At 34.0% G+C, this 115,343-nt stretch carries 110 protein-coding genes and 1 pseudogene (2 of these 111 running past the window's edge); 52 read left to right on the forward strand and 59 right to left on the reverse strand.

Annotation, left to right across the window (positions count from 1 at the left end; translation table 11 throughout):
• Positions 1-209, forward strand: partial view of a hypothetical protein gene (locus tag MTQ00_RS10345; RefSeq protein ID WP_172279854.1) — the 3' portion only. It extends 28 nt beyond the left edge of the window; only the last 209 of its 237 coding nucleotides appear in the window; its start codon lies off the left edge, out of view; its stop codon occupies positions 207-209.
• A gap of 63 nt (positions 210-272) precedes the next feature.
• Here the strand turns inward: MTQ00_RS10345 and MTQ00_RS10350 are convergent, their stop codons facing one another.
• Together MTQ00_RS10350 and MTQ00_RS10355 are read right to left on the reverse strand one after the other, a co-directional pair.
• Complete coding sequence (locus MTQ00_RS10350; RefSeq protein WP_273648817.1) at positions 273-1,286, reverse strand: DUF2268 domain-containing putative Zn-dependent protease; 1,014 nt, start codon at positions 1,284-1,286, stop codon at positions 273-275.
• 71 nt (positions 1,287-1,357) lie between these two features.
• On the reverse strand, positions 1,358-2,689 hold the full coding sequence (locus MTQ00_RS10355; RefSeq protein WP_273648818.1) for a DUF2268 domain-containing putative Zn-dependent protease: 1,332 nt from the start codon (positions 2,687-2,689) through the stop codon (positions 1,358-1,360).
• Positions 2,690-3,000: 311 nt separating this feature from the next.
• On the opposite strand from MTQ00_RS10355, the gene MTQ00_RS10360 reads away from it, so the two are divergent.
• The 4 genes from MTQ00_RS10360 (at position 3,001) to MTQ00_RS10375 (ending at position 5,939) form a co-directional block, all read left to right on the forward strand.
• Positions 3,001-3,549, forward strand: coding sequence for a hypothetical protein (locus MTQ00_RS10360; protein ID WP_273648820.1), 549 nt, complete (start codon positions 3,001-3,003; stop codon positions 3,547-3,549).
• A 119-nt stretch (positions 3,550-3,668) separates the two neighbouring features.
• Positions 3,669-4,577, forward strand: a complete 909-nt coding sequence (locus MTQ00_RS10365; RefSeq protein ID WP_273648822.1) for an alpha/beta fold hydrolase — start codon at positions 3,669-3,671, stop codon at positions 4,575-4,577.
• Positions 4,578-4,669: 92 nt separating this feature from the next.
• Positions 4,670-5,086 (forward strand): VOC family protein, encoded by a 417-nt coding sequence (locus MTQ00_RS10370; RefSeq protein ID WP_172279863.1) that lies wholly within the window; start codon positions 4,670-4,672, stop codon positions 5,084-5,086.
• Between the two features lie 124 nt (positions 5,087-5,210).
• The gene (locus MTQ00_RS10375; RefSeq protein ID WP_172279864.1) at positions 5,211-5,939 is read left to right on the forward strand and encodes a hypothetical protein; all 729 of its coding nucleotides are present in this window, start codon (positions 5,211-5,213) and stop codon (positions 5,937-5,939) included.
• Between the two features lie 61 nt (positions 5,940-6,000).
• Here MTQ00_RS10375 and MTQ00_RS10380 read toward each other — a convergent pair whose 3' ends face one another.
• The 3 genes from MTQ00_RS10380 to MTQ00_RS10390 form a co-directional block, all read right to left on the reverse strand.
• A complete protein-coding gene (locus MTQ00_RS10380) occupies positions 6,001-6,927 on the reverse strand; it encodes a malate dehydrogenase (RefSeq protein ID WP_172279865.1) in 927 nt (308 codons plus the stop codon).
• A 139-nt stretch (positions 6,928-7,066) separates the two neighbouring features.
• Positions 7,067-7,618, reverse strand: a complete 552-nt coding sequence (locus MTQ00_RS10385; RefSeq protein WP_172279866.1) for a biliverdin-producing heme oxygenase — start codon at positions 7,616-7,618, stop codon at positions 7,067-7,069.
• A gap of 26 nt (positions 7,619-7,644) precedes the next feature.
• A complete protein-coding gene (locus MTQ00_RS10390; RefSeq protein ID WP_273648824.1) occupies positions 7,645-9,834 on the reverse strand; it encodes an ATP-binding protein in 2,190 nt (729 codons plus the stop codon).
• Positions 9,835-10,170: 336 nt separating this feature from the next.
• Here MTQ00_RS10390 and MTQ00_RS10395 point away from each other — a divergent pair, with 336 nt between their 5' ends.
• The 6 genes from MTQ00_RS10395 (at position 10,171) to MTQ00_RS10420 (ending at position 17,225) form a co-directional block, all read left to right on the forward strand.
• Positions 10,171-11,217 (forward strand): linear amide C-N hydrolase, encoded by a 1,047-nt coding sequence (locus tag MTQ00_RS10395; protein WP_273648826.1) that lies wholly within the window; start codon positions 10,171-10,173, stop codon positions 11,215-11,217.
• A gap of 62 nt (positions 11,218-11,279) precedes the next feature.
• Positions 11,280-12,410 carry a porin gene (locus MTQ00_RS10400; RefSeq protein WP_273648828.1) on the forward strand — a complete coding sequence of 377 codons (1,131 nt, stop codon included), beginning with the start codon at positions 11,280-11,282 and terminating at the stop codon, positions 12,408-12,410.
• Between the two features lie 19 nt (positions 12,411-12,429).
• Complete coding sequence (locus MTQ00_RS10405; protein WP_273648830.1) at positions 12,430-13,860, forward strand: anion permease; 1,431 nt, start codon at positions 12,430-12,432, stop codon at positions 13,858-13,860.
• Positions 13,861-13,879: 19 nt separating this feature from the next.
• Positions 13,880-14,536, forward strand: coding sequence for a succinate dehydrogenase cytochrome b subunit (locus MTQ00_RS10410; protein WP_273648831.1), 657 nt, complete (start codon positions 13,880-13,882; stop codon positions 14,534-14,536).
• 11 nt (positions 14,537-14,547) lie between these two features.
• Positions 14,548-16,464: a fumarate reductase/succinate dehydrogenase flavoprotein subunit gene (locus tag MTQ00_RS10415; RefSeq protein ID WP_273648833.1), complete on the forward strand. Its 1,917-nt coding sequence runs from the start codon at positions 14,548-14,550 to the stop codon at positions 16,462-16,464.
• 11 nt (positions 16,465-16,475) lie between these two features.
• On the forward strand, positions 16,476-17,225 hold the full coding sequence (locus tag MTQ00_RS10420) for a succinate dehydrogenase/fumarate reductase iron-sulfur subunit (protein ID WP_273648835.1): 750 nt from the start codon (positions 16,476-16,478) through the stop codon (positions 17,223-17,225).
• Positions 17,226-17,311: 86 nt separating this feature from the next.
• On the opposite strand, the gene MTQ00_RS10425 is transcribed toward MTQ00_RS10420, so the two are convergent.
• The gene (locus MTQ00_RS10425; RefSeq protein ID WP_172279874.1) at positions 17,312-18,325 is read right to left on the reverse strand and encodes a nucleoid-associated protein; all 1,014 of its coding nucleotides are present in this window, start codon (positions 18,323-18,325) and stop codon (positions 17,312-17,314) included.
• A 204-nt stretch (positions 18,326-18,529) separates the two neighbouring features.
• On the opposite strand from MTQ00_RS10425, the gene MTQ00_RS10430 reads away from it, so the two are divergent.
• From MTQ00_RS10430 to MTQ00_RS10445, 4 genes are all read left to right on the forward strand, one after another.
• Complete coding sequence (locus MTQ00_RS10430) at positions 18,530-18,694, forward strand: hypothetical protein (RefSeq protein WP_273648836.1); 165 nt, start codon at positions 18,530-18,532, stop codon at positions 18,692-18,694.
• 6 nt (positions 18,695-18,700) lie between these two features.
• Positions 18,701-19,057, forward strand: coding sequence for a DUF7674 family protein (locus MTQ00_RS10435; protein WP_172279875.1), 357 nt, complete (start codon positions 18,701-18,703; stop codon positions 19,055-19,057).
• Between the two features lie 136 nt (positions 19,058-19,193).
• The gene (locus MTQ00_RS10440) at positions 19,194-19,325 is read left to right on the forward strand and encodes a hypothetical protein (protein WP_262888816.1); all 132 of its coding nucleotides are present in this window, start codon (positions 19,194-19,196) and stop codon (positions 19,323-19,325) included.
• Between the two features lie 53 nt (positions 19,326-19,378).
• Positions 19,379-19,777 (forward strand): DUF7674 family protein, encoded by a 399-nt coding sequence (locus MTQ00_RS10445; protein WP_172279876.1) that lies wholly within the window; start codon positions 19,379-19,381, stop codon positions 19,775-19,777.
• Positions 19,778-19,839: 62 nt separating this feature from the next.
• On the opposite strand, the gene MTQ00_RS10450 is transcribed toward MTQ00_RS10445, so the two are convergent.
• From MTQ00_RS10450 to MTQ00_RS10460, 3 genes are all read right to left on the reverse strand, one after another.
• Positions 19,840-20,361 (reverse strand): thioredoxin family protein, encoded by a 522-nt coding sequence (locus tag MTQ00_RS10450; protein ID WP_172279877.1) that lies wholly within the window; start codon positions 20,359-20,361, stop codon positions 19,840-19,842.
• A 122-nt stretch (positions 20,362-20,483) separates the two neighbouring features.
• The gene (locus MTQ00_RS10455; RefSeq protein WP_273648838.1) at positions 20,484-21,320 is read right to left on the reverse strand and encodes an acyltransferase family protein; all 837 of its coding nucleotides are present in this window, start codon (positions 21,318-21,320) and stop codon (positions 20,484-20,486) included.
• Positions 21,321-21,325: 5 nt separating this feature from the next.
• Positions 21,326-21,592, reverse strand: a complete 267-nt coding sequence (locus MTQ00_RS10460) for a heparan-alpha-glucosaminide N-acetyltransferase domain-containing protein (RefSeq protein WP_273648840.1) — start codon at positions 21,590-21,592, stop codon at positions 21,326-21,328.
• Positions 21,593-21,846: 254 nt separating this feature from the next.
• On the opposite strand from MTQ00_RS10460, the gene MTQ00_RS10465 reads away from it, so the two are divergent.
• The 8 genes from MTQ00_RS10465 (at position 21,847) to MTQ00_RS10500 (ending at position 29,822) form a co-directional block, all read left to right on the forward strand.
• Positions 21,847-22,635 carry a helix-turn-helix domain-containing protein gene (locus MTQ00_RS10465; RefSeq protein WP_273648842.1) on the forward strand — a complete coding sequence of 263 codons (789 nt, stop codon included), beginning with the start codon at positions 21,847-21,849 and terminating at the stop codon, positions 22,633-22,635.
• Positions 22,636-22,726: 91 nt separating this feature from the next.
• Positions 22,727-23,146 carry a DoxX family membrane protein gene (locus MTQ00_RS10470; protein ID WP_273648844.1) on the forward strand — a complete coding sequence of 140 codons (420 nt, stop codon included), beginning with the start codon at positions 22,727-22,729 and terminating at the stop codon, positions 23,144-23,146.
• Between the two features lie 19 nt (positions 23,147-23,165).
• On the forward strand, positions 23,166-23,519 hold the full coding sequence (locus tag MTQ00_RS10475; protein ID WP_273648846.1) for a cupin domain-containing protein: 354 nt from the start codon (positions 23,166-23,168) through the stop codon (positions 23,517-23,519).
• Between the two features lie 361 nt (positions 23,520-23,880).
• On the forward strand, positions 23,881-24,675 hold the full coding sequence (locus MTQ00_RS10480) for a hypothetical protein (RefSeq protein ID WP_273648848.1): 795 nt from the start codon (positions 23,881-23,883) through the stop codon (positions 24,673-24,675).
• A 4-nt stretch (positions 24,676-24,679) separates the two neighbouring features.
• Entirely contained in the window at positions 24,680-27,847 is a 3,168-nt protein-coding gene (locus tag MTQ00_RS10485; protein ID WP_273648850.1) for a DEAD/DEAH box helicase, read from the forward strand.
• Between the two features lie 129 nt (positions 27,848-27,976).
• The gene (locus MTQ00_RS10490) at positions 27,977-28,924 is read left to right on the forward strand and encodes a DUF4365 domain-containing protein (RefSeq protein ID WP_273648851.1); all 948 of its coding nucleotides are present in this window, start codon (positions 27,977-27,979) and stop codon (positions 28,922-28,924) included.
• Positions 28,925-28,964: 40 nt separating this feature from the next.
• Entirely contained in the window at positions 28,965-29,270 is a 306-nt protein-coding gene (locus MTQ00_RS10495) for a hypothetical protein (RefSeq protein ID WP_273648853.1), read from the forward strand.
• A gap of 39 nt (positions 29,271-29,309) precedes the next feature.
• Positions 29,310-29,822 carry a hypothetical protein gene (locus MTQ00_RS10500; protein WP_273648854.1) on the forward strand — a complete coding sequence of 171 codons (513 nt, stop codon included), beginning with the start codon at positions 29,310-29,312 and terminating at the stop codon, positions 29,820-29,822.
• 107 nt (positions 29,823-29,929) lie between these two features.
• Here MTQ00_RS10500 and MTQ00_RS10505 read toward each other — a convergent pair whose 3' ends face one another.
• The 3 genes from MTQ00_RS10505 to MTQ00_RS10515 are packed head-to-tail and all read right to left on the reverse strand — an operon-like array spanning position 29,930 to position 33,942.
• Positions 29,930-31,396, reverse strand: a complete 1,467-nt coding sequence (locus MTQ00_RS10505) for a hypothetical protein (RefSeq protein WP_273648856.1) — start codon at positions 31,394-31,396, stop codon at positions 29,930-29,932.
• On the reverse strand, positions 31,389-31,697 hold the full coding sequence (locus MTQ00_RS10510; protein ID WP_273648858.1) for a hypothetical protein: 309 nt from the start codon (positions 31,695-31,697) through the stop codon (positions 31,389-31,391). Before MTQ00_RS10510 ends, MTQ00_RS10505 begins: the two co-directional genes overlap by 8 nt.
• A complete protein-coding gene (locus tag MTQ00_RS10515) occupies positions 31,666-33,942 on the reverse strand; it encodes an NACHT domain-containing protein (protein ID WP_273648859.1) in 2,277 nt (758 codons plus the stop codon). Before MTQ00_RS10515 ends, MTQ00_RS10510 begins: the two co-directional genes overlap by 32 nt.
• A 368-nt stretch (positions 33,943-34,310) precedes the next feature.
• Here MTQ00_RS10515 and MTQ00_RS10520 point away from each other — a divergent pair, with 368 nt between their 5' ends.
• The gene (locus tag MTQ00_RS10520) at positions 34,311-35,453 is read left to right on the forward strand and encodes a hypothetical protein (RefSeq protein ID WP_273648861.1); all 1,143 of its coding nucleotides are present in this window, start codon (positions 34,311-34,313) and stop codon (positions 35,451-35,453) included.
• Positions 35,454-35,847: 394 nt separating this feature from the next.
• On the opposite strand, the gene MTQ00_RS10525 is transcribed toward MTQ00_RS10520, so the two are convergent.
• From MTQ00_RS10525 to ccoN, 7 genes are all read right to left on the reverse strand, one after another.
• Complete coding sequence (locus MTQ00_RS10525; protein ID WP_273648862.1) at positions 35,848-36,252, reverse strand: nuclear transport factor 2 family protein; 405 nt, start codon at positions 36,250-36,252, stop codon at positions 35,848-35,850.
• 72 nt (positions 36,253-36,324) lie between these two features.
• Complete coding sequence (locus tag MTQ00_RS10530; protein ID WP_273648864.1) at positions 36,325-36,729, reverse strand: nuclear transport factor 2 family protein; 405 nt, start codon at positions 36,727-36,729, stop codon at positions 36,325-36,327.
• A gap of 25 nt (positions 36,730-36,754) precedes the next feature.
• On the reverse strand, positions 36,755-37,252 hold the full coding sequence (locus MTQ00_RS10535; RefSeq protein WP_273648866.1) for a nuclear transport factor 2 family protein: 498 nt from the start codon (positions 37,250-37,252) through the stop codon (positions 36,755-36,757).
• Positions 37,253-37,372: 120 nt separating this feature from the next.
• A complete protein-coding gene (locus MTQ00_RS10540; protein WP_273648867.1) occupies positions 37,373-37,660 on the reverse strand; it encodes a helix-turn-helix domain-containing protein in 288 nt (95 codons plus the stop codon).
• 92 nt (positions 37,661-37,752) lie between these two features.
• The gene (locus MTQ00_RS10545; protein WP_273648868.1) at positions 37,753-37,950 is read right to left on the reverse strand and encodes a hypothetical protein; all 198 of its coding nucleotides are present in this window, start codon (positions 37,948-37,950) and stop codon (positions 37,753-37,755) included.
• Between the two features lie 77 nt (positions 37,951-38,027).
• Positions 38,028-38,228, reverse strand: coding sequence for a hypothetical protein (locus MTQ00_RS10550; RefSeq protein ID WP_273648870.1), 201 nt, complete (start codon positions 38,226-38,228; stop codon positions 38,028-38,030).
• 543 nt (positions 38,229-38,771) lie between these two features.
• A complete protein-coding gene (gene ccoN, locus MTQ00_RS10560; protein ID WP_273648872.1) occupies positions 38,772-41,045 on the reverse strand; it encodes a cytochrome-c oxidase, cbb3-type subunit I in 2,274 nt (757 codons plus the stop codon).
• A 451-nt stretch (positions 41,046-41,496) separates the two neighbouring features.
• Between ccoN and MTQ00_RS10565 the strand changes: the two genes are divergently transcribed.
• From MTQ00_RS10565 to MTQ00_RS10575, 3 genes are all read left to right on the forward strand, one after another.
• Positions 41,497-42,384 carry an AraC family transcriptional regulator gene (locus tag MTQ00_RS10565; protein WP_273648873.1) on the forward strand — a complete coding sequence of 296 codons (888 nt, stop codon included), beginning with the start codon at positions 41,497-41,499 and terminating at the stop codon, positions 42,382-42,384.
• A 261-nt stretch (positions 42,385-42,645) separates the two neighbouring features.
• Positions 42,646-43,812, forward strand: a complete 1,167-nt coding sequence (locus MTQ00_RS10570; protein ID WP_273648875.1) for an MFS transporter — start codon at positions 42,646-42,648, stop codon at positions 43,810-43,812.
• A 32-nt stretch (positions 43,813-43,844) separates the two neighbouring features.
• Positions 43,845-44,753: a LysR family transcriptional regulator gene (locus MTQ00_RS10575; RefSeq protein WP_273648877.1), complete on the forward strand. Its 909-nt coding sequence runs from the start codon at positions 43,845-43,847 to the stop codon at positions 44,751-44,753.
• Between the two features lie 88 nt (positions 44,754-44,841).
• Here MTQ00_RS10575 and MTQ00_RS10580 read toward each other — a convergent pair whose 3' ends face one another.
• From MTQ00_RS10580 to MTQ00_RS10625, 10 genes are all read right to left on the reverse strand, one after another.
• On the reverse strand, positions 44,842-45,642 hold the full coding sequence (locus MTQ00_RS10580) for a Cof-type HAD-IIB family hydrolase (protein ID WP_273648879.1): 801 nt from the start codon (positions 45,640-45,642) through the stop codon (positions 44,842-44,844).
• Positions 45,643-45,791: 149 nt separating this feature from the next.
• Positions 45,792-46,364 (reverse strand): Crp/Fnr family transcriptional regulator, encoded by a 573-nt coding sequence (locus MTQ00_RS10585; protein WP_273648881.1) that lies wholly within the window; start codon positions 46,362-46,364, stop codon positions 45,792-45,794.
• Complete coding sequence (locus MTQ00_RS10590; protein ID WP_273648882.1) at positions 46,365-47,390, reverse strand: SDR family oxidoreductase; 1,026 nt, start codon at positions 47,388-47,390, stop codon at positions 46,365-46,367.
• A gap of 184 nt (positions 47,391-47,574) precedes the next feature.
• Positions 47,575-48,027 (reverse strand): FixH family protein, encoded by a 453-nt coding sequence (locus MTQ00_RS10595; protein ID WP_273648884.1) that lies wholly within the window; start codon positions 48,025-48,027, stop codon positions 47,575-47,577.
• A 139-nt stretch (positions 48,028-48,166) separates the two neighbouring features.
• The gene (gene ccoS, locus MTQ00_RS10600; RefSeq protein WP_273648886.1) at positions 48,167-48,316 is read right to left on the reverse strand and encodes a cbb3-type cytochrome oxidase assembly protein CcoS; all 150 of its coding nucleotides are present in this window, start codon (positions 48,314-48,316) and stop codon (positions 48,167-48,169) included.
• A gap of 54 nt (positions 48,317-48,370) precedes the next feature.
• Positions 48,371-50,818 carry a heavy metal translocating P-type ATPase gene (locus MTQ00_RS10605; protein WP_273648888.1) on the reverse strand — a complete coding sequence of 816 codons (2,448 nt, stop codon included), beginning with the start codon at positions 50,816-50,818 and terminating at the stop codon, positions 48,371-48,373.
• 143 nt (positions 50,819-50,961) lie between these two features.
• A complete protein-coding gene (locus MTQ00_RS10610; RefSeq protein ID WP_273648889.1) occupies positions 50,962-51,264 on the reverse strand; it encodes a DUF3817 domain-containing protein in 303 nt (100 codons plus the stop codon).
• Positions 51,265-51,266: 2 nt separating this feature from the next.
• Positions 51,267-51,725: a hypothetical protein gene (locus MTQ00_RS10615; protein ID WP_273648891.1), complete on the reverse strand. Its 459-nt coding sequence runs from the start codon at positions 51,723-51,725 to the stop codon at positions 51,267-51,269.
• Between the two features lie 69 nt (positions 51,726-51,794).
• Positions 51,795-52,385 carry a TetR/AcrR family transcriptional regulator gene (locus MTQ00_RS10620; protein ID WP_273648892.1) on the reverse strand — a complete coding sequence of 197 codons (591 nt, stop codon included), beginning with the start codon at positions 52,383-52,385 and terminating at the stop codon, positions 51,795-51,797.
• A 167-nt stretch (positions 52,386-52,552) separates the two neighbouring features.
• Complete coding sequence (locus MTQ00_RS10625) at positions 52,553-52,939, reverse strand: winged helix-turn-helix transcriptional regulator (RefSeq protein ID WP_273648894.1); 387 nt, start codon at positions 52,937-52,939, stop codon at positions 52,553-52,555.
• A 110-nt stretch (positions 52,940-53,049) separates the two neighbouring features.
• On the opposite strand from MTQ00_RS10625, the gene MTQ00_RS10630 reads away from it, so the two are divergent.
• A complete protein-coding gene (locus MTQ00_RS10630) occupies positions 53,050-53,595 on the forward strand; it encodes an NAD(P)H-dependent oxidoreductase (protein WP_273648896.1) in 546 nt (181 codons plus the stop codon).
• A gap of 319 nt (positions 53,596-53,914) precedes the next feature.
• Here the strand turns inward: MTQ00_RS10630 and gap are convergent, their stop codons facing one another.
• The 7 genes from gap to MTQ00_RS10665 form a co-directional block, all read right to left on the reverse strand.
• Positions 53,915-54,892: a type I glyceraldehyde-3-phosphate dehydrogenase gene (gap, locus tag MTQ00_RS10635; RefSeq protein WP_273648898.1), complete on the reverse strand. Its 978-nt coding sequence runs from the start codon at positions 54,890-54,892 to the stop codon at positions 53,915-53,917.
• A 170-nt stretch (positions 54,893-55,062) separates the two neighbouring features.
• Positions 55,063-56,475, reverse strand: coding sequence for a TolC family protein (locus tag MTQ00_RS10640; protein ID WP_273648900.1), 1,413 nt, complete (start codon positions 56,473-56,475; stop codon positions 55,063-55,065).
• 32 nt (positions 56,476-56,507) lie between these two features.
• Complete coding sequence (locus tag MTQ00_RS10645) at positions 56,508-59,663, reverse strand: efflux RND transporter permease subunit (protein ID WP_273648901.1); 3,156 nt, start codon at positions 59,661-59,663, stop codon at positions 56,508-56,510.
• 5 nt (positions 59,664-59,668) lie between these two features.
• Complete coding sequence (locus tag MTQ00_RS10650) at positions 59,669-60,787, reverse strand: efflux RND transporter periplasmic adaptor subunit (protein WP_273648903.1); 1,119 nt, start codon at positions 60,785-60,787, stop codon at positions 59,669-59,671.
• A 375-nt stretch (positions 60,788-61,162) separates the two neighbouring features.
• Positions 61,163-61,750 (reverse strand): TetR/AcrR family transcriptional regulator, encoded by a 588-nt coding sequence (locus MTQ00_RS10655; protein WP_273648904.1) that lies wholly within the window; start codon positions 61,748-61,750, stop codon positions 61,163-61,165.
• 814 nt (positions 61,751-62,564) lie between these two features.
• The gene (locus MTQ00_RS10660; protein ID WP_273648906.1) at positions 62,565-63,176 is read right to left on the reverse strand and encodes an alpha-ketoglutarate-dependent dioxygenase AlkB family protein; all 612 of its coding nucleotides are present in this window, start codon (positions 63,174-63,176) and stop codon (positions 62,565-62,567) included.
• A 140-nt stretch (positions 63,177-63,316) separates the two neighbouring features.
• Complete coding sequence (locus MTQ00_RS10665) at positions 63,317-64,093, reverse strand: XRE family transcriptional regulator (RefSeq protein ID WP_273648907.1); 777 nt, start codon at positions 64,091-64,093, stop codon at positions 63,317-63,319.
• 61 nt (positions 64,094-64,154) lie between these two features.
• On the opposite strand from MTQ00_RS10665, the gene dinB reads away from it, so the two are divergent.
• Together dinB and MTQ00_RS10675 are read left to right on the forward strand one after the other, a co-directional pair.
• Complete coding sequence (gene dinB / locus MTQ00_RS10670; protein WP_273648909.1) at positions 64,155-65,294, forward strand: DNA polymerase IV; 1,140 nt, start codon at positions 64,155-64,157, stop codon at positions 65,292-65,294.
• A gap of 9 nt (positions 65,295-65,303) precedes the next feature.
• On the forward strand, positions 65,304-68,378 hold the full coding sequence (locus tag MTQ00_RS10675) for a DNA polymerase III subunit alpha (RefSeq protein ID WP_273648911.1): 3,075 nt from the start codon (positions 65,304-65,306) through the stop codon (positions 68,376-68,378).
• A gap of 47 nt (positions 68,379-68,425) precedes the next feature.
• On the opposite strand, the gene MTQ00_RS10680 is transcribed toward MTQ00_RS10675, so the two are convergent.
• Positions 68,426-68,671, reverse strand: a complete 246-nt coding sequence (locus tag MTQ00_RS10680) for a hypothetical protein (RefSeq protein ID WP_273648913.1) — start codon at positions 68,669-68,671, stop codon at positions 68,426-68,428.
• Between the two features lie 710 nt (positions 68,672-69,381).
• Here MTQ00_RS10680 and MTQ00_RS10685 point away from each other — a divergent pair.
• Positions 69,382-70,089 carry an Abi family protein gene (locus tag MTQ00_RS10685; RefSeq protein ID WP_273648915.1) on the forward strand — a complete coding sequence of 236 codons (708 nt, stop codon included), beginning with the start codon at positions 69,382-69,384 and terminating at the stop codon, positions 70,087-70,089.
• A gap of 131 nt (positions 70,090-70,220) precedes the next feature.
• A pseudogene (locus MTQ00_RS22385) lies at positions 70,221-70,289 on the forward strand (histone H1); the annotation flags it as partial.
• Between the two features lie 116 nt (positions 70,290-70,405).
• Here the strand turns inward: MTQ00_RS22385 and MTQ00_RS10695 are convergent.
• The 12 genes from MTQ00_RS10695 to MTQ00_RS10750 all read right to left on the reverse strand — a co-directional run bounded on the left by MTQ00_RS10695 (position 70,406) and on the right by MTQ00_RS10750 (position 84,987).
• Positions 70,406-73,345 (reverse strand): hypothetical protein, encoded by a 2,940-nt coding sequence (locus MTQ00_RS10695; protein WP_273648917.1) that lies wholly within the window; start codon positions 73,343-73,345, stop codon positions 70,406-70,408.
• Entirely contained in the window at positions 73,332-74,243 is a 912-nt protein-coding gene (locus tag MTQ00_RS10700; RefSeq protein WP_273648918.1) for a PIN domain-containing protein, read from the reverse strand. Before MTQ00_RS10700 ends, MTQ00_RS10695 begins: the two co-directional genes overlap by 14 nt.
• Before the next feature lie 165 nt (positions 74,244-74,408).
• Positions 74,409-74,531, reverse strand: coding sequence for a hypothetical protein (locus MTQ00_RS10705; RefSeq protein WP_273648920.1), 123 nt, complete (start codon positions 74,529-74,531; stop codon positions 74,409-74,411).
• A gap of 128 nt (positions 74,532-74,659) precedes the next feature.
• The gene (locus tag MTQ00_RS10710) at positions 74,660-75,361 is read right to left on the reverse strand and encodes a hypothetical protein (protein ID WP_273648921.1); all 702 of its coding nucleotides are present in this window, start codon (positions 75,359-75,361) and stop codon (positions 74,660-74,662) included.
• A gap of 241 nt (positions 75,362-75,602) precedes the next feature.
• Positions 75,603-76,601 (reverse strand): hypothetical protein, encoded by a 999-nt coding sequence (locus MTQ00_RS10715; protein WP_273648923.1) that lies wholly within the window; start codon positions 76,599-76,601, stop codon positions 75,603-75,605.
• 113 nt (positions 76,602-76,714) lie between these two features.
• Positions 76,715-77,506: a DUF6602 domain-containing protein gene (locus tag MTQ00_RS10720; protein WP_273648924.1), complete on the reverse strand. Its 792-nt coding sequence runs from the start codon at positions 77,504-77,506 to the stop codon at positions 76,715-76,717.
• Between the two features lie 75 nt (positions 77,507-77,581).
• The gene (locus MTQ00_RS10725; protein ID WP_273648926.1) at positions 77,582-79,330 is read right to left on the reverse strand and encodes a patatin-like phospholipase family protein; all 1,749 of its coding nucleotides are present in this window, start codon (positions 79,328-79,330) and stop codon (positions 77,582-77,584) included.
• 252 nt (positions 79,331-79,582) lie between these two features.
• On the reverse strand, positions 79,583-81,349 hold the full coding sequence (locus MTQ00_RS10730) for a DUF4209 domain-containing protein (protein WP_273648928.1): 1,767 nt from the start codon (positions 81,347-81,349) through the stop codon (positions 79,583-79,585).
• A gap of 141 nt (positions 81,350-81,490) precedes the next feature.
• Positions 81,491-82,687 (reverse strand): hypothetical protein, encoded by a 1,197-nt coding sequence (locus MTQ00_RS10735; protein ID WP_273648929.1) that lies wholly within the window; start codon positions 82,685-82,687, stop codon positions 81,491-81,493.
• Positions 82,688-82,734: 47 nt separating this feature from the next.
• Positions 82,735-83,316 (reverse strand): AbiV family abortive infection protein, encoded by a 582-nt coding sequence (locus MTQ00_RS10740; protein ID WP_273648931.1) that lies wholly within the window; start codon positions 83,314-83,316, stop codon positions 82,735-82,737.
• Between the two features lie 24 nt (positions 83,317-83,340).
• Complete coding sequence (locus MTQ00_RS10745) at positions 83,341-84,156, reverse strand: hypothetical protein (protein WP_273648933.1); 816 nt, start codon at positions 84,154-84,156, stop codon at positions 83,341-83,343.
• Between the two features lie 141 nt (positions 84,157-84,297).
• A complete protein-coding gene (locus MTQ00_RS10750) occupies positions 84,298-84,987 on the reverse strand; it encodes a hypothetical protein (protein WP_273648935.1) in 690 nt (229 codons plus the stop codon).
• A 201-nt stretch (positions 84,988-85,188) separates the two neighbouring features.
• Between MTQ00_RS10750 and MTQ00_RS10755 the strand changes: the two genes are divergently transcribed.
• Positions 85,189-85,380: a hypothetical protein gene (locus MTQ00_RS10755; RefSeq protein ID WP_273648937.1), complete on the forward strand. Its 192-nt coding sequence runs from the start codon at positions 85,189-85,191 to the stop codon at positions 85,378-85,380.
• 18 nt (positions 85,381-85,398) lie between these two features.
• Here MTQ00_RS10755 and MTQ00_RS10760 read toward each other — a convergent pair whose 3' ends face one another.
• Positions 85,399-85,653: a helix-turn-helix domain-containing protein gene (locus MTQ00_RS10760; protein ID WP_273648939.1), complete on the reverse strand. Its 255-nt coding sequence runs from the start codon at positions 85,651-85,653 to the stop codon at positions 85,399-85,401.
• 668 nt (positions 85,654-86,321) lie between these two features.
• On the opposite strand from MTQ00_RS10760, the gene MTQ00_RS10765 reads away from it, so the two are divergent.
• The 8 genes from MTQ00_RS10765 to MTQ00_RS10800 are packed head-to-tail and all read left to right on the forward strand — an operon-like array spanning position 86,322 to position 94,370.
• Positions 86,322-88,808: a SusC/RagA family TonB-linked outer membrane protein gene (locus MTQ00_RS10765; protein ID WP_273648941.1), complete on the forward strand. Its 2,487-nt coding sequence runs from the start codon at positions 86,322-86,324 to the stop codon at positions 88,806-88,808.
• Between the two features lies 1 nt (position 88,809).
• Positions 88,810-89,487: a hypothetical protein gene (locus tag MTQ00_RS10770; protein WP_273648943.1), complete on the forward strand. Its 678-nt coding sequence runs from the start codon at positions 88,810-88,812 to the stop codon at positions 89,485-89,487.
• Positions 89,488-89,498: 11 nt separating this feature from the next.
• Complete coding sequence (locus tag MTQ00_RS10775; protein ID WP_273648945.1) at positions 89,499-90,308, forward strand: hypothetical protein; 810 nt, start codon at positions 89,499-89,501, stop codon at positions 90,306-90,308.
• Between the two features lie 42 nt (positions 90,309-90,350).
• Complete coding sequence (locus MTQ00_RS10780; RefSeq protein ID WP_273648946.1) at positions 90,351-91,493, forward strand: hypothetical protein; 1,143 nt, start codon at positions 90,351-90,353, stop codon at positions 91,491-91,493.
• Between the two features lie 2 nt (positions 91,494-91,495).
• Positions 91,496-92,110, forward strand: coding sequence for a conjugative transposon protein TraK (gene traK / locus MTQ00_RS10785; protein ID WP_273648947.1), 615 nt, complete (start codon positions 91,496-91,498; stop codon positions 92,108-92,110).
• Entirely contained in the window at positions 92,110-92,490 is a 381-nt protein-coding gene (locus MTQ00_RS10790; protein WP_273648949.1) for a hypothetical protein, read from the forward strand. The genes traK and MTQ00_RS10790 overlap by 1 nt, the downstream gene beginning before the upstream one ends.
• Complete coding sequence (gene traM, locus MTQ00_RS10795) at positions 92,487-93,743, forward strand: conjugative transposon protein TraM (RefSeq protein WP_273648951.1); 1,257 nt, start codon at positions 92,487-92,489, stop codon at positions 93,741-93,743. The genes MTQ00_RS10790 and traM overlap by 4 nt, the downstream gene beginning before the upstream one ends.
• A gap of 3 nt (positions 93,744-93,746) precedes the next feature.
• Complete coding sequence (locus MTQ00_RS10800; RefSeq protein ID WP_273648953.1) at positions 93,747-94,370, forward strand: DUF4138 domain-containing protein; 624 nt, start codon at positions 93,747-93,749, stop codon at positions 94,368-94,370.
• A gap of 69 nt (positions 94,371-94,439) precedes the next feature.
• On the opposite strand, the gene MTQ00_RS10805 is transcribed toward MTQ00_RS10800, so the two are convergent.
• On the reverse strand, positions 94,440-94,841 hold the full coding sequence (locus MTQ00_RS10805) for a single-stranded DNA-binding protein (RefSeq protein ID WP_273648955.1): 402 nt from the start codon (positions 94,839-94,841) through the stop codon (positions 94,440-94,442).
• 537 nt (positions 94,842-95,378) lie between these two features.
• Between MTQ00_RS10805 and MTQ00_RS10810 the strand changes: the two genes are divergently transcribed.
• From MTQ00_RS10810 to MTQ00_RS10825, 4 genes are all read left to right on the forward strand, one after another.
• Entirely contained in the window at positions 95,379-95,867 is a 489-nt protein-coding gene (locus tag MTQ00_RS10810) for a helix-turn-helix transcriptional regulator (protein WP_273648957.1), read from the forward strand.
• A gap of 3 nt (positions 95,868-95,870) precedes the next feature.
• Positions 95,871-96,524, forward strand: coding sequence for a nucleotidyl transferase AbiEii/AbiGii toxin family protein (locus tag MTQ00_RS10815; protein ID WP_273648959.1), 654 nt, complete (start codon positions 95,871-95,873; stop codon positions 96,522-96,524).
• A gap of 661 nt (positions 96,525-97,185) precedes the next feature.
• On the forward strand, positions 97,186-97,974 hold the full coding sequence (locus MTQ00_RS10820; RefSeq protein ID WP_273648961.1) for a hypothetical protein: 789 nt from the start codon (positions 97,186-97,188) through the stop codon (positions 97,972-97,974).
• Positions 97,975-98,056: 82 nt separating this feature from the next.
• A complete protein-coding gene (locus MTQ00_RS10825) occupies positions 98,057-99,151 on the forward strand; it encodes a hypothetical protein (protein ID WP_273648963.1) in 1,095 nt (364 codons plus the stop codon).
• 55 nt (positions 99,152-99,206) lie between these two features.
• Here the strand turns inward: MTQ00_RS10825 and MTQ00_RS10830 are convergent, their stop codons facing one another.
• The 8 genes from MTQ00_RS10830 to dnaK all read right to left on the reverse strand — a co-directional run bounded on the left by MTQ00_RS10830 (position 99,207) and on the right by dnaK (position 106,616).
• Complete coding sequence (locus MTQ00_RS10830; RefSeq protein WP_273648965.1) at positions 99,207-100,043, reverse strand: toprim domain-containing protein; 837 nt, start codon at positions 100,041-100,043, stop codon at positions 99,207-99,209.
• A 39-nt stretch (positions 100,044-100,082) separates the two neighbouring features.
• Positions 100,083-101,174 carry a hypothetical protein gene (locus tag MTQ00_RS10835; RefSeq protein WP_273648967.1) on the reverse strand — a complete coding sequence of 364 codons (1,092 nt, stop codon included), beginning with the start codon at positions 101,172-101,174 and terminating at the stop codon, positions 100,083-100,085.
• 26 nt (positions 101,175-101,200) lie between these two features.
• Positions 101,201-101,524 carry a DUF3853 family protein gene (locus tag MTQ00_RS10840; RefSeq protein WP_273648969.1) on the reverse strand — a complete coding sequence of 108 codons (324 nt, stop codon included), beginning with the start codon at positions 101,522-101,524 and terminating at the stop codon, positions 101,201-101,203.
• A gap of 10 nt (positions 101,525-101,534) precedes the next feature.
• On the reverse strand, positions 101,535-101,885 hold the full coding sequence (locus MTQ00_RS10845) for a helix-turn-helix domain-containing protein (RefSeq protein ID WP_273648971.1): 351 nt from the start codon (positions 101,883-101,885) through the stop codon (positions 101,535-101,537).
• A gap of 104 nt (positions 101,886-101,989) precedes the next feature.
• Positions 101,990-102,664, reverse strand: coding sequence for a hypothetical protein (locus MTQ00_RS10850; RefSeq protein ID WP_273648973.1), 675 nt, complete (start codon positions 102,662-102,664; stop codon positions 101,990-101,992).
• Positions 102,665-102,669: 5 nt separating this feature from the next.
• A complete protein-coding gene (locus MTQ00_RS10855) occupies positions 102,670-103,959 on the reverse strand; it encodes a site-specific integrase (protein WP_273648974.1) in 1,290 nt (429 codons plus the stop codon).
• A 4-nt stretch (positions 103,960-103,963) separates the two neighbouring features.
• The gene (locus tag MTQ00_RS10860) at positions 103,964-104,518 is read right to left on the reverse strand and encodes a helix-turn-helix domain-containing protein (protein WP_273648976.1); all 555 of its coding nucleotides are present in this window, start codon (positions 104,516-104,518) and stop codon (positions 103,964-103,966) included.
• A 202-nt stretch (positions 104,519-104,720) separates the two neighbouring features.
• Entirely contained in the window at positions 104,721-106,616 is a 1,896-nt protein-coding gene (gene dnaK / locus MTQ00_RS10865) for a molecular chaperone DnaK (protein ID WP_172279883.1), read from the reverse strand.
• 568 nt (positions 106,617-107,184) lie between these two features.
• Here dnaK and MTQ00_RS10870 point away from each other — a divergent pair.
• From MTQ00_RS10870 to MTQ00_RS10900, 7 genes are all read left to right on the forward strand, one after another.
• Positions 107,185-108,498, forward strand: coding sequence for a hypothetical protein (locus tag MTQ00_RS10870; RefSeq protein ID WP_273648979.1), 1,314 nt, complete (start codon positions 107,185-107,187; stop codon positions 108,496-108,498).
• A gap of 376 nt (positions 108,499-108,874) precedes the next feature.
• The gene (locus MTQ00_RS10875; RefSeq protein ID WP_273648981.1) at positions 108,875-110,191 is read left to right on the forward strand and encodes a hypothetical protein; all 1,317 of its coding nucleotides are present in this window, start codon (positions 108,875-108,877) and stop codon (positions 110,189-110,191) included.
• Positions 110,192-110,366: 175 nt separating this feature from the next.
• Positions 110,367-112,439, forward strand: coding sequence for a polyphosphate kinase 1 (gene ppk1 / locus MTQ00_RS10880; protein WP_172279887.1), 2,073 nt, complete (start codon positions 110,367-110,369; stop codon positions 112,437-112,439).
• A complete protein-coding gene (locus MTQ00_RS10885; RefSeq protein WP_172279889.1) occupies positions 112,436-113,320 on the forward strand; it encodes a Ppx/GppA phosphatase family protein in 885 nt (294 codons plus the stop codon). Before ppk1 ends, MTQ00_RS10885 begins: the two co-directional genes overlap by 4 nt.
• A 368-nt stretch (positions 113,321-113,688) precedes the next feature.
• Positions 113,689-114,348, forward strand: a complete 660-nt coding sequence (locus tag MTQ00_RS10890) for an NAD-dependent epimerase/dehydratase family protein (protein WP_273648983.1) — start codon at positions 113,689-113,691, stop codon at positions 114,346-114,348.
• Positions 114,345-114,506 (forward strand): hypothetical protein, encoded by a 162-nt coding sequence (locus MTQ00_RS10895; RefSeq protein ID WP_273648984.1) that lies wholly within the window; start codon positions 114,345-114,347, stop codon positions 114,504-114,506. The genes MTQ00_RS10890 and MTQ00_RS10895 overlap by 4 nt, the downstream gene beginning before the upstream one ends.
• Before the next feature lie 104 nt (positions 114,507-114,610).
• Positions 114,611-115,343: the 5' portion of a choice-of-anchor I family protein gene (locus MTQ00_RS10900; protein ID WP_273648986.1), read on the forward strand. 2,309 nt of this gene lie beyond the right edge of the window; 733 of the gene's 3,042 nt are visible here — the first part of the coding sequence; its start codon is at positions 114,611-114,613; its stop codon lies off the right edge, out of view.

Below are 115,343 nucleotides of genomic sequence, written 5' to 3' on the forward strand. Positions count from 1 at the left end.
GAGATCTGGTATTGATCAGCGGCGGTGATACAGCATATGCATTTTGCCTCGATGGCGTTTGTCCTCCGGCGGGTCCTGGTTATGATACTTACTGTAGTGGTGATGTATGTTATAAAACTCCCAAAACAGGTGGGGGCCCAATAGGTGGATGTCATGAACCCAAACGTTTCTGCCAGGAATGGGAAACAGGATGTGGATGCGTCTATTAATGATATGAAAAAAGAGTGGTTACCCACTCTTTTTTATTGAAATCATTTCAACAAAAGAAATGTTTACAATGTAGCTATATAATTTTCGTAGCCGCTTTTGCCAAGCACCTCTTTAGGGGTCAGTTTGTATATATCCTTCCACGATTCAGGTCCATGTTTTTCTACATATTTTTCTACAATCCTGAAGCCAAGCCAGTAATTTAAAGTTTTGGGAGCTTGGGGGAAAAGTTTTTTCCGATCATTTCTTAACAATGGATTATCTCCGGAGGTATCCTCAAAATAAGGTTTTACATTGGTGAAGATTTCCTTTTCATGATTTAGATACCATGTCCAGTTTTCCTGGGACATATTTTCTACTGCATTATGCTTCTCCATTTTCCCTTCGAAAAATACCCAGGTAAAATAACAGGCAAAACCCTCATCAATAGTCTGGCTTAATGCTGAATTTTTATCCTTATCCTTATTTCTGAACTTTTCATATACCAAATGATTGAGTTCATGAGGCAACCCTTTCTCGAGTATAAATTCAGGATCAATATTTTTATTATTGAGTTCAAGAGCAAATTGCCCGGCATTACAACCTCCAAAACCAATTCCTGTTAGTGGGCTGAAAAGTATACTAATAGTTGCTTTAGGCTGGTATGGAACCATTCTGCCAAATTTCTTCAAATTAGTAGTCAGCACACGGTTGATATTCACCTTTAGCAATTCTTTTGTTTTATGATCAAACTCAGCTTTATGTTTGGGATAAAGTGTTTTATTCCATTCAACCATTCCTTCCGGAGTATTGTATAAAGAAGCATTTTTTTCACCAAAGATCATAGCATAGCAACTATCCCAAAGCCTTTTATGAGGATGATAAACCTTTTGAACAATCATTTTTTCATCAAAAGAATTATTGTGATGCGCCAGTATCTGATATTTGAAAAGGTTTTTAATGACAATATCATTCACTTTAATACTGTCTGCCACCTTCTCAACATCTTTTTCGAAAGAATTCTCTGGGCTAAGCTTTTGGTTGGTAGAACAAAAATACACTGTAATAACACTGAATATCAATAATGTAGTCCTTTTCATCTCGTGGTTTTAGGTTTATCTTGGTATCTATTTTTTTCTTTAGCGCGGTAATCTTGATGCTTTTATTTCACTTATCTGAACTTTAGGTCATATTTACTCTGATCAAGAAACAGAAGTGGATTTTCCATTTCGATCATTTCTTTTAAAGCGGATTTTTTATCTGTGGCATTTTCATAATAGGCTTCGGCCAGATTGTAGCCCATTCTGTAACCAAGATCTCCCGGCCGGTCCTTGCTGACAGAAGCATTAAAAAGCCAGTTACTAAAATCTTTTGTGCATAACTCATTTTTGAGCTCATTCCAAAGTCTTTTCTCATTTTCTTTACCATACATAAATGCTCTGCTGTTATAGTTCTTTTTTTCCAACAATACTTTCTCCGAAATATATGATGCCACGCCTTCTTTTATGATATGTTCCAGAAGAATGCATTCACATGCATTTTTATCAGTTTTTCTCTGTTGGGTATGGATGTATTCATGAACCGCTGTTTCTTTAATAAAATCAACCACATCCGATTCATTATTCCGGGATAAAATATCCGCTTTTAGGTTTTCATTCGTTATTTCAGATATATCACAATCCTTATTTCCAGCAAGCATTTCTACGCCTATCAATATATAATTACCCGAAATTGTTCCTCCTGTTGACATAGGGCCAATAACAAAACAGATTTTAGCAGGTTTTGCTTCCGGATACCATTTTTTGAATTCAGTGATCACTGATCCTATATTTTCCATCTGTATGGCTATCATGGTATTGTTTCTGACACTAGTATAGAATTTACTGTATTTTTTTATCCGTTCAACAAAAAACTCTGCAGAAAAGTACCTTACTTTCTCAAATTCCCTAAGCCCATCTGTTGCGCGGTCCAGATATATTTTTTGGATAACATCTATGCTATCCTGTTTACTTTTTGCCAGCTTCAACTGATCATATGCTTCCCAAAAATGCATGACATCTACAGTCATGATATCTTTAGCATTTTCTTTCTTCAGACCAAGAGCTACCTTCTCCCGGTTTTTCAATTCATTTTTGGTCAGTTTTTTTGAAGTAATTCCAATCACCCCATTTGGTTTTTTCTCTTTTTCAACAGAACGAATAATCAGCTTGTAATAATCATCTTTTTCGGGTGAAAACTCCATTTTATCATAACCATTGTTATCGTCTGCAAGATCTACAGAAGCAACTTTTTTCCCTGATGAATCCATAAGTATAACTTCAACATCTATATTATTTTGATAAACTGTAAAGAGATAAATATCTCCTTTTTTCAAATTCAAATGATAATGAGCATCAGAAGATCCATCAAATGACAGATTTGGATATGATTTCCCGAGTTCTATTTTTTGTCCGTGCGAAAATGCATATACGATGAATAAGAGAAAAAATAATTTTTGCTTCATATTGAATTAAGGTGTCTATCATAATAGACAGTTCAAAAATAAATTTTATTACAAGTGAAATAGGTATTTACAATATTTTTTAATAATATTTTAATTATAGGTTCAGAAATATAGAATATAATTTTTCACTACTTTCAATTTTACATAAAGAAAATTTGCTTCTTTTATTTTTATAAACACACCCACTTTTTCGGCTACAGAAAAGTAGATTCAGTCTTTTAGCTGAAATCTATTTATTATTCAGATTTGTTTATTTTAAGAGAGAGGTTTTATTAAATTTGCGATCTTAAAAAACTACGATCTGATTTAAAATGAGCGTCAATAAAAATGTCTTAGAAAAAATGTCAAGCCAGGAGCTTGAAAAATATATAAAACCAGATACTAAGGTTGTGCCTCAAGCTATTCTATATGCATTTGATATATTGGAATCCAGAGGGAAAGAATTCAGTCCTGAAGAAATTGAACGAAAGAATTCTTTGATGACAACAGAAAAAGAAAAAGCAGAGGTCATTCCCCACTCTAACCATATGAAAGCAGCTAACTTAATTTATCTTTCAGCTGCGTTAGGTGTCGGTAATATGATCTGGACCTATGAATCTCTTAGTTCAGATTCTGCAATATTTACAGCTGTAGTAACAATTGCAATCATTTTTGGAATTGGATATTTAGCAGGAAAAGGTACAGAATGGATAAAATATGTCCTTTTGGTTCTTTTAATTTTAGGAATTCTTGCAATCCCAATTGTAATAATGAATTTTTTAGCAGATCCTGTTCTTGGAATTATAAATGTTGCTCAAACTATTCTGCAAATATGGGCTGTGGTTTTGTTATTTAAGGTACCGAAAACCGTAGAAATATAATCCTACAAGATCTGGCTGGATTATTTTAAAAGTACAGAGACCTATCTTCTATCTCTTAAGATAAAAGAGGTGTAATAAATACCTGTTATAAAATGTTATATTCGTATAAAATTGTATACATGAAATTTATTTTCTTTACTCTGCTATTATTCATTAATACTATATCAGCTCAATCCAAATCTGAGGATTTTTTTCAGACAAGTGATCATGTACAGATCCATTACAAAGTTTCCGGAAATGGTGAAGCCTGTATCTATATTCCTGGAGGACCGGGTCAGGGCTATCCTTCATTTGAGTTAATGGGAGGGAACCATCTCGAGAAAAATCTTAAAATGGTCTACATGGACCAGAGAGGATCCGGAAAATCTGCACAATCGGATGATTATCATTTGGATAAAATGGTACAGGATATTGAAGAATTAAGACAGCATCTAAAATTAAACAAGGTTTTCTTAATGGCTCATTCTTTTGGAGGAATTATTGCCGTAAGCTATGCTAAAAAATATCCTCAAAATGTAAAAGGCATTATTTTAGCCAATGTGACTTTACATTTCTTAAATAATGAATCTGTCAAAGAACAGATTGAATATGCCAATGAGCTTCTTCATTTGAAAAACCAAAAGATTGCAAAAGACAGTCTTTCTTCTGAGCTTTCCAAATTAAGCAAGGCTTTAAGATCCAAAAGAATGGGATTCAGATTCCTTACGGATGATATTGAAACGATCAAAGAAATGGATAAGGTTGATTCATTACATCCAAGAATCATTGACTTTGGGATGGCAGTGATTACAAAGCCTAAAGAATTTCCCGAATACTATGCAGATTATGCCCCGATTACAAAAGACATCAAAGTTCCAACATTGATCATTACTGGGAAAAAGGATAAGGCTGTAGGTACAAAACACTATCAATCCTTTAAGTTCCCTGATAAAGAAATTGTTTCCATTGATGGCGGACACCTGCTGTATTATGAAAAAAATCCTGAATTCATTAAAGCGGTCTGGAATTTTGTAGGAAGGAAAAAATAATAAATCTGCAAATTGTCAATAAAAATAATTCAAACATAGCTGCTATTGGTATTGTATTAGCTGCCTTAATCATACACCATAAATATTAAGCTATGAAAGCATTAAAAAAAATTGACGAAAACACCAATGTTATTACATGGTTTGAAATTCCGGTCATCAATACGGAAAGGGCGAAAACATTTTATGAAACAATTTTAGATATTAAAATGATCACACGCTCTATTCCGGAAACTCAGGAAGAACTTACCTTCTTCCCTTATAACCCTGATGTTGTGCAGGCTACCTCGGGTAGAATTACAGGAGTTTTATCAAAATCAGAAAACAATCAGCCTTCGGACAAAGGAACATTAGTCTACATCAATGCTTATCCGGAAATCCAGGTGGTCTTGGACAAAGTAGAATCGGCTGGTGGCAGGATCGTAAGTCCGGCGATGAAAATGAATGCAGGCTATATTGCTGTAATTAGAGATACGGAAGGCAACCGAATTGGCCTTCACGCTGAAAAATAAGAGATTACCTAAAAACGCACAAATTGTGCGTTTTTTATTTCTCCCTGTCCCATAATACTCATAGCAATGTAACATTTGTTCATTTTCAGTGACTTACTGATTATAACCAACAAATAACTATACTATGAAAACAAGGTTTCTTTCCTGCACAGTTCTCATGATGATATTAGGCAATTCCCTATTTTGTGCACAAGATAAAGTTCAGACTCCTGAAAAGAATGAAGTGATCAATAACTTAATCAAAAATGAAAAAGAAGCAATGATCTGGTATGCCTTAAAGGATGGGGCTAAAATTGAAATTGCTAAGATAAACACAGAAATTACCCGTAGCAATACCACAGTGGATGTAAAAACTACCGTAAAAATGGCTGGTAAGCCAGATTGGGTTGATGAAACCATTGCAGAGCTTCCTCAATTAAAACCAATAAAACATACTTCTTTCAACACACAAAGGGACATGGCTTTACATTTTGGGAAAACAGTAACCGGATATTATACAGACAAAGCAAGCAATACCAAAACCGAAATTAACGAAAAGGGAGAGGGAGGATTTTTCGATAGTAACATCTATCCTCAGATCATCCGGTGGTTACCGCTTAAAGATCATTATAAGACTGATATTGCCATTTTTGACTACAATCCGAAATCAAGCAAGAGGTTAATGAAGGCCCATATTACAGATACACAAAAAGGAACTTTTCTCAATAAAGAGGTCTGGATGGTGAGTGTGACAGATGATATTTCTGACAATGCTGTAAAAATGACTTTTTATATTGACACAAAATCCAACCAGGTTTTGAAACAGGAAATTGATGCGGGTGGAAGAAAGATGTTGATCGAAAGAATTGATTAAAAAGACTACATAAAAAAACGCGCCTTTTGGGCGCGTTTTTTATATATAAAGTTTAATGTAATTAAAACTTCAGATCTCCGTTCACTTCTCTTACCGCTTTAGCAGCCTCAGCAAACTTCAATTGCTCTTCTACAGTAAGTGTTACGTTTACGATCTTTTCAACACCATTTTTACCGATAATAGCAGGAACACCTAAGCAGATATCAGTTTGGTTGTATTCCCCTTCAAGCATCAAAGAACAAGGGATCATTTTTTTCTGGTCACATGCAATTGCCTGAACCATTACAGAAACAGCCGCACCTGGAGCATACCAAGCTGAAGTTCCTAATAATTTAGTTAATGTAGCTCCACCAACTTTCGTTTCTTCAATTACATATTTTTGTTGATCAGCATCAAGGAATTCAGTTACAGGAACTCCGTTTCTTGTCGCTTTGCTCAATAATGGAAGCATTCCTGTATCACTGTGAGCAGCGATTACCATTCCGTCTACATCAGAAATAGGGCTTTCCAATGCTTCAGCCAATCTGTATTTAAATCTGGCAGAATCCAATGCACCCCCCATTCCGATGATCTTATGTTTTGGAAGACCGGAAGTTTTGTGTACTAAATATGCCATTGTATCCATAGGGTTAGAAACTACAATGATGATTACATCAGGAGAATGCTTTACCAGGTTAGCAGTAACGTCTTTTACGATTCCTGCATTAATTCCGATCAATTCTTCTCTTGTCATTCCAGGTTTTCTTGGAATCCCTGAAGTGATTACTGCTACATGAGATCCTGCAGTTTTGCTGTAGTCTCCTGTTGTTCCCGTAATTTTGGTATCAAAACCGTTAAGCGACGCTGTCTGCATCAAATCCATTGCTTTACCTTCAGCAAAACCTTCTTTAATGTCTACTAAAACTACCTCTGAACAGAAGTTTTTCATAGCGATGTATTCTGCACAGCTTGCTCCTACAGCGCCTGCACCTACTACAGTTACTTTCATAATGTATACTTTTTAAAATTATTTATTTTTAGTTCAGTCTAAAAATTTGACTCCCAAATTTAACAATTCCTGAAAAATTGAGCAATCTTTCAGGAAGTTAATTATCTGCAAAGGATATATTTGGATTTCAGACCAGAAATTAATTTACATTCAGTAAAAAAGTGTATAATTTTTTGGCTCCCGATAATACCTCGTTGTAGTTCTCTTCAGAAACTTCAGTATCCAGAACCTCTTTAAAGTTTTTCCACATGGGTCCCGTGTTCTCCTGATAACAACCGAAGAAATTGAAAGTTACCTCATCAAAACCCTCCGTTTTAGAAAGTTGTTTCGCAATAACATTTCCTCCTAATGTAGAACCTTCAATTACATACATCATTCCCAATGCCTCATGCTCATTATTTACCTCAAGTCTCTGGGATGTCTTTTGGTTTTCCAAAGCAAGACTTTCCAGATCTTTTTCGATAAGGGGAAGTTTTACTCTCTGTTCCAATTGAAGTTTATCACCAAACTTGTCATGAAGGCTGTTGAAAATTTTATCTTCAGAATGCAAAAGCATCAGGTAATTCGTATGAATGATTTTTTTATAATCTTCTAAAGTAAAGGTCTTATTAAAAATCTTTTCAGAGTTAAAAAGTTTCTCAGCAGCATCGTGATATTCAGCTGTATTTTGTTTAAGATATTCAGATACCATAATTTGGATTTAAAAGTTCCTCAAATTTAGGGCTTTTTAAACGTTAAAATGAAAGAAGTACCCTCTTTATCACTTTTATAATCCACATTCCCTCCTATTCTCTTCATAATCCTATGAACAATAGACAGCCCGATGCCATTCCCTTTAAACTTCTTGGCATTATCCATCCTGTTGAAAATCTTAAACATTTTATGCTTTTCCTCTTCAGGAATTCCGATTCCATTGTCTGAAATTTTATAAACAACCGTTTCTCCCACTTCCTGCCCTTCGATTTTTACTGTCGGTTGCTCCTGATGAGAGGAATATTTTACGGCATTATTAATGATATTTAAAAATACCTGGTGCAACATGGTTTTATCTGCCAGGACCTCGGGAGCTTCCTTGATGATAATCTCTGTTTTCGGGCTATCAAAAGTGATTCTGGCATTTTCAGAAATTTTTTCGATTGTCTGATGAGGCTGCAGGCTTTCCAGTTCAATTTCACTGTGCTTTGCACGACTCAGTTGAAGGACATCATGCATCATCTCTGCCATATTATCAATTTCTTCGATAATAGACTTTAGCTTGTTTTTTTCCTTTTCGGACTTGTCAAAATTAGAAAGAAGCATCTGGGCATTAAGCTTCATTACGGTAAGTGGTGTTCCCAGGTCATGAGAGATGGTATAAGAAAAACTGTCCAGCTCCTCATTTACCTTTTTAAGCTGGTCATTCAGCTGTTTTATGGTGTTATATTGCTTGTGGGATGTTTCTAAAATTACATCACGGACCACCTGTACTCCGCTTATGTTTCTGGAACTCCATCGTTTGGAATTACCTTTAATGTTTTCCTTAAATACTTCAAAAGATTTTCTTGGAGAAACGATCTGCTTTTCCTCCCCGTTTTGAACGAAAACATCAACCTTCTTTTCAGGATTTCCGGCCCAATCTATATGTTCGTCAAATTCCCGGCGGAACCAGATCAACATTTCATTCTTAACCCGGTCTATGAAGTATATGATAATCCCTGCACTATCTTTGTCGAGTTCCAGATCATTACCGTACTCTTTCAGGAAACTGCGGTTAATGTAAATACTTTCATCTGTGTTTTCGTAAGCCCAGTTTACTATTTTCTGAATAACTGCGTGGGCTGGAGTAATTCCTGTTTTTACAATATTGTCATCCGAAATAATTGCCAGACCATCTGCTTCTGCAATATTCATAATTTCTTTCCTGTTCTGAACCAGAGAGTCGAATAAAGAATTTTGTTTCAGAAACTCTGTTTTCAGAAATGCAGATTTTTCATTCAGATCCAGGCGATACTTCAGTTCTCTTTTGGTTTTAAAAGACGAATAGGCATTAGATGCCAATGCCGTAAAAATCCCTGCCTGAACGCGGTCTTCCAGATCTATATGTTTAGGTTCGGTATTCTGACAGGTTACCAGTCCCCATAGCTTATCATCGATAATGATGGAGACACTAAAACTTGAAGAAGCTCCGGAGTTTTTGATATACTGCCCATGAATAGGCGACATTCCACGTGACGCAGCGAATGTAAGATCTATATTTTGTTGTATTTTGCTTAAAATAGGAACAGTTTCAGAATATACATTACTGAAAATCCTCTTTCTTTTTTTAAGATACAGTTCCCTGGCCTGTCTTGGGATATCCGTTTCAGGATAATGCAATCCGAGATAACTATGTGTACCGTTACTTCTTTTTTCAGCAATCACCTTTCCCGAACCATCGGTCATAAACTTATACACCATCATTCTGTCATAATTCACAATTTTAGAAAGTGTGTTTAAGAGCTGATCCCAGATTTCCTGAGCATTGTCTATAATATAAAAGTTATCGTACTTATTGGATATCCGCTTATTGGGATTTTCAATAACCTTCTCAAACTCTAAAAAGATGCGGCCGCTATTTCGGAAAACAGAAAAATGATATTCCGTTCCGTGGATGAATATTTTATCGAAATACGTCTCATTTTCTCGTCTTGTAAACGTATTCAGTGAATTATAAATCTCTGATTCTATAATACTTTGGAAGCTTTCCGGAAAATCACTGATCTTTTTATCGAAAAGGATGTTTACATCTTCGATAGCAAATATATCCCTTATATTTTCACTGAAAAAAGTAATGAAGTGAGATTCTGCATCAATGCCAATCAGGTATCCAAAACTTTGTACATACCCCGGAATATGGATGGGTTCTTCGTGACATTCTACAAAATTCATAGTATTCTAAAATCAATCAAATATAACGATTTTTTTGATGAAATATTACTTTGTGGTATCTAAACCTTTTATAAATTCAACTATTTAAATAACAGCACATTAGAATACAATCCATTGTTATTAATATAATAAATTTTGTTAAGAAAATCACAATTTTTTTCATAAAATTAAAGGAAAATGATTATTAACATCAAACTAATATTAAATTAAAATAATTCTAATAATTAAGTAAAATTCACTAGTTTTATATCACCAAAACATGAAAACATAAATAAATAATCAAATATTTTTAAAAGAAATATATTATTTATTTACCTAACACTCAAATACATCAGTATGAAAAAATTATTTATAATCCCTCTTATTTCCTTTTTTCTACCTGGACTCATTAATTATTCCGAAGCTTGTACAAGAGTCGTTTATAAAGGTCCTGATAACACAGTTATCACTGCCCGGTCTATGGACTGGCGTGATGAAATTGCAGTAAATTTATGGGTACTCCCGCGAGGAATACAACGTGACGGCGAAGTCGGCGCAAAATCAGTTAAATGGACTTCTAAATATGGTAGCCTTATCAGCACAGCATGGGATATTGCAACCGCTGACGGAATGAACGAAAAAGGACTTGTTGCCAATGTACTATGGCTGGGTGAAAGCCAATATCCGAAATTTAATCCCAAGGGACGCGAGAAAGGCATTTCCATTTCGATGTGGGCTCAATATTTCCTCGATAATTTTGAAAATGTAAAAGAGGCTGTCGATTATATGAAAAAAGAACCGTTCGTTGTTGTAAGTGATTATATCCCGGGAACTGAACGATTTACTACTCTTCATTTATCTTTATCAGATGCTTCCGGGGATAATGCTGTTTTAGAATACATCGACGGAAAACTGGTTATCCATCACGATCCGTCTTACACTGTAATGACAAACTCCCCTGTTTTTGATCAGCAACTCGCTTTAAATAATTACTGGAAAGGAATCCCGGGCACTATTATGCTTCCCGGAACCAATCGTGCAGCAGACCGTTTTGTAAGAGCTTCCTATTATATCGATGCGATTCCGAAAACTTCTGATACCCGCTCTGCGGTAGCAAGTGTTTTCAGTGTGATCAGAAATTGTTCGGTACCATACGGTATAAGTTCAGAAACAGAACCTAATATCTCTTCAACAAGATGGCGTTCTGTCTCCGACCATAAAAATCTGGTTTACTACTTCGAAACCGTATTCACTCCCAATACCTTTTGGGTAGATCTTAAAGAATTTGATTTCAGCCCCAAAGGAAAAATATTAAAATTAAACCTTGATAATTTTAAAACCTACAACGGAAAAACCAATAAAGACTTTGTAGAAAGCAAGCCTTTTAAATTCCTGGGACTTTAGATCCTTTTCAATCTTTAAACTCAATATAAAGCACTATGACCTTTTTTTCACTAAAAAAAAGAATGCAATTACTTTGCCTGATTGTCTTCTCGATATCAGTAAGCGGGCAGGTGAAAGACTCTGCACAGACCCAACCGGAAGAAGATAATATAAAATATCCTCAGCTACAGATCAAAGGGCTTTTTCAGGCGAGATATCTTGTTGGTATGACCAAAGATGTTGATGTAAACGGACTTCATCATGAAGACGGATCCGGAACTGATAATAATTTCATGCTCAAATACATGAGGGTACAGGTAAGAGCACAGATCAGCAAACGCACTGAAGTGGTCGTATTGGCTAATCTGGCAGATTTCAAAAATGATCCCAAAAGCAGGGTTCTCGAAAATGCTTATTTGAAATACACTTTCAATCCTAAACTTGCCATCACTGTCGGGCAATTCCGTCCGTGGTTCGGGATTGAAGAAACTTACCCTATAGACATCATCAAGTCTTTGGACTGGTCCAATCAGTACACTGAATTCGGAAAATTGGGATGGACAAGTTTCCAGATAGGGATGTCTGCTACCGGGCAGCTTGAGCTGGGAGAAATACCTTTCCAATATGCGGTTTCTGTAGTTAATGGTAATGGAAAGAATCAGGTTAATGATAACGACAACGGAAAACAATATTCAACCCGCCTGGTATTCGGGCTTTTAAAAAAATACAATTTTAACGTTGGTTTAAATGGCGGCATAGGTGAAGTCTTTGGTAAAAAGGTTTACGCCCTTGGAGTGGACCTCAGCTCATTGGTTACTTTTGATCCTAAATGGAGCCTCGATATGCAGTTGGAGGCGAAACAGGCAACAAATCATGTTTTGTATAATTCAATAGCAGCCGAACAAAGGCCCGACAATCCGGACAATTATCTGATTCGTGGCATTTATTTTTTACCAAACTTAAGATATGAAATCAACCATAGAAACCTCAGCGCCTTCGAATTATCCTGCCGGTATGAATACCTGGACACCAATTTCAGGATGAACTCCAATCCCCGGCAAACGATCACTCCGATGTTCGGTTTAGAGTTTCTTAAAAACTATGGCGCAAGAATTCAATTGGGTGTACAGTTCGACAGATATAAAAAACAGATTGAAAATACCTCACAATACAATAATAATCTATTCATCGTTCAGGTGCAAAGTAGATTTTAATCATTAACACATTACTACTATGAAAGAAATAAATATCAAGAATGTCGCAATAACTTTTGCTGTTGCCCTTATCATCTGGTTTATTCCTGAGCCCGATGGTGTTACCGCAGATGCGTGGCACCTTTTTGCCATTTTCGCGGCAACAATTTTAGGAATCATTCTAAAAGCAGCTCCTATGGGAACCATGTGTATGATGGCTATCGGATTCACTGCACTAACCCAGGTAATTGCACCGGGTGATGCGGGAAAATCAATCACTAAAGCACTCTCCGGTTTTGGAGATAAAGTGATATGGCTGATTGGGATCTCATTTTTTATTGCACGGGGATTTATAAAAACCGGCCTGGGAAATCGTATTGCTTTTTTATTCATAAGGATTTTCGGTAAAAGTTCCCTTGGGCTGGCTTATGGTCTGGGATTAGCGGATGTCTGCCTGGCTCCCGCTATCCCTAGTAATACCGCACGGGGAGGAGGTATCATCTACCCTATTATGAAATCCATGGCTATCAGTTTTGATTCTGTTCCGGAAAAACCGGAAACCCACAGAAAGCTAGGGGCATTCTTAACGCTGAACAGCTATTATATGAACCTGATCGCTTCCTCTATGTTCTTAACAGGAACCGCCAGTAATCCGATGTGTCAGAAATTTGCAGCCAATCTGGGCATCAACATCACTTGGATGTCATGGGCTGCTGCTGGTTTCCTGCCTGGTTTGGTTGCCTTTTTTGTAGTTCCGTTAGTACTCTATAAATTGTATCCACCGGAATTAAAAAAAACAGGTGACGCTCCTAAAATGGCTGCTCAAAAGCTTAAAGACATGGGGCCTATTTCAAGGAACGAATGGCTGATGCTATTGGCATTCTTCATTTTACTGGCACTCTGGATATTTGGCGGAGCACTTTCAATTGATGCTACTACAACCGCTTTTATAGGATTAACCTTACTGCTTCTGACTTCTGTCCTGACATGGGAAGATGTAAAGTCAGAGAAAGGAGCCTGGGATACCATCGTATGGTTTGCCGTACTGGTTATGATGGCAAGCTCACTGAATGAACTCGGCTTTATCGGATGGTTCAGTGACCTGATCAAAGTGAAAATCGGTGGACTGAGCTGGCAGGTGGCCTTTCCTGTAATTATTGTTGTATACTTTTTCAGCCATTATATTTTCGCCAGTGCTACTGCCCATGTCGCTGCCATGTACGCCGCATTGTTAGGTGTAGGTGTTGCCGTGGGGATACCACCAATGTTACTGGCCATGATGCTCGGTTTTCTGGGTTCTATTTATGGGGTACTTACGCATTATGGCCACGGTCCTGCTCCGGTATTTTTCGGAAGCGGCTATGTAGAGCTGAAAGCCTGGTGGCTTCGCGGTTTGGAAATAGGAATCGTACTTCTTATTATCTACATGGTAGTAGGTGGCTTATGGATGAAAGTATTGGGATATTATTAAAAATAAAAAAACAAAAATTATGCTGTCTACCTTGTCAAGAAAAATGCTGATGTGCCTCACAGGATTGTTTCTGAGTTTTTTCTTGCTGATCCATTTCCTGGGAAATCTTCAGCTGTTCCTGCCGCAGGAGCAGGCACATTTGCAATTCAATGCCTATTCTCACTTCCTTTCGGGTAATATTGTAATCAAAATCGTTTCTTATGTCCTGTACGCAAGTATTATTCTTCACGCAGTAGATGGTTTAATCATCACTTTAAAAAACAAAAAATCGGGTGGACGTTATTCTGCCGACAGACGCGGAAGAGCAAGCAAGTGGTATTCCAGGAATATGGGAATATTAGGAACTTTATTACTGATCTTTCTGGTGATCCATTTTCAGAACTTCTGGTATGTATATAAATTCGGTAGTCCGCCATTAGACAATAACGGGAATAAGGATCTTTATATACTTGTGGTGACGGTATTTAAAGAATGGTGGTATGTGATCATTTATGTAATTTCCATGGCTGCCCTATGCTATCATCTTATCCATGGGATCTATAGCGCAGTAAGAACACTGGGACTTTATCATCCGAAGTTTGTAAAATGGTTTAAGACCATAGGAATTGCTTATTCAGTCATAATCAGTGTCGGATTTGCGCTCATGCCTGTTTATGTTTTCTTTACCGCTAATTAAAAATAAAACCGATGAAGTTAGATTCTAAAATACCCCAGGGACCATTAGAACAAAAATGGGCTCAATATAAAAAAACGGCAAAACTCGTTAATCCTGCAAACCGTAAAAAGCTGGATGTTATCGTAGTCGGAACAGGACTGGCAGGAAGTTCCATAGCTGCATCTCTTGGAGAAATGGGCTATAATGTAAAATCATTCTGTTTTCAGGACAGTCCGAGAAGAGCCCACTCCGTAGCAGCTCAGGGAGGAGTAAATGCTGCTAAAAATTATAAAAATGATGGAGACAGCGTGTACAGAATGTTTGTGGATACCCTCAAAGGAGGAGATTTCAGAGCTCGTGAGGCCAATGTATACCGCATGGCTGAATGTTCGTTAAACCTTATTGATCAGGCAGTAGCGCAGGGAGTTCCTTTTGGCAGGGAGTACGGAGGCTACCTCAACAACCGGTCTTTTGGCGGAGTCCAGGTAAGCAGAACATTCTATGCCAGAGGTCAAACTGGTCAGCAATTGCTTCTGGGAGCATATCAGGCATTAATGAGGCAGGTGGGTAAAAATACCGTACAATTGTTTTCCAGACATGAAATGCTGGATCTTGTGCTCATTGATGGCAAGGCAAGAGGAGTTATTGTAAGAAATTTGGATACCGGCGAGATTGAACGGCATTCTGCTCATGCTGTTGTATTAGCCACCGGCGGATATGGTAAAATTTATTACCTCTCCACATTGGCCATGGGATGTAATGGCTCAGCAATCTGGAGAGCCCATAAAAAAGGAGCTTTAATGGCTTCACCAAGTTGGATACAGGTTCACCCGACATCATTGCCCCAATCCGGAGATTATCAATCCAAGCTGACCCTGATGTCCGAATCTCTCCGGAATGATGGAAGGATATGGGTTCCTTTAAAAGATAATGAAACCAGATCTCCAAATGATATTCCTGAGGATGAACGAGATTATTATCTGGAAAGGCGGTACCCTGCTTTTGGCAATCTGGCACCAAGGGATATTTCCTCCCGGGCTGCTAAAGAAAGAATTGATGCCGGATTCGGTATCGGACCTCTTAAAAATGCAGTATATCTTGATTTTTCCAAAGCAATTAAGGAACAGGGCAAAGAAAAAATTAAGGAAAAATATGGAAACCTGTTCGATATGTATTTAAAAATAACCGGATATGATGCTTACAAAGAACCCATGATGATCTCTCCTTCTGCCCACTTTTCTATGGGCGGATTATGGGTAGATTATGAGCTCATGACAACCATTCCGGGGCTGTTTGCTCTGGGAGAAGCCAATTTTGCAGATCATGGAGCCAACAGACTGGGGGCCAATTCCCTTCTTCAGGCTTCCGTAGATGGCTATTTCATTGCTCCGTATACGATCGCAAATTATCTTTCCAATGAAATCCATACCGGAAAAATATCAACCGATAACCTGGCATTTGAGAATGCGGAAAATGCCGTTAAGCAACAGATTGAACACCTTATCAATATCAAAGGGAACAAAACCGTTGATTACTATCATAAAACCCTGGGCAAGCTGCTTTATGATTATTGTGGGTTAGCAAGAAATGAAGCAGGCCTGAAATATGCCATTGAAGAAATAAAAAAACTGAAAGCAGAATTTTATAAAAACGTAAGAGTTTCCGGTGATGAAAACCACATGAATACAGAATTGGAAAAAGCCGGACGTGTTGCAGATTATTTTGAAATCGGTGAACTGATGTGCTACGATGCCCTCACCCGAAACGAATCTTGTGGAGCCCATTTCCGTGAAGAATATCAGACTCCCGATGGAGAAGCCCTGAGAAATGATTCTGAATTTCAGTTTATTTCTGCCTGGGCATGGAAAGGTGAAAATCAGGAACCTGAATTAATTAAAGAACCGCTTGTATTTGAAGAAATACAACCCACTGTAAGAAGTTATAAATAAAAAAAGAAATTATGGATTTACATCTTAAAATATGGAGACAGAAAGACAGAAGCACGGAAGGAAAGCTCGTAAATTATGATTTAAAAGATCTCAATTCCCAAATGTCTTTTCTCGAAATGCTCGATACACTTAATGAAAAGCTGATCGTAGAAGGAGAAGAACCGGTAGAATTCGATCATGACTGTCGTGAAGGTATTTGCGGACAATGTGGAATCATGATCAATGGCTTGGCACACGGTCCCTTAGAAAACACGACCACATGCCAGCTCCACCTGCGTTCTTTTAAAGACGGAGAAACTATTGTTATAGAACCTTTCCGGGCGGAAGCATTTCCGGTAAAAAGAGATCTAAAAGTTGACCGCTCGGCTTTTGACAGAATTATTTCTTCGGGAGGTTTTGTTTCCGTGAATACGGGACAGGCTCCGGATGCCACGGCCATTGCAGTTACTCACCAGATTGCCGAAGAAGCTTTTGATTCCGCGGCCTGTATCGGATGCGGAGCTTGTGTAGCCACTTGTAAAAATGCGAGTGCAGCATTGTTTACCTCTGCAAAAATAAGCCATATGGTACTTCTTCCCCAGGGAAAAGAAGAAAGGAGCGAACGGGTGATTAAAATGGTTCAGCAGATGGATAAAGAATTATTCGGTCATTGCTCCAACACAGAAGCTTGTGAAGTGGAATGCCCTCAGGGAATATCAGTTCTTAATATCGCGCGTATGAACTATGAATACAGCAGGGCTTTATTTTTCAGAAAAAAGTAAATAAAAAAAGCAAAAGGACAAAAAGGTGAATTTTCTTTTTCGTTATTCTACCCTTTTGCCCTTTTACACCTTATGTTTTAACTTCCTTAGACTTCCTTATCAAAGTACAGCATATAATACTTTCCTTTTTCATCCTGTCCCTGTTCCAGCATCTTCCGGTCACCATGAATGTAGATATGAAAATTTTTATCTAATTTGATAATGCTTTTAAAATGTCGTTGTGTCTTTTTTACAGCCGCTTCACTGATCGGAAATTCTTCAGCAATATTGATCTGCATATCCTGTTCGTAATCTGTTTTAAAGTTAACAAAACTCTCAATCACGTGTTCATCACCAAGTACCTCACTCGCAAAATCATCAAGCTTAAACTCTTCTTTTTCTTTAAAGAAATTGATGGATTTATTCAAAAAGTCAGCCTGATCCGCTTTAGAAACCTCAAATTCCTGCGGAAGCTGCTTGGTAATATAGTCCTTGTACACCATTAAAGCTTCCTGAGTATGGAAATACTCATCATCACGCTGCTTTACTTTAAGAAAATCCTCAAACCAGTAATACATATCACCGTTCTTGTTATTATCCACTACAGATAAAACATATCCGCTTTCTTTGTTATTATTATAGATCAAAGCTGCCTTATCAATTTTTGACAAGCCAATACCCTGATCTTTTTCAAGTCCAAAAGTTTCTTCCTGAGGAAATATCTTTAAGAAAGATTCTCTTTTTTCAGTCTTAAAAATACCTATTTTATCCACTTTCTCATCGCCTTCCCTTTCATCTTCAAAGAAAACAATAAACAATTCTCCTCCCTGCACTCTCGGATTTTCAGCAGCTTCAAAAAGGTGTTTGGCAATATTCTCCGATTCCCATAGAAATTTGGCCTTATCCTCAAAAATTTCTGTTACAGAACTGTAAACAGGATTATTGACAAGATAAGTATCACTGTAAAACTGGTACGTTTCTTCTGTTTTAAAAGAACCTAGAAAGTAATCTTCCAGCATTTCTGCCATCCCTTCTTCCAACTGCAGCTCTTCCTGGGAAAGTGTTAAAGACTCACCGTTAATCTTATTTCCTACTCTGTGTACTATAATTTTTGAAAACATTTTTGATTTTTATGGATTGCAAAGATATTAATAATATCAAATACCGGACAGCATTTCATTCTGATAATAACCTTATCATTTTGAATGGTTTTCTGGCTGTATAAACATCAGCAATATCAGTTCAATAAATTGATATACAGCATATTAAAATAAAAACATTTTCAAAGGAACACATTTGGCATCACCATTCTCAAAACATAAAAAATGGACTTAAAAACCTTAAACAGAATAGACCGGCTGCGAAGATTAAAAAGCAAAGGACCGAAAACCCCGAAATGGATGAAGCCTTATCACTTGCTATTCATAGCATTTCTTGTACTCTTTATTTTCGGAGGATTTATCAGATTTTTAGAACAAAACCATTATTAAATAAATATGAATTACTTACAGGCCGTTCAGGAAATTACAGAAGTTATTCCTGATATACAGTACGAGTTGGATGAGCACAAAACACAAAGTTCTTATTATGCCATGAGCACTTTTACAGATCATATCAAGCGAATGATTCGTCAAAATGAAAGGACACTCCTTTTTAAAAGTTTAAAAAAGATGAGTAACATCTATAAAAACGGAGATGCTATGCTTAAGAATGCTATAGAATGTACTTTTATTTATTCCCTCGATAATGTCACTATCCTTTGTAATGAAGAATACCGGAAAGCAATCTTTAGCCACATGTCCAGGGATTTGCAAAAAATATATGCCAAGCAGATTTACAATCATGGCATATAATGACAGCATTTATCATCAGAAAAAGAATCCTTTTGTCACTTTAAGGAGATTTTCCGTGGAAAACGGTTGATAAAAACCGGCCATCTTATTTTTTTATTACATTTTTCAGGTATTTCATTACACAATTATCATCACTATGAAGACAAAAATCAGAAAACAATTCGACTGGAAACAGTGGAAAGAAGCGAATTCCAGACACAATATCGAAATATTGGCAACTCATATTGCTTTAATAATCGGAGTATTTATTGTTGCATCATACTTATAAGTTTGGTATAATTTTGGCGGCAATAAAAGTGTTTGAAAAATAAAATATTATTTATGATGAACGAGCCAATGCAAACTATTAATGAAGAGACAGCTGTAGAGTATTTAAAATTTTTCTATCCCACTCTTAGAAGTGAAATTACTCAATTATCAATGCAAAAAAATTTCGCCGGTATTATTCAATCCACGGTAAATTACTTGAAGAACCTCTTACGGGAATCCAAGATTAATATTATCGGCCATCATATCAAATTGATGGAAGGAATTTACCGTAATGCGGATACTTATGTTAAAGATATTATCGAAAATCTTTTCGTAAGATCATTTGAAAGCTTTAAAAAGCATACTAAAATACAACACTGGAATGCGATCTTTCAGTATATGCCGGTTAATTTCCAGGAAATTTACCTGGAACAGCAGAAAAAAGATCAGATATTTTTTGGTAAAAAATAAATAGCAAAATGCCCCGGAATCGAAAGATTCCGGGGCATTTTTATTGGATGATATCAATCTCTTTACTGATCTTTTTTCTTCACGAAAACTTTTTGAATGGTTTCAAGTTCTTGTCTGTTCAATTTTGTAGTTTTTTCAAGTTTCGCTAAAAAAACATCTACTTCCTCCGGAGTTGCTGGGGATCCCAGATTTTCTCCTTTGTCATTAAAAGAATCTGTAAGAACCTCACCTTTAGAATTCAATACCAACCAAAAAGGAAGGCCTGCATTCTCACCTTTATATTGATTCATCATTGCCTCGCCTCCGGGATTTTCAAGAACTTTCTTTTCACCTCTTTCCTGTACATCCACATAGGCCGTAACATAGTTTTTATCAAACAAAGGCTTTGTTTCCGGAAGATTCATATTCTTTTCCATCAGTTTACACCATTGGCACCATGACGCATGGAATACAAGAAGTACATTTTTATTTTCCTTTTTAGCATCTGTAAGAGCTTTGTTAAGGACTACATCTGCTTTTTCCTGCGCAAATCCCAACTGAAATAAAAGTACAGTAAACACCAGGATTATTTTAGAATATTTCATTTCAATATTTTTTTAAGTTAATACAACACGAATTTAGGTAATTTATCAGGAATTTATAATAATAAAATATAAAATCAAAAAACTGCTGGTTTTCCGTCTGGTATCTATATATATTTGCACTATTATTTTAACACTGTTTCATCCACTGAAATACGTCGGAAGACAATCAAAGGTTCTTTTTTCCTTACAATGTCCAATGTGTTCTGAACTAAAAAAGTGAGCAGTATATAAAAGAGAATCAGGATTGAGACAAATGCAATTCCATGCTGTCTGTATCCAAAAATCCCTTTTCCCCATGAAATCAATATCCATTGTATCATATACATGGAGGTGAGGTTTTTACTGCAATATTTTAAAACTTTCATCCATGTATTTTCCTTTGCCTTACTTGTCAGTCTGAAAATAGCCCAAAGAAATATCAGCGTCCATCCTGCAAAATAAATTACACCTCCAGGCCCCATATGATAAAAACCATTGTAGTGATAATTCCCATACATAAAAACCAAAGGAGCACCTAAGGCAATAAATATAAGCCCGACGCAGAGCATATTTTTAAACAATTGCGGCCCGTTATAATTCAGCTCCTGAAACCATTTCCCAAAAAACATTCCGATAATAATAAAAGACATCCATGGAAAAACAGGAAAATACACATAAGCAGGAAAATCATTATTAAAAAGAAGATCCAGAATATAGTTAACGACGGGAAAATTAATATGAATACCGCTTACTTCTCTTGATACAAGGGCCACCAAAAGACCTATCGCAAGGATACCATATTTATTCTTCACATATTTCCTGATAAATCCTACAAAAAGGAGAGACATTCCTGCCAGTTGCAAGATATCCCCCAGCAGTGCCAGATATAGATATTGCTGCTCTATCGGACCATGCCATCCATATTTTTCGATAAAATGTGCAGGAGCAAAACCTAAAATTACGGGAACAATGAACTTCATAAAATTCATAAAAAAGCTGCTAATAAAAGTAAACCTCCCCGTTTGATGGCACTTGTTAAACTTTGATGGCTGGAAGTCATGAATGTGATTCCCATACAAATCAGAAAAATAGAAGTTCCTCTTCCTAAAAAGACAATAAAACTTCCAATTGCCGTATCTGATTGTGATTTCACATTGGCAAATATGAGTAAGGTATGAATGATAATCATCCCTATTACACTCATTCCTTTTATCAGGTCCAATGTTAAGATTCTTTTGTTGAGTTGTTCCATAGTTCTGTTTTAATTCAATAGATATAGTTGATAATCAAACTGTTTTAGTTTGTTAAAATTTAATTTTTATTAATTCTAAATAAAAACAAATATACTTATTTAAAATAAATAATCAAGTTCCATGATCAATTTCATCGGTATTTTATCCAATGGTTTATTAATATTATTTCCCGCTTATTTTTTACTTTAACTTTTTTGTAATTTAGATGAATGCATTTCCGGGCTCATGCTGCTTACATTAGAGAATAAACAAAATGATTGATATAAAAAAATACTCAGATCAAAAGGGACACCCTGAACCTAGGCGTGTCATTAGGTATACGCTGTTCTGGTGCAAGAGCGGGCATGCTGAAATTCTGATTGACGAGCATTTTTTTATTCTGGAAGCCAATCAAACCGTAACCATTACCTCAGGACAATTTCATCAGTTAAAATCTGTTGAAGGCGAATTAACGGCTCTTGAATTCACGCTTGATTTTTTCAGTAAAAGCGACAGCGATATAGAGCTCATTTTCCATAACGGACTGTTCTGCCATTTCGGTATGAATGAAAAGATCACGATACACCGTCCGGACTTCTTTACAGAAACACTTAAACAGATTGAAGATGAAATAAATGAAAAGCCTTATCAATATCTCATTTCTACCCATTCATTGGTTGAATTATTGTTAATAGAAATCAATCGCAGTAAAATTGCAAATGGTGATGAGATCTGGAAACCTGATGCTTTATTTTTAAAGTTTCTGGAAAATGTCCGCCGTAATTTTTCGCAGAACTATCCGGTATCCTATTTTGCCGATATTCTGGGGACTACAGAAGCAAAGCTCAATGAGGTCTCTAAATTGCACACCAATAAAACAGCACTGAACGTCATCTACAGTCTTATTATTTCCGAATCTAAAAGATTATTGCTCTACGAAAAGCTCACGGTTAAAGAGATCGCTTATCAGTTGGGATTCAATGATCCTTTTTACTTTTCAAACTTCTTTAAAAAGCATACTTCCTTATCTCCCAAGGATTATCAAAAGGCAGTGAAAAACTAAATCTTATATGCTTTTCCCGGGATTGTCTATTCTTTAGCTACGAGTCATTCGCGAAATTTGTACTTATAATTCAACCAATAAAATAATGAGTATGAAAGCGAGACAGGACATAGCTGTTTTTCTATTAAGAATAGCCCTTGCTACCGGATTTTTATCCGCTACTGCCAGCAGATTGGGACTTTGGGGAAACCGGTCTTCGGGATGGATAAATTTTGTAAACTATACCGCAGAAACCAATTCATTCTTACCCCGGTCATTAGCACCATTCATTGCAACGGCATCAACTATTATAGAGTTGTCGCTCGGTATTTTATTATTGGTGGGATACCAAATCCATAAAGCAGCTTTATTTGCATCATTCCTCACTTTATTATTTGCTTTAGCAATGTCTTTTTCTTTTGGACTTAAAGAGCCTTTGGATTATTCAGTATTTGCATTCAGTGCCGGAGCATTTTTACTCAGTACTTTTCCACATTATAAGTGGACCCTTGAAGATCTTTTGAATCAATAACAATTAAAAATAAATTACAATGAACACTAACATTCACGATTACATCGTAAAAACAGAACAAAAAGAATGGCAACCTTTAATTGAAAAAGGAATTCACTATGAAGGCATTTTCGTTAAATCTCTGAAATTTGATCCTGAAAAGAACAGATCAACCACAATTCTTTTAAAATTTGAACCGGGAGCAAGCTATCCTTATCACAATCATCCGGCAGGAGAAGAATTGTTTATTATGGAAGGAGATGCTATTATTGCCGGAGCACGTTTGGAAAAAGGAGATTATTTGTATACACCTCCTAACTTTAAACACTCTGTAAAATCAGAAAACGGATGTCTGATCTTCTTTATGATCCCTGAAGAGGTTGAAATTCTTTAAAAGACAACTCCTCTATTATAAAAAAACCGCAGTAAAAAAATCTTTTACTGCGGTTATATTATTAAAGGTAAGTATATACTTACAACTTATTATTTCACTTCTTCTAATATAATATGATCTAACAACCAGTTAGTTACATTTAAATGATACAAATATGGTACAAATTTAATAATATATTTTCTAGACAAGATAATAGTAAGTTCTTTCTTGATATATAAATTTGATTTACTATTTAATTTTAATAAAATATTATAAGGATTCTATTGTTTTTAATTTTTTTTGTTGTTTCATCATTATTACGGAAAGCCGTAATATTTAAAGTTTATAATTTGTAAATTGCGTTATAAACTAGAAACCGTTAATGAATGTTATTTTTCAACAGATAGACGCTGGTCATCGATCTTATCACGGCATATCCTTGGATGAAAATGAATGTCGCGAACACTTAAAAACAAGTGTAAAGGACAATTTACTTGATCGGGAGGAGTGGCATGATTCGCTTGCTCGCCTTAGAGCTCTCCAAGAAGAAACGGGATTTGCTGCCAACGCGGACTTAATAGCCGATATTCAAAGTTTACTTGACGAACAAATGGAATTAAAACAATTTCGCATTGGTGAGGCTTATGCTGAAATCATGCTTGAACAAGAGTTTGTCTGTAGATTTCATTGGAATGAAAATCGCGATGCGAGAAATCCCAAAGGAAATAAAACCGGAGCAGATTTAGTCGGATTCACAGAGATTGATGGACAAGTAGTTTTTCTTTTTGGAGAAGTCAAAACCTCGTCTGAGACAGCTAACCGCCCTCCGCAAGTCATGACGTATGCGGATGGCATCGAAAAGCAGTTAAGTGAACTTTATAGTAATCGAAATAAAAGGTTTATACTTATTTCTTACCTCAAAAATAAAATGCGACACTATCCGGATGGACATCCTTTCAAAATAGACTTTGATGCAAGTGAGCGTAGTTATTATTCCGGACCATCTAATTTTCAGCTTTATGGAGTATTGGTACGAGATATTGAATCAGATATTAGAGATGTATCAATAAGTTATGACAGGTTAAAAAATCATATTTTGGAACCGAATGGGATCAAGCTTTTAGCATTATATTTGCCGATTCGTAAAGAAGAGTGGGAAACCATTATAAAAGAATAAAAGAATGAGTATCAATTTAAAATATAGCTATTTAGAAAAGGCATATCCAGATATGCTTGAATCTATTGGCGTGCTCATTCAGCAAACAAAACTTTCTGCTCGTTTTACTGATACTGGAATGAGCGAGGAAAACTCACACCGCTTATCCATTGCTAAAGAGTTATGCGAATTGAGAATTATCGAAATTTGGGATGAAAGAACAGACAATGTTGAATTCAAAGCATTATGTTCTACTTATCTTGACATAGCTAGCCAACTTCCTATTTCAAATGAAGATGAGTATTTTATCTACGAGCAGTTTAAGCTAATTTCTTTCGGCTATTTAGGTGAACATTGGCATTTTGTAAAGCAGTATTTAAAGAAAAACATTGAAGTATTCAACGCTTTAGAAGCAGACTCAAACTGGAGTCTGAGAATCTTGACATTATCTTTTAAAGCATTAGTGCATTTGGTAAAAAAAGATTCATGGCATGAAATAAATCTTGGTGTAACTTATATAAACCAACTGAGAGAAGAGCAAGCGGAATTTGAAAATTCTTTTTTAAACGAAATAAATGAAGAGGGGCGTGGTTATGGAGCAGCTGAATTAGTCTCTTTATATCATTTTGCAAAAAATGTTGAAATTCTGGCAAAATATTTATTGGAAGGTCGCCCACTCGAACCTGAGACAGAAATTCGATATCACCTAAATTTTGCAAGAGAATTTGCTCAAAAATCGGGAAACATTAGCTTAAATCTTTTATATCAATTTTTTGATGCTTTCGCTCAAAAAATTATAAGAAATACAATATGGTATACAACTCGTGGAATTAATAATTGGGTTACGAGATTTAATAATTACATCTCTCGAAAAGAGGATCATGGTTTATTCGAACTATTATATCCTCAGAGGGAGTCTATTATTGAAGGAGGGCTGTTAAATCCAGCGCATCGAGCGGTGGTAATTAATCTACCAACTTCTAGTGGAAAAACCCTAATAGCTGAGTACAAAATCCTCCAAGCGCTAAATCAATTCAAGGCACAAGGAGGCTGGGTAGCTTACCTGGCACCTACGAAAGCTTTAGTAAATCAAGTTTTCAATCAATTAAAGAGAGATCTTGGATCAATCGGAATAAAAGTTGAAAAAGCAAGTGGCGCAATAGATTTAGATGGCTTTGAACAGCATTTAGTCGAGGAGAATGGAAATCATACGGATTTTGACATTCTAGTTACAACATACGAGAAAATGAACCTTTTGATTCGTCAAGGGCTTGGTACTTCAGCTGAGAGATCATTGGTACTTACAGTTGTTGATGAAGCACATAATATAGAGGAGTCATCTAGAGGTTTAAATTTAGAGTTTTTACTTTCAACTATTAAAAATGACTGTGAGGAAGCTAACTTCCTGTTAATGACTCCAGACATTGCCAATTCTGCAGAAATCTCTTCTTGGCTTGCTGGTGACCGAGGCCATGTCATCAATCTAGAATTAGACTGGTGGCAGCCTAATGAAAGAGTTGTAGGAGCAGTAGAAGTTAAAGGTCAAGGCAGGAATTATGATATAACACTACGGCCACTACATACTGATAAGGGTACTTATGAAATTGGAGAAACCATACAAATGGTTGAATACGTAAATGCCAGTTTAACTAAAACACAAGTTACGGGATCAAAGTCAAGAATTTCCTCTTCTCTTGCATTAGGTATTCTTGATGTTAGTGCCCCCATTATTATTTTAGCTTCTAGTCCAAGCGAAACTTATAATATAGCAGAGAAACTGTATAATGATTCTCCTGCTATTGATGAGGAAGACGAAGATGTAGATTTGCTACTGCGACTCGTTAAGAGCGAATTAGGAGAAGACTTTCCGCTTGCCAGATATTTAGAAAAAAGAATTGCAGTTCATAGTTCAGCACTTCCTGATGATATAAGGTTTCTTATTGAAGACTTAATGGCTAATGAGAAGCTTCAGGTAATTATTGCCACTACAACGATAGCTCAGGGCATAAATTTTCCTGTTTCGGCAGTTATAGTAGGATCATATAACTATCCTTTTTCGGGGGCTATGCCAGTTCGAGACTTTTGGAATCTTGCAGGTAGAGTTGGCAGAGCTGGTCAAGAAAGCATGGGCTGGGTGGGAATGGCTGTTAGAAATGAAAGAGATCTTATTGAGGTGACGAACTATGTTCAAAAAGCATCTGATGAACTTCATTCTCAGTTGGTGAATGCCATCGATGTCGCATTGAGATACGCAGATGCAGACTTTGATAGATGGCTATATTTTGATGAACGTTGGTCTGCAATATTGCAGTTCATATCTCATTTGAGAAAACAGACTACTCAGCGAGAAACATTTTTAGCTCAGCTTGAACTTAAACTTCAAAGCACATTTGGTTATAGTCAGTTATCCCAAGATAAAAAAGTATTTCTACGTGATCATTTGCGGAGATATGCTTCAAATTTAAGCCTTGCAGAAGCAAATCTCGCAGATTCTACAGGCTTTTCATCTGTCTCTGTGCGACAGATGATTGGAAGGCTTAGAGGAAGTGAAATTACAGCTAATGACTGGAACAAAACTCAACTCTTTTCTGAACAAAATCAGACGATGCAAAAACTTGTTGGGATTATGCTTAACACCTATGAAATAAGAAAATCAATGGATGAACTCAATGGTGGCGAACAAGTTCTTGACAAAACATCGATTGCAAGATTAGTAATAGATTGGGTTAATGGAAAAAATATGTCATCTATAGCTTCTCGCCTTTATCCTGGTGAAGATTCAACTACTGCAATACAAAAAGCGACAAAAGCTCTATATAAGGTTGTTGCCAATTCTGCAACTTGGGGATTGGCCGCTTTGCAAAAAATGCCTACAAGTGGTTTGGATTGGGAAAATATGTCTGAAATAGATAAGAAAAAGATGGCTAATTTGCCAGCTTATCTTCATTATGGAGTTAATACCGACGAAGGCGTATTGATGAGAAAAAATAATGTCCCCAGAAGTATTGCTAAAAAGCTAGGTGAACTTTACCAAGCCAGCGTCGGGGGTAATATTTTTAATCAACCTTCTGATTCAGTCGGCACTTGGTTAAGTACCCAAACAATCCATGTTTGGAATGAAGCTAAGCCTCTAGATTCTTCTTTATCCGGAGAAGATTATAAAAAGGTTTGGAAAAAACTAAATGGCTTATAGTATGACTGTGATTAAAGTATTGAACACTATTGTCATATACAGAATTCTTAAGTACGTTCCAGTTTCGGGAAATATCTGAATTCCTATAAAAGGTCTTATGAAAATTATCTTTTTCACTATACATTTTCAATGACGCAGTTTAATAATATAGATCGAATAGGTATCAATAAAGTTGAGTCTATAATTCTTTCAGCCTTCGGCTGGATTCCACGAACAATTCTACAATCAGATGTTGGTATTGACATGGAAGTAGAGATTGTTGATAATAAAAAAGCGACTGGGCAATTATTTGTTCTGCAAATTAAAACAGGAGAAAGTTATTTCGATGAAGAAAAGGGCGACTGTATAATATACAGAGGTGATATTAATCATTATAACTATTGGACAAACCACTCTTTACCTGTCTTTATTGTTTTATGTAATCCCTACACTGATATTGTAATCTTTGAACAGATTATAAACGAAAACTGTGAACTATTGTCAAAAGGTTTTAAAATATCCATTCCTAAAACTAATATCTTAGACTCATCGAATATTGATAAATTTAGCACAATTAAAAATGAATCAAGTTATAACAAACGACTTCAAAGGTTAATTATCCAAAAAGAATTAATCAACAAAGTTAAAGAAGGAAGGCGTATTATGATTGAGATCGAAGACTGGTGCAATAAGCTTGGATATGGTATGAGTTCCAAAATTTTTGAAATAGATGAAAATGATGATGAAATAGAAATATCAAACTCCGAATCAAATTCCATCGGCTATATTGAGCAGCTAGCTCTTATATATCCTTGGTCTGAGTTCATCGTCGATGATGATTTTTATTATGATGATGAATATGATTCTTTCATGGAAAATTATGGAATTTGGGATCCAGAAGATAAATGCTATGTTGGAGCTCGTGAGAATTTTCGTGATGTACGGCCACCTGCAAACGAAATAAGACCAGTTAATACTGGCGGAGGTGAAATCAATTTGTATCGATTAGAATTTACCCTTAATGAAATTGGAGAAAGTTTTATTCATTTGGATAAATATTTAGATGAATCAATACAGTTGAAATTAAGATTACGATAGCCTTGATTTAATATTAAAAATGAATCTTTAAAACTTCAATATGGATAAAAAAAGACTTGTAATCAAAGGCACGATTCTGATCGGTCCTCAAAGTTTTAAGGTAGGTGAAGATATTTTTTCATCAGTACTTCTATCCGTAATGTCCTCCTGGTATTATTCAACTTACTCGAGTGCCGGTGAGCCTTTAAGAGATTATTCGGAACAAGAATTAAGAGAATTTGGTAAAATTAGATTAGCACTCAATGGCTATACTAATGACCTTCATAATATATCTATTAATTACGGGTTATTTAAGGAAATTAATAATAATACCGAGATTGGTATTTATAAAGGTAATATTTATTAAGAGTCTATATTTGAGAATATTTTTACTAACCTAAGAAGTTTGTATGATTTCTTCTATCACTTTATTAAAATTTGTCTTAACGAAAAACAGCTTAAACAATATCCAGTAACAGATTCTATAAACAGTTTGGTAACCTATGCTAAAAAACCAAATAATATCAACAAATTACCATCTGAAATAATGAAATATTTGGAATATATTGAATCGGATTTAAACGATATAAAAAAAATTAGAGACAGTATTATTCACAAAGGAAAAGATATTATGCTCACTAGAGATTCAGGAAAACTCTACATGAGAATGCCAATCAAAGACTTATTTTCCGAAGACAATTTACTTCCAAATATTTTAGAAGAGGAAAATCTTAATTATGATGTTGAAAAATATCTTAGTAAAATTGTCAAAACAACCTTTAAGAACATGGAAATATTAGGTGAAATTATTTACTCAGAAATCTGTAATAATGAAAATTATAAATGGGGACTTTATGCTATCAGTAATTACTGTATAGACGATTTTAATGATTTTCTAATTTTAAAGAATTTTGATTAATCTCTGATCAAACAGTTTCATTTACAAAAAACAGTTATCTCATTTCGAATTGCAAGATAACTGTTTTTTAAAAAAATAAGATTCAATCCCCAATAATTATGAGCTACTTATTTCAAATGTAGAATTTTAAGTAAACTTTCTCCTAACTGCATTAGTTTTGGAATTTTATCGTGAAATTCAACCGGAAGAACAGCTATGTTTTTCCAGTCATTGGTTCTCTTACCAATATCTAGAATATAATCGTGGACTTTTCTTAAAGTACTTTTAGACTTTTCCTGCTCAGGTTGTGTCTGCTCTTCTGATAAAGATGTTAAATCAGCAAGACCTTCTGTAAAAATTTCCTTCCATTCTTCATTATCAGTTTTGAGCTGTTCAAATTCTTCTAATATCTCTTTTGCCTTGTTAAAATCATTATTATTTGAATACACATTTAATGTATTGCCTGTTCCCCCAAATTGAGAATTCTTAAAATCACCTCCGTTAAAATTAAAAGTATCACCCATAAATATTGTTTTTGGTATATTGTCGTTTTTTATATTGTCTAAATAGGTTTTCGCCTCTTTAAATGTAAATGGCTTTGAAATCGACGCATAATATGATAATTGAGAATCATCTATTAACATATTAACATAAAAGAACTTATCATCATCATCAGAAATTTTTGATTTTAAATTATAAAGTATACTTTGAATGGCTTTATAACCTTTTTCCGTATCTGATAAGCTTGAAATTAAAGCTTTAAGAAGGTTTTGAGAATGATGAAAATCAAAAGTATCTTTCTTTAAAGTTTCATCATATACAATCTCAAAAATCTCTACCAAAATAGGTAATTCGTCTAAACGTCTATAGTTAGAGATATCTTTAATATTATAATCATCCCTGTAGTCATTCCTTACAGTCTGGCTGAAAGCACGAAGTAATTCCAAATATGTTAATAAAGTACCTTCTGCATTGCAATGAAAAAGAACATTTAAAGCATCCGAAGCAAAGCTAAAAGGGTCTTTTTTTTCAACAAGATATTGATTAGCAATGTCCAAAACAAAATTTTCATTGATCTTTTTCTCCATCATTACTTCAACAGCTTTCCAACACAAGTAAGAATCAATTTCTGTACAGCATTTTTCCAGAAAAACTATCTGTTCTGCTTTAGGTATTAAATCTATATATTTCGACAGAAAATCTTTTTGTGAATATATGAACCTGTCGTTTAAAAAATTCTCTTCAATTACATCATAAGTTTCTTCCAGTTTATTTTCTATGGCATATTCGATATGATCTTTTAACGAACCTGAATCCAACACCTGATTGTTTAGATTGTAAGCTACTTGTTCATTAAACAGCTTAAGATTATCGACCCTCTCTTTAACATATTCCATAGTACCTTCGGCATTACTAAAAATATTGCAATATCTTAATGTCTTTAAATAAAAATCCTGCGAATACTGTATATTATACTTTTTATCAAAAAAGTATAACAATTTTAGTAATCGATAACCATTGAAAAGACCTAAATTTCCATCACTTTTAATATTGATTACTTTATTAAACTTAAATTCTTCAGAGAATTTAAGCACATGAGTTTTTTATATATGAAATATGCTCTTCTTTTACTTCAAAACCCTCACTTTCTCTGTCTTTGATTTTATCTTTTATCTGGAAAAGCAGAAAATAATCATTATCAACATATTTAATCACATCTTCCTTAGTCTTGCTTTCGGTATTTCTTACAGAAGCTGCAATCGCTTTAAAAACTGAATATTGAATCCCATGAACATCCTCGTCTATATACCATCTCCATTCAATATCATGAATTATATTCCATGTCATGTCTTCGATATTATTTTTATCGAAAACTTCTGCCACTTTCAAAGCCATAGCTTTTTTTATCGAAAAGAATCTCAAAATTATTTTGGACGAGTTCCCGTCTCTTCTCCTCCTCTTCAGCCATCTGTTTTCCATTTGGTAAATCATCCGGAAATTCATATCCAGCTTCTTTGAAGACTTTTTCAAAGTAATATCCCAACTCAAATGAGCTTCCAAAATACCTATGTCGCAAGTAGTTAATATCTGTAGATTTCTGAATTTTCAGCTCCTTACTTTTATATTTTTCTAATAAGAAATCAACGCACATTTTATTAGTAAACAGACTTAGCAGAAGAAAATTTTTATCAGAAAGCCCATACGTATTCACGATATATCTAAAAGCATTGATCTCTTTAGGCGTACGATTAATTATTTCAACTAAAATATTATCCTTTCTATAGATGAAGCTATCCTCAGGTCGTAAAAAAGCATCAATTATTCTGAATAAAAAGTCGTCTTCTTTATTAACAAATAGTAGAATTTTTTCTATAAGTTTTTCTCTGAAATCTTTGTTGTAGAAATCAGAGAGCTTTAAATCAAATTTGGAATTAAAAATTACATTTAATACTGCTAAAAAACTCTCGGGATTCTTAATTTTTAAGATTATTTTTTCTAAAAGATATTTAGTTCCACGCATCGTATTGTCTTTAATTCTTTCAGATCTAATCTCATAAAGCTTATATAGTGAATTGATGAAAATATCAAAATGTTCGTCTGCATTATGAAAGTCAGCAATCATTCCAATAATCTGATGATTAATTTCTGGTGAAAATTCGTCGCAGAAATGTTTTGCTATTTCCTTAAATAAATCATTATCGTTTTTATGAAAACCTTTTGATCGGAATGACCTTAGAGCTTCATCTTGATATCTTCCTCCAGAAAATATCAGATCTTTAAATAAATCCTTAATTTCAGTATCTCTACTATTTGAATTGGTAAAAGAAAGAACATCTAACGCTGAAATAACACTTCGAAAATGATCATTTTTTTTAATAATTTCTATCAAAAAATCAATATCTGCAAATTCAGCTATTTTGTCAATTGAAAACCTTCTATCTTTTCCAAACCAAAATGTTTTTTCTACAGCAATCTCTTTAAAGTATCTTCTAAATATCAGCTCCTGTGTAGTGTCACTGAGCCTACCCTTTTCTGCTAAAAATAAAATTTCAGGTTCATTTTCTTGAAGCCAGTCTTGTATGATGGACAGCTTATCATCCTCAACAATATTCAGTAAAAACGTGATTGTGTTAAACAATGACGGTTTAGTCACATTTTCTTCAGGAGTAATTTTAATAAGTGAAATAATCTGTTCAGCACTAAACTCTGCCAAGAGTTTGGCAGAAAAAAACTCTTGATAGTTCTTGTGTCTAAAAGTATAGTTCTCAGAATTCGGTAGCTTTTCTATAAATGATATCTGCTCAAAAGTAGATTTATCATCCTTACCTAAAAGTTCATATACATGATCTTCTGAAATATAATTTTGCTGCATTAATTCACTCGTGAAAGCGACTTTTTTAAGACATTCCTTGACGTGAGGAATAACGATTTCGTCCCTTTTCTTGAGCTTATCTTTAGTTAGCTTTTTTAATTCATTTTCAATAAATAAATCCCATGATTCTGCTTGAGTTTCAGGATAAGATCCTTTATCTTCGTAGAATTCACAAAATAAATTTAAGTTAAATGGGTTTTCTAAATAGACTCTGAATTTGTTCAGTTCAGCGTTATTTAATAGTTTAGAAATACGTTTTTCCAGTATGTTATTGATCTGCCTGTCTGTCAATCCATCAAGATAGAAGTATTTAAACCCTGAAATATTAATTAAATATTTTTCATAAATATTTGTTCTGCAGCTAATAACAACATTTATATTCTTATCCTCATTCCTACTTAGAAAGCTTTCCAACTCTGAAATAAAATCTTGAATAGCAGCAATTTCATCCAGTCCGTCAAGGATAAAGGTTATGCATGGAAGTTCTTCCCATTTTTTAAAATGAATTGAATCTTCAAATCTTGAAACTGTGCGAAAGTTTTTCAGATCAATTCTAAACGGAAAATTTAAATCGTCTTCCTTCTTTACCTCTAAAAGATTAAATAAAATATTAAGTTCGGTTGACTTGCCTATTCCTGGTTTTCCAAGTAAAACAACTCTGTTATTTTGGGCTAAAATATCTGAAAGAGTATCTTTGCTCTGCTCATCAACAAGCTTAATTTCTGAATTACTTTCTGGTGTTTTTATATATCGTTGTTCGTAAAACATTGTATTTCTTATTCAAGGTGTTAAATTTAATCTATTATAATCAAGCGGAAAGTCAAATTAATACGTTCTTTCATTTTTACTGTTGATTTGGCAATTCGACGTTCCCAGCTTTCCTGTAAATCACCTTTCATGATTTTATAATCGTGTTATCTGTTTTCATTAATGTTGTTTGCTGATCATACATTTACACTTACCACAGATCATCTTTATCAAAAATAGCAGTTTTACTATTAAATATAAATAACTTAAATTGATAGTGGACGATTAGTATTTTGATTTATTACATTGAAAAATAGAGTTGCCTAAAAATATTTCGGAGGTTCGGCTTTATTATATATTTTTATAATTATTAATAAAAGTTATTAACCATGTATTTATTTAATAGAAATCATCTACAACAATTTGATATTATTCTAGTAAGATTTCCGGAAGTTGAAGAAAGTAATAGGATTAGAGAAAACTGCGGTTCGCAGTATAGTCATGCCATCATATATTTAGGCAATGGATCTTTTGTTGAGGGAAATGATCCTACCGTCTGCTTATTCTCATATCACCGATATTATTTTCAAGACTTGGAAAATGTCAAAGTACTCAGATTATCAGAAGAATTAGCAACTGGGTTCGATTCTGAATTAGCTGAAAAAGTGTTAAGAGGTCTATCGAATTGCAACTACTCGCGACGTCTGCTTTTGTATACAAGAAACCGAAACATAGACCAAAGTATTATAGACAACTTTCATGAAAACTTTAAGTGGAATGGTGGGATTGTATGTACATCTTTAATAGGTCTGCCATTGTACGCTGGCGGTATTGACCTTTCCAATACAAACGAACCCTATTATATAGATTTCTCGAATATCGAATCGTTCCAATCATTTGAGGACGTAACGAAATTAGTACTTGAAGAAACTGATTCGGTAACAGCTGATACATACGACTATATCAGTATGTGTCCAACAAATACAAACCTAGAAAAGCAGGGAGAGGCTATTTACGAATTGAATCGATTTGTTGAAAGTACATTTCGCAACTTAAATAAAAATTATGAACTATTACAAAATACACAACTTAAGGTTGAAGATTTACAGTTTTCAACTTGGGAAGATATAGTCCCAGTTTTGATGAAAATATATTTGACCGATGAGGGTCAAACAATTGACATAGAAATGTCGGAGCTTCTTTTATCAACAAAATATAATCTACTTTGGTTTGAAGAGGTACATAGTAAGAAAGAACAATTCTTTCCATATTACTACTTTCCATTTAATAGATTTTTAAGAGAAGACTTAGAATTTATGAAAGAGACTTTGAGTGTAACATTAGATCGCAATTCTGCCAACGAGGATGTTTACTTTCAAAACTTTACCAATTGTCCATGCAGAACTTTACACATATTACTAGACATGTATCGTTCTTTCTCAGATCTTATCAGATCCACTTTAACCCAGTATGAACAGTTAATTATCAACTATGAACAATTACCTAAAAATCATATAGACAATCAACTATAGGACAAAGAAATAAAATTGCTTAGCTGAAAAAACCTGCAATTGCAGGTTTTTTTGGTTTAAAATAGATCTGTCTAATAATTATTAACCAATACGACAAGAAATTTAGTAATTACACAAACATTATCAATTAAAACGTAAGTAGATAGGTAACAAAAAGCGGGATAAAACAAAATCCTACCCGCTTGTATTAGCTCAAAAGAATTTTATATTACATTATCGGACATATTCAGATACATTAACAAGTATTTCTTCTATATTTATTTTTTACTGTTTAATCATTGGAAGGCTGAGGGATGCTAGAATTTTAATTACAAAAACGATGAAAGAAGACCGAATCTTGGCCTTCTTTCATCAAAGCATCGAATAATGAGGATTAGATAATCGACTCAAATAATTAACAAAGCTTATCACTAGTCACCCAGTAAAGATTGAACGCCTTTGAGATTATTTTCCATTCTCCATCAATCAACAACATAGATAGGTAGTCGGTTGAACCTACCTCGCCCTGTAGATTTTCCAGTTCCACTAAAACCACAGCAGCGGTTTCAGCCTTATGTAGTATACTTATATGAGATTTTACATCTGATGCAGGTCCGTTTTCGGCAGTGAAATCAAATAAGAATTGAAGTTTTGTAATCAGCTTGCCATCCGGCATTATACCTGACATAAGTCCATCGGGATGAAAAGTTTGTTTTAATTGATCTATATTACCGGTTTTTAAGCCCTCAACGTATATTTGTGCTACATTAAGGATCGCATTGTAGTCAGCGATTGAATTGACATTGTCAGTGTTTTGCATTGTTATAAAATTTTAAATGTTTATGTTTAATATAACCTGAATTACTCAGGCAGTCTTTTTTATGTGTTTGATTTAATGGGCATGAGATAATTGATATACCTTCGATATGATTTTCCAAGATCCATTGACCTTCATCAGAGAAAGGTGATCTGTGGAATTTTGGCAAGGAGAGGTATTTTTAAGTTCAGCAAGTACCAAGGCCGTATTGTTCGTCAGATGCAATATGGTATTCTTGGAAGTAACATACGGTAAGGGACCATTTTTTTCAATGGTACCATATAAACGTTCAATATTTCCTTCACTAGTCTTATTTTCGACAGATAGCCCGTACATGATTGCATTATCATGGAAAGCATTCTGGAGCAGATCTACACGACCAGATCTCAATCCCACAATATAAATTTCGATTACCGCAAGGATTGCTTTTTTTTCTTCCGCATTTGGAATGAGCGAATCCGGGGATTCGTGTTTAGGCATTTCCATAATTTTTGGATACAATGGTTTACTTTGCGTAGGACAAATGATATACCTTCGAAATGATTTTCCACTCTCCATTGATTTTCATTAGTGAAAGATAATCAGTAGAATTCTCATGCGAAGCGGTGGTTTTAAGTTCTGCCAGTACAGAAGCTGTATTGGAAGTCTGATGCAACACGCTATTTGTAGAAGTAACATTTTTAAGGGCACCATATTTTTCAATGATGTCATAAAGATGCTGTACGCTGCCCTCCGTTATTTTATTTTCAATAGAATAACCGTACATAATGGCTTCTTTGTGGAAGCATTTCTGTAAGAGGTCAACGCGACCAGTTCGCAGACCTTCAATGTATGTATCGATGACCGCTAAGATGGCTTTTGTATCTTCGGATCGCGACGTTAATAGCTTGTTAGATTTCGGGCTGCTTATTTCCGCTTTATTTGCTTGGCGGTGCTGAGGTTTTTGATTTGCTAGTACTCCCAGAGAGTATAGGCTTAATAGAACCAGGAATGCATTTTTCATTGCTTTTATTTTTATCTAAAGCAAAATTATGCTGATTTCCTCGGAGTTATTTTTCTAAACAGTCTATAGTTTTGTTCTATTTGGTTCAATTTTAACGATGATCCTTTTGTTAATCGCAATCTAGTTATCCTGCCTTAAACGGGTTGGGATAATACCATGATATTGCTTAAAGATCCTCGAAAAATGGGATACATTTTCAAAGCCTACAGAGTAGCAGATATCGGAAACAGTCATAGATGTAGTTTCGAGCATCTCTTTTGCCTTATTTAACCGTTTTTCACGTATATAGGTAGCAGGTGGTACATTGAAAGTCTGTTGAAAATCACGTTTAAAACTGGACAGGCTCCGACCAGACAGATAGGCCAGGTCCTCTAAACTGATGGGAGATGCGTAATGTCTTTCGATCACTTCGCGCAGGTCTGCGCGGACAGGTTGTTGCAGATGAAGAATCTGTTGAAATATCGTATCGCTGCAAATAGCTGTATCATATAACAACTCCATCATTTTACGACGCAATTGAGTTGGTTGAACCTTGTCGATATTTTTAAAAAAGGGGCCAGTCCATGCGAAAACGAGATCAGGCACTCATCCATCGGTTGAACAGAAGAAAGCAGGTCTCCAACAAAATCGTGTTTAATGATCTTTAAATCTGTACTGATTAAAAAATTTTTAATTAGATCATCTTTTAGGTAAACCATAAGGCAGTGAAACAATTTATTATTTGAAGAGTTACCTTGGCTTTGATATGTGATCAGTGTTGCTTTTTTAAGGAGCATCATCTCGTTTTATTGGCTTGAAATGATTGCTTTCCATACGCGACCTTTAGACTTCCCTCTAATACAAAAATAAGCAGGTTATCCTGGAGATACATAGTACCCTCTTCATCAAAATAATGTGTGCACTGTTCAATAACAGAGTGTCCATCTAGTGATAAAACGGCATCCGCAACTAAGTCATTATGATTCATGTCGAGCATTGTCTTTTTTTTCCTTTACAAATTTAAGATTTTAAACATCTCGTAAATTAGGATTTTAGGGTACTATTTCAATATGTTTTTTTTATCATCAAAGAAAAGAGAAGACGACATTACACTTCTCAATCTCACTCCGTAATTACGGATTAGTACAATTTTTAAATGCACAACAGATTATTAATTATAATCATTGTCACTAATGTCAATTCGAAAATCTAACCTGTCGAGTTATATTGCTCTTAGGATAGCAGGTTGATAGATACAGAAAATACAGTGCTACTTGCACTTAAGTGAGATTAATAACGAAGTGAATTATGAGATAGTTGAAGTTGTAGCACTGTAATTAAATTAAAAAGAATCTTCATCGTGCAGCGGTAACTGCGAAACATTTTTATAATAGTTTTTAGATTTACTAAAAACAAAAGCAATTAATGTAATAAAGAAAATACAAAATAGTAAAAGGGCTAGAGTTTGAAATAAACCTGTGTTATCTTCATTAACCAAATAATCTTTGAAATTTTGAGGTATCATTTAAATAAATTTAAATTAATTATTAGCTGTTTTAATTTGTGTTGTTTTAATATCTGTACCTAATCGTTGGAGATATGAAATAAGGGCTATAATTTCTTTCTTTTCAAGATCACCCTTCGGCCTTTGAGAATAAGCCTCTTTCAAATCGCTTGCCTCGGAAAATATGTCTTTTACAATTGAAGCGGCTTGATTATTAGCCCAAGAATCAGCAGAGTCAATTTGCCCTTTGGTGTAAGGAACATCATATATTGTTTTCATAAATATAACCTTATCTTTAGTTTTTGATCTGTCCAAGTCTTTACTGATTAACCATGGATATCTTGGCATAATCGATCCTGCAGAAGTTGATCTCGGATTATACATATGTTTATAATGCCATGAACTTGGATTCCTGCCTCCTTCTCTGTGCAAATCGGGACCCGTTCTTTTTGATCCCCATAAAAAAGGCCGATCATAAATAAACTCACCCGCTTTTGAGTACTCGCCGTTCTTCCCATTAAATCTTAAAATCTCATCCCGAAAAGGCCTGATCATCTGTGAATGACACACATTACAACCTTCACGAACGTAAATATCCCTTCCTTCCAATTCCAGAGGTGAATAAGGTTTTACGGTAGAAATTGTAGCAACTGTTTTATCTAATGATAAAGTGGGAACAATTTCAACTCCACTTCCTATAGATATTACAATCAGGGATAATACCAGTAAAATATACGGACTTCTCTCAATCCACAAATGAATTCCCTCACCTTGTCTTCTTTGAGTGCTTACAACAGAAAGTGCAGGAGCTTCTGCTTTAACAACTTTTTGAAAAGAACCCTTCTTGATTGTTGCAATCACATTGACAAGCATCATTATTGCTCCGGAAATATAGAATAAGCCAGCTACAAACCTCATTTTATAATATGGAATAATAGCAGCAACAGTATCCAACCAGTTTTTCCAAACCAGTGTACCATCGGGATTAAATTGCTTCCACATCAATCCTTGCGTAAAACCCGAGATATACATTGGAACTGCATAAAATATTATGCCTAAAGTACCTAACCAAAAATGCCAATTTACCATTTTCACAGACCATATCTTAGTCCTCCACATGATCGGAACCAAATAATAAATCATACCAAAAGCCATGAAGCCATTCCATCCCAATGCGCCTAAATGAACGTGCCCGATCACCCAATCAGTATAATGACCAATTTTATTAATTGTTTTTGTTGCCAAGAGTGGACCTTCGAAAGTTACCATCCCGTAGCATGTGACCGCTACTACGAAAAATTTCAGAATAGGATTTTCTCTAACTTTATCCCAGGCCCCTCTAAGAGTTAGTAGGCCATTTAGCATTCCTCCCCAAGATGGCGCAATTAACATAATAGAAAAACCAGTTCCCACAGCTTGAGCCCAAGCAGGAAGCGCTGTATATTGAAGGTGATGTGGACCGGCCCATATGTAAACGAAAATTAATGACCAAAAGTGAATGATTGATAATTTGTAAGAAAAAACAGGTCTTTCAGCAGCTTTAGGCAGGAAGTAGTACATCAGTCCTAAAATCGGCGTTGTTAATACAAAAGCCACTGCATTATGTCCATACCACCATTGAACCAGAGCATCCTTGACTCCAGAATACATTGAATATGATTTCCAACCTAAAAATGATAATGGTACTTCTAGGTTATTAAAGATATGCAACATAGCTAATCCGATCCAAGTTCCAATATAAAACCAAATGGCTACATAGAGGTGCCTTACTCTTCTTCTAGCTATAGTCATAAACATATTAATTCCAAATATGATCCATGAGATTGCAATCATTATATCAATAGGCCATTCATGTTCAGCATACTCCTTAGATGTATTTATTCCCATAAAGAAGGTAATAAATGTTGTCAGAATCATAATCTGCCAAGTCCAAAAGTGAACCCAAGATAATGTGGAACTAGCCATAGGCGTTTTTAACAATCGGGGTAAAGAATAATATACTCCGGTATAAACGCTGTTGCAAACAAAAGCAAAGATCACGGTATTTGTATGCAACATTCTTATTCTCCCAAACCCAAAAGCACCACTCGTATTTATTAATGATTGAATACCTCCGCCTCCTAGTGTTCGTATCGTACTGTCATCCGTCCCAAATAAAAATTCCGGAAGTTCGGGATAAAATAGCATTAATGCTGCTGTTAGACCGAATGTAAATCCTATTAAACAAAATGCTATTGTTGCATACAAGAATGCTTTTACAATTGTATTATCGTACTCAAACTTTTGCAACGTAACGCTGTTATTTTCCATTTATATTACATTTTTTAACGACTTAAAAAAAATTGAATAATATTCTTATATTTTGTAAGTCCACCAAATAATTTTCAAATGTATAAATAGAACAAAGTTCAATTATGGTACTATTTATGGAAAATATGGTCATATATAAAAACAAATAAAATAGCAGCTCACATGAATGATTGAAACTAAAAATTTTTCAAAACGTCAAATTCAAGGTAGACATGAAAATAAGTAATATATACTATTTTATACGTGATAATTACCTCCGTTAAAAAAAAGCATTAACTATTTTTGTAAGCTAATTTATTTTTCATTAAGATACCAATGATTAATATCGAAGTCCAAAAAGATTATTTGTAAAATTCAAAATGGATTTTCGGTTTGAATCTCTAAATTATGAACACTAATTTTAATATTGTAAGAAATATTCGTGAAGTGCACCTATTAAATTTAATTGAGAATGAATAAAACTTACCCAACATTTGATATTTGTAATCTAATTAGTAATAAACTTTCAAATGACGTTTTTAACGCAGATCGCTTTGAAGGTTATTTGCTAAATAATCCACCAATTGCAAATATCCATAAACATTCATTCTATCATCTTGTATACTTCACCTCTGGTACAGGAAATCATACAATAGACTTCACTAATTATAGGATAAAGGAAGGATGTATTTATTTTATGTCCCCAGGACAGGTGCATAATTGGGAATTTGAAACTGATGTAAGTGGTTTTGTAGTAAATTTTTCCGATATTTTTTTTAATCAATTATCTTTGAGCTCATGTATTCTCGATCAGTTTACATTTTTTGACGTTTTTTCAAGTATTCAAATGCTGGAAATTAAAACAGCGCAAAGGACAAAAATTATAGAAATTTTCGAGAATATTCTTCAGGAATTAGCCAATATAACTCAATTCACACCATTAATGATTGCCTCAAAAATGATTCAGTTGTTTATTCTTGTTAGTAGAGAATTACCTGAAGAAAGATTAGGAGCAATTAGAAATAATCATAATTATATTGTATTGAAGCAATTTCTCGATCTTATTGAAGATAATTTTAAAGATTTACGTTTACCACGTGATTATGCACCCTTGTTATACATAACTTCAAATCATCTTAACTTTTTATGCAAAGAGCAATTTAATATGCCCGCTGGAGAAATAATTAGAAAAAGAATATTATTGGAAGCCAAGAGATTATTGATAAATTATGAACTTTCAATAGCTAATATAGCGATGGAACTTAATTTTTTTGACACCTCTTATTTTATAAAATTCTTTAAAAAATACACAAATCTGACGCCCGAAGCCTTTAGGAGACAATTTTACGGTAATGCATAACCAATAAATATGAACTTAGGTGCTAAGTTTAGTCCAAATGACAGATTTTTATTAAAAAAAGTGTTCCAGATTACCTTTACCATTTTGTTCTATGAGCTGGATTCCATTCTATTAAAACTTTAGTTTGACTTTTAATCAAATTATTGCTCAAATATATTCTTCCTATTATAATTCTAATACATAACCGACATTTAAGTAATTTGTATAATAGGTAATTCTCATTGAAATTTGCAAACTCAATATAGAAATCTATTTAAGTTTATGAACAATAAATTTTTTGACAAGAGAATATTACCTCTTGCTGTGGGAGGATTGGGGATCGGAACAACTGAGTTTGCGATAATGGGACTACTTCCTTACATTGCTAAATCTTTAAAAATCACTATTCCTGAGGCAGGACATTTTATATCTGCCTATGCGATGGGAGTGGTAATAGGTGCACCAATAATCATTTTGTTAACTATTAAATATCCTCCAAAGAAAGTTTTATTTGCAATAATGTTACTTTTTGCTGTTTTTAATGGATTATCAGCTGTTGCAAATACTTACTCTCTGATGCTTATTTCACGTTTTTTGTCTGGGTTGCCACATGGTGCTTTTTTTGGAATCAGTACTGTAGTAGCCTCAGGCTTAGCTGAGCAAGGAAAGCAAGCGCGTTACATATCAATGGTGTTTTCAGGATTAACTTTAGCAAATCTTGCAATGGTACCTTTAATGACATATATTGGGCAAGTATTTCAATGGAACTGGGCGTTTGCAATCGTTAGTATTATTGGAATTATATCCTCTACCCTTATAATATTATTATTGCCAAATATTGGCTCAAAGAATGATTCACGTAGTTCTAAAAGTGAATTATTAATATTACAAAAATCTCAAATTTGGTACGTAATTTTTATTACAGCAACAGGATTCGGTGGACTGTTTGCTTGGCTTAGCTACATTTCTCCATTGACAACTGAAGTATCTCAAATCAGTATTGATAATGTTCCCTACGTAATGATAATAGCGGGAGCAGGAATGGTAGCAGGGAATTTGTTGGGAGGATATCTTTGTGACAAAATTGGTGCGGCCAAAGCAGCAATTACAATTTTAATAGTAACATCAATAATACTTCTAATTATTTTCTTTTTCTCTCATTATAAATTTATAAGCTACGTCTTTACATTTCTTTGTGGTGCGCTTTCATTTTCATTAATATCTCCTGCTAATCTTTTGATGTTTAAAGAGGCACCGGGTTCAGAGATGATATCCTCATCATTTATGCAAGCAGCATTTAATATTTCTAATGCATTAGGCGCATACTTAGGAGGAATTCCTCTATTATTTGGTCTGTCATATTCTTACCCTTCATTAGTTGGTGCAGGAATGACATTAATTGGACTGTGTATATGTTTGATATACATCAAAAAATATAATATCCAGTAAATCAGTTAAATTTATATTCAAAATCAATTACAATGAAATGGAATCTGGAATGGCTGCGAACTTTCAAAGCAGTATATGAAACAGGAACCTTATCTGCCGCTGCTCAGCTGCTTTTCATATCTCAACCTGGAGCAAGTTTACACTTGTCTTCTTTAGAAAGCTTTATAGGATACAAGCTTTTTGATAGAGCTGTCAAGAAAATGGTTCCCACAGAAAAAGGAAAAATACTTTATAATTTTATATTGGATCCGCTGGAAAAATTAGATGTTGGAGAAAAGCATTTCCATAAAAGGTCTTTGGATGAGAGGTCTACCCTATCTGTAGGAATGTGTTTTGAAACTTTTCAGTTTACACTGGAAGAAAATATGGATCAATTACCTTTCAATTTAATTATAAAGTTTGGAGATTACCGCCAGATGGAACATGATCTTGATAATGGTATTGTTGATTTGGTCGTAACGCATCAGCCTTCTACTCTCCCTAATCTTCAATATAAGGCATTCTCAAAAGAAAGAATTGTTCTTATTGCTGGAAGCGAAACAGAGACTGACAATCTTAAAGAACTATTTGCTAACGGGAATTATAAAGAAGCCACAGAGTTTTTGAAAAGACAATTATGGTATAGTACTGCAGCCGATATGGAACATCTAAAACATTTCTGGTTAAAACATTTTAATGGATTGCCCGATTTTAACCCTAATTTTATTGTTCCGAATATTTGTTCAATAATACGAGGGTTGAGCAATGGTAAAGGATTTTCAGTAGTTCCTGATTTTCTTTGCTATGAAGCAATTAATGAAAATAAAATCAAATTGATCTGGGAGGGTAACAATCCTCTAGAAAATACATTGTACTTCGGGACAAGAAAAAAAACTTTTTACACGAAGGAGATTGCGGAGCTCGAAGAACTTTTTAAAAAGAAAATGATTATCAAAAAATGAAACCGTATAGTTTTTTTAAATTTTGTTCTACTAGCTTATAGTACATAACAATAAATTCACCTTTCTATATAAAAATTAATTGCCATATTTAACTTAAAAGACCATAATGTAATAATGCAGCTTCTACTCCATTATTATCAACTTCTTCGGTAACAAAATCAGCTATTTTTTTAACATTTTCTCCAGCATTTCCCATCGCCACACCTATGTTCACAAATTTTAGCATAGAAATATCATTTCCACCATCGCCGAAAGCCATTGTTTCAGATACATCAATATTAAAATGTTCGCAAAAATATTGTATTCCTTTTTGCTTACTTACGCCACCTGGATTAACATGTGCAAACAAAGGTGTCCATCTTGACGACAGTGAATTTGGCATCACTTTCTGCATAAAAGATTCTTCATTCTCAGGGTCTATAAAAATGCTGACTTGCAAAACATTTTCTATATCTAGATCATCTTTATCGTACAAAGGTGGCACCGGTAGATTTAGATGAGTATACAATTCAACAACTTGCGGACTCACTGCACTTATTTTCACTTTATCTTCGTACATCAACGTAAACGTAAGCGCTGACCTTTCTGAATAATGAACCAAATTTTTGATATCATTAGAGTCGATAGACTGTCTATGCATTACATGACCGTCAGTTGTTATACAAAGAGCTCCATTATATGTTAGAAAGCCATCGAATTCAATATGTTTTATATGTCCGAGATCATTTATAGAGCGGCCTGTTGCCACAATGACTTTAATTCCTTTTTTGCGAAGTCTTTCTATTGCCTTTTGAGCAGACTCGGGAATTGTTCTGGTTTTTAAACTTATTAATGTACCGTCAACATCAAAAAAGACAGCCTTTATATTTGCATTACATATATCAAGCATACAATTATTTATAATAAAAATCTTTTAAAGATAAATTTTACTTCCTAGCCAAATGCGCTATTTTAAACACAAAGACTATTCAACATTATGGTTTTACTGACAAATGTTTATACATTATTCACAGCCATATCTTTTTTCATTGTACCATATTATTTAAAAATTTCCTTTCTGATTCTACTTAATGATTGTGGAGTAATTTTCAGATAGGAGGCGATGTGTTGCTGAGGAACTTGCAAACTTAATTCAGGATAGCGCTTGACAAATTCAAGATATTTGGTTTTTGCACTTCCAAAGTTTAAAAAATCATTGTCTCGCAATTTATTCAAGAGTGTAGATTCTGAAACACTTTTGAAAAAAATAACGAGATTTGGAATTTCACGCAGTAATTTTTCAAAATCTGTGAAATAGATCCAACATATTTCTGATGATATGACGGATTCAATAGAATCGGTAGCAGGTTGTGCAGAATAATAACTGATCATATCTGCAAAGAACTGGTTTTCTCTAATGAAATATTTTGTTACGTCATTACCTTTTTCATCCGTACAGAAAACCCTTAAGATTCCCCTCTCTATAAATACTATTTTATCGGCCGTATTTCCAGATTCTTGAAAATATTCTTCCGATTTTAATTTTTTTATTCGAAAAGAATCGGCAACAATTTTAATATCTTTTTCAGAAAGAAGACCGCCAAATGATAATGCTATTACTAATTTTTCCATTTAAACTACAATTTTATTCTCCAATACACTTTTAGCACACGAGAGTATGGCTTCTTTAGCAGATAGCGGCTCCCAGTGTAACTCTATTCCAGCTTTGCTAGAGTCAATTTTTCGTTTTACATTTTCAAGTAACACAGGTTTCAATAGTGGTTGAAAAATAGAAAATATTTTTGTAATAAAATCAGGAAGTACAAAAGTGGGTATTGTTCTTTCAGGATATTCCTGTTTTAGGATTTGTGCGATTTCTTTATAATTGTAATGCCCTGCAGATGCAATGTATCGATTATTTGCAGCCTGTGGCATCTCCATAGCTTTTACTAATAGATCAGCCACAGATCGAACATCTACAATATCGAACTCAATTTTAGGCAACGCCGGAAGACTTCCATTAAGAAGGCCTATGATAATATTTGCAGATGTGCCATAATCATTATCTATTACGGGTCCTAAAATAGCAGCCGGACAAATAGTAGTGAATTCTAATTTCGATTCTTTTTCATCAAGATAATCCCATGCCGCTTTTTCAGCAATAGTTTTGCTTCTATAATAAGCTGTCGTATCTTTAAGATTTGATTCATCTGTCCAATCATCTTCATCAAAGACAGCACTCAATTCATCTTTTGTCTTACCATAGGTTATAGTGCCCAATGCAGAAACCATAACTACTCTTTTTACACTGTTAGCAGTAGCGGCTTTCAAAATATTTAACGTACCCTTTTTAGCTGGCTCGATCAGATCATTTTCGTGCTTAGGAAGCTCGCGAGGAAAAGGTGAAGCAATATGCAGTACATAATCTACATCTTTTGTAAGATCAAGCCAGATTTCTTCATCACTTAAGTCGGCCTCTGCAAAAGTTAGATTGTTGATGTTCGTCGAGTATTTTCCTATTGTTTCTCTAATAGAACTAATTCGATCCTTGCTTCTCAATGTTCCAATTACATTAAAGCCTTTATTCAAAAGTTGAATAGTTGTGTGAGAACCTAAGAATCCTGTAACACCTGTTAATAATACTTTTTTATTATTCATTTTCTAATTCTTTTTACAAAGTTCCAAATCAATTGATGCTCAGCAATTAACAATTGGTAAAAAATAACATAATCTATTGCAAAACTGCTTATTGAAATAAACTTTTTATAATGAATATGAACCTAATATTCCAACACAGTGAAAACCGGATGCAAAGCCTAAACAATTTCAGATATGATCAATGCTATTTCCATATCACATCATAGTCGATTCGGTAGTCGGCTTTATTTTTTGTCCAGCTCAGTCTTAAAGTATAACCTCCGGCTTTTAAAACCTCTTTAGGAATAGTGAATGACTGATTACCATCTAATTTTATCGCCTTTTTGATGTCTAAATTCTGGTCCTCTACTCTGTTTAAAACAAAACTGAAGGTAGAATTTGTATTATTAATATCCTGAGGAAATTTCAGAGTAATTCCGTCTGCTGACTGAGAATAAACCGGTTTTTCTGCGAGATTGTCTGCTCTTTTTTTAGCATCAATAACGTTCTGGTACTGAAGTTCCTCTTCATAATAATATTCAGTTACCAATTCGGAGTTTTTTTGCCCGTTCGGAAATAAGAATAGCATTGATAAAATAAATATAATAAAAGAGGCAAGGGCTAAAACAATACCGTGTCCCCAAGTGAAATTTTTCATAATTTAAAATTTAAACTGTAATTTAAAAGAACCTTTAAAATATATTTGATAAGAGTTGACTAATTTTCCTTTCATGTCGTAAACTCCGATGTTAATGCTTTGTTTACACAAATTCAATATATCCTCACTGAAAGATCATCTACTCTTTCATTTCGTCGTCAAAAAGTATACGTACCGCCGGAGATTCATCATCTTCAAACTGGCCTCTTCTAGCATAAACAATAAATATTATTAGGAAAACAACAGCTAAAGATACGCTGCATAAGATCATTAAATATAGAATCTCCATATTGTGACAAATTTAAATTTTTAAGAAATTTTGCAATACTAATTCCGTTGGTTTTTATTGTGGGATAGCGGTAGCGGAAGTTGCAGAGATAAAGTCAGTATTAATAAAATCATTATCTCTATATTTTTTTTTCATTTTATTAAAATATCTGCGACCCAAAATCCAGGTCGAAAGAGTTGTAAATGAAATGACTGTAATGGAACTCATTGGCATTAGGATAGCGGCAAACAATGGTGAAATGTTTCCGGTGACAGCAAAACTTAATCCAAGAATATTATAAAGAATACTGATGCCGAATGTCATTTTCACGATGGTAATCGACCCTTTGCAGACATTAAAATAATCGTCAAGTCTGTAAACTCTGTCACCCTTCATAATCACATCAGAAGATGGTGTAAAACTATTCGTATCATCAGATATAGCAATCCCAACATTACTTTGCTTCAAAGCTCCTGCGTCATTTAATCCATCTCCGAGCATGCCAATTTTCATTCCGGCGTTCTGAAGTTTTTGAATATAATTGAGTTTATCCTCAGGACTTTGATTGAATGCCATCGAGGTAACATTTGGAATGATTGCTTTCAGCTGTAATTCTTCAGAAGAATTATCTCCGCTTAAAATAAATATTTTATAAAAGTTTAATCTCGAAAACAAGGTTTTAAGGTTTTCACGATATTCATTTTTAAATATAAACTTCCCCAAAAACTTTTCGTTTTTACTTATATAGACCGCCGTTTCAAGATTTTTTGATTCTTGCCCAATGTGTTTTGCAGAACCGATCTTATATAAATTTCCACGAACATTACCCTGATAACCTTTTCCTGAAATTTCATTAAAATTTTCTACCGGAAAATAACCATCATTGCAATTAATAAATTCGTAAAGAGATTTTGACAGAGGATGGTTTGAATTTTTCAGTAAGGTCTTCACATTACATAAATCAAACTCTTGCATGTCTCCTTCAAATTTGATATTCGACTTCTTCCTTTCAGTAATGGTTCCTGTTTTATCAAAAACAATAGTATCCAGTTTCGCTATTTTTTCAATTGTCAAAGTATCTTTTACATAAAATTTATTTCTACCCAAGATCCTCATAACATGTCCGAATGTAAATGGTGATGAAAGTGCCAGGGCACACGGACATGCAATAATTAAAATTGCAGAAACTACCTGATACATTTTTTCCAGATCGATGAAGTACCAATAAATTCCGGCAATGATTGCTATACCTACAATAATGAAAGTAAAATATTTACTGATTTCGTTGATTAGAGTGTCCAATCCTGTTTCATGCTTTTTAAAAGCCTCTTTGTTCCAGAGTTGGGTAAGATAGCTCTGGTCTACATTTTTAATTACTTCCAACTCTAAAGATGAACCGATTTGCTTCCCTCCGGCATAAATTTTATCACCAGGTTGCTTGCTGATGCTTTCACTTTCTCCTGTTATGAAACTGTTGTCTATATTACCCTCACCATTGATAAGAACTGCATCAACAGGTATTATCTCTTGGTTTCGGACCAAGATCCTATCCCCTACTTTAACTTCAGAAAGTAAAATATTCTCCTGTATCCCACCGAAGTCTACTTTTGTAACAGCAATTGGGTAGAATGACTTATAATCCCTATCGTAGGACAATGAGCTATAGGTTCTCTTCTGGAACATTTTTCCCATAAGCATAAAGAATAATAACCCGCATAACGTGTCAAAATATCCTGCGCCATAATCAGTCAAAACCTCATAAACACTTCTGCCAAACAAGACAAAAATTCCAAGAACTATCGGTACGTCAATGTTGACTATCTTATTTTTTAAGCCATACCAGGCAGATTTATAATAATCTGAAGCCGAATAAAACACAACTGGTAAAGCTAATATAAACATCAAAAATCTGAATAAGCCTTTATAATTTTCCATCCAAACATCATTACCCCCAATATATTCCGGAAATGCGAGAAACATTCCGTTACCAAAACCAAAACCGGCAATTGCCAATTTGACAAGCAAAGATTTATCTAAATGATCTTCATTTTTGTCAGCAGTTTCCAAACTTATAGAGGGTTTGTACCCCAGGTTAGTTAAAAATTTTGCCAATTCACTTAATTTTAAATCCTGATGATTAAATGAAATCTTCAAAGTTTTTCTTGTAAAATTCACCTGTGAATATTTTATATCCTTATTTAACATCTGAAGACTTTCCAGAAGCCAAATACAAGATGAACAATGAATTACAGGAATTTTAAACGTCACCAAACTTGTAGAACCTTCTGAAAAATCCGTAATAGTTGCAAAAATACTAGGAGTATCAAGGTAATCAAACTGAGAAGAATTCTCGTCGTTTGGTCGTATTCCGGCTCGGGCATTTAGTTCATAAAAATTTGTCAAATTATTGCTGTTCAAAATTTCGTAAACCGATCTGCAACCGTTACAGCAAAAAATTTTTTCATCAAAAGGAATTCTATCCTTTTCAATATCAAGCCCACAATGAAAACAATATTCAATCATCTCAAATTATTAAAAATTAAAAAAGAACTCAACTATTCTTGCTTACCAAATTTTGAACTGTAACGCATTGCTTTGATTATATGTTAAGATCTAGCAGAAGATGTTGTGCTTTATAGACTCTATAAATAAAATCGCACGATTGATCACAGTTTACTTAAAATCTTTTTGTCTACGTAAAAGGTTCCAAATGGGATCATACACGCAACCAATACTTTCCATGTAATCTCTTTAAATTTCCAATTTTGCTCAACACCAACACTTAAAGTATTAAATAAAAATAATAAGAATAGCGAACCGTGTATCGGTCCCATCATCTTGACCAGACCCGGATTATCAAAACCATATTTTAAAGGCACCGCAATAAAAATCAATGTTAATAATGAGATTCCTTCAAGAATGGCAATAATTCTCAAACGTCCGACTTTTGTTTTTAATAGATTTATCATAATTATCTCAAATAGGGTCTGTTGGCAAATGGTGAAAATGGCCATGGAATGGCTATGAAAATAATAACTAAAGCAATAATAAAGTAAATCAATATTGTTTTAAACTTCTCTCGATCTGTTGTTTTTCTTTTTGAAATTGAGGATCCGATAGTAATCAAAATGATTGAAAGCAGCATTAGGGAAATATGGATCATCCCGAAAAATAATACATCCGATGATTCTTTTGCTTCATCAAAATTGTTCCAAAAGTATTTAATGATCGGACTTTGAGAATACAGTATAATTCCCAAAACCAATTGAATATGAGCAATTGTAGCTGTCCAGTGTCTTACCGCATTATCAATTTTTAAAAATTCTCCCGAACTAAAGTAACCCTTGTAAGCTCTAAAAATAGAATATAATAAACTTAGTAAAACCAACCATCTAAGGATGGAGTGTAGAAATATAAGCGTCTGATACATTGTTTAAAATTTCAATGACGCAAAGATAATACAAAAACATACTAGTTAGAATGTTTTTTGATAAAAATTTTATTTTAGGCTAAGAAAATAGGTTTTAACCGCATTCAAAAAAGTAATGTAAACTGATTTTGAATTCTTAATTTTTCCAAGGTTTCTCACTCCCCAATAACCCGAAAGTATAAAAACTGCTACCTCGTCCCCTTTGACTGATCTATTTATATAACCTTTGTCTTTCCCTTTTTCTATGGAATTGATAATTGTTTTTTTCCACTCTAGAGAAAGCGTGTTTAGGGCCTTTGTGAATTCAATATTCCATGGAGCCATTTCCTGTGCGAAATTTGATGCCGGGCAACCATATTCAACCTTTAGATCTTCACTTTCCATCAACAGAAAATGTAGTAAATTATAAATGGTATCTAATGGATTTTCGTCCACATTAAAAGGATCAAGAAAGGTCTTTTTGAAACCAGGTATCATCAACTCATTGATAATTGCTAGACCCATATCGTCCTTAGTTTTGAAATGATAATAAAAAGCGCCTTTTGTTACTTGTGTTGTGGCAATAATTTCATCTACACTTGTTGTCTGATAACCGTGCATGTAAATGACTTCAAATGCTTTTTGAAGAATATTCTGCCGGGTTGCTTCTGATTTTTTCATATATAACGGGTTGAGCAAAGTAACAAATTTTTTAGAATTTTCACAACGCCACTATTTATAGTGATTGCTAATTTGGCTAAAATCTGTAATTGAAATCCTACTTATGAGAATGAATCTACTCTCAAATTACAACTTATCCAAAAAATGGTAATGATTGATATGAAAATTTAAGCTTGCTCTGTAAAAGCGGGCACAAATTTACCCTTTTCTGCTACAATTTCATTTCCCCAAATAGTGATTGCCTCTAATACAGGAATAAATGACTTACCAAAATTGGTCAAACTATAGACAACTTTTATTGGTGGTTTTTCCCCATATACTTTTCTTGAAACCAAACCATCTTTTTCCAATTGTTTCAGTTGAATACTTAAAGTCATTTCCGTGACAGAAAATAATTCCTTACGAATTTCACTAAAACGTTTCCCTTCATCTTTTAAATGGTAAAGAATTACTGTTTTCCATTTTCCTCCAACTAAATCCATTGCCAAACTTACGGAACAAGGGTAAATTTTTTTACCTAATACAACGTGTTTTCCTAAATATTCTTTCTTCATAATTCATAAAATTGAAAGCTATCTAAATTGATAGTTATTGCAAATCTATAAAACTAAAAATAATTTTGTAACTATAATTATTATAGTTTACAATATCAATAAAAAATCTTATGGCATTACTCATTCTAGCGCACCCAAATTTTGAAAAATCATTAGCGAATAAAGCAATTGTAGAGGAGCTTATAACAAGCGACATCAATGTAGAAATCAGAAACATTGCGTCATTATATCCAGATTACAATATCGATGCGAAAATTGAACAGGAATTTATTTTGAAACATAAGAATATTATTTTTCAGTATCCCATTTATTGGTATAATATGCCTGCTATCTTAAAACAATGGTTTGATGTTGTTTTAGAGTATGGTTTTGCTTATGGTAGTACGGGAGACAAATTGAAAGGTAAAAATTTCATTCCTAGTTTTACAGTCGGAGCCCCAGAAAAAGATTACAAAGCTTTAGGAGAACATCATTTTAAGGTTCACGAATTTTGCAAAAACATTGAACAAACTGCCTATTATACCCAAATGAATTACATTGATCCAATCTATTTTCACGATACATCCGTTAATTCGGGTTTCACCAAAGAAGAAATTATACTAAAAGCAAAACATCAGGCAAAAAACCTAATTGAATTCCTAAAGTCAATAGAATAAGTAATTTCATAATATGGTAACCAGAGATAAATAAAATTATAAGGTGATTAATACAGTTAATTTTTATTTCTGAAAGCAAATTATTGTCAATCGCAAAAATTATAAAAATCGTCATTTAGTTATCATAAGTGACGATTTTTCATTTTTAAATAATATAGCGAAAAAGCATCTGCCATAGTAACATGGCAAATGTTTTTTTCTATTAGACATTTATGTTTGAATACAATATTCATTTTTTTGAAATAAAATTTCTAGATCTGGAAATTGTAACCAAAATATCTTCTGAATCGCCAATAGGTACTCTCTGACAATACCTAACTTATATCAAAGAAACCAATTCGGCTATTCTGTTGGAGATACCAACTTCATTGTCATACCAGGCAACCACTTTGACCATTTTACCAATTGTCTTGGTCATGCTGCCATCGACAACGGAAGAGTGTTTGTTACCTAGAATGTCTGCCGACACAAAAGGTACTTCAGTATATTCCATAATACCATTTAATGAATTTCCGGCATAATGCTTAAAAAGATCATTAATCATTTCAGTAGATATCTCTTTGCTCAGATTTATTGACAGATCTACTATGGAAACATCAATAACCGGAACGCGGTACGAGAAGCCATCCAGCTTACCCTTTAAATTAGGCAAAACATCTCCGATAGCCTTCGCTGCACCTGTTGTTGTGGGAATAATTGAATACGACGCAGCTCTGGCACGACGTAGATCACTGTGAGGTGCATCCTGCAAGTTTTGATCTGCAGTAAAAGCATGAACAGTGGCCATAAAACCAGATTCCACTCCAAATTCCTTATCAAGGACATAAAGTATAGGCGCAATGCATCCAGTGGTACAAGATGCGGTAGAATAAATTTGATCAGTATAGACAGGTGGATTATTGACACCATGAACAATCGTTTCAACTCCACCTGACGCCGGAGCTGTTATAAGAACTTTTTTTGCTCCAGCCTCAATATGTGAATGTGCCATTTTTTTGTTAGTAAAGCGTCCTGTGGATTCAACTACCACATCTATCCCTAACTCTTTCCAAGGAAGATCGATAGGATTTTTTTCGTTGGTTATTATGATCTTCTTGCCGTTGATAAATATACTATTGTCATCAGTTGATATTTGCGACGGAAAAAGTCCATGAGCTGTATCGTATTTTAATAAATGAGCCAATGTTTTCACATCAGTCAAATCATTTATTGCCACTATTTCTACCTCGGGATGATTTTGAAGAGCTTTTAGAGTCATTCTTCCTATTCGGCCAAAACCATTAATTGCTATTTTCATAATGTTTAAATTTTAATTTTATTTATCATTTTTTTGTTCACTAATTTTTAAAAATAAAACTGAGCAAGGGTTGAATAAATTCATTGTTTTTTTTTAATGAAAGAATATTGCTGCTACCAGTTGCTTGTGTCTATGTGAGAATAGTTACGTATTCATACTCAATGCAATGATCAATTTACCCCTCCTCCGAGACTTCGATAAAGTTCGGATATTGCATTCAGTTCCGATCTTCTTATCAGTGCCAAATCCAGTTCGCTTTGCAGGACATTCCCTTGAGCAATAATAACTTCCAGATATGTAGCCATTCCATTATTGAACAAATCATTTGCTCTTGTTATAGCTTGTTGAAGCTTATTCAGTCTTTTTTCAGCAATTATTTCTTGTGATTTTAATTTTTCAATTTTGACCAGCGCATCTGAAACTTCACCCACAGCATTCACAACCGATTGCCTAAATTTCAGGACTGACTTTTCACGTTCTACCAGATCCACTTTATATTGAGTGCTCAGTTCTTTATGTTGTAAAAGAGGCTGCACAACACTTGCACCAACGATACCGAAGAGTGCCGCAGGAATATTAAACCATTCGCTCACCTTTAGAGAATTTACACCGCCACTTGCCGTTATTCTTAATGACGGATACAATTCAGCTTTACTTATACCTACTTTGGCGTTCGACAATAGAAGTTCGTATTCCCTACTTTTAATATCGGGTCTAAGCCTCAGTAATGTAGAAGGTAAACCAGCGGATAATGTTTCAGGAAGTATCACTTGTGCTGACAAGTTACTGCGGTTAATGGTAGCAGGGAGATCACCACTTAAAATGCGTAGAGCATTTTCCTGCTCAATAATATACTGTTCCAATTCCGGAATCAATTTTTGTGTTGCCAAAAGTTGGGCTTCAGCCTGCTCTACAGCAAGTGAGGTAACCTTACCCGACTCAAATTGTAAATTCATCATCTTAACAGTACTCTCATTCAGTAAGATGTTTCTTTGCGCAATTTTCAATTGTTCATCTAGCATTATCAAATTATAATAGCCCTGAGTTACATTTGCAATTAATTCAGTCTGTATTGCCTTACGTGCTTCATTGGTTAACAGATACGAAGCAAGAGCAACTTTGTTTTTGCTACGGATCTTACCCCATATATCTGCTTCCCAAGACAAACTAACTCCTGTAGTATAATCTTCCAGATGATTGGTTCCAAGAAACTGTGAAGTTGACATTCCATTCAGACTGCTATTCGAAGGATTGGTTATTGAAGATGTAATATTCAGCCCTACAACCGGTACATTATTCCATTTTGATTGTTTCAATCTTAATTGAGATTCTTCTACGTTTTTAAGTGCGATTTGCATATCATAATTTCTGATAATTGTACTGTCAATTAACTTCTGAAGTATTTGATCTTTGTAAAATTCTTTCCAGGGAACAGAAGCGATCGACATTGTATCCTCAGTCAACACATTACGAAATGTCGAAGGCAGTTCGGGTGCAGGTGTTTTCAAGTCCTTGGAGACTGTACAACCGATAATAATTAAAAGGATATTTGCTGTGACAGTTATTTTAAAGTATTTTTTCATTTCTTTAAGATGAATTTGATTAAAGTTTCAATCTATTGTAAGACCGGTTCTGCAGTTATATTTTTAGGCTTTCCTGATACCTTTTCATGCAGAGCCTGAAAAACGATAAACAAAACAGGAATAAAAAACAGTCCTAACACAACGCCGCCAATCATTCCTCCAGCGGCACCTATGCTGATGGAGTGGTTACCCATTGCAGAAGGTCCTGTTGCTCTCATCATCGGCGCAATACCGGCAACAAATGCAATCGACGTCATAATAATTGGACGTATTCTCAGTTTGGCAGCTTCCAGTGCGGATTCTACCAGTGAGTGTCCAGCATTTCTTCGTTGGGATGCAAACTCCACGATCAGAATTGCATTTTTAGCAAGTAATCCGATCAGCATAATCAAAGCAACCTGAATATAAATATTGTTGTCAATCCCTGCCAGACGTATTGCCGCAAAAACTCCGATTATACCGGTAGGTACCGACAGAACAACGGCCAAAGGCAGGATGTAACTGTTGTATTGAGCGCATAACAAGAAATAAACAAACAAAAGCGATAATGCAAATATTAACACAGATTGTCCACCGGATAAAATTTCCTCTCTTGTCATTCCGGAAAATTCAAAAGAATAACCTGTAGGTAATTCTTTTTCTGCGACTTCCCTAATAGCCTGAATTGCATCTCCTGAACTGTAGCCTGGTTTCGGCACTGCATTTACCCCAATAGAGTTGTAAAGATTGTACCGGGTAATGACTTCAGGGCCAAACACCCTTTTCAAACTCACTATTGTATTAACGGGTACCATACTTCCTGTTTTATTTTTGACATAAATTTCATTCATTGAAGCAAGGTCGGCGCGTTCTTCTTTTTCCGCCTGGATCATCACCCGATAATATTTACCAAATCGGTTGAAATCTGATACCTGAGCACTTCCAAAATATGCCTGCATACTGCTTAATACATCTTTTTCATCAATACCGAGCTGTTCGATTTTTTCGTGATCCAATATCATTTCAAACTGCGGATAATCCGCGCGAAATGTTGTAAAAGCTACTGCGATTTCAGGTCTTTTCATCAGTTCTGCAATAAAACGATTTGCAATACCTCCGAATTTATCAAGTTTTCCGCCTGCTTTATCTTCAAGAACTATATCCAGTGCATCTACATTACTGAATCCCGGTACTGTCGGGAATGAAAAGACAAAACATTGCGCACCTTTGATCGTATTCATACGTTTCTGAAGTTCTGCAATATTTGCGGATACGTCATTCATATCACCGCGTTCTCCGTCTTTCTTCATCCTGAAAAATGCAACACCCGAAGATGGACTTGTAGAACTTGTCAATATGTTAAATCCCGCTACCTGGTTGAAAGCAAACTTTGCGGGCATATCTCTAACTTTGTCAGCAGCTTCATCAAGAATTGCCTGCGTTCTCTTCATCGATGAACCGGGAGGAAGATTAACTGAGATGGCAATAAAGCCCAAATCCTCGGAAGGAATAAATCCTGTGGGAGTTTTTCTTATTAATAATCCTGTTACCAGCATGATTACCACAAGTGCTCCAAGGCTTATCCATTTAAATTTTATCATTTTCTTTACGCTACCAACATATCGTGAGGTTACATTTTCAAAACCTTTGTTAAATGCGAAGAAAAATCTTTGTTTGAAATTTTTCGGCTTTTCGTGATGGTCATGATTGACATCTTTCAAAAGCAAAGCACACAAAGCGGGACTCAAGGTTAATGCATTTACAGCAGAAATAGAAATAGCTATTGCCAGAGTAAAGGCAAATTGACGATAAAAGACCCCGGCTGAACCGTCCATAAATCCAACAGGTAGAAAAACCGCCGCCATTACAAGAGTAATGGAGATGATTGCGCCGGTTATTTCGTGCATAGCGGACATGGTAGCTTTTCTCGGTGTGATGTTTTTATGTTCAAGTTTTGAATGAACGGCTTCCACCACAACGATTGCATCATCCACAACGATTCCGATAGCAAGAACAAGTGCAAATAAGGTTAGAAGATTTATTGAAAATCCGAAAATCGACATGAAAAAGAATGTTCCGATAATTGCTACGGGTACAGCAATGGCGGGAATCAATGTGGATCGGAAATCCTGTAAGAATATGTAAACGACAATAAATACAAGGATAAAGGCTTCCAGTAAAGTTTGTTGAACCTGTTCAATGGATTGATCCAACATATCTTTGGTGTTGTACAGAATTTGCTGCTTGATTCCGGGTGGAAAATCTTTCTCAGCTTTTTTTAGATATTCACCCACTTTGGTTTGTATTTCCCTAGAATTTGACCCCGGTAATTGAACTACCTCAAACAAAATACTTTGTTTGTCATGTACTGTGTTCAAAGAATTGTAAGTATAACTTCCCAATTCAACTTTGGCAACATCTCTTAATTTCAAGATAGTTCCATCTGAGTTAGATCTAATGATCATGTTTCCATATTCTTCAGGTTTGGTATATTTTCCTGAATACTTAAGAACATACTCAAAAGATCGGTTACTTGATTGTCCTAATCTTCCTGGTGCCGCCTCTTGGTTCTTACTTTTGACAGCTGCCATGACCTCGTTAGGAGTAATACTATATGCGGTCATCTGTGCCGGATTTAGCCAAATACGCATGGAGTAATCTTTATTGCTTCCTAAAAATCTTACCTGTCCAACTCCTTGTATACGTTTTATCTCTGGAATTACGTTTATTTGAGCATAATTTGTTAAATATGTTGCATCATATAGTTTTGGATTTTCACTCATTAGATTGATTGCCATGACCAGTGAATTTTGAACTTTTTGCGTGGTTATACCGGCCTGAACCACTTCGGTCGGCAACAATCCTGTTGCAGATGAAACACGATTTTGAACATTCACCGCAGCCTGATCGGGGTCTGTACCTAACTTAAAATAGACCGATATGGTGAGTGTTCCGTCATTGCTGGATGTTGAACTCATGTAAGTCATGTTTTCAACTCCATTGATTGATTCTTCGAGAGCGGGTGCAACGGCACGAACCATTGTTTCGGCATTGGCGCCGGGATAGTTTGCGGAAACCTGAACGACAGGAGGTGCAATGTCCGGAAATTGTTGAATGGGAAGATCCATGAGACCTACGACTCCCAAAATGACCAGCATAATGGAAACTACTGTCGCAATAACCGGTTTGTCTATAAAAACTTTTAACATAATCTTTAGTTGATATTTATTTTAGCTATTTTTTCTGTCGACTTTTCAGGTTTCACCACAATGCCTTCTTTTAGAGACTCCATCCCTTTTAACACGAGTTGATCACCTGCTTTTAGTCCTTCAGATATATAGTAGGTTGTGTCCGACGTTCCTGATATGGTTAAGGCTACCTGTCGGACTTTGTTATTTCGATCGACCACAAAAGCGAATAGTTTATCCTGCATTTCAAAAGTTGCGGATTGTGGAATTCCGATAACGTTCGATTGCTGCAGGCCCAATTTTATTCGCCCTGAATTTCCGGAACGCAGTAAACCTTGCTCGTTGGGAAATGTTGCACGTAAGGTTATTGCTCCTGTTGTTTTGTCAAAAACAGCATCGACCATATCCAGTTTACCGGCCTGAGGATATACCTGTCCTCCTGAAAGAATGATACTCACAGCAGGAGCATTTTTTATTTTTTCTGCAATTGATGCCCCCTGGAGTCCGTCCTTAAAGGTTACAAAATCTGATTCAGATATGGAAAAATAGGCGTGAATCTCTCTGTTATCGGATAAATATGATAAAGGCTGTACATCAGAAGGAGAAATAATACTCCCCGTCTTTTTAAACAATCTACCTATGAAGCCACTAACCGGCGCCTTAATAGTAGCAAAACCAAGTGTTATTTTAGCATTGCCCGCCTTTGCTTTCGCCTGTTTGAGTCTTGCAATTGATGCTTGATAGGATGCTTGAGCAGTCTTTAACTGATATGGTGAAACAACTTTGTTTTGAACCAAAGGTGTAAGTTTATCGACTTCCAACTTTGCTGTCATGAGATCTGCCTTTGCAACAAGCAACTCACCTTGAGCAAAATTGGAATCTTCTGTGAAAGGTCTTTGATCAATTTGAAACAGAGGTGTTCCTTTTTTTACGTAAGATCCCTCCGTGATATAGATTTTTTCGAGAATTCCAGACACTTGAGCTCGTAATTCAACATCAGTTTGTCCCTCCATTTTGGCAGGATATTCAAGATAGACCATTGCATTGCCTGGATTAACGGTTGCGACAGGAACCGAGGGTATGTTGGCTGACTCTGTTTTGTCATCACCGGATTTACAACCCAGCAATACAGCGATGGCGAACATGCCACCTATTACAGTTTTTTTCATGAAATTTTTATTAAAATATTTGAAATTGTATAAATGTTTAATAGTCTAAAATTGGATTTCTCATTTATAAGGAGATTAATAATTCTGATTTTTACATGTATACTTTTTTGCAAAAGATCTTCTCCTGATCTATTATTTATCATTTTAAATAAGTAATTGTTGTAAAAAATTATTTTGTTCATAAAAGGAAATTATAAAAGTACCAACCGGTATGTTTTAAACACAAGCCTCATAAAAACATACTAATTAGTATGTTTTTAATTAAAAAAAATGCTTTTAGTTTGCAGATTATAAATTAAAAGAGATAAGGATGTCAAAATAACATGTACAATTGATAACATTTTAATCAGTTTAATTTAGAGAATTTATGTAAGTCTTAAATTCTTTTAAAAATGTGTAGTAATATTTTTTTCCCAATATTTTACCCATATTCCTTACGCCATGATATTGAGTTAGGATGTTGAGTGCAATTTTTTTGGCTTCATGATCTGAGCTAAACTGACCTGCCAACTGGCATCTTATTATTTCATTTTCAATTGCTTTACTCCATTTGTTTAATGATACTAACAAAGCCTTTCTAAAGGCTTCAGACAAAGGTGCCATTTCCTGAATTAAGTTCACATTTGGGCATCCGTTTTCAGCTGTCATGAAGGAATGGTCTAACAATAGTCCATGCATCGTATCGTACATGTTCTTCCTGAAATCGGTACTTTTAGACAATGAATTTAGTATAAACGGCAGAATCTGATCATTTATAGTTTCACTAATTAATGCCATACCCATTTCTTGCTTATTACGAAAGTGATAATAAAACGCACCTTTGGTAACCTGAGTTACTCGTAAAATGTCGTCAATACTAGTGGCTTGATACCCTTTTTTGTATATCAGATTCAAGGCGCTTCTTAGAATATTAGATCTTGTAATTTCTGCTTTTGTCATAAAACATACCGATTAGTATGTTGCAAAGGTATGTTTTTTTGATATTAAAACAAAAATTATAAAAAAATAAAATTTATGCATATGTAAAGAAGACAATCAAATTAAATTTCAATTATTCATTGTTTTATTTTGACAGGAAAAAATTATGCTTAGGCAGATCTTGACCGTTAACGTAAATCAGCAGAAGAATAGCGCTGAACGATAAATTTACTTAATTTTGGGCTTATTTGAGAGAATTTTATTAAACAATAATCAAGCATAAATTCCTTACAATAGAAGCATCAGTGGACTAAATTTGGAAAAAACAGATTTGAAATTTAAAAGTCATGCTGATAAGCTTGACAAAATGTCAAAAAATGATTAATAATTATGAAATGTTTATTTTGTTAACCTGCTACTAGCCCGAAATTCAGATGGACTACTTTTAGCAGATCGATAAAAATTTTCTGTCTAGGTGATTTGGTTGATTTTGCGCCTTGGCCGAATGAAGTTATAGAAGCAGAGAAGAAGACAGGAAAGCGACGTATTGTATCATCTCTATGGATCATAATAGAATTCACAGTGAAATCGTCAAACTTGATTATAACGTCGAATATGTAGCTGATGAAGTAAAAAAAGTGAAATACCATCTTTTTATGCAGATTTTCTTTGTAAATTGTATAGAAAGTGAGGATATATAAATGAAAAAGAGGCTCATAATCTCAGAAAGAGCATTCTTAATTTGCTCATCAATAAGCTGAATTTCCAAACTTTCCTTTGGAGTTTTATATATCGTTGCTCATATTACATTATATTTCGCATTGGTGTATTATTTTTAGGCTATATTAATCAATCTAAACGTCAGGTTGATACGCTCCTTCATTGGAATAGTTGATTTAGCGATCCTATGTTCCCAGTTTTCTTGTAGGTCACCTTTCATAATGAGCAATGATCCATGAGGAAGCGGAAGACTGTATTTGCTTTGGTGATGGTCTTTTTTTCTGAAATCAAAGTTCCGGGTTTGCCCAAGGCTGATGGATGCAATTACAGGGCGTTTCCCATATCTGCTCTCCTTGTCTCTGTGCCACGCCACAGAATCATTATTATCACGATAAAGATTTAATAAAACGCCGTTGAATTGATAACCGAATTCTTTTTCTATCCTTTCTTTTAAAGCATATAGTTCGGGTGTCCAATCATTTCTTTTTGACGTATTATTATCGGCTGAATCATATGATTTTGCATCACCATACCAAGCTGTAAGACGCGGTGTCAAAACTTCTTTATCATACATTTTCTGAGTACGCTGTTCCCAAGATGCCGTTTGTAACAAGTTATCTTTTAGAATGTTAGCATCTTCCCTGATCAAAAAATTTTCTTTATACTCCAAAAGGTCTTTAGGAAATTCATAAAACTCTTCGGGATCAAATAGGCTTAATTGAGTCATAATGTGTGATTCTTTTTATTTTTAGATGTGTCGACCTCTGTTAACAGAGAGTTTTTCATCATTTTTGTTACTTTCCTTCGGGGAAGTTTCTAAATTTTGAAGCTTCTAATTTAAGGCACAGACTTCTAGTAGAAATTAACTTATTTCCTATCACCCATTTGTACTTTGATTTCCTTTATATCCGTTTTAATCTCTGTGATAAATTTTTGCATATGATGCTCTGCAACCTCATCGGGTTCATATTCCTTTGTGTTGATACTGCAGGCAAATTCCCAGATTTCCTTGATTTCCGATAAGGGAATTTTATAGGGCTCATAAAATTGATTATCAGCTTTAACCCAGATCCCATCTGCTTCGTGAAACTGAAACCTTTTATAACTGATACCGTCATTAGTTGTAATGAATACATAAGTTTTATCCGTTTTCAACTCTGAAAGATTCTCCACATATTTCCCTACGATGTAAGTACCATTCTTATAGGGAGGCATTGAATCGCCATCAGCAGGAAATGCCCTGAACTTACCACCTTTTAGGAAAGGCAACGATATAGTTTCCAGACTTTCTATGTATTCCGGATCTCCGTAGCCGTTCAAGTAACCCATTGAGGCTTTTTGTGGAATAATCTCAATCTGATCATTACCTTCGTTATCGACCCTAATCGGCAGAAGGATTCTCTTATCAGGAAGTTCAACAATTCCATCGATAGGAAATTTTCTAATATCTACAGTCAGCAGAAGATCAATGCTGACACTATAGTATTCGGAAATTCTAATCAAAACCTCGTAAGGAGCCTCTGAACGACCATCTTCATACTTTGAATAGCGCACTCTGCTCAAAAAAATTTTTTCAGCCAGCTCTTGCTGTGAAATTTTTTTTTGAGCTCTTAAATACCTGATGTTTTCTGAAAAAATTGACATTGATACAATTTGTATCTGCAAATATATAAAAAATGATACAATTAGTATCTAATTTTGTCAAATGGAAAGAGCAATTGCACATATGGATCTAGATACATTTTTTGTATCCTGCGAACGGCTGAGAGACTCTGTACTGGACAAAAAGCCTGTAATCATAGGAGGTGGAGACCGCGGTGTGGTGGCATCATGCTCATATGAAGCTCGCAAATTCGGTGTCCGTTCTGCAATGCCCATCCGTATGGCGCTGCGTTTATGTCCCGAAGCTATGGTAATCAAGGGAGATATGGAATACTACTCCCAGATGTCTCATGTGGTAACGGAAATTATTCAGGAAAAAGTACCCATAATGGAAAAAGCCAGTGTGGATGAATTTTATCTTGACCTCTCCGGAATGGATCAGTTTTTTGGATGTTATCAGTGGACCACAGAAATTGCTGATACTGTCTTAAAAAACACAGGACTACCGATAAGTTTTGCATTATCCACAAATAAAACGGTTTCAAAAATAGGAACCGGTGAAGCCAAACCCGGAAAATTAGAATTGAAAATGAGAGAGATCCAACCTTTTTTGAATCCCTTGTCTGTCAAAAAGATTCCGATGGTTGGCGATGTTACCTTTCAGCTGCTTTCCAGATTGGGCGTGAGAAAGATTGAAACGCTTTCCAAAATGCCTGTAGATGTTTTGCAGGAAATGATTGGAAAAAATGGAATTGAGCTTTGGAAAAAAGCCAATGGCATAGACAACGATCCTGTAGTGCAATATTCTGAACGAAAATCAATATCAACCGAAACTACTTTTACAGAAGACACGATCGATGTGCTGCATATCAACAGCATTCTCAGCGGAATGGTAGAACAATTATGCTACCAGTTAAGAAAAGAAAAATGGCTGACCTCTACTGTTTCGGTAAGAATCCGCTACGCCAACTTTGATACGGAAACCAAACAATGCAAAGTGCCCTACACCTCAGCCGACCATACACTGCTCAACTATGTGCTGGAATTGTTTAAAAAAGTCTATACCCGAAGGATGAGAATTCGCTTAGTGGGAGTCAGGTTTACTGGACTGGTTCATGGTAACCATCAGATGAACCTGTTTGAAGATACAGAAGAGCTGATCTCTTTATATCAGACGATGGATAACCTTAAAAATCGATTTGGAGCTAAAAGCATTGGACGTGCTTCCGGACTTTATTATTAATAACTACTTATGTTTCTTAATTGCCATACTTATCACAGCCTTCGCTATGGAACTATTTCTGTTGAAGATCTGGTACAGCTGGCTGTGGACTATAAACTGAAAGTTTTGGCGTTGACTGATATCAATACTGTTACAGGAATATATCAGTTTTATAAATTGTGTCAGGAAAACGGCGTCAAACCAATTGTAGGTGTTGATGTTCGGGTTGAAAATGAGCAGTATTATATTTGCCTGGCTAAAAATCCTAAGGGTATTGCAGAGGTCAACAGACTTTTAACCGATTATAATTGTGAAGGTATTGAAATTCCCAAAGCGAATCCCGAATTGGAAAACTGTTTTGTGATCTATTCATTGGAGAATATTCCTGAAATATTATTAGAACACGAATACATTGGGATAAAACAGAATGAAATTAATCTTTTGATTAAATCTGAACTGAGATCTCTAATCCATAAAATGGTTATTCTACATCCGGTCACTTTTAAAACCAGTGAGGAATATGAACTTCATAAAGTATTGCGCGCGATTGATGGAAATACACTTTTCACCAAATTGACTGAAGATGATTATTGTAAAAGCAACGAGTACTTCATTGCGAAAAGTAAACTTAAGAACCAATTTGAAAGCTACTCCGAAATCATTGAAAACACCAGACATATTGTTAATGAATGCAGTTTTGATTTTGATTTCGAAACCCCAAAAAATAAAAAGTTTTATACCGACAGCAGGGAAAATGATTTTAAACTATTAACAAAACTGGCATATGAAGGTTTAACAAGACGATATCCTGATAAAAACAGACAGGCTATTAATAGAGTTGAAAAAGAGCTGGCAGTAATTGATCAGCTCAATTTCTGTGGTTATTTTTTGATTACCTGGGATATTATCGAATACAGCAAAAGCATGGGGTTTATGCATGTGGGTAGAGGAAGCGGCGCTAACAGTATCATAGCCTATTGTATTGGGATCACCGATATATGTCCTTTGGAACTGGATTTATACTTCGAACGGTTTCTAAACTTAAATCGAAAAAGCCCACCTGATTTTGATATCGACTGGAGCTGGAAAAACCGGGATACGATCTTAGAATATATTTTTAAGAAATATGGAAAAGATCACGTTGCCTTTTGCGGAACAATTGTAGAATTCAAAAGAAAATCAAGATTCAGGGAAATTGGAAAAGTGTTCGGGCTTCCTGAAGATGAATTGGAACAGCTTTCTAAAAAACCGAAAGAGCAGCACGACCAGAATGCAGTCGTACAGCAGATCTACAAATTTGAACAACTACTAGTAGGATTTCCGAATCAAAGAAGTATGCACTCCTGCGGGATTTTGATCTCCGAAGAACCTATTACCAATTATTCAGCTTTGGAGTTTCCGCCCAAAGAATTTCCTATCGTACAGTTTGATATGCATACTGCTGAAGAGATTGGTCTCGAAAAATTTGACATTTTATCACAGAGAGGATTAGGAACTATCAAAGACGCTGTCAAGCTGATCGAAGAGAAAAGAGGAATATTGATAGATATTGAGGACACCAGAATTTCAAAGAATGAAGAGAAATGCAATGAGTACCTGAGTATCGGAAAGACCATTGGTTGCTTCTATATCGAATCACCTGCGATGAGAGGACTATTGAGAAGACTAAAATGTAACAATTATAAAGTACTCGTTGCTGCGTCATCCATCATTCGACCTGGAGTGGCACAAAGCGGTATGATGCGGGAATATATTTTCCGGCACAATCACCCTGGCCAGTTTGAATATTTCCACGAAGTATTTGAAAAAGAATTAGGAGAAACTTACGGTATTATGGTCTATCAGGAGGATGTGATCAAAATTGCCATGCACTTTGGCGGGGTGTCGGCGGCCAATGGCGATGTTCTGCGAAGGGCTATGAGTGGAAAAGGGCGCTCACTTTCTGCCTTACAAAAGTTACAGGATGACTTTTTCGCATCGTGCAAGAGAAAAGGTCATCCCGAGCAATTGTCCCAGGAAGTCTACAGGCAGATCGAGTCCTTCGCAGGCTATTCTTTCTGCAAAGCACATTCGGCTTCCTATGCGGTTGAAAGCTATCAGAGTCTTTATCTAAAGGTCTACTACCCTATTGAATTTATGGTATCCGCCATTAATAATGGCGGTGGCTTTTACAGAAAGGAAGTGTATGTCCACGAAGCAAAAATGGCCGGAGCTGTGATCCACAACCCCTGTGTCAATCTCAGCGAGTTTCAGACAACCGTCTACGGCACCGATGTCTACTTGGGATTAATGCACATAGAAAATCTGGACGCTTCTGTAAAACTCTTTATTCCGGAAGAACGCAAAGAAAATGGTAATTATAATTCATTGGAGGATTTTGTCAAAAGAGTTAATATTGGTGTTGAAGCCTTACAGATATTGATCTTTGTCGGAGCTTTTAGATTCACAGGTAAACAGAAGCACGAACTGCTGATAGAAGCAAGATTTCTGCTTTCTAAGAATCAGTACAAAACAAGGATTGTATCATTATTTGATGAACCTCAAAAAGATTATGAGTTGCCATTAATCGAAAGAAATCCTTTTGAAGATGCATTTGATGAAATTGAAATATTAGGATTTCCTGTATCTTATTCTATTTTTGATTTATTAAAAACTAAGTACAGAGGCGATGTTTTAGTTAAAGACCTTCTGAAATACCATAAAAGAAAGGTAAAAATGCTGGCTTATTTGATTTCCAGAAAGCACGTTCCCATTAAAATGAAAAATCATCCCGGTAAAAAGGATGATATGTACTTCGGAACTTGGATCGATGCGGAGGGTCAATATTTTGACACAGCTCATTTTCCGGACAGTCTGAAGAAATTTCCTTTCAAGGAAGGTGGTATCTACCTTCTATTGGGAACAGTTGAAGTCGATTATCATTTCCCTACAGTTACCATAACAAGAATGGCAAAAATGCCACTCATTTCTGACCCACGATATTCTATGGATGAGGAAAAGTCTAAAGAAATGGAACAAAGTCTTCGAGAGGATATTAGTATGACTCACCGCAACCCTTATCCACAGGAATATGAAATTGGATTACCGAGAAAAAAGATGAGCTAAATATAACGTTCATAATGTAAAGAATCCATCAGAGCTTACTGCGGATACTATACTTTATCAACAACTTCAAGAAATTCACTGATTGAGAATGTATCAACTTTTTTAGCCTTTTTATCTTTCAGATTGATAAAATTTTCATAGACTTGTTTTACTTGGTTCATACTTGATGGGGAAATTTTAATTACTGCTTTACAGTCTCGACATTCGAAACTAGCACCAGCAATTAGTGCCTGGACATTAAAGTTTATAGGTCCGTTACATACAGGACATTGTATAGTTTGATTTAAGTTCATGATATTTAGATTTAACTTTAATTAATTACTAGACTAAATTATAAATTTTGAAGTAAAATTATCTCCGTATAAACACGCAATTAACTTCCATTCTTCAAAATATATAGATTCTAATCAAAGAAATTAGGATTACCTTCATTTGCTTTAAACTTATTCTCTAGAAGTATTTCCAAAGTCTACAAATGATTACCATAGATTAATCATATGTGATAATCTTCAATATAGTCATTCGTAATATTAGCATTAGTAAAAACACAAAATGAATTATAATAGAGATTAACCTGCTCGAAGTTAAAAAAGATTTCCGTTCTTAAAATTTTATTTTGAATATTATGCTCCTACGTTTCTCTATCAATTTAAATAATCTATTATAAATCTTTCTGTCATATTCTCATCAACTTGTTTCACAAATCGATCTGGCTGATTTATGTTTTTTCTTTATATTGAATATAAAAGATCAGAAAATGTAAAAAATAAGCTAATTTTCAAAATTTGTTGATAATAATGTCTTTTATTTTAGAAATCTATTATTTAAGGATTTATTGAATATTGTAATGGTTTAAAATAAAAAAGAGACATCATTAAATGATGTCTCGATATTTTCTTAAACTTAATTACGTTGCTAATAGCAAGAGGCTTTAATAAGTATTACTCTGCAAATATACAAAACATTAATTATATTTGCAACACCCATGAAATAAAATAAATTAATGCGAATCAATATTGTAACTAATCATTTCTCTTATCCCCGAATTAGTCGATACTTAGCGGCCACAGCAAATAATAATCAAAGAGCTATTAAGCTATACAAACATAATTTAAAAATTAGTCAGTCATTCTACAATATACTAAGTGTATTAGAGGTAGTTTTGCGCAATAAAATAAGCGAAAAACTATCATCCCATTTTTCCGATCCCGACTGGATTATTACACAAAAAACAGGATTTATGATGGACCCTAGATTAAGTCATATTCATCCGGTAACAAGAAGAATGGTTCACAATCATTTTCTAAAAAAATCGGTAGAAAAAGCCGAAGATAAGCTTACTAGAAGGGGAATAACAATCACAACGGGTAAAATAATAGCAGATCAAAATTTTGGATTTTGGACTGAACTATTTGAAAGAACATTTTACATAATACTTTCTGGAGTACCTATACAAATTTTTAATCATCTACCAGCAGGAACAAGTAGAGTCGATATTTTGAACAGACTATCAAAAATAAGAAAGTTCAGGAATAGAATTAGTCATCATGAACCAATTTGTTTTAATGCAACAACTATTGATTTTACATATGCAGAAGATGTATACAATACAATTATTGAGCTACTAAATTGGATTGATCCAAATTTAACAAAATTTACAGCCGATATAGATCAAGTTACCAAGAAAATAAATATTGCAAGAAGGGTCTAAAGAAATTTCAGAACTATATTTACAGTCAATTTAAAATATACAGTAATAATTTTATCAAAGAACTTGTAAAAAAGATTAATGCTGAATTTACAGCATTTTCAATTGAAACAAATCAATAGTCAGAGAAAGGAAACAAGGCTGTAGGAAAAAGAGCGAGAAAATCAGCATTGGAATTAGGAAAATTATTTAAAGAATTCTGAAAGGTTTCAGTTGAAGAATCTAAAAATAAAAATATTTAAGAAAAAAAATCCCTACGTTATAGGGATTTTTTTTCGTATTACTTTACCAAAAAATTGATTTTGAACACTTTGTAATCCTACTGATTAAAACGCAGATATATTGGCTTTAAAAAATCATAGCCTTCCATTGTAAGCTTGTTCACAACATGGTTCCCTACAGAGTTTTGACCAGTTTCATATAAGAATGTTACAAGATCAATTAGAGGTTGTTTTTCATGAACATACTTGATATTCATTATACTCACTAATCTGCCTATTAATTCTGGTGAGCTGTTATTCATCCAATTTGATAGAGCTCCAATAAAGTGAATATTATTGATATCATTATGAAATTTCAATAAATTTTGCTCAACTAGAACAACATTTTCGTCAGTAAGCTTCTCAATAAAATCAGTTAGGTAAACGATTCTATCAAATGATTTTAGATCCTTTGAAATTAATTCAAGAGAAGCATTAATTAAACTCCAAATCTTCAGAATTTTTTGAACCAGAATTTCTTTGTTAGGAATGTCATCTCTCAAAATGGCCTTCTGTTTAACTAATAGTTGAATCATATTTTGAAGAATATCAACATTTGAATTTTGAAGAATTTTATAAAGAAGCGTTTTTTCAAAATTTTCTTCGTAATCCCAGAAATAATATGCTAAAAGATGTCTTAAAATTCCATGATTATAGCGAATAATACTAATATTAGAATCTACAGCTCGTTGATAGCTAGGATACAATATATTATAATATACAATATTCAAGGGCTTTCCAAAAGTAAGACCATTCATAAATGCCAGCCATTTTACACCTTCTACATTATTTAAAAATAATAATTTTTCACGTAGCCATTCTTCATCCAAATACATGAATTGCGGAATATGCTTTCCTATTAAAACGAATGAATCAATGAACTTATCGAAAGATTCATCAAAAATATTTCTAACATCATCATCCCATCTATTCAGTTCGTTTTCAGATCCTTTGTTACGAGCCAGTTTTAATGAATAATTCAAGAGAGCGGCCATAAGTTGACCTTGTGTGGAATTTAAACTGTACATAATAAAATCAGTATCATCACTGATTTTAAAATCTGACTCTGGTAATTGTTGAAATATGTGAAAAAGTATTTCTTTGCATATTGGCAATAACTCATTTGAAATACTATGACTTTCATTTTGTGTTCCATTAGTAATCAACATACTAATAGCTCCATAAATCCAATCTTTATTGACTCTAAAATCATCATTCATTTGATTACTATGATCTAAAAATGATGGAGCTGTGATATACCTAAAAGAAAAGTTTAATACATTTTCCCAATTAAAAAATTTATTAGCTTTCCAAGCATTAGAAAAGGCAGATAATATTTCATTAACATAGATATATTTAACATTTAAAAACAGATTAATACAATTAGAAAATTTATCTGGTTCTTCTTCAATTGCTTCTTTTATAACCTCAGCAAATCCCTCAACTGTTGGATTATCCCAGCCACCTTTACTACTAAAATTTTCAATATTATGTACAATATCTTCAATTTGCATACTTAAAATCTCTTCTTTAGTAAAAGGAGTTATATGCCCAACTCTAACAACAAATTTACCCTCCTCCGAATAATCATTTATTACATTATATTTCTCTTCCAGAGCTTTATATTTCGAATTAAAAAATTCATTCTCCTGAAGTGCGTCCAGCCATCTATGCTGCCATTCTTCTTTACTTGAAGAGTAATGTCTCTTACCGACAGGACCTTTTTCAATTATATTATTAATCAATTCCTGTTCTTGAGTATTTAGATTTTTACTTACTTTGGAAAGCATATAATACAATTCTAATCTATAAGAAAAAGAAGAAAATAAATTTATATTATCTTCTTTATCTACTAAATTCCAAAATATATATTTTAAACTATCCCAGTCTTGCGCTACAACATAAAGTAACAGTCTTTTAAAATATGGCAGATTAAGTTCATTCTTATAAATAAAGTCCTTAAGAACATCTTTCAGCCTTTCAGGATTCACTTCAATCAATCCCACTAACCACTCTCTAAGTATATAAGAAAAAACACCTAAAGTTACATTATGGAAATGAGAGTCTTGCTCAAGATCCTTAAAACCTTCATAACCTACTAATGAGGAAAAATCATTCCATAATGCGAAACTTAATTTTTCGTGTAAATCATTATAAATTTGCAGTTCGATTGAATGCTTAGTAAAGATATCGGTCAAGAAATGATTAAACCAATCTACATCTAACTTCAAGTAGTCATTAATAACAATTCTATCAAGAAGCTCTTTTTCATCATTTGAAGATCTTTCCAATGTAAAAATCATTTCCTGATAGACCCTGTAGAACTTAAAAGTATAATTCAGTTCGTTAGTCACTCCCTCAGCAACAATGACATTATCCCTTAATAAAATATTTATCTGGTCAATTAATTTATACAGTGGTTTAGAACTGCAAATATTTATGATCTTACTTAAAATCTGTTCGTCATGAAAGGCGTGGTTTATTTTATAGAGATAAAAAGGCGATCCATATCTTAAAGTGGCGATCGTCTCTAACTGTTCTAAGGAATCGAAACATCTAACTTCAAACAGGTGGGAAATTATACGCTCTGCCTTTTCAATGTCTTCGGAGTTTTTATCCTCCTTTAAAAACTTAGGTAAAAGCGAATCTGTAATCTCAGCAGTTTGTAATAATGTATCAAAACGACTTGTAACGTACACAGGAATAAAATCTAAAAATTCATCCGTTACATAATCATTAGGAATCAGTGATAAGATTTTGATCAATTTATACCAGGTGTGATAGTTATCAACTGGATGTTCAGAGATATTTTTAACGATTTCCAAAATTTCTGGAATCAATTCAAGATTTTCAGAGTACTTTAATTTTTCTGATATCGCTATTAGATAATCAAGTACTTCCCATGAGGGTATTTGATATCCATCTGAGACCTGTATTGGAGAAGGATTATTTTCAGGATTGAAAAAATCTTGCTCTTTTAAATAATTAAACCAGTCCATATTCTGCTAATTTTTTTAAGAAATACTCCTTATAACGGGGATTCAGATCAAATAGAAATTCCAAAATATTATTGTCTAATTTAGTCCTTTTTTTTGATAGCAATATTCTGTCAATTTGCTGCGTGTTTGAAATAAAATCATCATCTACCACATCCATTTTCATTTGCTTTTCCATTTTTCTTTCAGCAAGAATGCGGCTTTCCTCCTTTTTCTTCTCATCTTTGAGATAATCTGTAAAAGAAGGAACAAACGGTCGAAGCTTAACATCAAACAATTTTCCTGAGAAGGTCTTCAGAGCATTATCAAAATATACGTATTCCAGCTTTCCATCCCTAAAATCCTGCACAAGATGACTATGGAGCTTGTATTTATCTGGCAAATCGCTAAAATCACTGTGATTTATTGTTGTAAAAATGCACAATGGATAATTACTATCCATAACATGCTTTTTTAATGTTAGAATATTTAATGTATCTCGGAAACTATCCTTTGAATGGTTTGGAGCAAGACAATCGATATTTCTCTTTACGGCATCCAGATATATTTCATCAGATTCTTTTGCTACAATTGCAGCCGTAGAAAACAGTTTGTCAACTCTAGCTATACGCTTATTAAGGGCGTCTTCCACCTTATCAGGTTGGTAAACACTGTTAAGTTTTTCAGTGGCACTTAAAACACTAGATATTTCTTTCTGCTTTTCTTTGAACCTTCTAATAATATCCTCTCGTTTAGAAATTTTATTTCTATCCCACTCTCTAATTAAATTTTGAGTTGTGACACATTTAATATGTCCATTTTCAATCCAAAACAGTAACTCATCGAAAAAATTATTTTCGTGAGCAAAGTCTACTTTAAGTAGTTCCAGCCAAACACAAGTATCAACTGCGAGATAAATCATGAATACACGTTAAATGTTAACAAATATACTTAAAACGCGATAATTTTACAGCTAAATCTAACTCTAATTATACGAAAAAATATCGCCGGAGAAGGTTTAGAATTTTATATTTTCACAAAAAAAGCCTGAATTGATATTCAGACTTTCGAATGCTTTTAAACAGAGTTATTTTTTTGATGTAGAAGGCTTACTACTTCCTCCGCTTGAAGTCTTAGCAGGATTATTTCCCCTGTTTCCTCCTGAAGGATTTCCTGTTTTACTTGGCCAGTTTTTGTTTGAATTACTCATTTACATTAATTTGTTTAATTGCCTACTACTTTTAACGTCGATGTTGGGCTAGTTTTGACACGAACGTATATTCGAATAATATGCCAAATGTTAAAAAATGTTAAAATAAATTATACTGGTTTATGAGCTTAACTATTATAATCAAAATTCGCTAATGGATGTTCTATTTTTTCAGTAGTCGGAATAAGAGAATTGAATCTTATAATCACTTTAAGAACCTGCTCAATAAGGAGGAGTTGCTCTTTTGTAGTAATATTATTAGTTTGGTTTTGAATCAGTTCTAGTTTAACTTTTGACTGATCAATCAGTGAAGTTTTATCATCAATTTCTAAACTATGATTGGGCTTGGTGTGAATTCCAAAATTGTGCATTGTATTTCGCAAGTAAAAAAAATAGAAAATTACATCTTTCTCATATGTTGTAACACCTGTAAAGAATGTAATCATACTTAATAAGTTTTCAATGGTCGTCTTTATTGAAGTTTTATTGATCGTATCGGTCCTTGCCTCAAAATGCTTTGCAACAGCTCTAAAGTTAGTTTCAATGGCGATAAAAAGTGCATTATAAAAAGCATCTTTTATAAAGCCATTAAAATTATGATCTATAATTTCAAGATCATCTTCTGCAAACCCTTCCCAAATTTTTGCATTTATATATCCGATATCATTCAAGTGTTCTGATAATTTTAGAGCAATTAGGTAATTTTGAGTACTCTGCGCAATAGCATCCATTGTTATACTTCTAATATCATCCTGATCGGCGTAATTGTTATTTGAATAGGAGTAATCTAGTAACTTAGATACAAGTTCAATTTTTTCTTCGAATTTCATAGAATAGTTTTTTTATTTAAAGTTGTTAAATACTATTTTCCGTTCTCTAAAAGAATCTAATTCTATTGAGAACATCCAGCAGATATTCTGTTATTTTTTCTTTTTAACTACTTCCCATTGTAGAAAGATGTAGTAGATATATTATATGTTCCTTGAATTTTATTCTTTCTATAATCTATATCACTTTGTTTTGTTTTTTCCATAATTTAAATTAAAATCATTAAATACTATCTTTCATTAGCTACTTTTTAAGATATTGCTGTAGTACTTTAAAAATATTCTCTGCCCTATGTTTGGTAGAGAATTTATCACCAAAAGAAACCTTTTCATCGTTAGCTAATGCTTTAAAAATTTCTTCTTTCATACTATCAGGCATTTTATCTCCAAAATTCATTCTCTGAAATATCTGATCGCATTCAAAGAATAAATTAACACGATAAGATTCGGCGGCCTTGGCATGAAAGCTACCATTTAATTTTAGAAGTGTATCTGTAGTAATAGCTAAAATTTTCTCATCAGTTTCAGCGTTGCTATTTTGTTCTGCCTCTCCTACCGGAAGTTTAAATCCATAAAAATCCATATTTTCCACATCAGTATTTAGTGATAAATAAACAATAAATTCATCCACTACTAGTAAATAAGGATTTTGAGATTCCGGATTTATGTGAAGAAGAGTACTTGCTTTTTCAGGTACATTTTGAGCTCTCAATATTTTATATTTTACCTTATCAAGGTCGGAAATGATTTGATTTTTAGAAAAGTATTCATTTAATATCTTTCGTAATGTATCCTCATCTTCAGGTAAAAGACTTACTCCTGAATTTTTTGATATGCTAAGTCGAAAAAATATAGAGATCCAAAACAATAATGCCTGTTCAGAATTAATTCCACTTGAATAGTTAATTCCAACAGATTGGTTATTTTTTGAAATACTAGAAGAATAATTATTTTCCAGTACAGCCAATTTAGCCTCACATCTGCTGCAAAATATATAATCCTCTACCAAGGGGATCGAATTATTAGCAATCCTATCATCGTCGATTTCTCCATATATTTTTTCCAACGTTTCAAGATTTGTTGCTCTACCAAAATATGAAGAAGGATTTCTTTCTGAAATAACAAATCCCATTTCTTTATCTCTACCCTTATGCTCAGAGTCAATTCTTTTCAAAAGAAAGTGAGGAATAATATGCGATCCTGTTTTATCTGCTGTCGAGTTACATATTTTACAATTATTCATAAGCTTTTATTATGATTTTGTTTCTTAAATATTATTCTTACAATTTTTTAAAATCATAGAAATCCAAAAAACATCCTGTATAAATGATTTTTTAGAATTAAGTTTATAAAGCGTTATTCTATATAAATGATTGATTCCTCTCTATACACTTCTTTGGTACCATTAATCGGGAAAGAAAACCAATATCTTTCAACTGGATCTTCGTCAGAAATAATATGTAATAAATTTGAAATAAAGTAAGAAAAAGAAAGATTCTGCAGATTATATTTAATATAACAAGGCGCGTTCCTCATAAGCGGTGGAACCAAACCAGAAGGGTCTTCCCAAAATTTGATAAATCTATTGCTTCCCAAAGCAAGGTGATTAACTATTCCATTACTACTTTCTAATATCTCCTGCAGAGAATTATGGTTATAGTCTTGATTATATTTGTAAGAAAATATTCCAACGAATTTTTTCCTTGGGGCATGATTTGAAAAGGTTTGAAAATTATTTAATAACTCAAGCTTATTGATAATCTTATTCAGACCATTACTATTTGTACTTTTATTGACAACTTCTGCTTTAACTTCAATAACAGCTCTAACAGAACTTTCTGTCAGAATAACAAAGTCCCCCTCTCTAAAAACAACAGGTGTCTTATCCTCGTAAATAATAATATCTAATTGCTTAGAAATTTCACTTTCTGTACCATTTAAATGATCATTATTTCCGACAATAAAACCACTTCCAATTTTAAGATTGGAAGGTAAAAATTGAGAAATTGTCTTTCTCAGAATTGCTTCCTTATATCTTCCTTCATCTCCCCAATTGGCATTTCCAATTAAATCTCTAACTCTTTCATGAGTTGCAATTAGTTCTTTTGTAATTGATTTCTGAAATTTGAGAATGTTTTGATCTGGCATACTAGTTTTTGATTGTCAGACCAATATACGGATATTTCAGTGCAAATTAGTTTTAAATTTATCTTCTCATTTAAGTTATTTTGAGTAGTCATTAAACAACCAATAAGGATCATCTTTAAATTTGGTATACTGTATAGTCAGATTTTGTTGAAAATCTTCCCATATAGTTTGCCCTGGTGCATCTTTAAAACGTAGAGACCATCTCAGAAGATTATAGCAAGTGGTGAATTGACCGCAAGCAACAACAGCCTTTGGCTGTCCTTGTTCAATATGATGAGCATCGTACCACAATGTTGTCTCCATTTTAGCTGCAAGATCAGCGGCTTTACGCATTTTTTCAGATGGAGTCATAAAATCAAATGCTTTTTCCATCTTATCACCTATTGGAAGTTCTAGTTCTTTTTTGACCCAAACTTCACCCTTAAGACTTTCTTCAAGTTTTGATTTATTCTTAGTACTAAGCATATAAATTGCATTCATTACTGAGAACTGTCCCCAAAATTTAAGATTTGTTACTCTTGGACCCTCAGGATTTGCTGTTCCTCTTCTATCTCCTACAGAAGTTACTCGTTGAAATAAACCACCATAAGATGCGCGTCTTATTTTTTTCAAAAAGATTACGGCAGCCAATTCCCCTGCGGAAGTTAGACGAGCATATATCTCTTGTATAAGAATGCTTATATCAAGTCGTAGAAAAAACCTGAGATGTTTTAGAATGAGCAGAACAGCCGTCGAATGATCTGTCTCAGCTTTTTTCTTAGACGATATTAATTTTATCCCAACAAATATGATTAATGCTGAAAAAAAGGAAGTGATTCCAATAACAGCATATGAAAGTCCTTTACAAACGTCGAACACAGCACCTAAAACACCCAGAGCTAACAGCAAAAAAATAGTGCCAATATAAAATAGCAAACTTCGTCTGCCGAACCAGCCGGATTTGCTTTGAGAAGGATATTGATAACCGTTAGTGTAATTGCTGCTTACATCGCATGTCATATAAAGATCGTAACCAAATTTGTTTTTTAGTTCCAGCCTTTCTTCTGCATTCATAAATGAATCGATACCCTGATTATCATCGATACCTCCATCCATCAATGGAAAGAGATCTGTAGATTCTCTTTCATTGTTTATATATTTATTATTCATCTCTACAGCCCTCTCTAAGGCTTCTCTGTCCAATCCAGCATAGCTAAAATCCTTTGGATAAACAAACGGTTCAAAACCTACTGGAAAACAAGATGAGCAAGCTAAAATATCACCCAGTTTAATTTTTTGAAGATTCTCTTTTAAAACACCTTTAATAAAGTTATTCCCTATTCTACCTTTATTTTGAAAACGGAACAATAAACCATTTTGAAATTCTGTAGTATTAACACAAATATCTGGGATTCCTCCATTTTCCCATAGAAAACCAAATTTTTCACCTTTAAAAATCTTGAGATCATAAGCTATGGAAAAAGCATTAATCAGATTTCTTGATTTATTTGGACGCGAGTTCCATTCTGATGACGAACGCATAATGTCGAAAACCTGATTTACCAGGTTTTCTCCATAAAGCACTTCATTTACCATCCATTTATAATAATCCTTAAATTCCTCACCATTTCTTTTCGCAACAGAGTAAGAAAGTAATGTGATTGTTCCTCCGGAAGCTGAAGAAGCGAATTTTACCATATCCATAAATGGCTTATCATTGAAGTTCAATTGTTCTAAATAAGATAAACATCCCAGAGAGAAGGAAGCTGCTCTGAAGCCACCACCTGAGAAACTCAGTGCAATATTCTCAGGCATTTTAGGGTCTATTGCTTGATAGGTTTTCATGATATTTTAGTTTTTAATGGTTACTTTTATGTTTTTACATAAAGTCTAATAAGAGCAATATGGTAATCTACTTTAACAATGAACAAAATTTTTATTTCTTCTCTAATTTAACTACAATTATATAACGTTTTTTGTTTACCGAAACAGATTATTCGTTACGATTAAGCAGCCTTTACAAGATTTGTTTAGGTATAAACTCAACTTAATTATATACTTTTTAATATGACATTTTATAGCTATCTCAAATATACTTTATTTATCCAACTGTGTGTTTAAGCGATAATTACCGAGCCTTAGCAAAGCAACTATTAGCAATAGCATTGTGGCAGAGCTGTAATTCTCTGTTTTATAAAAACAATGTGCAATATTATTTCTTAGATTCATACCTTCTGAAGTAAACAAATATTTAAAAAAAGCTATATCATTAGCTGGTATTACGTTCGTGAGTTTATCGTTGTCTAAAAGCTTATCAAATGAAATACGCTCTTCTGTTGCATCGGCTTTGAAATCTATCGTTTGGGCTTCAATTGCTCTGGAAAACTCTCGTAGTAAACCTTCAAATTTTAGGACCAAACTGTCTATAGCAAGAATATATCCCTGATTATGATTTGTTGTCGTTTTAATATCAGCTTCGATCTGATTAAAGAAAACTTGTAAAGAAGGTGCAAGTAATTCAATCCAGTCAAATCCCTGCTTTTCATCATTATTATCTACATAAGTAAAATCAGATCCGTACCAAGTATAATTTTTCAGGTAATCAATCAAAGATTGGAATGTAATCTTTTCTTCCTTAATACCTTCCAAAAATACACAGCTAATCTGTCGAAATGTAAAATTGCTAATATGGAGATGATAATGGTTGATCATTCCGGATTTATTTTTATTCACATTTTTATTGATATCAAATGTCATGGTCGTCACTAAATCAGCCAATCCCGATTTAGGTTTATCTTCATCTGAATTTGGTTTAGGTAAAAAATCCTCTACTATAAGATATTCATAGATATCCTTACTTGATTTTTCAGTTACAATACGCTTAATAATATCGTAGGTTAGTTTCCAATATTGATTAAGTTTTTCTAGTATTTCCTCGTCTTTAATTTCGAAAGTTACTTTCTTTAAATCAATAGTCTTCTTGGCTTGTTCAAGCATTACACTTGTCTGTTCAATTTTCTCTTTATGATTTGCTTTTCTATACTCTTCTAAAGCATTTAAATAGAAATGATGAGCCACAAAGCCTTGTCTATCTTCTTTTTTCAACTGTGAAATATGCCAATCACCAAGTTTTTCGTGAAAAATTGCTGGAGATTTTTTAAGTTTTTGACTGATAATTATCAATAATTTGAGAAAACTTTCTAACAATCTATCTTCTGCAATTTCCAACTGACTATTGGCATAATCGAAAAACTTTTCAAAAAGCACAGCATCATTTTTTTTTATATTTTCAACTATAAATCTCATGATTGCATATTTGCAGAACTCGCTTATTTTACTTCCTGCTAAAAGTGTGGTAAAGTAGTCAATAGTTTCAGCACTTTTATAGTTTATACTCTGGCTTAAAAGAAAAAGATTTTCGAAATATGTTCTAAAAGAATTATTTAACAGATTATCATCAGCAGCAAAATTGGAATTTTCAAGAAGTGTCATGTAACTTTCAATCGCTTGCTTTGCATAATTATAGTGTTTTTGTGGACTCAGCCAAAGAATATGATTATATCTAGATTTGTATTTTGGATTGATAGTTTCCTCAGCTCTTTTCTTAAGATAAACGAAGTCATCATCAAATAGTTCCAATGTTGGATATTTATAATCTCCCATTTGATATTGGGGAATGTGTTCACCCTTTTTAATTGAAAAGTCGCAAAAGAATTGCTCGTAAGAACATAGTTTCTTAAATTCTGGATCGGAAGAGCCGTCACCAAGAATTTTTAGATATTTAGTGGTATTAAAATCGAGAATGGAAAAATTTTCATCTTCTTCCAGATAAGTGTAATAAGAATCAAGATCTGTAAATTGCATTGCAATGTATTTTTAGGTTATTAATTTAATTCATTTAAATTCTGAAGTCGATCAAATTTTCAGGTAATGAACTGTAATCTGTGTAATTTTTTTTGTTTTCTAGAACACGTAATTAATAGGCTAATTCAATACTCTAATTTTTTAATTTTCATTTAATAAAATTTCCGAAGAAAATTCATTCATTTTGATTTCGTGTAATCTTATTTCATTAACAATAGTATTTATTTTCTCACTATTTAACGTTAATGTCTCGTCAAAAAGAGACTCTTGTAACTCTTTCTGTCTTTCATAACAGAATATTAATTTATTGTGAAGATCTTTTTTATGTACAGGTACAGTTATAGATTTTAATTTAATTATCGTATCCTCTAAATATGAAATTAAAGAAATTATATTTTGTTTAATCTTAAATAGCTTTTTTTCAAGATTTGATTCATTACTAATTTCAAGTTCACTATGAACTGACTTATATTGTCTTTCTGTAAAAATCTTTTTTATTTTTATTCTCCAATTTTCAGTTAAAAAGACAGATTGAAAAGATTGTAAATCAATAAGAACTTTTGATAATAACTTTTCGTGTAGCTCACGAAGACTTTTCAAGTCCAAATCTGAAATAGTTCTATTATGAGCCTCCTCTCTTCTTAATTTATTTAAATTTTCCATTAAGATTTCAAATTGAGTCTGAGTTTGAAAATAAGATTTGAATAAATTAAAGTGAGTTAAGATGATTTTTTTTAATTGTAAAGTAAATGTATAGGCTATTAAGATATCACCATTAGTACAATCAATTCCAAATTGTTTGGAATACATATCTTTCACTTCTACTCCCAATTTATTATTTAGCCCAATATCCCACCATTCCTCTCCAAACTTACTTTTAAGCTTGCTTTTTACTATCTCTCTAAGGCCGTTCTCAATTTCAGAAATTATTTGCTTTGCTTGAGATAAACGATAATCTTCAGTGTTCTCTTGAAAAAGTGTTAATTTGAGCCACTCAATTGATTTTCCTTTTCCTATATATTCTGCAGCTGATTTAGTTGATAGTGCGTTCAGTATTTCCACATTATTTGTATCATATGCTCGAACTGCATAATAATTGAAGTTAATGTTTTCATAAGAAGTGTTTCTAAAAAAGCCGTTGAAAAATCCCATAATTGTAGCAATCTCCAATTTAATATCATTTGATTTCTGCGAAACGGGATAAAAACTACAGCAAAGAGTATCTTCATTTAGCAAACTAACTTCCTTGACATTTATTTCATCACAATTAGTATCCAAAATGTGCAGTATTTTAAGCCCACCTGAAACTGCGTTAATTAAATTTTCAATAGTCATCATGTTAGTAAATTTTTGGAATGTCATTTTTAAGTAGTTGATTGCTATTTCTATTTGGAAGTAGTATTTATATTCTCAATTTTAGATTTTGCTACAACACCAATAAGTCGATCTAAATCTGATAAAAATATATTCGTTAAATCTTCTGTGCCCTTAATTCTATACTCTGCAATCAAATTAATCTGATCTACATCTTCAGATCCAATTACATCAGACGGGTTGTAACTATTACCATTGAGTATAAATGAATATAAACTAAAGTTTTTTAAATTATTTAATTTGTCAATTTGTTCTTTAGAATATGTTGCATTTTCAAGTATCTGATCACTTAAAGCTCCATCTTTGGCCCAGAGTGCAAAAACATCGATGTTTGTTGACAGATCAATTTTAGTTTTGTGCTGCCTAAATTCAGTATCAAATTTTTTCAATTTTTTATCTGAATAGTCATTGGCCAATAAATATTTAAATATCACATATACTTTTCCAACCTCCTCAATTGCTAGATGGAAGAGTGTATAGGCTCTTGCGTATTTTTTTTCACGTTTAAGTATTTCACCTTCCTCATAAAGTTCCTTTGCATTATTTAATGCATTTAAAATCGCTTTTTCTAAAGTCTCTCTACCGACAGTCATCTTTTACGGTCTAAAAAATTAGTATTAAAATCTACGTCTCTTTTCTAATTCAATTAGATAATCCCAATAATCTTGTCCCATTTCTTCTGGGGTAGTCAACATTATAGAAGGAACTTGTAATTCTACAGAACCAATAAGGCCATCGAATTCTTGCCTCAAATCTTCTAAAAAACTATAATTTGTTCTAAACTCTTTGCTGTAATCAAGAAGAGCATCAAGAGCGTTGTCGATAATTAACATCTTGATATATATTTTTAAATCCTTATCCTCCAGACTATCATTTGATTTAAGCTTAAACAATTTTTCATCTGAGCTATAATCAGGTCGATAGAGATAAGAAATTGTAAATGGGTTTCCATGCTTAATACTACTTAAAACAGTATATTGCATATAAAAATTCTTTTCTTCAAAAGGTCGTTTGGTTGTAATGTTTTTAGTTCTACGTTCATTCTCTAAAACATCACAAACCATATCGTAAACTCTCCAAGGTGTTTTCTTTGTTAGTGCATGATCTGTATGAATTTGAGCATTTGGAATAGGATCAATCAAAATTTTCCTCAATGTTAAAATACGTTCCCAACATGCAGTAGCAATTGAGCCAGCACTTTCAATATAACCCTTATCCATTACGTCACGCAGTGTATGTAATAGTTCTACAATCGAACTCAAGTAAATTCCGCAGGTTCCTAATACCTTTTTTCTTTCTTCAGTCAGATTGGCGACATCAATGAATCGTATGGCATCCTCAAACTGTCCTAGAATTATATCATACATTGAATTGTAAACTGTTTTGTTTTTGTCGTTTACTAATAGCTCCAAGTCTTTAACTGTTATATCCATAATGCAAAGTAATCTATAATATGCGCAATCTTTTTGCGTACTATAAAATATTTCGTGATTTTTTAATTTCTATTTAAGTTTTGGATTTTATTTAGATTTAAATCCTTGTTTTATAATAAGAAAGCAATTAACAGTAAGTTTTTACTTAAATGTAGATATATATAAATTGTTATTAATGGTTCTTTCCGGATTTAAAGAATCTAATACAATCGCTTTTAGATCATCTATCATATTATCGTAATATTTATCTATTAATCCCAAAAATATAAATTGTAAATCTGCATATATGTAGCTGTAATTATTGTCAGGATACACTTCTCTTCCGAAATATTGCTCATTCTTTTCTTCTAAAAATCTTATTGAACTTCGTATCTCATCATTAAAGATCATATTTAATTCTTTTTTTGAATTTATTTCCATGTTATTTTCATACAACCTCTCAAAAAGTTTAAATCTGACAGTGGCAAACTGTCTTTTTAAATATGGATTGTCTTTTTCGACCTCCATAATTCTAATATCTAGTAAATTTTTCCACTCATTAAATCTGTCCTGTTTCACCTTTTCTTGATTCGCTACCTCTGCGGCTGTTAATCTAAGTATTCCAAAGTAGGCTACGATTAGTGTTATTGTTGTAGCAAATAATTCCTTGTAATTACTGATTTCATGTAGATAAAAATTTAATCCTTGGACACTTAGATCAAGATCATAAACACTAAGATCATTTTGAACAATTATAATCACGGCTAGAGATAATAATACTAATATTAATGATGTTGTAATAATTATTATATTGAAAACAATTTTTATAAAAGTGAATAATTTTGTTAACATAAGGTTTAGTAGTTTTTATTATTCTCAAATATACACCTATTAAGATTTGGATTAAATAAATAAATTTGAAAAGAATGTATACTAAAATTTTATGGAAATCTTACATTACCAGTTAATGAAGAAATAAATTAGCTTCATTAATTGTAGTGTAGACACCGGAAAGCTTTGTTATCTTTTTGTATATTTACAAAAAGCACATCTATGAAAGCATTAAAAATCTACAGTATTATTTCAACTATTGCGGTTATTATCTTATCAGTAAGTCTTTACAATACGACAAAGAATTACAACAAAACTCAAAAAAAGTTTGATCAGAAGAAAAAAGAGTTACAAGAGACAGAAGAAATTCTTCAACAATGTTCTGATCGTTATTACGAAGAAATTAATAAATAAAAAAATCCTAACTATTTGTTAGGATTTTTCATTACTATATTTTTCGAAATCAAATTTAAAGTCAACTAAGTCTTTAGGCTTTATTCTTAAAGCAAGCGACAATTTTATAAGTGTTTTCATAGTTAGATTTATTTTACCTAACTCATATTTACTAATGTCACTTGAATCAATTCCTGTCAAAAATTCAATATCATCTAACGTCTGTTCGTTTTTATTTCTTATTTCAGAAATTCTCTTTCCAATTTCAATCAGAAACTCCTCAGTAATATTCATTTTTATGATTTGAAGCTAAAATCCTGACTTTTTTAAAATTTCTTTTGGGGATATATCCCCAAATTGGAAATTATTTAATATATTTGTAACATTAGTTGCATATAATGTAACTTTGCGATACTTCAAAGAATAATAGAAGCAATTGCTTAGAATCTTGTAATAGAAAACTGGTAATTTTTAAACACACAAGACGATAAGTAAGCGGCTCACGACCTAGGCGTGGGTCTCTTCCTCTTATCTGTGTGTAAGGTATACCAGTACCCCTATTACGGATAATGTAGAGAACCCACGCCGTCTTTTTCCAATGCAGTTCGCTTTATCTCTACATAACAATCTAAGCCCGCTTACTAAATAGTATCAGATTATATGATACAATGAGGTGTACAACTCATTGCGGCTTTACAGCTTTCTCGGGACACAATTTCATTCATATTAAATGGCTTTCGGGTGCCTTGCTGCAACCTTACGCACACAACCTGTAGCATAATTGCTAATAGGCACTAAGAAAGTTTTGTTTTCAAATACCTGAATCCAAGAGTAATAATAACTAAAAAATGAAGTAAAAAATAATCCTTGCTAATAAAAAAGCCCTCTCCTATTCAGTTTGCCGACTTCAGGAAAGAGCTAGAGTTTATTCAAGGAGTTTAATTAAAAACCCATACAAAACTATGAAAAAATCCTATTCTAACATAGGAAGCATCGGTCTTGTGTTTATGTTAACCGCAATTTGTGGAAACACTAAAGCACAAACCAAGACAGTGACGGGAACTGTTACTGTCGACGAGAATCAATCACCACTTTCGGGAGTCATTGTATCTCAAGAAAGTAGCGATCAAGTTGCTCAGACAAATTCAAAAGGCATTTATCATTTAGAAATCACAGGAGAAAATCCATCCATAATCTTTCGGCATCCAGAATACGCAGAAAAAAGAATTACCGTAGGTGGCAAAACTATTATTAATGTTTTGTTAGATCAAAAAGTACAGGGCATTGAGGAAGTTGTCTTAAATGCTGGATACTATAAGGTTAAAGAAAAAGAAAGTACGGGTAGTATTGCAAAAATATCAGCAAAAGATATAGAAAATCAGCCCGTAACTAATGTCCTGTCTGCAATGCAGGGAAGGTTGTCGGGAGTAAGTATCACACAAAATTCCGGTACTCCGGGTGGGGGCTTTGATATTCAGATTAGAGGAAGAAACAGTTTAAGAAATAAGGATAACAGCACAATTGATGGTAATCAGCCATTATATGTCATCGACGGTGTTCCGATGGGAGGAGAAATGACCTCGCTCTACTCTACTGCTGTTTTACCAGCGAGAAGTCTTAATCATTTAAATAGCATCAACCCTAATGACATCGAAAAAATTGAGATTTTAAAAGATGCCGATGCTACAGCGATTTACGGTTCTCGCGGTGCAAATGGAGTTGTTCTGGTAACAACAAAAAGAGGAAAGTCAAAACGACTGAATTTGAATTTCAATACATCATATGGCTTGAGTACAATAATTTCAAACCTTAAGCTTATGAATACTACCGAGTATTTAGCTATGAGAAAGAAAGCATTTTCAAATGATGGCATTTCAACGTATCCAGCTACTGCATATGATGTTAATAATATTTGGAATCAGGAAAGATATACTGACTGGCCTGACAAATTAATTGGTAATACAGCAACATTATCCAACACACAATTATCATTAAATGGAGGCAGTGACACCACAAACTTTTTAATAAGCTTATCTAATGACGAACAAACTACTGTTTTCGGCGAGGACTTTAAATATAAAAGTAAAAACATTTCAAGCCATATTACTCATAAATCTGTTGACAACAAATTTCAATTAAATATTGCTAACAGTTTTTCTATTCAGAAAAATAATGTGATCAGAACAGATATTACTAAGCAGGCTTATAATCTAGTGCCCAATGCTCCTGAACTCTATAACTCAGAAGGAGGATTAAATTGGGAAAACAACACATTTGCAAATCCCGTTGCTGCTTATAACAGCACATATAACAATGAAAACAAGCAATTCTTAAACAGCATTACCACGCAATACGAGGTTTACAAACAGCTTTTTCTAAAACTTAATGGAGGGTTCAATTATCAGACTTTTGAGGAACTATCCTTACAGCCAAATACAATCTATAATCCAGCTTTCGCTGCGGGACAGTCTAGCGCTACTTCAATAGCATCCAAAAACAATCAGGATAGATTTTCCTTTATTGTCGAACCACAGATTAATTGGAACTATCAATTGGGAAATCACAAGTTTGATGCTTTAATTGGAGGAACCTTTCAAAAGGAAGTTAACAAGCAAGGGTCAATCGTTGGAGTTGGATTTGAAAGCAATGCTTTTATAACTAATGTTGGCGCTGCAAGAACAAAAACAGTCTCGGATCAAATAACAAATGAATACAGATATGCCGCTTTTTTTGGCAGGATAAACTATCAGTATCTAAGCAGATATATTATTAATATAACAGGACGCCGTGATGGAAGCAGTCGTTTTGGCTCTAATAACAAGTTTGCAAATTTCGCAGCGGTTGGTGGAGCTTGGATATTTAAAAAAGAAAAATTTGCAGAAAACCTCAACTGGTTAAGTTTTGGAAAAATTAGAGGGAGTTACGGAACTGCTGGCAGCGATAATATTGGGGACTACCAATATTTAGATACATATACAGTTTCATCAGCATATGTGTACAACTCAGTAACAGGACTAATCCCTTCTAGATTATACAACGGAAATTACAGCTGGGAAAAGACAAAAAAATTAGAATTTGCTTTAGAACTTGGTTTATTTAACGACAGATTAAACCTTAATACTGCCTGGTATAGAAATCTATCATCGAATCAGTTGGTAGGCTATCAGCTACCTTCTATAACAGGATTCACGAGTGTCCTTGCAAACCTTAACGCTACCGTCGAAAACAAAGGATGGGAGTTTGAACTTTCGGGTCGTCCACTGAAATCAGCTGCTGTAAAATGGGATACAGGTATAAATATAAGCTTTCCGACAAATAAACTAATCTCATTTCCTGGTTTAGAAGGTTCTACATATGCAAATCAATACATTAATAATCTTCTGCAAAACTGGGTCAACCGAGATAAGAAGATCATTCAGGATATTATTAACAATGCAAATCTTTACTAATATGAAAACATTTTTAATCGTATTTATTTTCCTGTTATCCACTAATGCAAAGTCACAAACCTATTACCAGCTGTACTATAACTTAGAGTTGCAGGCACAGGTAACAGCCAATCAGGCAGCAAGAGTAGCTTCTGAAAAACTTTATCAAAAATCTTATGAAAAACAGAGAAAAGCGTATGATGATATCAAGGAAAAAGCAACACAGGCGGTAGTTATGAAGAATCACATCTACAACCAGCTTCGAAATGTTAATTCAGCACTGAAACAGGGCAAACAGTTAGAAGGAATTTATTATGACTTTACCAAGCTTGTGGGGAACATGGAGAAAATGCTGGAGCTGTCTGCTCAAAAACCGCAATATGCTGTATTGGTTACTAATTATTATTCCAAGCTTTATCTGCACGCAATGAATTCTTATGAAAATATAAGCGAATCGGTACTCAATGAAGAAAATGATTTTTTAATGGATAGTTACGACCGTCAGAAGGTTTTATCAAAAATACAGCATGAGATAAAAATCATGAATGGCTGGACAGTACATATCATCAATTATCTGAAGAATGCAGAAAAGAAACCCTATTTCAGACATATAGGAGTGTTCAACAGCTGGTATATAAGAGATAAGGGTTTAATTCAAAACATCATTAATAACTACAACTATAATCTAAATGGTTGGTAAAATTTTATCTTATGAGAAACACACTTATACTACTAACAATACTTTTCTTTTTACCTTTTGTTAAAGGACAAACCATAAGAAGAATAAAGGACAAACACATTGTAGGTCAGGAAAAAAGACAGGTTTTTTACCAATGGGGAGACTGGCATCCGGAACCTAAATATTTTTTAGGTATCCAGACCAATTATGCTTATGCGATGGTCTGGGGATGGTTAGCACCAAGTCGAAATCGCGACTACAAAGGTGGGAGCGATATAAGACCTCTCAATTTAACGGGGTTACAAAATCAGCGTTATGCGACAACCTTAGTACAACAAGATAAGACAAGTGATATACAGGCAGAAGCAAAGCTGACCTACGAAGAAAACCTTAAAGAGTTCTTTCACTTTTCGAATGCAACTTCATCAGCCGATCCTCTTTATCTGTTATACTACAAAGATGTGCTTAGCAGTCTGGACAATTTCGATACAAACTCTTCCGCCTTATCACAATGGGGTTTTACATCATCTAAAGCTTGGGAAAGATTTAATAACTACGGCATTATTGGAGAATGCAGACGAAAAATTAATGTGATACAAGACAAATACAAATTTGCCAAAAGTGTCGATATGCCAAGAGGAAAAAGAATTCTTGCATATCACGACTGTCTCATTGAATGGCGAAAAATGAAAAAGTATCTGGCTTATTTAAACAAGCAAGGTGAAAACAGATTCAGAGCCGAAGTAAAACTAGAAAGTTACAAAACAAAAAATCCTGGAAAGATCACAAAGGTAAGGAGAGATGCAGAAATATTTATGGATGTACTTATGGGACACTTATAACCAATAAATAATATGAAACGAGAAACAATTATAAAAAGCATTATGAAAATAGTGCTTTTATTCATTCCCTCCCTTGCATTTTCACAGGATACCCACAGTGACGAATATTACCAGAAGGCAATGGATTTTCTACAGGGGGAAGGTATTTTGGAAGGATGGTTCACTGAAAAATTCCTACCACTATATGACAGTTTTATGACAGCTGAATATGGGCAATTTATTCTATTCGGACAGGCAATAGCAGGATTGGGAGCCCTACTCTATTTAGGTAACATAGGTTGGCAGATGGTCAGTGGAGATCGAGAATGGGAAATTGTTCCAATGCTTAAACCCTTTGCTATCGGACTGGTCATTATGAACTGGGTATCTTTTGTAGGTATTCTGAGAATGCCGTTGATAAAGCTTCAAGATGTATCAGAAAGCAGCTTTATCGAAAGTCAGCAGGAGCTAAATTCATTGCGATGGGTAAGGTTTAAAAAACAACAGCAGATTGTTGACAGAATCGTTGAGGAACAAGCAAAAGCGCAAGCTGAGATTCAACAACAGGAAGCTGGAGATCAATCTTTAATAGAGGAAGGTCTTGATATGGTTGGTGATGGACTAACAAGTTTAATGAGCCCAGTTTACGAACTATATCTTAGATTACAAGTCGGATTGCAGTTAGCCATCTCAAGTGCATTAGAATTAATTGGATTGTGGATATTAAGAATCTGTGTATATGGGATATTTTTCATCCAACTCATATTTTCTACCATTCTGATTATTATAGGTCCAATACCTGTAGGTTTATCAGTATTCCCCGCATTTTCAAGTTTTCTTACACAATGGATTTCAAGGTTTATCAATGTTAATCTCTACGGATTTGTTGCATTCGTCATCTTAAAAATAGGAACGCTTCTTCAGCTATTTGCTTTTGAAGCGGAAATCGAAAGATATGACCAAATTATTAATACAGATGGAAGTATTAAGAATATGGATCTTCTACTCACCTATTCGAGCAGTGGAATTATGTCTTTCGGTTTAGTCATTGTCTGCTTCTTAATTACTGCAGTCGGAGTTTTGTGCGTTCCGACTTTAGCCAATTACATAATTCCATCAGGCGGTGGAAATACTGGAGCAATGAGTAAAATGAAAAAAGCAGGTATGGCAATAGCAACAAAAGGAGCATCACTAATAAAAGGATAATTATGGCAGTTGTAAAAAACATAGAAAAAAAAATTAAGATTAACAAAGTAACCTCAATCGGTTGTATAGTTTTATCAGTCATTATAGTTATAGCAGGTTTCATTTTTTCGTATAAACAAATTAAAGATGCGAGAAAATCCATTTACATTCTGGATAATGGCGTTCCGGTTTTAGTCAAACAGACCGATTTACTTTTGAACAGACCTGTAGAGTACAAAGCTCAGATTGATATGTTTCACGCATTATTTTTTACATTATCTGCGGATGATGATTACATAAAATCACAAACAAAAAAAGCTTTGTATCTGATTGATGATAGCGGTATGAAGGAATATATGAATCTGAAAGAGAAGGGCTTCTACAATCAGATTATTTCTTCCAACAGTGTAATGACAATTAAAGCTGACAGTATAGTATTAGATGAGCAGAATTTGAAATTCACATACTATGGTAAGCAGACTATTAACCGAAAAACACAGCTTATTGTAAGAAAATTGATTACTGAAGGTTTTTTGCAGGACCTTCCTCGTTCACCCAATAACCCTCATGGCGTATTGATTGAAAAATGGAAAACATTAGATAACTCGGATATTTCCGTAAAAGAAAAATTTAGATAATGGAAGAGCAGAATAAAATTGTTGAAGCAAATACAGATTCTCTTTGGAGAGGTCTAGAACGATTTGCAGAACGTCAACCTAAAAAAACATTTTACCTAATGTTCGGATTAATTTTCTTTTCTACTGTATTCTCTGTCGGAAATCTGATATACATCCAAAAAGTTTCAATTCCGGAGTATGAAAAAATGAAGAAGCAAAATGTTCTTACAGATGCATCAACATCATTCAGCTCTTCGCTTAAAGAGACACAAAAGATAATGGATATACGCGAAGCGTTAAAAGAACTGGAATACTATCAGAAAAAAAAGATACTGAATCCGTCCGATAGTTCGAGAATCAAATATCTACTTGAGAAATACAAAATAAATAATTCAAGATGAAAAAACTCAATTTTAAACAACCTAAATATATTCTACCTCTGATAGCCCTTCCATTTTTTTTGATGATAGGGTATTTTTATATCCAATTCACAGAAAATTCCGTGGAAGACAAAAACAAGCTTGCTGAAAGTAAAGACATTTCTACCGATTTTGGAAAAGTTGGAGAACGTTCTGAAATTAAAGATAAAGCAGATGCCTACGCAGATTTCTTCGATAAAAGAACTGATGGAAGAACAATGATTGACGGCTTCGGTGATGAGCATGAAAGTCTTGAAAAGTTTGACGATGATCTTTCTGAACGTCAAAAAAGACATATCGACAGTATGAATTACGCTCGAGAAAAAGAGCGTCTCAGTAATCTTTCAAGACAGGCTAACAGACAATCCTATTATAATGCTATGGATGCTAAACAATCCAAAAATCGGGAAGATGAGCAATATGACAGAAGTATGAAAATGCTTAAAATGTTAGATAATGAAAATAATAGAGATGCAAATTCCGGAAATTCAAATAGGAATACTGAAACATCAGACTGGAAAAAGGATCAGATGACTTTGATGCGAGAGCAGATGATGCTCATGGATAGTATTGAAAAGGCAAATAATCCCGAGCTGAAAAATCAGGCGAAAGCGATTGAAAAAATGAAAAAAAACGAGAAAGAAATGGACTACTTTCTTAACTCAACATTGGATGTTACAAAAGCTTCCAAAAGTTCTGACTTTAATTCGATTTACAGACAACAGGAAAATAATTTTATCAAAGCAGTTATTGACGAAAACATTAAAGGTTTTGCAGGAAGCAGAATACGTATCCGACTATTGGAGGATGTACATGTCGGAAACACAAAAATTACAAAAGGTACTCCTCTATATGCTCTGATCAGTGGTTTTTCACTGCAAAGAGTGAATCTTAATATCGTATCGGTAATGCATCAGAATGAAATTCTACCTATAAGTCTCAATATTTATGATGTTGATGGTATGGAGGGATTATATGTACCAAGTTCGGCATTCCGTGAAATGACCAGAGCAATGGGAGAAAATATCGTTCAAGGGCAAAATCTATCAAGTGGAAGTGCCGATTTTTTTACAACAACGTTAAGTTCTGTATATCAATCTACTTCAAAAACTATATCTGATGTGATAAGAAAAAATAAAGCGAAAATTAAATATAACTCTTTCGTATACCTTATTGATAATAAAGAACTTGAAAAGAAGAAAAAAAATATCTATAAAAAAAATACCAATCCATAAACTATGAAAAATTTTATAATAATGTTTATGCTGATGCTTGTTTCAATACAAACCATGGCGCAGAATCAAGTAATTTCAAAAGTATATAAAAGCAACCTTCCTGAAATTTATATCACGGGAGATGTGAATCTTCATTTCAGAAGCCCTCAGCCTGTTCAGTTTGTTGACTTAAGTACGAAAAATCTTATCGGGGATCTTCCAGCTGAGAATGTTGTCAGGATTAAAATTCAACAATTTGAAAACGAAAGTCATCAGAGAAAAGACAGTATCAGAGAAAAAGAAGAAATCCCCATCTATTATTTCGACAATCAGGAGCTCGGAATCGTCACGGTTGTTGGACAGTCTTTTTTGGCACAATACAAACTAATTTACAAAAGTGATAATAGTGCCAACATTATGACCAATATTGAAATTTTACCGGAGGATATGCAGGCTCTTGAATATCCGGATTACCAGATGTCCGGTGCTGAACTTAGAAAATACTCACTGGATATTATTAGAAAAAAGGAAGGAAAAAAAATACGAAAAAACAAAGATCTAGGAATCGAATCACGGCTCAATAATGTCTACGCTTTCTCTCCATTGTTCAGTTGTATGAATGATTGCGAAATCACTAAACTCACTTGAATCAATTGATTTAATAAAAAGATAGTCAGTAGGAATTTTTGATATTTTCATTGTTTTTAGATTTAAAAATTAAAATGGTAAATCATCATCTTTATCTTCAAGTAAAGCACCTGCTGTTTGAGGTTTGGCATCACTACTTGAAGTTGAGTTAATCTCAACTTTATTTCCTCCACCGTGAACCTTAATAATTGATGTTAGAAAGTTAAGTCCTGAGCGAATCTCCCCATCTTTTCCAATCCAAGCACTGGCACTAGGTTTTCCCGTCAGTTCCACTAAAGTACCTTTCGTGAGAATAGTAGCTACCTTTGCACTAATCCAATAAGAGCAGTTATAAAAAGTGGTTTGTTCTACTCTGTCTCCTTGTTTATTCTTAAAACTATCATTGATAGCTACTGAAAAATTAACAACTTGTCTGTCATTTGCTAATGCGTTTACTTCCGCATTCCTTGTAATTCTGCCTACAATGTTCATAATGTTTGTTTTTAAATTGTTAAAAATTATTTTTGTTCATTAAAATTTTTTCGAGTGATTTGATTTGGTATCGAGGACACTCGGTTTTCTTTATTTCTATTTCCAATTGGAAATCATTGTTTCTATATTATTTTGATATTTCCGAAGATGTCAAAGAGCGTTAGTTGAATTGATTCGTATAACTGAGGTTCCGGTTTTTCTTTGCTGATGACCATAGAAAAGAAGATGGCACTCAAAACCCTATGATTTGAAATCATCAAATGAATTAATATTTAGGGCTTGAAATATTTTTGTCCGAAGGATTTAGGAGAGTCTGAAAAATTAGCGGAGTGGTACGGAGAAAATTTTTTAGATACCCAAAAAGATTTTTTTGTGAGACAGCTTCTGTTCTACATTCGCAATTGTAAAAACAAAAACACAGTTAGAAAAATCGACAGCGCTTCTACATAATAAGCAATAACAAAATCAATATGTTAAACAGTATTTACAAATAAAAAAATGCTAAATTATGTAAACAAATTTGCTTATATTTGTAGTATGAAATCAAACTTATTGAAATATAAGGGTATTCATCCCGGAATTGTACTTGATAGAGAACTTAAGAAGCGTTCTATCAAGGAACGTCCTTTTGCTCTATCGATAGGTGAACATCCTCAAACTCTAAATAAGATAACTGCAGGTAAAAGAAATATTCCCATTGGACTTGCCTTAAGAATTGAAAGAACATTAAAATTAGCAGAGGGAACTATATCGTTACTTCAAACATACTACAACATAGAAAAGGAAAAAAAGAAGGAAAAGATATCACCTGATCTTTCTTTAATTAGAAATATTTTATTCTGGGATACCAGCATTGAACAAATAGATTGGCAGAAGCAGTCAAGAGCTGTAATAGAAAGGATTTTCGAAAAGGGAAATGATGATGAGAAAAATGAGATTACAAGATTTTATGGAAAGGCAAAAGTTGCCAGTACCATAAACACAATCAAGAGAAGACCAATGAGAATTCAATCTAAATCTAAATAATGAATGTTATATTATAATACTGTCAATGATCTTTTAAAAAGCAGTCTGGAAACTTTAATGTCTGCACCTGTACTTGAAGACTTTAGATTAGTGGGAGGAACTTCTCTAAGCCTCCAAATTGGACACCGGATGTCAGTGGATATTGATCTGTTCAGCGACGCTGCTTACGGCAGCATTGATTTTGAGGAAATCGACAATTATTTAAGAGAGGCATTTCCTTATGTTGAAGCTTTTTCTGATTTAGCACCTGCTTTGGGGAAATCATATTCTATAGGAATTGATAGACAAAATGTCGTTAAAGTCGATTTTTACTACACTGATCCATTTATTCAACCAGTCATTATAGCTGACGAAACTATTAGGCTTGCAACTGTAGAAGAGATTATAGCAATGAAAGTTGATGTTGTTCAGAGAGGCGGGAGGAAGAAAGATTTCTGGGATCTGCATATGTTTCTTGACAATTACAGCATTAGAAAAATGCTTGAACTTCACGAACTGCGTTATCCATATGATCACGACGAAGCACTGATTATCAAAAATTTTACAAATTTCAGAATTGCAGACGGAGACTTTGATCCTATTTGTTTACACGGAAAATTCTGGGATTTTATAAAAGATGATTTTCAAACTGCCGTTTCAAAATATAAAAAATCGTAGTTGTTTTTTCTTTTTGAAGCAAATTCTTATTTCCTGATTCCTTTTTAAATAAAAAGAAACTTTTTATTACTTTTATTATATACTTTTATATTCCTCACGTATTGATTTGCAGTAAGCGTTCCGGCTATTTTTAAGAATGAGCGCTTTTCCGTAATTAAGATGATGGCTTTTCCGACTTTACGGGAGCGCTTTTCCGAAAACATTGCCATATAAACATCAGTGCTTTTCCGAAAGAATGATCTTTATAGATTAATTTTATCCACAAGTATATTATTGTGTTCGTCTTAAAGAGTGCTTTTCCGAATTCTGCGATAAGAAACGTGTATTTTTATCTTTACAGCCTGATTAACGAGTGCTTTTCCGAGAATACCCGAGTGCTTTTCCGAAATATAATGAGTGCTTTTCCGAAAAGATTATCAGACACCTCACATTATCATTTATAACTTTTCACTATTCTTATCATTATACAGCTAGCACGCCTATTAAAACTGCATTAATATGCACTCTGAATTCATTTAGAGCCAGCAGTGTATTTTTTTAGCATTTACAGATAAGTTTTTATAATCATAAAGAGTCAATTGGCTATTCAGAATGTTACTTTCAGCAATATTTAATGAATTAAATAAGAATTTTGGAGCAGCATTCTAAGAACGCAATTACTATGAAAAAAAACTTAATTCTCTCTGTTTTTATATCGGTAAGCTCATTAATTTCTTCGCAGGTTGGAATTAATACTTTATCTCCTGAGACCACCTTTGAAGTTGCCGGCAAACCTGATGACCCCAATCATTACGATGGAATACTGCCACCAAGAATCACTGGCGATCAGTTATCAAAAAAAACATATTCTGCATCAAAAAAAGGTACATTACTGTTCATTACCGAGCCACCAACGAATTTGTCAGGACAGGTAGCAAAAATAAGTGAACCTGGACTATATTCTTTTAATGGTAGTTTATGGCAGTTAGTTGGGGAGCAAAAACAAATAATAGATTATAGAATCATTTTGAATTTCGATAACAGCAGCGACCATATTCTTACTTCTTCTTCTAAATGGTCCGAGCCTACTGACCTATGGGGAGACAAAAACACTTATCTAACTTCCACAAAGTTCTATTCTATTGGTACCGAAAAGCTGGGTGGTTTGCAGGGATCAGTAACCTTTAATAAAGTTGAAGGACTTGTTAATGTAAAATTTCAGATTTCAAGTGACCCGGATTTGAATAGTACAAATGATATCATACTTGATGTTTCTGAGATTTTTAACGAAATGGGATATTTTCCGACAGACGTTATTTTTCTACATACTGAATATCCTACATTTATCATTCCTATATATCTTCAAAATAATAGCATTCTAATTCCAAAAGTGAACTTTAGCTATTTAACATCAATTTTTTTCGGTGAAACTCAAGGATATTCAAGCTGGAAAAACCCGCATCTTAAATAGAATAAATATACACGATGAAAAAACAATTATATATTGAAATATCGATTCTAAAACCAAAATGATTTTAAAACAACAAAACATAATGAAGAACAATTTTCTAAAATTAATATTTGTCTTAATGGCTGCTCATCTGTTTCCGCAGGTGGGCATTAATACACAGAGACCAAAAGCCACTTTAGAAGTAGTAGGCCGCCCAGATGACACAAACCATTACGACGGGATTATCCTTCCTCGGATTTCTGGAGATCAGCTATCAGCCAAAACTTACACATCAGCACAAAAAGGAGCCATAATCTTTGTAACATCGTCAGCATCTAATTTATCGGGTCAGACCTCTCATATTGAAAAATCTGGTCTATATTTTTTTGATGGTCAGCAATGGATACCAGTTCTACAGAGTGACCCACTGGAAATTGTAGCACAAAGAGGGAATACTTCATCTATAGAGCTTATTGTGAAAAATAATCTGGAGCTTAATTTTGATCAGAAAGAAAATTATATACTAGGAAAATCAAGAAGTATTATAACAGGTGAGTATAATTCCATCTTCGGCACAGATTCGAAAATTACTTCAGGTAAAGGTAATTCCGCAAGTGCGTATGCAATGTCTCAGGGAGAAATTACAGGTAAACTTAATTATGGAGCTGGAGTTTCTGCATTAAACGGAATTGTGAATGGAACAATTTCAGGTAACAGAAATATTGGAATTGGCCCGGGAGCAATGTCATACATCACTTCAGGTAACGATAATATTTCAATTGGATATCTTTCAGGAACAGGAAACAGAACTGGTTCAAATAATGTTTTCATTGGAGCAGGTGCAGGTAGCCCAGCATCCGGAAACAGAAGTATCAGCAATAAGCTGGCAATTCATTCAACTCCTGTAACAACAAGTTCAACAAATTTTTGGGATAGCATCACAAACAACTATACAGATTATAAATTCGCACTAATTTCAGGGGACTTCTCTGAAAGATGGCTTAACATTAATGGAAAACTTAGCGTTTCACCTTCACAAATGCCTAATGCAGATGGAGACCCTGCCTATACAAAAAAAGTTGTAGCCAAGGCAGATGGCTCATTTGGTTTTGCGACAGAAGTAATTCCTTCACCACCTTCAACAGGAACTTTTATCTTAAAAAGTGTGAACGGAGTACCTAGTTGGGTAATTCAGTAGATAAACAATTAAGAAACCGCTACATTCAATTTGTAGCGGTTCTCTAATCAATATGTCATCTCGTGAGCCACTGATTCAAATCTTCATAATCGCTATAAAGGAGAGAACAATCCTCGACGTTTTCATTTATCTCCGAGATCTTTGCTACAGCCGCTCTTCCCGCAGCATTATTATCAAGGAATAATGAAATTTTTTCATATCTCTTTAAAATATCTTCAGCAGCAAAAAACATTGAAGTAGAATTGAGCACTAAATAATCAGTATCTGACAATAAGATGTCGTTCTCAATGCTTTTATAAGAAAGAAAATCAAAGAAACCTTCAAACACAGTCACCTCATTAGACGCCATTTCCCCGGATTTAATATGAGTAACATCCTTTGGGCCTAAGCACATTTTGGAATATTTGTTACGGATTTCCATACCTCCCGAATTATTAAAAAAAGCTATTGCAAAATACTTTTTCCCTTGCATTTTGTAATGTACTTCTTTAATGAAACTTTTACCCCTTAACACTTTTCTCGATTCGAGGTATTGTAGCAATGCGGGATGCTGTATATCAATTATTTTTAAAATATTGTAAGAACTACTTTCTTCATCTTTAATTACATCCTGGATATTAGTGGAAAAATCAAATTTTTGTAAATATTCCAACGCTTCTGCAACACTGCATCTATTTTTCGCCTGGACAATTGATATAATATCATAGTTTTTACCTGTTCCAAAGTCAAAGGCCGTATTTTTAATAAAATCAACTGAAAGACTTGCTGTCTTTTCTTCTCTATCAAGTGCGAAATAGAAAGCAGTTCTTTTATTTTCTTTAACAGGAAACAAACCGAATGATTCCAATACCGTCCGAATACCGACCTTTTGTTTAATCTGTTCACAATTCATATTTTATCTCTGCTATTATAATCAATAAATACCAAACTGTCATATTATAACCGGGTAACCTTCTGGTAATAATTTGCCCATTCTAGTTGTTCTGTATAGGTCTATCATTATGTCCTGAATTTCTTTTAAAAAAAATTTTCCTTTAAAATCAGATGACTTTCGTTTCAGTTTTCGGTTACCTTTGATAAAATAGTTATAAGATTTTTCGATAAGATCTCTTGTCTGAACCAAATTGCGATACTGATACGCAAATTGTTGCATTTCCTGATCTTGCAAATGGTATCTTTTCTTGAAATAATTAATTCGATATGTTATGTATAGATGTTCTTGATCAATTATCAGTTTGTCCGTAGGTATTGAACTTGTTGAATACGGTTGTATTGCAATACTGTCTCCATTGTATTTAAAGTTAAAAGACAGGGTGCTATAACTGTCAAGATTTGATTTAACCGGCTTTAAAAATTTAAAACAAAAATCATTTGCTGTTCTATAATTTAAATCAAACTTATTGTTAAATGTTGAAAGCTTTAGCGCCGTACCTGTATGAGGAAGTTTTGCAAGCCACATTGCAAAGATGATATGCTTGTTGTTTTTAATATTATACACAAGGTGGTATAGCATATAATTGTATTCAGGAATTACTATTAATTTTTTCAACCAATAACTACTAATCAGAAAAGAAGTATATCCTCTTTCATCATAAGTAGGTGTAGAGATAAGACCAGCAAAAGTTTTTATTTCTCTTCCTTTTTTATTCAAAGATCTATACCACCCCATTTTAAATTTAGCTAGAAATTCGTAGGCACTAACCACTTGCTTTGTTGAACCACTTGGAGATATTTTACTATTCTTTATTTTCATCAGGGCATAAGTATTATTTTCGGTCTCAAATTCCTCATCAAATAATGAAAGTTGCACAGGACGATCTTCCGGTCGAAATTGCTCATTGCTAATAATAGAAATAATATTAAAGATTACTCTTAAGGCGTTAATTGGAATATCAGCAGCTTGATTATTTTCGTCAAAAATAAAATCGTCGACAAAATTATTACCCAGTCGAATGCTTTCAGGAATTCTTTCACTTGAAAATTCCTTACGTACAATTTTGAGGTTTGTTTCTTTGTTTAACATTGTACAAGCGTGGTTATGAATTTCCGCTAAGTATCTGATTGCTCCTGATTAAGAAGAACAAAGGTTTTTTGAACATCAACAATTATCTTGCGTCCGTCCTGAATAATTGCTTCATTAATTTTACCACTTTTCTTAAGTCTCATAGCTGATGAAACACTACAACCTAACAACTTGGCTATGCCTTTAAGACCATACACATACTTTTCATCAAAAATTTTATTTGCTATTCCACTGCTCTTTGTACGATTGACAGTGTAAATGTTCTCATACTTAAGCAAGGTTATCAATTCATCACCTGTCATCTGCCAAATCAACTTTCTTTTCAATATTTTTATTTCTTGCGTGCTCATTTTTAAGAGATTAATTGTGCTTTTTTCTACTATTATTTATGCAATAAGCTGCAGATTCTTCACTGATTTCCTGCAACGTTTTTTTCTTTCCATTTGAAATCCAGTTTAAGATTTCTTCCTCGAAAAAATAAAGTTTCTTTCCGTTTTTATAGCAGGGAATTTTTCTTTCTCTAACAAGAGTATAGATTGTTGGCTTTGCTTTCCCAATAAGAATAGAGACTTCCGAAATTCCTATGGGGACTTTTTTAGGTACGATGGCAACTTCATCCTTAGTCACCAACACTTTGATTTCAGCAAGTTCTCTAATTAAAAAAGCAACTGCTTTAGGTAAATTCTCAAATGAAATATCTTGTTGATCCATAATAATTGATTTTGATCATTATGGTGCAAATGAAAAAAGTGTTTTCACTGTGTTAATAAAACACAGCGAAAACACTTAAAACACAGTAATCTTAATTATCGGTATTAATCGGCTATATCTGAACAGAGCTTAATAATTCCTCTACTTTCGTCATCCTTCAGATGGCTTTTGATAGAATTAGTCTCAACATCTTTAAAAGAGTTAGCAAAAACAGTTTTTAAAAATATTGCAATTTCATCCTGTTTTCTTTTATCAAAATGTCTCCAAATATTCCAGCCAAAATGATACAAATCAGTGTTAGAAAGTGTATGTACTTTTACAGGCTTTATATCCCCTCCTATCCTTTCTTTTTTTGAGTAGATGGTTATATATTCACAAAGAGAATATAAATCTTCTTCAGAAGTATAAAGAGTAAATTGTTCTCTGGTATATTTCAACGCATTTTCTAACCGATCATTTAATTTTATCATTTCATTCGCCTTCACTTGTTCTTTAAAATCGGCTATAAATGGTTTTAAAGTAATTACTTCATTAACCAAAGCTGGCTGTCTCCTATTTGTAATTATTCGTTTGACAATATCATAGACAGTATGTAGAAAAAGATTTAAACCAGCATAGATGACAACTCCAACAAAAATTACAACTATAAAAAATATATTTGCTGTAAAACTGTCTGCTCCTTTACTTATAAAGCTGATTCTCACCAGAGTGCCTAAAAGGATGCAAACCACCATTATTGGTAAGTACATACAGATTGATTCGAAATGTTTAACTTTCATTATTATTAGTTTGTTTGGATAATTTCCTGAGTTTGTGTTATAGCACTTTCATTTAATTTTATTGCGCCTGCAGCCCTATTTTTGAGCTCGTCAACGACTTTGGTGTAAATTTGAGTGGTAGTAACTTTACTGTGACCAAGCATCTTACTAACAGTATAAATATCTGTGCCTAATGTCAATTGTAACGTTGCAAACGTATGTCTAAAGCAATGAAAAGTTATATGTTTTTTAATTCCAGCTGCTTGAATCCATTTTTCAAGAGGTCTTGAAATCCAGGAGCTATCCTGCAAATTCTCAAATACCAATTGCTCAGGCAATCTAGGAGTTCCACACAATTGAATTGCTTGCTCTGAAATAGGTGTATACTCTACACCTTTAGTTTTCTTCTGTCTAAATTGGATTTTGATTCGATTGGATTGAACATCAAGTTCCTTCCACTTGAGCCTCTTAATATCACAATGTCGCAAACCTGTAAGAGCAGAGAACAATGAAGCTCTTCTCAGCTCATCATTTTCACAAGGAGTATTTACTAAAAGATTAAGCTCTTCCAGCGAAAGGTGTTCACGGAAGGACTCCTGCCCTCCAATACCTTTAAACTTAGCAGATAAGTCTATAGCAAAATATCCATCAATAAAAGCCTGTGTAACAATAGCTTTAAAAATTGAAAAATAGGTTGAAGCAGAATTTTTAGAAAGAATACCCTTCTTAGTCCCTCTGTAGGGAGCTGATAAAAGGTATAATTTAAAATCTTCAGCAAAACTCAGATTGATTTTGGAAAATGGAAGATTTTCTCCACCGAATTCAATAAGAAACTCAATTAGACATTTCCAATTAGTTCTGATGGAATCTGAACTATTAACTGATCCGTGCCTTTTCTTTAATAATCGATTACAGTAGTCTACAAATTTTTCTTTTTGTTTTTCTTGTAATTCTGCTTTTACAGCATCGCTTTCACTATATAAGTCTATATTATCATATTCTTTTTGGCGAAGTTTACGAATCCCATCTGCGTACAACATCGTTTCACTGTCTAGCTCACTCTTGCAAATAATTACACCATTATCATCGCGCTTCGGTTTAAATGATTTTACACCATTCTTTGTGTTCGTACGACTTGTTCTTTTCTTATCCCATTCTACGGTTCGTACAATTCTATTTAAATACTCCCTGCTTCGCTGAGGCTCATCTTTTCCAGCTACAAATATTGGATAACTCTCCAAATAAACATACCATTCGTTTCGATCCTCTACTTTTCGCAGTCGAACTGTTACTTGGGTCTTTGAAAGTATTTTCATACGATTAATTTATAATTCCGTTATACAGTTTATCAATTTCACTTTTAGGAGCATACACATAGTTACCTATTTGTCGAGTTGGAATTGAATACTTTCGAATATGTTTATAAACACTGGTATCGTGTAGCTGAAATTTCTGGGCAATTTCTCCTATAGTATAGCAATTCTCTTTTGCAAGATCATACACAAAAGGATTTGCGTCGATTCTTTCAGTTTTAGATTTTGTAGATAAAGGAAAGAGTTTTTCCAAAGCTTGTCTATCAACTCTTATTAAACGAGAACCTTCATTAACAGAAGGAACACTTTTATTTTTAATTAGTCTGTAAACAGTTGTTTTTGCAATATCAAAAATTAATATTGCTTCAGGAACGGTAATAAATGTTTTATCAGCTGGAATCTTTGCAATCAAAGATTGCCTTCTTAATTCCTTCTTCTCTTCGGTTTTTCTTTTTTGATATGCCCTCTTGGAACACTGTTCTGTACAATATACCGAAGTAACAGTTTTTGGTGTAAACAACTCTGAACAATGTGGACATTCTCTCTTAACTCTTTTAATCATAGTTTTAGAAAAACTAAAGATATAAAAAATTTCTTAAGTTCCACTTCTTCGCATCTTAAGTTCCGGTACAAATATGGTACAAATGTCTAATTAAAAACGATTAAAAAAACATAAAATGAGAAACATCAAAAAAAATAAAAATCCCCACAGGCCTCTGTCTGTGGGGATTTTCTATGTTTTGTTAATTGATACTAATCAATATCTACTTGACTTCTTCGAAGTCTGCATCCTGTACATCATCACCTCCTGCATTTCCGCCAGGATTCTGAGCTCCTGCATCAGCACCCTGAGCTTGTTGTCCTGCTGCATACATTTCTTCTGAAGCTGCCATCCAAGCTGCATCCAAAGCTTCAGTTTTAGCTTTTACATCGTCAGAATTTTTAGCTTCAAATGCTGTTTTCAGTTCTGCTGCTGCAGCTTCTATGGCTGCTTTTTTATCTGCAGATAATTTATCCCCAAACTCTTTCAATTGCTTTTCAGTCTGGAAGATCAATCCGTCTGCTTTATTGAAGATCTCAACTTCTTCTTTTCTTTTCGCATCCGCTGCAGAATTTTCCTGAGCTTCTTTTTTCATTCTTTCGATTTCTTCGTCAGAAAGACCTGAAGAAGCCTGGATTTTGATAGACTGCTCTTTACCTGTACCTTTATCTTTAGCAGATACACTTAAGATACCGTTGGCATCAATATCGAAAGTAACTTCGATTTGAGGAACTCCTCTTGGTGCAGGTGGAATATCTGTAAGATCAAATCTACCGATTTCTTTATTGTCATTGAACATTGGTCTTTCACCTTGTCCTACTCTGATGCTTACAGCTGGCTGGTTATCAGAAGCTGTAGAGAATACTTCAGATTTTTTCGTTGGGATCGTAGTGTTCGCTTCAATTAATTTAGTGAATACAGAACCCATTGTTTCAATACCTAAAGAAAGTGGAGTAACGTCAAGAAGTAATACATCTTTTACATCACCTGTTAATACACCACCTTGGATAGCTGCACCAATAGCTACAACCTCATCCGGGTTAACTCCTTTAGATGGTTTCTTACCAAAGAATTTTTCCACTTCTTCCTGAATGATCGGGATTCTTGTAGAACCACCTACCAGGATTACTTCGTCGATATCAGAAGTTGATAAACCTGCATCTTTTAATGCCTTAGCAACCGGCTCCATAGATCTTCTTACAAGATCAGCAGATAACTGCTCGAATTTAGCTTTAGTTAAAGTCTTCACTAAGTGTTTAGGACCTGTAGCTGTAGCTGTAATATATGGCAAGTTGATTTCAGTTTGTGGAGAAGAAGATAATTCGATTTTTGCTTTTTCTGCAGCTTCTTTCAATCTTTGAAGAGCAATAGCATCTGCTTTCAAATCTACACCCTCTTCAGCTTTGAATTCATCAGCCATCCAGTTGATGATCACATCATCGAAATCATCACCTCCTAAGTGTGTATCACCGTTTGTAGACAATACTTCGAATACACCATCTCCTAAATCAAGGATAGAAATATCGAAAGTACCACCTCCAAGGTCATATACCGCGATCTTCTGATCTTTGTGATTTTTATCAAGACCGTACGCTAAAGCTGCAGCAGTAGGCTCATTGATAATTCTTTCTACTTTTAAACCTGCGATTTCACCCGCTTCCTTAGTAGCTTGTCTTTGTGCATCATTGAAGTATGCAGGAACAGTAATTACCGCTCTTGTTACTTCTTGTCCAAGATAATCTTCAGCCGTTTTCTTCATTTTCTGAAGAATCATTGCAGAAATTTCCTGTGGTGTATATTCTCTGTCGTCGATTTTTACTTTTACAGTATCATTTGGTCCGGATACAACTTCGTAAGGTACTCTTGAGATTTCTTTAGCATCTTCTTTAAAATGAGTCCCGATAAATCTTTTAATAGAGTATACAGTTTTCTTTGGATTCGTTACAGCCTGTCTTTTTGCAGGATCACCTACTTTTCTTTCACCATCTTCTGTAAACGCTACGATAGAAGGAGTTGTTCTTTTTCCTTCCGCATTAGGGATAACAACAGGGTCTTTACCCTCCATTACAGCAACACAAGAGTTGGTCGTTCCTAAGTCAATTCCAATTATTTTACTCATAATATTTTTTATTTTTCTAATTTTTAATTTGATTTACACTGTACATTTCTCAATATTCGTACCATTCAAATATATATGACAAATTGACATACATCATCAGAGAACATGGACGCAGCCGGCCATCGCATAAGTCAGCACTCAAAAATATTCCTTTATATATCAACAATTTATGAATAATCTGGTTTAAGACTTTTTTGCCATATTGAGCTAACCAGCATGACCATTCTGGCATATTAATTGCTTGGATTTGTCCAATATTCTATTTACACAAACACACACGATGAAAAATGAAATTAACTACTTCCTGTTATGGTATGAGCCTACCCTAAATTCTAATACTATATAACACTCCCAATTCAACTTATTGTCTAAAAGATACTGAATACGGATATTTCACATCTGTTTTAGATAACACATCCATGTCTTCCAGTTGTGTTTTGTTGCTATATCCATTCTTAAATTCTTTAACAGTAACTATATAAGCTAGCAGCTTTTGCTCCTGGCCGGGTATTATTATTTATAAAAAGCCTTCAATACATAATGTACAATAACATATAAATAAACACATATGAAAACAAAAATGCTATTTTTATCCTCAATTTTGTTGTTTGAAATAACATCTGCACAAATAGGGATCGGAACACCTAACGCAAGAGGAGCTCTTGATATCAATAAACCTACAACCAATGATCATGGATTGGTATTACCTACAAATTCAAGTACTTCTAAAATATCTAATCCTTTGGGTGGAGAGGTAGCAATCGGAACAATTATGTATGATTCAACAGAGGATTGTATAAAAGTTTATAAATCTAAAGGATGGTCTCAGTGTCTGGGTGAAGGCATTAATCAAGGCTTTGTTTTGGATTGTAGTAGTGGAACACTAACAGGAACTTATACGCAGTCTATACCTAGCAGTGGAACTAAAACCATTAATTACACAGGAGCAAGCGGACAAAGTTATAACGCAATATCTGTAGCTTCAACAGGAGTTACAGGCCTTACAGCTTCGGCACCCGTAGGGGCTTTAGCCAATGGAAACGGGTCAATCACTTTAAATATTTCAGGAACGCCATCCGGAAGTGGTACAGCTAATTTTACCATAAATATAGCAGGACAAACCTGTACTTTTATAATCAATATCGGCCAACCACAAGTAAGAAACGTAAAAATATTATCAATTATTCCTGATGCCTGGAATTCCAATTTATCCAATGGCAGATATACAAATATTGCAAGATCCAAATTAAATAATTCTTCTAACTTTGGCCCTTCAGGAAAAGTTAAAGTAACAGGATTTACCTACGACACCTTTAATATATACTCTAACAGTGCCCAGGAGCTGGAATATGCAATAGACAATGCAGATATTATTTGGATAGGCTACATAAGCAATAGCTATTTTACTCCGGAAAAAAGACAAATGCTGGACAAAAAAATCAGAGAAAAAAAGAAATTCTTCTTTATTGGTAACGATAATTACAACGGAGGATATTTTCCGGGTAAAACCAGTTTTGCAGGGCACACGTTTGATTATTTCAGATTCGGAACCATTTCGAATAATATCATATCAACGACAAACGGACCTGATAAAGGAATTTTCGGGAACCTATCCGACGGAGCTCCTATAAAAATGTACAGAGCTATTGGTAAAGTAACGAATTACCCTTCCGGATCTACCGCATTTATACGGAATACAGATGGAACAACTAATGCAGTAAGCAGTGATAATTTGGTAATTGTATCAGATATTAATTGGTATACAAACTATGAAAGAGCAGACGGTTTTTATGGAAGCTCAAGCAGCTGCTCAGACAACAACAACTCTATATTATTCTGTAATATTTTTGAAAAGGCAGTACAGTACGTCTTAACTCATTAAATAACATTTAAAATATCTCCAGACTTTAAAAAGGTTGCCCATTGTGGCAACCTTTTTCAGCATATTCTCACAATACAAATGGTAAAAACAGTTGTCGTATACAAAATCGCATTCTAGTTTCTACATACGTATAAGAAAATGATATTTGGATTTTGGCACATATATTGATAATAGGAGTACCCAACACAAACATTCAAGATGAAAACCAATGAAATTTCTTATTTTATAAAAAATTATTCATACCCTATTTTTCTTTAGGGCACTGATAAACCATATTCATATTATCGGGTTCACCTAATTTAAAAAGATCAATATCAACAATTTAGACCATAACCGGTAAGAATATATTTCATTATAAACATAAATAAATACAAATATGAAAAGAAATTTTTTTCTACTTTCAATGCTTTTAGCATTTAAAACAATTTATTCCCAAGTAGGTATAGGGACAACAACTCCAAGAGGTGCACTGGACATCAATAAGCCGACGACTAACGAATTTGGGTTTGTACTACCAACCAACACCAGCACAACAAAAATAATCAATCCTCAAGGAGGAAATATTGCTGTTGGAACAATGATGTATGATTCTACTGAGGACTGTGTTAAGGTGCATAAATCTACAGGATGGTCCAATTGCCTTAGTGATAACAACAACATAGCAGGTAAAATAGACAATCTGGAATGCAATGGTTCTTTGACTGGAACTTATAATCAAGGGACACTTAGTAATGGTATGAAAGTAATCAACTATACGAACGGAAATGGAAAGGCTTATGATGCTATAAACGTCGCATCAACAGGAGTTACAGGACTTACCGCTACCGCTCCGGCCGGAACATTAAATAATGGTAACGGAAGCATTACTTTAAATATTTTTGGAACACCAACTACATCCGGAACAGCAACATTCATAATCAATTTTTTAGGGAAAACATGCACATTCACGGTCAAGGTTGAGCAGCAGATCCGCACCATAAAAATACTATCGCTGGTTCCTGATGCCTGGTCTACAAACTTATCAAATGATCCCTATACAAGTGTTGCCAGGTCTAAACTCAATAATTCATCCCACTTCGGACCGTCCGGAACTGTAAAAATATCTGGATTCACGTATAGTACCTTTGATGTTAGTACAGGGACTGCACAGGGACTGCAAACAGCTATTGATAATGCTGATATCATCTGGATCAGTTATATAACCAACGGAAATATCAATGCGGAAATGAGGAATGCTCTGGAACAAAAAATCAATGAAAAGAAAAAATTCTTTTTTATTGGTAACGATAATTATAATGGTTCGGTTTTTCCGGGAAAATCCGTCTTTTCAGGACAGACATTTGACTACTTTAATTATGGTAATTATTCTGGTTCTATTGTATCAACAACAGTGGGACCTGATAAAGGTGCATTTGGTACGCTACCAGCCGGTACACAAATAAATATGACATTAGCCGTCGGAAAAATGACGAATTACACATCCAATTCCACTCCTTTTATGAAAAATATGGATGGAACTGTTAATTCTATCATTGCTGATAACTTAATCGTTGTTTCGGATATTAACTGGTACATCAATTACCAATCAGATGATGGTTTTTATCAGGGATCCTCAAGTTGCTCCGATAACAGCAAATCCATTTTGTTTTGTAATATATTTGATAAGGCTATCAAATATGTATTGAGTCATTAATTTGCTATTACATATAATTTTATAGAAGGCTGCTGTAAAAGCAGCTTTTTTATTTACAGTAAAATATGTGATATTCTCAGGGATCAAAACAATTACATTCTTAATCAAAGTTTAATCTTGTTTATCACTTTCAATATGTATTAATCCTTATTTTTGATAAATTTTACACACAAATATGTCAATACACTTTAATCCGAGGGATATTACCTGGCTGGCTTTTAATGAAAGGGTTTTACAGGAGGCAATGGACGAAAATGTTCCATTGCATTTAAGAATACGTTTTCTGGGAATTTTTTCCAATAATCTTGACGAATTTTTCAGAGTACGTGTTGCCGGATTAAAGCGAGCCATGGATTTTAAGGAGAAAGTAATTGCGGAGTCCTTCTACCAGCCACCTTCGAAAATTTTACAAAGGATCAATGAAATTGTGATCAGACAACAGCAAAATTTTGATAAAACCTGGAAAAAAATCCAGAATGAAATGGCTGATCAGAATATTTTCATCAAGAATGCTAAAAACTTAACCGTACTCCAGAAAGAATTTGTCAGAAAATATTTTGATGAAGTGGTAGAATCCAATGTCATTCCTATTCTTCTTCATGAAAATACATCAATGCCATACTTAAGAGATAAAAGTCTTTATCTGGGTGTTGCCATGAGAAAAAAAGACTGGCAATACCAGAGTAATTATGCTATCATCGAAATACCGTCACGCTTTGTAGGAAGGTTTGTTTTGCTCCCTACTGAAGATCCGAAGGAAAAAAATGTAATGTTACTGGAGGATGTGATCACTTTCAACCTTCCTCATATTTTTTCTTATTTTGGATATGACGAATTTGCTGCAAATGCATTTAAAGTAACTAAGGATGCTGAAATGGATCTTGATAATGACATCAAAACCAATTTTGCAGAAAAAATAGAAAAAGGGCTTAAGAACAGAAGAAAAGGAAAGCCTACAAGATTCGTTTTCGATAAAGATATGGATAAAGCTTTACTGGAATTATTAATCCGTAAGCTCAATCTCACTAAAAAAGACAGCATTATTCCCGGTGGAAAAATTCATAACTTTAAGCATTTCATGGATTTTCCGGATGTTTTTGAAGCTTATGCCAGACCTGTGGAAAGAACTTCTTTTAGCCATCAGGCTTTTGAACATGGCGAAAGGGTAACTGATGTGATCATGAAAAATGATGTGTTGCTCACTTTTCCATACCATAAATATAATCCGGTTATTGATCTTCTTCGTGAGGCGGCAATGGATCCTGATGTAAAATCAATACAGATTACAGCTTACAGACTGGCAAGCAGTTCGAAAATTATCAATGCATTGATCTATGCTGCACGAAATGGAAAAGAGGTTACGGTAATGCTCGAACTTCAGGCCCGGTTCGATGAGGAATCCAATCTTGAATGGAAAGAAATGCTGGAGCCGGAAGGTATTACCGTTTTAGTTGGAATTCCGGATAAAAAAGTTCATGCTAAGCTTTGTGTTATCAAGAAAAGAGCTCACAACAAAACCATTCAGTACGGATTTATCAGTACAGGGAATTTCAATGAAAAAACGGCCAGAATTTATGGAGATCATTTATTAATGACTGCAGACAGAGGAATTATGGCAGATATCAATAAAGTTTTCAACGTCCTTAAAAAACCTAAGGAAGATTACCTTGCTGTTCTGAAAACCTGTAAAAGTTTAATGGTCTGCCCACAATTCATGCGTGAAAAGATCGTCCATCATATCGATAAAGAGATCGAAGAAGCAAAAGCAGGGAGAAGAGCAGAAATTATTGTTAAAGCTAATTCGGTAAGTGACCGTGCTTTAATTACAAAACTATATGATGCGGCTTTAGCAGGAGTGGTTATAAAAACAATTGTGAGAGGAATTTATTGCGCTGTCAATCAAAAAGAATTTAAAGAAAAAATAAAAGGTATAAGTATTGTTGATGAATATCTGGAACATGCCAGGGTCATGTATTTTTATAACAAAGGGGCTGAAGACATGTATATTTCATCAGCAGACTGGATGACCAGAAACCTTGATTACAGAATTGAAGCGGCAGTAAAAATAACAGATAAAGAACTGAAAAAAGAGCTGAAGGACATCCTCGATATACAATTGAGAGATAATGTAAAGGCCAGGATTCTGGATAAAAAACTGAGTAACGAATATGTAAGAAATGACAAGCAGGAATGTCGTTCTCAAATTGAAACTTATAAATATTTAAAAGCTAAAACGAGTACAAAATGAAGATCGCAGCAATAGATATAGGAAGTAATGCAGCAAGACTTTTAATCAATGAAGTAAAAGATAACGGCAAACACCCGGAATTTATAAAGCTTAATCTTTTACGGATTCCTCTAAGACTGGGTATGGATGTCTTTACCCGTGGAGAAATAGGACCTGAAAGGGAAAAAATGGTGATCGATTCAATGAAAATTTTCAGTGACCTGATGAAAATTTATAAAGTGGAACACTACAGGGCATGTGCGACAAGTGCCATGCGCGATGCTGTAAATGGAAAAGATATCATTGAACAGGTTAGAAAAACTTCAGGCATCAACATTGAAATTATATCAGGAGATGAAGAAGCTACCCTGGTGTATGAAAATCATGTGGCCGAAGGTCTGGATAAAGACTTCGCCTATTTATATATCGATGTTGGCGGTGGTTCTACTGAGCTTACATTCTATGAAAATGACAAAATGGTGTATGAAAAATCTTTCAATATTGGAACCATCCGGTTACTCAACAATCTTGTTACTCCGGACAACTGGTATGAGATGAAGCAGGAGGTCAAGAAAAATATAATGAGCAAGAAACCGATTGTTGCTATCGGATCTGGAGGAAACATCAATAAAGTGTTTTCAATGAGTAAAACCAAAGACGGAAAACCAATGTCTTTAGCTCATCTTAAAAAGGTATATAAAGAATTTGATGAACTCAGCGTCGATGAAAGAATGACAAAACATAATCTGAGAGAAGACAGAGCTGATGTGCTGGCCCACGCATTAAAGATTTTCAATAGTGTAATGGCATGGGCAGATATCAACAGAATCTTTGTTCCGAAGATTTCCGTAGCGGACGGGCTCATCCATAATATCTACAGTAAGCTACAAGAAAAGAAATAAATGAATAGCACATTATAAAAATAAAAGTCATTTGCCACTACGCATCTGACTTTTTTATTTTTAAAACCAATTTTTATTAAATCTGCCTTCTTGGGCCGTCTTTTGGGGTAATTTAAAACAATCGGTCAAGGACACTGCACCCTTTTACAAGAATTTTCGCGATGTTCTTTTATTAAAATTTACTTAAAATATGGTTATGTTTGAAAATTTCATTATTCGGAAAACATGGGTAACCTCTTGGAAGAGAGCACATTTACCTTTTATTTTAAAGTTAATCAAACGCAAATGTTTAATTTTTTTTATAAAAGTTAATTTTTTTTAAAGTAAATTTAAGTGCGAAATCGTTATAAAAGTATAATCTTAGTAACATGAGTTCAAACCCAATTAAAATAATAATAACAGGTGCCACAGGAATGGTAGGAGAAGGCGTGCTGATGGAATGTCTTGAAAACCCCGGTATTTCAGAAATTTTAAGTGTCAGCAGGAAACCATCAGGAAAAAAGCATGCTAAATTAAAAGAGTATATCGTTCCAGATTTTCTAAGCATCACTGAAAATGATGAAAACCTGAAAGGTTATGATGCCTGTTTTTTCTGTGCAGGGATCAGCAGTGTGGGAATGAATGAAGAAGATTATACTAAAATAACATATGATACAACTCTCCATTTTGCAAATGCTGTTTTGAAGCAAAACCCCGGAATGGTTTTTAATTATGTTTCCGGAGCCCATACAGACAGCACAGAAAGTGGAAAGACAATGTGGGCAAGAGTAAAAGGAAGAACCGAAAATTCTTTAAAGAAGTTAGGATTCAGATCTGCCTATAACTTTCGTCCGGGATTTATGAAACCCGTAGAAGGTCAGGTTCATGTCAAATGGTTTTTCAAACCTATTATATGGCTTTTTCCTGTTTTACTCCCGTCTCAATCATTAACATTGCATGAAGTAGGAAGAGCTATGGTCAATGTAGTAAAAAAGGGGTACCCAACATCAGTTTTAGAAATTCGAGACATTAAAAAACTTGCGATATGAGAGAAATGTTAAAAAGAATTATCCTTGTTATTTTTATCCTACTGGTTTTGACAGCAATTTCAGGTTTTCTGTATACCCAGAAACATCCGCTTGAAAAAGCATCCAATGAAAAACAATGGATGCAAAAAGCCATTAATCAAAAGCAGGTTGGAAACTAATAAGCATAGACCCCTACATTATTATTAATCATTTGTTAAGATTGCATTAAAATATTTACAAGGTATAAAGTTCATTTTTGCATTAATCAAAATTTAAAGTAAAAATGACGAAAAACTATCTTTTTAGAGGCTTCCTGCCTATTGCTGTCCTGTTTCAAGGCGGTCTTTTCGGACAATCGTTGATCCATTACTGGAATTTCAATAACAATGCTTCTCAAGCCTCTATTACCACTCCGACATCCTCGCTGGTAAACGGTTCTTCACTTGCTGCTATTGCAGGGGGAACAAGTGTTATTGATTTTGCAGGAGGATCAGGTCAAAATTTCGACACCCATAATTTAAATGCCAGGAATAATGATCCTGCCGGAACCCATTTAAGGTTTAACAACCCTATTGGTGGTGGACTTCAATTTTCCCTGCCTACTACCGGATATAATAATGTAGTGGTAAAATTTACAACCAGAAGATCTGGTTCAGGGGCAGGAACACAAATCTGGTCATATTCCCTTGACGGAAATACTTTTACTACCTACCAGAGCGTTACTCCGGTGGATGACGTCCCTCAGTTAGTTACTTTTGATTTTTCAAATATTGCAGGAGTTTCCAACAACCCCAATTTTAAATTAAAAGTTGAATTTGCTACGGGATCGGGAGGAAATGCTGGAAATAATCGTTTTGATAATTTTACGGTAGATGCTGTAGCAAACGGTTCCACAGATACTACTCCACCTACAGTAACGTATCTTCCGGCTAATAATACCAATAATGCATCCACAACAATAAATCCGAGTATTTCGTTTAATGAAAATGTAAGACATATTAATAACGCTGCAATCA

The organism is Chryseobacterium sp. B21-037 (genome assembly GCF_028570785.1).
In the GTDB taxonomy this organism is placed as follows: Bacteria; Bacteroidota; Bacteroidia; order Flavobacteriales; family Weeksellaceae; genus Chryseobacterium; species Chryseobacterium proteolyticum.

Excerpts from the sequence above, each read along its gene's own strand:
- MTQ00_RS10350 (WP_273648817.1), bottom strand. The coding sequence starts at position 1,286 with ATGAAAAGGACTACATTATTGATATTCAGTGTTATTACAGTGTATTTT.
- MTQ00_RS10355 (WP_273648818.1), bottom strand. The coding sequence starts at position 2,689 with ATGAAGCAAAAATTATTTTTTCTCTTATTCATCGTATATGCATTTTCG.
- MTQ00_RS10360 (WP_273648820.1), top strand. The coding sequence starts at position 3,001 with ATGAGCGTCAATAAAAATGTCTTAGAAAAAATGTCAAGCCAGGAGCTT.
- MTQ00_RS10365 (WP_273648822.1), top strand. The coding sequence starts at position 3,669 with ATGAAATTTATTTTCTTTACTCTGCTATTATTCATTAATACTATATCA.
- MTQ00_RS10370 (WP_172279863.1), top strand. The coding sequence starts at position 4,670 with ATGAAAGCATTAAAAAAAATTGACGAAAACACCAATGTTATTACATGG.
- MTQ00_RS10375 (WP_172279864.1), top strand. The coding sequence starts at position 5,211 with ATGAAAACAAGGTTTCTTTCCTGCACAGTTCTCATGATGATATTAGGC.
- MTQ00_RS10380 (WP_172279865.1), bottom strand. The coding sequence starts at position 6,927 with ATGAAAGTAACTGTAGTAGGTGCAGGCGCTGTAGGAGCAAGCTGTGCA.
- MTQ00_RS10385 (WP_172279866.1), bottom strand. The coding sequence starts at position 7,618 with ATGGTATCTGAATATCTTAAACAAAATACAGCTGAATATCACGATGCT.
- MTQ00_RS10390 (WP_273648824.1), bottom strand. The coding sequence starts at position 9,834 with ATGAATTTTGTAGAATGTCACGAAGAACCCATCCATATTCCGGGGTAT.
- MTQ00_RS10395 (WP_273648826.1), top strand. The coding sequence starts at position 10,171 with ATGAAAAAATTATTTATAATCCCTCTTATTTCCTTTTTTCTACCTGGA.
- MTQ00_RS10400 (WP_273648828.1), top strand. The coding sequence starts at position 11,280 with ATGCAATTACTTTGCCTGATTGTCTTCTCGATATCAGTAAGCGGGCAG.
- MTQ00_RS10405 (WP_273648830.1), top strand. The coding sequence starts at position 12,430 with ATGAAAGAAATAAATATCAAGAATGTCGCAATAACTTTTGCTGTTGCC.
- MTQ00_RS10410 (WP_273648831.1), top strand. The coding sequence starts at position 13,880 with ATGCTGTCTACCTTGTCAAGAAAAATGCTGATGTGCCTCACAGGATTG.
- MTQ00_RS10415 (WP_273648833.1), top strand. The coding sequence starts at position 14,548 with ATGAAGTTAGATTCTAAAATACCCCAGGGACCATTAGAACAAAAATGG.
- MTQ00_RS10420 (WP_273648835.1), top strand. The coding sequence starts at position 16,476 with ATGGATTTACATCTTAAAATATGGAGACAGAAAGACAGAAGCACGGAA.
- MTQ00_RS10425 (WP_172279874.1), bottom strand. The coding sequence starts at position 18,325 with ATGTTTTCAAAAATTATAGTACACAGAGTAGGAAATAAGATTAACGGT.
- MTQ00_RS10430 (WP_273648836.1), top strand. The coding sequence starts at position 18,530 with ATGGACTTAAAAACCTTAAACAGAATAGACCGGCTGCGAAGATTAAAA.
- MTQ00_RS10435 (WP_172279875.1), top strand. The coding sequence starts at position 18,701 with ATGAATTACTTACAGGCCGTTCAGGAAATTACAGAAGTTATTCCTGAT.
- MTQ00_RS10440 (WP_262888816.1), top strand. The coding sequence starts at position 19,194 with ATGAAGACAAAAATCAGAAAACAATTCGACTGGAAACAGTGGAAAGAA.
- MTQ00_RS10445 (WP_172279876.1), top strand. The coding sequence starts at position 19,379 with ATGATGAACGAGCCAATGCAAACTATTAATGAAGAGACAGCTGTAGAG.
- MTQ00_RS10450 (WP_172279877.1), bottom strand. The coding sequence starts at position 20,361 with ATGAAATATTCTAAAATAATCCTGGTGTTTACTGTACTTTTATTTCAG.
- MTQ00_RS10455 (WP_273648838.1), bottom strand. The coding sequence starts at position 21,320 with ATGAAGTTCATTGTTCCCGTAATTTTAGGTTTTGCTCCTGCACATTTT.
- MTQ00_RS10460 (WP_273648840.1), bottom strand. The coding sequence starts at position 21,592 with ATGGAACAACTCAACAAAAGAATCTTAACATTGGACCTGATAAAAGGA.
- MTQ00_RS10465 (WP_273648842.1), top strand. The coding sequence starts at position 21,847 with ATGATTGATATAAAAAAATACTCAGATCAAAAGGGACACCCTGAACCT.
- MTQ00_RS10470 (WP_273648844.1), top strand. The coding sequence starts at position 22,727 with ATGAAAGCGAGACAGGACATAGCTGTTTTTCTATTAAGAATAGCCCTT.
- MTQ00_RS10475 (WP_273648846.1), top strand. The coding sequence starts at position 23,166 with ATGAACACTAACATTCACGATTACATCGTAAAAACAGAACAAAAAGAA.
- MTQ00_RS10480 (WP_273648848.1), top strand. The coding sequence starts at position 23,881 with ATGAATGTTATTTTTCAACAGATAGACGCTGGTCATCGATCTTATCAC.
- MTQ00_RS10485 (WP_273648850.1), top strand. The coding sequence starts at position 24,680 with ATGAGTATCAATTTAAAATATAGCTATTTAGAAAAGGCATATCCAGAT.
- MTQ00_RS10490 (WP_273648851.1), top strand. The coding sequence starts at position 27,977 with ATGACGCAGTTTAATAATATAGATCGAATAGGTATCAATAAAGTTGAG.
- MTQ00_RS10495 (WP_273648853.1), top strand. The coding sequence starts at position 28,965 with ATGGATAAAAAAAGACTTGTAATCAAAGGCACGATTCTGATCGGTCCT.
- MTQ00_RS10510 (WP_273648858.1), bottom strand. The coding sequence starts at position 31,697 with ATGGCTTTGAAAGTGGCAGAAGTTTTCGATAAAAATAATATCGAAGAC.
- MTQ00_RS10515 (WP_273648859.1), bottom strand. The coding sequence starts at position 33,942 with ATGTTTTACGAACAACGATATATAAAAACACCAGAAAGTAATTCAGAA.
- MTQ00_RS10520 (WP_273648861.1), top strand. The coding sequence starts at position 34,311 with ATGTATTTATTTAATAGAAATCATCTACAACAATTTGATATTATTCTA.
- MTQ00_RS10525 (WP_273648862.1), bottom strand. The coding sequence starts at position 36,252 with ATGCAAAACACTGACAATGTCAATTCAATCGCTGACTACAATGCGATC.
- MTQ00_RS10530 (WP_273648864.1), bottom strand. The coding sequence starts at position 36,729 with ATGCCTAAACACGAATCCCCGGATTCGCTCATTCCAAATGCGGAAGAA.
- MTQ00_RS10535 (WP_273648866.1), bottom strand. The coding sequence starts at position 37,252 with ATGAAAAATGCATTCCTGGTTCTATTAAGCCTATACTCTCTGGGAGTA.
- MTQ00_RS10545 (WP_273648868.1), bottom strand. The coding sequence starts at position 37,950 with ATGGTTTACCTAAAAGATGATCTAATTAAAAATTTTTTAATCAGTACA.
- MTQ00_RS10550 (WP_273648870.1), bottom strand. The coding sequence starts at position 38,228 with ATGCTCGACATGAATCATAATGACTTAGTTGCGGATGCCGTTTTATCA.
- ccoN (WP_273648872.1), bottom strand. The coding sequence starts at position 41,045 with ATGGAAAATAACAGCGTTACGTTGCAAAAGTTTGAGTACGATAATACA.
- MTQ00_RS10565 (WP_273648873.1), top strand. The coding sequence starts at position 41,497 with ATGAATAAAACTTACCCAACATTTGATATTTGTAATCTAATTAGTAAT.
- MTQ00_RS10570 (WP_273648875.1), top strand. The coding sequence starts at position 42,646 with ATGAACAATAAATTTTTTGACAAGAGAATATTACCTCTTGCTGTGGGA.
- MTQ00_RS10575 (WP_273648877.1), top strand. The coding sequence starts at position 43,845 with ATGAAATGGAATCTGGAATGGCTGCGAACTTTCAAAGCAGTATATGAA.
- MTQ00_RS10580 (WP_273648879.1), bottom strand. The coding sequence starts at position 45,642 with ATGCTTGATATATGTAATGCAAATATAAAGGCTGTCTTTTTTGATGTT.
- MTQ00_RS10585 (WP_273648881.1), bottom strand. The coding sequence starts at position 46,364 with ATGGAAAAATTAGTAATAGCATTATCATTTGGCGGTCTTCTTTCTGAA.
- MTQ00_RS10590 (WP_273648882.1), bottom strand. The coding sequence starts at position 47,390 with ATGAATAATAAAAAAGTATTATTAACAGGTGTTACAGGATTCTTAGGT.
- MTQ00_RS10595 (WP_273648884.1), bottom strand. The coding sequence starts at position 48,027 with ATGAAAAATTTCACTTGGGGACACGGTATTGTTTTAGCCCTTGCCTCT.
- ccoS (WP_273648886.1), bottom strand. The coding sequence starts at position 48,316 with ATGGAGATTCTATATTTAATGATCTTATGCAGCGTATCTTTAGCTGTT.
- MTQ00_RS10605 (WP_273648888.1), bottom strand. The coding sequence starts at position 50,818 with ATGATTGAATATTGTTTTCATTGTGGGCTTGATATTGAAAAGGATAGA.
- MTQ00_RS10610 (WP_273648889.1), bottom strand. The coding sequence starts at position 51,264 with ATGATAAATCTATTAAAAACAAAAGTCGGACGTTTGAGAATTATTGCC.
- MTQ00_RS10615 (WP_273648891.1), bottom strand. The coding sequence starts at position 51,725 with ATGTATCAGACGCTTATATTTCTACACTCCATCCTTAGATGGTTGGTT.
- MTQ00_RS10620 (WP_273648892.1), bottom strand. The coding sequence starts at position 52,385 with ATGAAAAAATCAGAAGCAACCCGGCAGAATATTCTTCAAAAAGCATTT.
- MTQ00_RS10625 (WP_273648894.1), bottom strand. The coding sequence starts at position 52,939 with ATGAAGAAAGAATATTTAGGAAAACACGTTGTATTAGGTAAAAAAATT.
- MTQ00_RS10630 (WP_273648896.1), top strand. The coding sequence starts at position 53,050 with ATGGCATTACTCATTCTAGCGCACCCAAATTTTGAAAAATCATTAGCG.
- gap (WP_273648898.1), bottom strand. The coding sequence starts at position 54,892 with ATGAAAATAGCAATTAATGGTTTTGGCCGAATAGGAAGAATGACTCTA.
- MTQ00_RS10640 (WP_273648900.1), bottom strand. The coding sequence starts at position 56,475 with ATGAAAAAATACTTTAAAATAACTGTCACAGCAAATATCCTTTTAATT.
- MTQ00_RS10645 (WP_273648901.1), bottom strand. The coding sequence starts at position 59,663 with ATGTTAAAAGTTTTTATAGACAAACCGGTTATTGCGACAGTAGTTTCC.
- MTQ00_RS10650 (WP_273648903.1), bottom strand. The coding sequence starts at position 60,787 with ATGTTCGCCATCGCTGTATTGCTGGGTTGTAAATCCGGTGATGACAAA.
- MTQ00_RS10655 (WP_273648904.1), bottom strand. The coding sequence starts at position 61,750 with ATGACAAAAGCAGAAATTACAAGATCTAATATTCTAAGAAGCGCCTTG.
- MTQ00_RS10660 (WP_273648906.1), bottom strand. The coding sequence starts at position 63,176 with ATGACTCAATTAAGCCTATTTGATCCCGAAGAGTTTTATGAATTTCCT.
- MTQ00_RS10665 (WP_273648907.1), bottom strand. The coding sequence starts at position 64,093 with ATGTCAATTTTTTCAGAAAACATCAGGTATTTAAGAGCTCAAAAAAAA.
- dinB (WP_273648909.1), top strand. The coding sequence starts at position 64,155 with ATGGAAAGAGCAATTGCACATATGGATCTAGATACATTTTTTGTATCC.
- MTQ00_RS10675 (WP_273648911.1), top strand. The coding sequence starts at position 65,304 with ATGTTTCTTAATTGCCATACTTATCACAGCCTTCGCTATGGAACTATT.
- MTQ00_RS10680 (WP_273648913.1), bottom strand. The coding sequence starts at position 68,671 with ATGAACTTAAATCAAACTATACAATGTCCTGTATGTAACGGACCTATA.
- MTQ00_RS10685 (WP_273648915.1), top strand. The coding sequence starts at position 69,382 with ATGCGAATCAATATTGTAACTAATCATTTCTCTTATCCCCGAATTAGT.
- MTQ00_RS10695 (WP_273648917.1), bottom strand. The coding sequence starts at position 73,345 with ATGGACTGGTTTAATTATTTAAAAGAGCAAGATTTTTTCAATCCTGAA.
- MTQ00_RS10700 (WP_273648918.1), bottom strand. The coding sequence starts at position 74,243 with ATGATTTATCTCGCAGTTGATACTTGTGTTTGGCTGGAACTACTTAAA.
- MTQ00_RS10705 (WP_273648920.1), bottom strand. The coding sequence starts at position 74,531 with ATGAGTAATTCAAACAAAAACTGGCCAAGTAAAACAGGAAATCCTTCA.
- MTQ00_RS10710 (WP_273648921.1), bottom strand. The coding sequence starts at position 75,361 with ATGAAATTCGAAGAAAAAATTGAACTTGTATCTAAGTTACTAGATTAC.
- MTQ00_RS10715 (WP_273648923.1), bottom strand. The coding sequence starts at position 76,601 with ATGAATAATTGTAAAATATGTAACTCGACAGCAGATAAAACAGGATCG.
- MTQ00_RS10720 (WP_273648924.1), bottom strand. The coding sequence starts at position 77,506 with ATGCCAGATCAAAACATTCTCAAATTTCAGAAATCAATTACAAAAGAA.
- MTQ00_RS10725 (WP_273648926.1), bottom strand. The coding sequence starts at position 79,330 with ATGAAAACCTATCAAGCAATAGACCCTAAAATGCCTGAGAATATTGCA.
- MTQ00_RS10730 (WP_273648928.1), bottom strand. The coding sequence starts at position 81,349 with ATGCAATTTACAGATCTTGATTCTTATTACACTTATCTGGAAGAAGAT.
- MTQ00_RS10735 (WP_273648929.1), bottom strand. The coding sequence starts at position 82,687 with ATGATGACTATTGAAAATTTAATTAACGCAGTTTCAGGTGGGCTTAAA.
- MTQ00_RS10740 (WP_273648931.1), bottom strand. The coding sequence starts at position 83,316 with ATGACTGTCGGTAGAGAGACTTTAGAAAAAGCGATTTTAAATGCATTA.
- MTQ00_RS10745 (WP_273648933.1), bottom strand. The coding sequence starts at position 84,156 with ATGGATATAACAGTTAAAGACTTGGAGCTATTAGTAAACGACAAAAAC.
- MTQ00_RS10750 (WP_273648935.1), bottom strand. The coding sequence starts at position 84,987 with ATGTTAACAAAATTATTCACTTTTATAAAAATTGTTTTCAATATAATA.
- MTQ00_RS10755 (WP_273648937.1), top strand. The coding sequence starts at position 85,189 with ATGAAAGCATTAAAAATCTACAGTATTATTTCAACTATTGCGGTTATT.
- MTQ00_RS10760 (WP_273648939.1), bottom strand. The coding sequence starts at position 85,653 with ATGAATATTACTGAGGAGTTTCTGATTGAAATTGGAAAGAGAATTTCT.
- MTQ00_RS10765 (WP_273648941.1), top strand. The coding sequence starts at position 86,322 with ATGAAAAAATCCTATTCTAACATAGGAAGCATCGGTCTTGTGTTTATG.
- MTQ00_RS10770 (WP_273648943.1), top strand. The coding sequence starts at position 88,810 with ATGAAAACATTTTTAATCGTATTTATTTTCCTGTTATCCACTAATGCA.
- MTQ00_RS10775 (WP_273648945.1), top strand. The coding sequence starts at position 89,499 with ATGAGAAACACACTTATACTACTAACAATACTTTTCTTTTTACCTTTT.
- MTQ00_RS10780 (WP_273648946.1), top strand. The coding sequence starts at position 90,351 with ATGAAAATAGTGCTTTTATTCATTCCCTCCCTTGCATTTTCACAGGAT.
- traK (WP_273648947.1), top strand. The coding sequence starts at position 91,496 with ATGGCAGTTGTAAAAAACATAGAAAAAAAAATTAAGATTAACAAAGTA.
- MTQ00_RS10790 (WP_273648949.1), top strand. The coding sequence starts at position 92,110 with ATGGAAGAGCAGAATAAAATTGTTGAAGCAAATACAGATTCTCTTTGG.
- traM (WP_273648951.1), top strand. The coding sequence starts at position 92,487 with ATGAAAAAACTCAATTTTAAACAACCTAAATATATTCTACCTCTGATA.
- MTQ00_RS10800 (WP_273648953.1), top strand. The coding sequence starts at position 93,747 with ATGAAAAATTTTATAATAATGTTTATGCTGATGCTTGTTTCAATACAA.
- MTQ00_RS10805 (WP_273648955.1), bottom strand. The coding sequence starts at position 94,841 with ATGAACATTGTAGGCAGAATTACAAGGAATGCGGAAGTAAACGCATTA.
- MTQ00_RS10810 (WP_273648957.1), top strand. The coding sequence starts at position 95,379 with ATGAAATCAAACTTATTGAAATATAAGGGTATTCATCCCGGAATTGTA.
- MTQ00_RS10815 (WP_273648959.1), top strand. The coding sequence starts at position 95,871 with ATGTTATATTATAATACTGTCAATGATCTTTTAAAAAGCAGTCTGGAA.
- MTQ00_RS10820 (WP_273648961.1), top strand. The coding sequence starts at position 97,186 with ATGAAAAAAAACTTAATTCTCTCTGTTTTTATATCGGTAAGCTCATTA.
- MTQ00_RS10825 (WP_273648963.1), top strand. The coding sequence starts at position 98,057 with ATGAAGAACAATTTTCTAAAATTAATATTTGTCTTAATGGCTGCTCAT.
- MTQ00_RS10830 (WP_273648965.1), bottom strand. The coding sequence starts at position 100,043 with ATGAATTGTGAACAGATTAAACAAAAGGTCGGTATTCGGACGGTATTG.
- MTQ00_RS10835 (WP_273648967.1), bottom strand. The coding sequence starts at position 101,174 with ATGTTAAACAAAGAAACAAACCTCAAAATTGTACGTAAGGAATTTTCA.
- MTQ00_RS10840 (WP_273648969.1), bottom strand. The coding sequence starts at position 101,524 with ATGAGCACGCAAGAAATAAAAATATTGAAAAGAAAGTTGATTTGGCAG.
- MTQ00_RS10845 (WP_273648971.1), bottom strand. The coding sequence starts at position 101,885 with ATGGATCAACAAGATATTTCATTTGAGAATTTACCTAAAGCAGTTGCT.
- MTQ00_RS10850 (WP_273648973.1), bottom strand. The coding sequence starts at position 102,664 with ATGAAAGTTAAACATTTCGAATCAATCTGTATGTACTTACCAATAATG.
- MTQ00_RS10855 (WP_273648974.1), bottom strand. The coding sequence starts at position 103,959 with ATGAAAATACTTTCAAAGACCCAAGTAACAGTTCGACTGCGAAAAGTA.
- MTQ00_RS10860 (WP_273648976.1), bottom strand. The coding sequence starts at position 104,518 with ATGATTAAAAGAGTTAAGAGAGAATGTCCACATTGTTCAGAGTTGTTT.
- dnaK (WP_172279883.1), bottom strand. The coding sequence starts at position 106,616 with ATGAGTAAAATAATTGGAATTGACTTAGGAACGACCAACTCTTGTGTT.
- MTQ00_RS10870 (WP_273648979.1), top strand. The coding sequence starts at position 107,185 with ATGAAAACAAAAATGCTATTTTTATCCTCAATTTTGTTGTTTGAAATA.
- MTQ00_RS10875 (WP_273648981.1), top strand. The coding sequence starts at position 108,875 with ATGAAAAGAAATTTTTTTCTACTTTCAATGCTTTTAGCATTTAAAACA.
- ppk1 (WP_172279887.1), top strand. The coding sequence starts at position 110,367 with ATGTCAATACACTTTAATCCGAGGGATATTACCTGGCTGGCTTTTAAT.
- MTQ00_RS10885 (WP_172279889.1), top strand. The coding sequence starts at position 112,436 with ATGAAGATCGCAGCAATAGATATAGGAAGTAATGCAGCAAGACTTTTA.
- MTQ00_RS10890 (WP_273648983.1), top strand. The coding sequence starts at position 113,689 with ATGAGTTCAAACCCAATTAAAATAATAATAACAGGTGCCACAGGAATG.
- MTQ00_RS10895 (WP_273648984.1), top strand. The coding sequence starts at position 114,345 with ATGAGAGAAATGTTAAAAAGAATTATCCTTGTTATTTTTATCCTACTG.